Here is an 89,403-nt window from a genome sequence, read left to right as displayed (position 1 = left end):
GGGCTGTCGGAGAAGACCGTGAAGAACTACGTGTCGAGCATTCTGGAGAAGCTGGGCCTGGCCAGCCGCACGCAGGCGGCGGTCTACCTGATGAAACAGGCCGGAGAATAGAAGCCGCCGGGGAATGCCTGCTGGTGTGCGCGCTGTTGGTGGGCGCGCGCGGCGCGGTCCGGCTCAGCTGGTGGGCGGTGGAACGGCTCGAATGTGGGATGTCCGACAGCACCGCGAAGGAGCCGGGCCCCCGGTGCGAACGTCCTGGGAACGGCGGGCTGGACGTCGCGGGGAATCAGGACCGAGAAGTCACCTGACGCGGTGGGACGAAGGGAGGATGCTGAAGTCCAGGCGGGGAAACGGATCAGGGAGGAAGCTCTCCACGATCGCCGGAGTCGATCGCCACCGGGCTCGTCCGGTGAGTTCCGCCCCCCGGCCACGGTCCCAAAGGAACCGGGCTCCGGTGCGGTCGGTGTGACACGGCAGGTGTGAGACCGAGCATGCACCGTCCCGGCAGACGGTCTGGAGACGAAGATGTTTCTGCATGACGACGCTCCTTCGGGGCAGGCCACCGACATCCGTTCCGAATCCTGGGCACCCACCGAGGTCGGAACAGCACCCGAGCCGGCCGTGCGCGAGCTACGTCTTGACAGCCGTGAAACCGTGGAAACCGCGACCGCCGTCGTCTTTCTCACCGAGGATCGGGCCTACAAACTGCGCAAGCCGGTCGACCTCGGATTCATCCACCTCCGTTCCCGGCAGGCGCGGCTGAACGCCTGCGAGGACGAGGTACGACTCAACCGCGAACTGGCCGCCGACACCTACCTCGGCGTCGCCGACATCCGCGACGGATCCGGCCGGCTGTGTGATCACATGGTCGTCATGCAGCGGATGCCGGCCGCCCGGCGGCTTTCGACGCTGGTCGCGGCGTCGGTGACGGCCACGGCGGCACCCGAGGCGCAGGCCGGGCTCCTCGCGGAGCTCCAGGCGCTCGCCCGGCGGACCGCGGCCTTCCACGACCAGTGCGCGACCTCGCCGGAGATCACCCGCGCCGGCGGCCGGTTCGCGTTGCAGGCGCTGTGGCTCGAGGCACTCGAAGGGCTCGCGCCGTTCCGCGGGCGCCTGCTGGACGCCGCCGTGGTCGACGAGATCGGCACGCTCGCGCTGCGCTACCTGACCGGTCGCGGCGCGCTGCTCGCGCGGCGCGCCCGCACCGGGCGGATCCGTGCCGGGCACGGCGACCTGCGTGCCGACGACATCTACTGCCTGCCGGACGGACCGCGGATACTCGGCAGCGTCAGCCCCGACCCCGCGCGCCGCGTCGGGGACGTCCTGGGCGGGGTCGCCTCGCTGGCGGTGGACCTGGAGCTGCTCGGCGCCCCCGCGGCCGCCCGGGCGTTCCTCGACGCCTACCGGGAGGTGTCCGGTGATGCCGGCCCCGCGTCGCTGGAACATCTGTTCATCGCCCAGCGGGCCGTCGTCCGCGCGGGAGCCGCCTGCGTACGCGCCCATCAGGGCGTTCCGGGTGCGGACGAGCAGGCGCGGGCACTCGCCGCGCTCGCGCTGGCGCACCTACGGCGCGGCCGGGTTCGGCTGGTGCTCGTCGGCGGCCTGCCCGGAACCGGCAAGTCGACGTTGTCCCGCAAGCTCGTCGCCGCCGGCGACGACTGGCTGCTGCTGCGTTCGGACATCGTCCGCAAGGAGCTGGTGGGCCTCGCGCCGGAGGTGTCCGCGGTGGCGCCTCCCGGCGAGGGCATCTACACCGCCGACGCGACCGAGCACAGCTACGCCGAGCTGTTGACCCGAGCCCATCACGCCCTCGAGCACGGCCAGACCGTCGTGCTCGACGCGTCCTGGTCGTCGCGGCGCCCCCGCGAGCGGGCGGCGGAGGTGGCGGGGGAGTGCGACGCGGACCTCATGTCGATCCGCTGCGTGACCCCGCCGAAGGTCGCCGTGGCGCGCATCGCGGCGCGAGCGGCGAGCTCCGCCGCGGGCCGCGCCGGCGGCCCGGGCAGCGAGGCACCGGGGGTGTCGGCCGGCGGCCGCGGTCCCGTCGGTGCTGTCGTCGACCCGTCGGATGCGACGGAGCTGGTCTACTTCGACATGGCCACCCGCACCGACCCCTGGCCGCAGGCGACGGACGTGGACACGTCCACCTCGGCCGAGGAGTCGGCGGCCGCGGCCCGACGGCTGGTCGACTGAGACACCCGAGAACACCCGAGAACACCTGCGGACCCGCGGCGGCCGCTGGCGGGAGACCGCGAGCGGCCGCCAGGCCTGCTGTGTCAACCAGTACCGCGTGCGTCCCACCGTCAAGATAGTCAACAGTGTTGACGGTCGTGCGCGCACCGATTTGATCTTGAGCCTCCAGATCGTTGACGACCGTCCACGGCATCCCGAGCACGGGCCGCCGGTGTCGGCACCGGCACCTGCGCGTGCGCCGGTGCCGACCAAGACCTGGAGGATTTCGGTCGTTCTCGCAACCGAAATCCTCAGGTCTTGCGAATCAACAAAGGAATCGGCTGCCCTTTCTGCCCCTCCTGTGGGAAATGCCGGTGCCGCTCCGTCGCCGCTTTCCCATGTCGGGAGGAGCGGACGTCAGCGGCGCATCAGGAGCGGGCCGCCGAACAGGTGCGCGCCGACCATCTCGAAGTTCGTCGTGGCGAGCGTGATGTGGCGGGTCGCGGTGTGCACGTCGCGGAAGCAGCGGTCGAGGGCGTCGCCGGAGCGCAGCGCGGCCGCGCCCGCGGCGGTGTGCACCATGGTCACGGCCTGCACACAGTTCTCCGCGACGGCGGCGGCCGCGAGGCGAACGACGGCGGACAGCTCCTCCCCGCCGTGCTCACCGCAGGTGGTGACCTGGTCGGCGGCGTCCGCGAGGACGAGCTCGGCCGCCCGGACCAGGGCGGTGGCGCGGGCGAAGGTCGCGTGCACGGTCGCCCGCTCGGCCAGCGCCTCCGTCGAGCGCGCCGGGACCGTGCGGGCGGCCAGCTCGCGGAACACGGCCAGGGCCTGCTGGGCGATGCCGATTGTGGTCGCCGCCGTGGTGAACGGCGCGAAGTCGTAGTAGGCGATCGCGTAGCCACGGGAGCGGCGCGGGCTCGGCGGGCGACGCAGCAGCGAACCGTCCACCGCGTGGCTTTCGGGGACGACGACATTGTCCACGATGAAACTCGCGCTTCCCGTTCCGCGCAGGCCCAGGGAATGCCAGTCGTCGACGAAGGTGACCGCGCTGCTCGGCACGCACAGCATCCGTATCGGCGCCGGACCGACGCCCTGCCCGTCGGCGAGGGTGGCGGTGCAGACGAGCCAGCTGGCGTGGGTGGCACCGCTGGCGAACGCCCAGCGGCCGCTGACCCGGTAGCCACCCGGTACCCGCACCGCCGCACCGGTGGGGTTGACCCCGCCGACGACCAGCCCGCGGCTGCCGCAGAACAGCCGGCAGGAGACCTTGTCGGGCAGATAGTCCGACAGTCGCCCGATCGCGCCCTGGACGCCCATCTGCCAGGCCGCGGACGGGTCCACGCGCGCGATCGCCTGCAGCACGGCGGAGCCGGTACGCAGGCTCACCCCGCCGCCGCCCAGCGCGCGTGACACCCACATCCGGTGGAAGTCCTGCGTGCGCAGCGCGTCGATGACAGCTGGCGAGGTGGTGCGATCAGCCTCGGCCTGCGCGCGGTTCTCGGCGAGCGTGGCGCTGATCTTCTCGACCCGCTCCAGCCAGGTCCGCGTCTCGTCCGAGACCTCCGCGCAGGTGTGCGCCATTCACCGACCACCGTTTCGTCGCGAGCGCGGGAAGCCGGTTGGTGCCGCGCAGGGGGACAGATCCGCATCCACTCTGCGATGGTAGGTTGCCTGCCGCAGTTTCTGGCTGTGGCAGGAAAATGTTCCGCATTCGCGGATGCCATCTGACCCGTGATGGGTCGTCGGGAAGCCGGGAAGCCGTCGACATTCGCCCCTTGTGCCGTCCGTGCGGACCGGCGGGCCGGCGGTGCTGTCGGGCCTTGCGGGCCCGCCGTGGGTCCGGGTTGGCGCGCGGCGCGACGCACCCGCGTGTCGAGACCGGAGCGGGGTGGTATGAGTCGTGGGCGTGTCGCCCCGGTTTCGGGGCCCTGAGGCGGGTTGTAGGGGAGAATTCCGAGGTGCCGGAGAAGGCGGAACCCAAGACGTCGAACGACCCCTCGGCGGACCGGCGTCGCCTGCTCGCCGGCAGGTACCGGCTCGGGGCGATCCTGGGCAGCGGCGGGGCGGGAATCGTCCGCGCGGGTGAGGACACGCTGCTGCGCCGCCCGGTCGCGATCAAGCAGGTCCGGCTGCCGCCGCCGGCGGTGGAGGGCGACGGTGACGCCACCCGCGAGCGGGCCGTCAGCCGGGAGCGGGTGCTGCGCGAGGCGCGGGTCGCGGCGCGGCTGCGCCATCCGGGCCTGGTCGCCGTCTACGACGTCATCGAGGCCGACGGCTCGCCCTGGATCGTCATGGAGCTGGTCGAGGGCCGGTCCCTGGCTGAGATCATCCGCGAGTCGGGCCGGCTCACCCCGGCGACGGTCGCGCGGATGGGCGTGAGCCTGGCCTACGCGCTGGAGGCGGCGCACCGCTCCGGGGTCGTGCATCGCGACGTCAAGCCGGGCAACGTCCTGGTCACCCCGGACGGGCAGCCGCGGCTCACCGACTTCGGCATCGCGGTGAGCGAGGGCGACCCGGCGCTGACCAGCACCGGCATCGTGGTGGGTTCGCCGGCCTACATTCCGCCCGAGCGGGCCCGCGGCGCGCGGGTGGCCGCGCCCGGCGACGTGTGGGGCCTGGGCGCCACCCTGTTCTCCGCCGTCGAGGGCGAGCCGCCGTACGCCGGCGAGGGCGCGCTGGCGACCCTCGCGGCCATCGTCGAGGACCGGCGCCGTCCCTGCCCGCATGCGGGTCCGCTGGGCCCGGTCCTGGCGCAGCTGCTCGACCCGGACCCGGACCGGCGGCCGTCGCTGGCGCAGGCCCGGGCGATGCTGCGCCAGATCGCGGCCAGCGAGCCCTATCCGACCAGGGAGTTCGACGCGTCGGCGCACGCCGACGTCGATCCGGGGCCGGACCCGGCGTCGGCCCGCCAGCCCGCGCAGGATCGTGAGCGGGACGTCCCGGCCGAGCATCGCGAGGTGGCCGCGCCCAGCGGGCCCTCGGCCGCCCATCGGGCCGCCGAGCCTGCCGGGGACCGTGGGCCCTCGGCGCCAGGCGGGCCGGTGGAACGCCGCGGGCCCGCGACGCCGAGCGGGCCCTCCGAAGCCGGCGCGGGCCGGTCGCCTGGCGGCCCTGGCGGTCTTGGCGGCCCTGGCGGCCCTGGCGGGTCTGGTGGGCCCGCGGTGGCCGGTGCACGGCCGGCGGCGGGTCGACGGACCCGTCGGTCCGTGGTGCTGGTGGTCGTCCTCGTGGTGCTTCTGGCCGGCGGCCTGGCCGGCCTCGGCGTGGTGCTCACGAGCGGGCCGGATGGAACGGCCGGGCCCACCGCCGCCACGCCCGGCACCGCCGCCACCCCGGGCGGACGCGCCGGCACCGACTCCGCCACCGACGCGGGCTCCGGCACGACGACGCCGGGCCGGTCGTCGGCGTCCGCGTCGGCGACGACCGGGGCGACGGTGACGCCAACGGCTCCGGCCGGGCCGGGTGGTGCCGTCGCGCTGGACCAGGTCGGAACCGTGATCCCGAGCTCGACCGACCCGGCGCAGGCACCGGCCGGCCTGACGTCGCGCAGCGGCGTGGCCGGCTGGTCGGTCGCGGTGCCGGCGGGCTGGCGCTCCGGCGGCCGCGCGCCGACGAAGGAGACGTTCACCGCCGCCGAGGGCTTCCCGGAGCTGCTGGTGGAGGTTCGGCCCACCGCCGGCCCGTCCGCGATCGGTGCCTGGCAGGAGCTGGAGGCCTCGGTGGCGCGGACCAGCCCCGGCTACCAGCGGGTGTCGATCCGCCCGGCGGACGGTGCCGACGGCACCTCCGCCGCGATCTGGGAGTTCACCTCGACGTCGGGTGGCCGGACGGTGCGCACCGTGGACGTCGCCGTCGTGCGCAACGGCCACGGCTACGCGCTGCGCTGGCGGGTCCCCGAGGACCAGTGGCCACAGCACGAGCAGCTGGTCCGGCAGGTGACCGCCACCTTCCGTCCCGGCCCCTGAACCGAACCCGCGCCGCTCCATCGGCCGCGGCGCGGGGCGGCCGGCCGCCCGGCCGCGCGGGGCCGTCAGCCGCGCGGGGCCGTCGGGGGAGCGGTGCGTCCGGTCGCCACCCGGCGGACCAGCGCGCGCAGGTCGTCGCCGCTGAGCGGCTGCTTGTGGGTGGTGGCGTGTGCCCGGACGAGTCCGACGATGGGCTCGAGGTCCTCGTCGGGTGCGTCGATGCCGTGGCGGTCCATCAGGTGGCGCACGGCCGCCCGTCCGCTGTGCTTGCCCAGCACCAGCCGGCGTGACGCCCCGACCTCCGCAGGATCGAACGGTTCGTAGGTCGCCGGCGCGCGCAGCACACCGTGCACGTGGATGCCGGACTCGTGGTCGAACACCTCGTCCCCGACGACGGCCTTCCCCGCGGGCAGCGGGCGGCGCGCGGCGCCGGCGACCAGGCGGGCCAGCGGGCGGAACGCCGCGGTGTCCAACTCGACGGGGAGCTCGAGCAGGTGCCGCAGCGCCATCGCGACCTCCTCGATCGGCGCGTTGCCGGCGCGCTCACCGAGGCCCGTGACGGTGGTGCTCACCCAGGTGAAGCCGGCCTGCACGGCGGCGATGGTGTTCGCGGTGGCCAGCCCGAAGTCGTCATGGGCGTGGATCTCCCAGGGCCCCGGGACCGCCTCGACCAGGGCCCGCAGCCGGGTGTGCAGGGCGATCGGGTTGGCGACGCCGACGGTGTCGGCCCAGCGGAACCGGGTCACGCCCAGGCCGCGCAGCTCCCCGGCCAGATCGGTGACGAAGGCGTCGTCGGCGCGGGAGGCGTCCTCGAAGCCGACGCTGACCAGCAGCCCCCGGTCGGTGGCGTCACGCACGCAGGCGGTGATCCGCTCCCTGGCCCACGCTCGGGTCTTGCCCAGCTTGACCCGAAGATGCAGGTCGGAGGCGGGGATGGTCACATGGACGGCACTGACGCCGCTGGCGACGGCCGCGTCGAGGTCGCGCTGGTCGGCCCGGCACCAGGCGACCACCCCGGCACGCTCGACGGCGCCCACGACGCGGCGCAGCACCTCGATCTCACCCGGGCCCATGGCGGGGATCCCCGCCTCGATCTGGTGTACGCCGGCGGCGTCGAGCGCGACGGCGATCGCGACCTTCTCCTCGGCGGTGAAGGCGACTCCCGGGGTCTGCTCCCCGTCACGCAGAGTGGTGTCGCAGAACCTGACTTCCATAACGGTCACCGGCACTTTCGGCGGCTGTGAAATACCCGACGGGGGCTGGTGTTCGCGGCAACCAGGAGGCCGAAATCGTCGGAGACCTTATGTCGCCCCGATTTCGCGCGTGGGTCACACGGTAGCGGCGAGGTTAACAGGACGGTCGCCGCGGTGAGGCTTACCTTTTCCGGCAGGAAATTTCTGGATGGTGCGAAGGAAAAATCCGTCCCGGGGCGCGCCGCGGCACACCCGCCGCCGCCGGCGCGCGCGGGCGTGGCCGGCGGCGCGGTGCGGTGCGGGCGCCAGGTGGTATGAGCACCGCCGGGCGACCGGTCCCCACCAGTGGTCCGGGTCGGGTGGTGCCGCTTACCCGGACGACCAGCCCCGGTGCGCCTCGTGGTGAGGGCCACGTCACGGGATCGTTCGTTCTCCCAGGAGGATCGCGCGAGGCTGGGGGCCACGGGAGAGGCGGCACCGGCAGGGTTGGCCGGTTCGTCACCGGTGAGCCGTCGGTCGGTCGTCGGGTGGGCGGGCACGGTCCCCGGGTGACGAGAGCGCCGGGCCGAAAGAATCACACCGAATTCGGCCGGCTACCGGCTGCCGATCACCAGGAAAGTCACGGACGCCGCGGCGCTGGCACCGGCCGGAGCGAATTTCCGGGAGTTTCCCGAAAGATAATCTGCCGGCAGGGTGGCGGTCGCCGGTCAAGCCGGATGCGGATTCCCGCGGTTTCCTGACGTTCATCGGCCAGCCGTCGGGGTGAGGCGTCGGCGTCACCTGTGTTCGCCAGCATGATCGCCCGGTGAAACCACCAGAACCAGACATCGCTGCCGGACATCGTCCGGACAGGGAGGATTGGCGTGGTATCTTCTTTCTCCGCTTCTCGGCGCGGTTTTGTCGCGTTGGGGGGTGCGGGTGCAGCCGCGGTGCTGCTGGGTACCGGGGTCGCCTCGGCGTCCTCGTCCTACCCCTACCCACTGCCGGGTAGGAACCCGTTCGGTCTCGGTGTGGGCTCGGGCGAGCCCACACCGGATGGTGTCGTGCTGTGGACGCGGCTTGCTCCAGAACCACTCGCCGCCGACGGTGCGGGCGGCATGCCCGCAGTGCCGGTGCGGGTGGAGTACGAGGTGGCCCGCGACGAGAAGTTCCATTCCATCGTGAAGCGCGGAAGCGTGGTCGCGACCCCGCAGCTGGGGCATTCGGCGCACCCGGAGATCCGGGGGCTCGAGCCGGGCCGCACCTACTACTTCCGTTTCCGGGCGGGTGACGAGATCTCGCCGGTCGGCCGGACGAAGACCGCGCCGGCGCCGGGTGCCAACCCGCGGGAGCTGAACTTCGCCTTCGCCTCCTGCCAGCAGTGGCAGGTCGGTTTCTACACCGCGTACGAGCACATGGCGGCCGAGGACCTCGACTTCGTCGTCCACCTCGGGGACTACATCTACGAAACCGGTTTCACAAGCAACGTCCGTGGCCTCACCCTCGGCGCGCCGTTCGACACCGAGACGTTCGATCTGCCGCGCTACCGCGCTCAGTACGCGCTGTACAAGTCGGACGCGTCACTGATGAAGGCGCACGCAAACTTCCCGTGGATCCAGACAATCGACGACCACGAAGTCGAGAACAACTGGGCCGACGAGATCTCGCAGGCCGACACCGAGCCCGACCAGGACCCGGCGGTCTTCCGGCAGCGCCGGGCGGCGGCGTTCCAGGCCATGTACGAGAACATGCCGCTGCGCAGCGCCCAGCTGCCCCACGGCGCGGACGTCCAGCTGTTCCGCAGGCTGAGCTTCGGCCGCCTCGCGGACATCGCGATGCTCGACACCCGGCAGTACCGCGACGACCAGCCCTGCGGTGACGGCAGCGGCTCCACCTGCGCCGACCGGTTCGCCGCCGACCGCAGCCTGCTCGGCGACCGGCAGCGTAGGTGGCTCTACGACGGCTTCGGCCGTTCGAAGGCCCGCTGGCAGATCATCGGCAACCAGGTTCCCATGGTGCAGACGGACCTCGACCCCAGCGAGGTCGTCAACGTCTACCACGACCCTTGGGACGGCTACGTCGCCGAACGTGACAACCTGCTCGCCGAGGCGCGCCGGCGCAAGGTCCGCAACCTTGTCGTCATCACCGGCGACCGGCATCAGAACTATGCGGCGGACCTGCGCCTGGACTACGCCGACGTCGACTCGCCGACCGTGGGCAGCGAGTTCGTCGGCACCTCCATCACCACCGGCGGCAACGGCGCCGACCTGCCCGCCTCGGCGCAGACCCTGCTGGACGCGAACCCGCACATCAGGTTCGTGAACACCCAGCGTGGCTACGTCCGGGTGAACGTCACCGAGCAGCGGTGGCGCAGCGACTTCCGGGTGGTGCCCTACGTGGCCACCGCGGGCGCTCCGATCTCGACCCGCGCCAGCTATGTGGTCGAGGACCGCCATTCCGGAGTCACCCCGGCCTGACCGGCCCCGCCTCCGCCCTGACCCTGCGCCGAGCCTGCCCCGGCCCGGCCCGGCCCGATCAGTCGGGCCGGGGGCGGGTGCCGTCGCGGGCCGGCGCGGCGGGGGCTACCGTCGGAGGCCGTGAGCGTCGATCTGCGCAGTGACACCGTGACCCGTCCCACTCCCGGCATGCGCCTGGCGATGGCCGAGGCCGAGGTCGGTGACGACGTCTACCGCGAGGACCCGACCGTGCGAGCGCTGGAGGAGCACGCCGCCGGGCTGCTCGGGCACCAGGCGGCTCTGTTCGTCCCGAGCGGCACGATGGGCAACTTCTGCGCGCTGCGCGCCGGCGCCCCGGTCGGCACGGAGATCATCGCGGACACCGAGGCCCACATCGTGACCTACGAGCTGGGTGGGCTCGCCGCCCTCGGCGGCGTGCAGACCCGCACCCTCACCGGGCTCGCCGACACCCTGGAGCTGGCCGCCGTCGAGGCGCAGCTGCGGGCCTTCCCGGGCGGGGGCACCTACAACATGGTGCGCACCAGCGTGCTGGCGGTGGAGAACACCCGGGCCCGCGACGGTGGGCTGGTGTGGCCGCTGGAACGCCTGGACGCGCTGCGCGCCATCACGTCCGCCGCCGGGGTGGCGCTGCACTGCGACGGCGCCCGGCTGTGGAACGCCGCGGTCGCCCAGGACATCCCGCCGCGCCGCCTCGGGGAGATGTTCTCGACGCTGTCGGTGTGCCTGTCCAAGGGCCTGGGGGCGCCGGTGGGATCGCTCGTCGTCGGCGACACCGACCACGTCGAACGGGCCCGGGAGTGGCGCAAGCGCCTCGGCGGGGGCATGCGCCAGGCCGGGGTGCTCGCCGCCGCGGGCCTCTACGCGCTGAGCCACCACGTGGCGCGCCTCGCCGACGACCACCGCCGCGCCGGCGAGCTGGCTCGGACGCTGGCGGCCGCGGCCCCCGGGCGGGTCGACCCGGAGCGCACCGAGACGAACATGGTGCTCCTCGACGTCCCGGACGCCGGTGCGTTCGCGGCCCGGGCGGCGGCCGACGGGGTGCTCGTCGGCGCCGCGGGCCCGGCGAAGGTCCGCATCGTCACCCATCTCGACGTCGACGACGACGCGATCGCGCACGCCGGGAAGGTGCTGGCTCCGCTGCTGGCCGACCTCCCCGCGGTCGCCGCCTGATCGACCCTGATCGACCCTGGCCGGCCCGCGGCACCGCCGCCCCGGCCGCGCCCCGCCCTGCGACACAGCCCGCCCGCCAGGCCAGCAGGCCAGCCGGCCTGGCGGGCCTGCTGGACGCGGTCGCCTACCGGGTCCCCGCCTGGGAGGCGCTGTCCGCCGGCTCGGCGCGCCGGCCGGCCGTCTGGGAGGCGGCCGCCTCGGGGCGCAGGTCGGCGAGGGTGAGCGGGTGCGCCGGCGGGTCGGGCAGCGCGATCCGGGTCGTCGTGATCCGGCCGGGCAGCACCCGGAGCAGCTCACCGGGGCGCAGCGCCCGCCAGTCGGGATGTTCGTCCATCGGCTCGCTGGCCACCACCGCGGAGGCGACGGTCGCCAGGTCGCTGGAGCGGACCCGGGTGGTGCCGGCGGCGTCGACGTGGTCGAGGGGCCGACCACCGTGATGCCCACCGGCTCCGCGGCGCAGCAGGAACAGGGTGTTGGTGTCGGGATAGCGCAGCGCCCACAGCTCCCGCGGTGTGGTGAGCACCAGGTTGATGCTGTAGACGGGGAGGTTCTCGGCCACCCAGCGGGCCGCCGCGGTGATGCCGCGCCCGATGTCACCGTCGGCGTTCGTGATCTCGGTGGTGATCAGGGCGAAGAACCGCTCGGAGTCGGTGTCCCCGGCGACGGTGCGCATCGCCGCCGACCCGAGCCGGGCTTCCAGCCGGTCCAGCCCCTCGATGACCCCGTTGTGGGCGAACAGGCGTCCCTGCTGGCAGAACGGATGGGTGTTCGCCGTGGTCCGCCGGCCGGTCGAGGCATGCCGGACGTGCGCCACGAACGTCGTGGATGTCCGGTGCCGCGCCTGCGCGGCGAAGTCGTGATCCTCCCAGGCGGCGAGCGGCTGACGGAAGACGTCGGGCGTCCCGTCGGCGGCGAAGACCCCCAGGCCGGTGCCGTCGGGGTTGCGGTGGCTCTGCACGTCCAGGCTGTCGGGTGCGTCGAGCAGCCAGAAGGTCGCGCGGGCCCGGTCGGGGGCGCTGGTGAGCCCCAGAAGTCGGCACATGTCCTGCAGGCCCCCGTCCGTCGGTGGTCGCCGGCCACTCAGGGGGCCGCTGGCGTCACCTGTGGTGTTCCCGGCACAGCCGCCCGCCGAACGGCGGCTGCCTGCTCGGCGGGCGCCGTAAGCAATTCGCATCAAGGGCGATAAAAGGGCGCAGAGCGCAGAGTCCGGTTTGGTGAGTCGCAATACTGAAGGATTTTGGTCGTTCCGACGACCGAAATCCTTCTTTCTTGCGGGTCGCCGGGCGTGCCCCTGCCCCATTTGCCTATCTCCAGGCGAATTGCGGTGGCGCGGGGTGGCGCGGGATCCTCGGGTGGGTGGCTGTGCGGGTGGGGTTCGCATGCCGTCGGCACGGAGCTCCTCGGGCCCGCCTTTTCGGGATCACTCGTCCTGACGGAATCGCTGCGGTTGCATCAGGCGCGGGGGCGGCGGGCGGTGATCTGCTCGGTCAGGGGACGCAACGCCGCCGGCAGCCGGGACTCGCCCACGACGACCGTCTGGTCGCGCCCGGCGCCGTCGCGGAACCGGAACGTGTACTGGAAGGCGTCGGGGCGCTGCGACCCCGGCGCCTGACGTGGCGCCTGCCGGTCGCCGGCGAGGGCGGTGAGGGCCGCCTCGGCCTGGCGGGCCACACCCGCGTCGAGGTCGGAGGTGTCGACGTCGGCGCGCCGGATCAGCCCGGCGACACCGCCACTGCGTTCGATGTCCACCCGCACCCGTCCGATCATGCCCGCCAGCGGACCGTTGTGCGACCCGCTGCGCTAGCATCCGGCACCACACCGGAGGGTAGATATCGGGCAGCGAGGGGCGATCACGACCAGCTCGGTCGGATCGTGCCGCGAGACGGCAACCGGGAGGTCGGTCAGTGCCGATCATGGATCGGGCCCGGGTGGCCGCGGCGCTGCCGGGCTACGACCTCGGTCGGGAGCTGGGCGCGGGTGCCTTCGGCCTGGTGCTCGCCGCGCGGCGGACGTCCGCCACACAACCGGGGTCCGCCACGTCGGGGGACGTTCCCGCGGGGCTCCCGACGCCGGCGGGGGAAGAGGACATCCGGGATGTGGCGGTCCGGATCCTTGACCTGGAACTGCCCGCGGGCACCGGCCCCGCCGCGGGACCCGACCCGACCACCGCACATCTGGCCACCGCACATCTGGGCACGGCGCACCTGACCGCCGGGCAGCCGCCGGCGCCGCCGGCCGAGGCCGATCCGGCCTCCGACGCGCGGATCCTGACCCGGCTCGCCCATCCGCACCTGTGCCGGCTGCTGGACATCGTGCTGGCCGACGGGCTGCGCCTGCTGGTCAGCGAGCTGCTGCCCGGCGGCACCCTGGCCCGCCAGAGCCTGACCCCGCCGGCGGCCTGCGCGGTCGCGGTGGCGATCGCGGACGGGCTGATGCACGCGCACGCCGCCGGGGTCCTGCACCGCGACGTGAAGCCGGCGAACATCCTCTTCACCGCCGACGGCCGGCCGGTGCTCACCGACGTGGGGGTGGTCGGCCTCGTCGACGGAACTCCGCTGGCCACCGGACGGATCGTCGGTACGGCCCAGTACATGGCCCCCGAGCAGATCACCGGCGGGCGGCTGGTGCCGGCCACCGACGTCTACGCGCTCGCCGCCACCCTCTACGAGCTGCTGACCGGTGCCCCGCCCTTCGGGGCCGGGCTGACCGTGCCGGAGCTGTTCCTGCACCACTGCGAGGTGCCGGCGCCACCGGCGGCGGGGGTGGCGCCACCGGTGGCGGCGGTGCTGGCGCGGGCGCTGGCCAAGGACCCGGGGCAGCGCCACCGGGGTGCCGGGCAGTTCGCGGTGGACCTGGGCCTGGCCGCCCAGGCGGCGTACGGCCCGGACTGGATGGACCACGCGGACGTCCGGCTGCTGGTCAGCACGGGCCTGCGCGGCTCGCGGCCCGCCGATGGCCTCGACCGGGCGAGCCCGGCTCCGGCGGGCTTGGATCCGGCGAGCCAGGTCCCGGCTGAGCCGGATCCGGCTCAGCGCACCACCCGGCTGGGGACCGGGCCGCACCCGCTCGGTGCCGCGCCGCCCGCGGTGGCGATGGTCGCACCGGGCGGTGATCCGGCGGGGCCGCCGCCGGGGGAATCCCCCGCGCGTGGGCCTCGCCGATCAGGACCTGACGCGGCGGCCGACACGGCGGCGATGGCCGGCCGCGGTGATTCGGGCGCCGCCGGTTCCGGTGCCGACATCGACGGCGACCTGCGGGGGCAGTCCTGGACCCGGCGGGTCGCGATCCTCACCGCGGCCGCGGTGACCGTCGCCGGTGTCGCGGCCGCGCTGACGATCCCGCTGTCCGAGCGTGGGGGGCAGACCGTGGTCGAGGCGACCGCGACCAGGCCGCCCAGCGGTCCGGGAACGGCCGCGCCCGCCGCGCCGGATCCGCCGCTGCCCTCGCCGCCGCCGTTCGCGGCGACGACGGTGGCGGGTACGGGCACAGCCGGCTACGGCGGTGACGGCGGGCCCGCCGCGGCGGCGTCGGTCAATGCGCCGTTCGGCCTGGTCGCCGACCGGGCGGGCAACGTGTACGTCGCCGACTCCGGGAACAACCGGGTCCGGCGCATCTCACCGGACGGCGTGATCGTGACCGTCGCCGGGACCGGCGTGAAGGGCTTCGCCGGTGACGGCGGGCCGGCCGTCGACGCGCAGCTGTACCAGCCGTCCGCGGTGACGCTGGACCGTGACGGCGGCCTGCTCATCGCCGACACCTTCAACCAGCGGATCCGCCGGGTGGACGCGGCCGGGATCATCACGACCGTGGCCGGCAACGGGGAGCACTCCTTCTCGGGCGACGGTGGTCCGGCGACCGCGGCGGCGCTGTGGTACCCCGGCGGTGTCGCCGTTGACGGCAACGGAACGGTCTTCATCGCCGACACCGCCAACAACCGGATCCGCCGGGTCGGCTCCGACGGGATCATCACCACCCTGGCCGGCCGGGACGGGGAGGGCTCGTTCGGCGACGGTGGTCCGGCGTCCAGGGCGCTGCTGGCCTTCCCGCTCGCCGTGGCCCTGGACCGGTTCGGCCGGCTCTACATCGCCGACACCAGCAACAACCGGATCCGCCGCATCGGCCTGGACGGAAGGATCGAGACGGTGGCCGGCAACGGGCGCCCGGGCCTGTCCGGCGACGGCGGGCCGGCGACGAAGGCGACGTTGCGGTCCCCGCGCGGGGTCACGGTCGACGCGGCCGGCACCATCTACATCACCGACCGCACCAACCGGCGGGTCCGCCGGGTCGACGCCGCCGGGGTGATCACGACGGTCGCGGGCACGGCCCGCCCGGGCCGGGTCGAGGGTGTGGACCCGGCCGCGCTGAGCCCGGACGGGCAGGTCGCGCTGGATCCGTCCGGGGACCTGTTGGTCTCCGATCGGCGCCGCAACCTGGTGCTGCGCGTGGACCTGACCGGCGCGGGCTGACCGGAACCGAACGCGGACCAGCGTGCGGCGCTGGCCAGCGCCGCGCCACACACCGAGCACAGGCATTGAAGGACGAGGACGGGAGGCTGGGGTGCCAGTCGTCGACCGTGGCCGGGTGGCCGCGGCGCTGCCGGGTTACGCGATCGGCGCGGAGCTGGGATCGGGCGCGTTCGGCCTCGTCCTCGCCGGCTACCACTCCGAGCTCGATCGCCGCGTCGCGATCAAGGTGCTGACCAGCCCGGACGCCGGCGCGGCCGCGGAGTTCCGGACCGAGGCGCGGCTGCTGAGCCGGCTGGATCATCCCCACATCGTGCGGACCTACGACTACGTCATGCGCGGGGACCTGTGCCTGCTGGTGATGGAGATGCTCTCCGGGGGCACCCTCGCGCACCGCGCGCTGGCGCCCGAGGCGGCCTGCGCGGTGGCGCTGGCCGTCGCCGACGCGCTGGCCCATGCCCACGAGCACGGGGTGGTGCACCGCGACATCAAGCCGGCGAACATCCTGTTCACCGACGACGGCCAGCCGAAGATCACCGACTTCGGCATCTCGAAGGTGCTGGAAGGCTCGGCCTCCACCGCCAGCCGGGTGGTGGGCACGCCGCGCTACATGGCACCGGAGCAGATCACCGGCGACCGGCTCGGGCCGGCCACCGACCTGTACGCGCTCGGTGTCGTGCTCTACGAGCTGTTCACCGGCACCCGGCTGGCACCACCCGCGCTGGCGCTGCCGGTGCTGCTGCGCCATCACACCGACGTGACCCCGCCGCCGCCCCCGGGTGTGCCGGGCGAACTGGGCGCGGTGCTCATGCGCTGCCTGGCCAAGCGGCCGGAGCTGCGCTATCCCAGCGCGCACGCGTTCGCCTCCGATCTCGCCCAGGCCGCGACCGCGGTGTTCGGGCGGCACTGGCTGGACCGGGCCGGGCTGCCGATCCACCTCGCGGCGGACGTCCGCGAGCTGACGACGCGGCGGCCGGCCAGCGCCCGGCGGGCCGCCGGGCGCGCGAGGGCCAACGGCGTCAACCGTGCCCGCGGCGGCGGTGCGGGTGCGGACGTGGGGGCGGCGTCGACGGGCGGCGGGTCCCGGACCACCACCAGAACCCGGCCCCACGCCCGCGCCGGGGTGCCGGCGGCGGTGACGGTGCTCGTCCTGGTGCTGGGCCTGGCCGCCGGCGGCGGTGTCGGCTGGGCCGTGTGGGGCCGGCCGGAACCGGCGACACCGCCGCCGGCCACCCCGCCACCGGCCTGGCAGCCGACGCTGGCCGCCGGTGCGATCGCGGCGGTGTTCGGGGCCGGATCGGACGGGTTCTCCGGCGACGGCGGCCCGGCCACCCAGGCCGAGTTCGACTCCGCCCGGGACCTGACCATCGACACCGCGCGCGGTGTCATCTACGTCGCGGACACCGAGAACAACAGGATCCGCCGGATCGACCGCACCGGCCGGATCACCACCGTCGCCGGCAACGGCACGGCCGGCTTCGACGGCGACGGCGGCCCGGCGACGAGCGCGTCGCTCCAGGAGCCGTCCGGTGTCGTGGTGGCCCCGGACGGCACCCTGTTCATCGCGGACAACGGCAACCACCGCATCCGCCGGGTGGGGACGAACGGGATCATCACCACCATCGCCGGCCAGAGTGACAGCGGCTTCGCCGGTGAGGTGAGCGAGGACGGACTGATCTTCGCCGGGGACGGGCTGCCGGCGGTGAACGCCAAGCTGAACAACCCGAACAGCCTGCTGCTGGACGACGACGGCAGCCTGCTGGTCGCCGACGGTACGAACCAGCGGATCCGCCGCATCGGCCTGGACGGGATCATCACCACCGTCGCGGGCACCGGCGCGGACGGCGACACCCTGGTCGGCCCCGGCGACGGCGGTGACGGCGACGGTGACGGCGGTCCGGCGACCGCGGCGACGCTCAGCTATCCGTGCTCGCTCGCCCGCGGCCCCGACGGCAGCATCTACCTGGTCGACCAGGACAACTTCCGGCTGCGCCGCATCGACCCCGCGGGGCGGATCAGCACCGTCGCCGGCACCGGTGACGCCGGCTTCTCCGGTGACGGCGGTCCGGCGACCCGCGCGAAGATCAGCACGGTCGGCGCCGACGTCGCGGTGGACTCGACCGGCACGATCTACCTGTCCGACCCGGCCAACAGCCGGGTGCGGCGCATCACCCCCGACGGGATCATCACCACGATCGCCGGCACGGGCGTGGCCCAGTACTCCGGCAACGGCGGCCCGGCGGTCGAGGCCGAGCTGGTCTACCCGGGCGGGCTGGACCTGGACGGGACCGGGATCCTCTACGTCACCGACGCCGTCGACGGCCGGGCCCGCGCCCTGCGGGTCCGGTAGGGCGGACCGGTCATGCCTGCCGTCGACCGGGCCCGCATCGCCCGGGCGCTGCCCCGCTACACCATCGGTGAGCAGCTCGGTGCCGGATCGTTCGGCCTGGTCCTCGCCGGGCACCACCTCGACCTCGACCGCGCGGTCGCGATCAAGGTGGTGCCGGCGGCGTCGGCGGCCGAGTTCCGCGACGAGGCCCGGATCCTGAGCCGCCTGGACCATCCACACATCGTGCGGATCCACGACTATGTCGTGCTCGACGACCTGTGCCTGCTGATCATGGAGATGCTGGGGGGCGGCACCCTGGCCCAGCACCGGCACCGGTTGTCCGCCGAGGCGACGCTGGCCGTGGGCGCGGCGGTCGCCGACGGGCTGGCCCACGCCCACGCCCACGGCGTCCTGCACCGCGACATCAAGCCGGACAACATCCTGTTCACCGCGGCCGGGCAGCCCAGGATCACCGACTTCGGGATCGGACGGATCCTCGACGGCGCGCCGGGAACCGTCAGCCAGGCAGCCGGCACCCCGCGGTACATGGCACCGGAGCAGATCACCGGCGGGCGCGTCGGGCCGGCGGCGGACCTCTACGCGCTCGGCGTCGTGCTCTACGAGCTGGTGTCGGGCCGGCCGGTGTTCGACGCGGGGCTGTCGGTGCCCGAGCTGCTGCGTCATCAGTGTGAGGTGGATCCGCCGGTGCCCCCCGGGGTGCCACCGGCGGTCTGTGACGTCATCCTGCCGGCGTTGGCGAAGGATCCGGCGCGGCGTCCGCCGGACGCGGCCGCGTTCGCCCGGGCGATCAGCGCCGCCGCGACCGAGGTCTTCGGGCCGGACTGGCAGGCCCGATCGGGCCTGGTGCTCGCCCTCACCGAATCGGCACGGTCCACGGCGCAAGCCCGGCTCGGCCCCGTCGCGCGGTTCGCCCCGCCGCGTGCCCCGGTCGAGCCCGCCGGGGCCGGCGTCTCCGCGTCCCCGCCGCCCGGACCATCCCCGACCGCGGAACCGCCCGGGCCCGCGCCCGCGGCGCCGCGGCCAGGGTCGGCACACCCGGCACACCCGGCACACCCGGCACACCCGGCACAGCCCGGGCCTGCCCGGCCGGAGCGACCTGAGCCGCGCAACCTGTTCGAGGGGACGCGCTACGCCCCGCGGGGTGGCCGCGCCACCCGCCGCGGCCGTGGCCGGGTGATGGCGGTGACCGCGATGGTTGCGGCCGTCGTGCTTGCGATGGCGGGCGTGGTCGGGCTGGTCGTCACCCGCGGCACGGGCTCCGAGTCGCCGCCCGTCGCCACCGGCACCGACCCGGGCCCGGCTCCGTCCGCACCAGCCCTTCCCCTGCGGCTGGACGAGGTCCGGGCCTGGGCAACCGGGCCCGCGGCGAAGGGCGGGGGGTTCTACGTCGTGGACCGGGCCGGTCTGCGGGTGCTGCGGCTGGACCTCGACGGAACACTGTCCGCCGTCGCGGGCACGGGTGTGGCCGGTTCCATCGGGGACGGCGGGCCGGCGACCGCGGCCCGGCTGCGGGGCGTGAGTGACGTGGCTGTCGCTGCCGACGGCTCGGTGTTCCTCGCCGACAGCGGCAACGGGCGAATCCGCCGGATCGGTCCGGACGGTGTGATCACCACCGTGGCCGGTGGGGGTGAGCGGGTGGCCGCCGACGGCACGCGGGCCACCGAGGTCTCGCTGTCGCTCGCGTCCGGCCCGATCGCCGTCGACACCGACGGCACGCTGTATCTAGCCGGGGCTGGCCGGCTCTTCCGGCTCGACCAGGCCGGTGTGCTGCATCTGGTCGGGCGCACCGAGCAGGCGGGCGGGTACGTCACACCGTCGCCGGGTCAGCCGCCGGTGCGGGTCGTGGGGCAGAGCATCGGCGATGTCGAGGCCCGCGACGGGCGGCTGTACGTCGTCGACTACTCGACCGGCCGGGTTCAGGTGCTCGATCCGGACGAACCGGTGCGCACGCTGGCCGGCGGTGGGCCCGCGGGGTTCACCGGTGACGGCGGGCCGGCGACGGCCGCCGGGCTCACGCTGACCAGCGGCCCGTCGTCGCTGGCGCTGGACCCGGTGGGGAACCTGTTCTTCCCCGAGTCGTCCGCGCAGCGGGTGCGCCGCGTCGACACCCGCGGTGTGATCACCACGGTGGCGGGCACCGGCGAGTACGGCTCGGACGGGAACGGTGGCCCCGCCACCGCGGCCCGGCTGGCCAGCCCGGCGCGGGTCGCCGTCGACACGACGGGCGTGCTCTATATCGGTGGGGCTGGCACCGCCATCCGCCGCGTCGGCCTGGACACCGTGATCAGCACCGTTCACGACTGACATCCACGGCGGTCACGACCCTGCGGGATGCCCGACGCCGAGTCGCGCTGCACCCCGCGGCGTGCTCTACTCGGTGGGCCGCGCCGGCCGTCGGCCGCGTTGACAGGTGGGGGAACACGGCCGCGGCCGAGGTGACGTCCCGGGTCACCTCGGCCGCGCCGGCTGATGTGGTGCGACTGTGCGGTTGTGTTCCGGTCGTGCCTGTTCGTGTCCTAGAACCCGCTGCTGACGATGGCGTAGCCGTCGAAGAGGCCACCGGTGATGGCCCGGACGTCGCCCAGGCCGGGGATCGGGAGCGGTACGGAGCTCTGGGGCACCGAGGGGTTGCCGTTGCCGAGCTGGCCGACGTTGTTGACGCCCCAGGCGAAGGCGGTGCCGTCCCAGCGCAGGGCGTAGACGGTGCTGGCGCCGGCGGCGATGGCGACGGCGCCGACGAGACCGGTCTCCCCGGTGACGGGGACGGGGAGCAGGCTGGGGGTGAGGGTGCCGTTGCCGAGCTGGCCGACGGCGTTGGCGCCCCAGGCCCAGACGGTTCCTGTCTCGTCCAGGGCGTAGGCGACGCCGGCGCCGGCGGCGATGCGGCGGATCTTGGTCAGGTTGAGGACGGGCCCGGGTGTCAGGCTGGGGGTGAGGGTGCCGTTGCCGAGCTCGCCCGATGGGTTGTCACCCCAGGCCCAGACTGTGCCGTCGCGGCGCAGCGCGTAGGCGCTGGCGTTGCGGGCGGTGATCGCGCGGATGTCGCTGAGGGCGACGATCTGGATCGGCAGCGGGCTGCTGGCGATGGGCTGGCCGGTGCCGAGCTGGCCGGCGCCGTTGGAACCCCAGGCCCACACGCTCCCGTCGCGGCGCAGCGCGTAGGCGGTGCTGCCGTCGGCGGCGATGGCGCGGATGCCGGTCAGGCCGACGACCTGGACGGGGATCGTGCTGCTGGCGATCGGCTGGCCGTTGCCGAGCTGACCGAGGGTGTTGACGCCCCAGGCCCAGACGGTGCCGTCACGGCGCAGCGCGTAGCCGTTGCCGTCGGTTCCGGCGGCGATGGCGCGGATGTCGTCCAGGCCGGCGACCTGGACGGGCACGTTGCTGTTGATGACGGTGCCGTTGCCGAGCTGGCCGAGGGTGTTGAGGCCCCAGGCCCAGACGGTGCCGTCGCTGTTGAGCGCGTACCCGGAGCCGTAGCCGCCCGCGATGGCGCGGACGTCGTCGAGGCCGGTGAGGTCGGTGACCGGCACGGGGCTGAAGCTGGGAGTGGGGCTGGTGGTGCCGTTGCCGAGCTGGCCGGCGTCGTTGAGGCCCCAGGCGCGGGCCGTGTAGGTCGGTGGCGCGAACGCGTACTCCGCCTCGGCGGAGGGGCCGTCCGGCTTGGGTGCTGCGCTGGCGGCGGTGGGCAGTGCCACCGCGCCGGCCGCGGCCAGCACCACCGCCCATGTTCCGATTCGCCGCTGTTGACTGGGCATCTCCGCTCCTCCGTACCCGGCGGGCGTCACTATGAGCACCCGGCGGACACGGACAGTAGTCGCGTGACCTGTTCAGTCATCCAGCTTGTTTAAATGTTCGCTATGCCGCGTGTCGACGGCCGGAACCGGGGCCGAGGTGACGTCCCGGGCCACCTCGGCCCCGCCGGCTGTACGCGCGGGCGAGCTGTGCGGCTGTGGTTGACGGTGGGCTAGAACCCGGCGCCGACGATGGCGTAGCCGTCGAAGAGGCCGCCCGCGATGGCCCGGACGTCCTGCAGGCCCGGGATCGGCAGCGGGGTGGTGCTGCTGGGCACGGCGGCGTTGCCGTTGCCGAGCTGGCCGAGGCCGTTGTTGCCCCAGGCGAAGGCGGTGCCGTCCCAGCGCAGGGCGTAGGCGCTGTTGGCGCCGGCGGCGATGGCGACGGCGCCAACGAGGCCGGTCTGCCCGGTGACGGGGATGGGCAGCGAGCTGGGGGCGTTGGAGCCGTTGCCGAGCTGGCCGAGGGTGTTGCCGCCCCAGGCCCAGACGGTGCCTGTCTCGTCCAGGGCGTAGGCGCTGTCGACGCCGGCGGCGATGCGGCGGATCTTGGCCAGGTTGAGGACGGGCGTGGGCACCAGGCTGGTGGCGTTGGTGCCGTTGCCGAGCTGGCCGACGCCGTTCTCGCCCCAGGCCCAGACGGTGCCGTCGCTGCGCAGCGCGTAGGCGCTGTTGTCGCGGGCGGCGATGGCCCGGATGCCGCTGAGGCCGAGGAGCTGGATCGGCAGTGGGCTGGGTGTGGTGGTGCCGACGCCGAGCTGGCCGAAGGTGTTGAGGCCCCAGGCCCACACGCTGCCGTCGCGGCGCAGCGCGTAGGCCGCGCCGCCGTCCGAGGCGATGGCACGGATGCCGGTCAGGCCCAGCACCTGGACGGGGACAGTGCTGCTGGCGATGGCCTGGTTGATGCCGAGCTGGCCGGCGGAGTTGTCGCCCCAGGCCCAGACGGTGCCGTCGCTGCGCAGCGCGTAGCCGTTGCCGTTGCTCCCGGCGGCGATGGCGCGGATGTCGTCCAGGCCAGCGACCTGGACGGGCACGTTGCTGTTGATGACGGTGCCGTTGCCGAGCTGGCCGACGTTGTTGAGGCCCCAGGCCCAGACGGTGCCGTCGCCGTTGAGCGCGAACCCGGAGCCGGACCCGCCCGCGATGGCGCGGACGTCGTCCAGGCCGGTGAGGTCGGTGACCGGCACGGGGCTGAAGCTGGCCGCGCCGGTGGTGCCGTTGCCCAGCTGCCCGAAGGTGTTGTGCCCCCAGGCCCGGGCCGCGTACGACGGGGGCGCGAACGCGTACTCCGCCCCGGGCAGCTCGCTCGTGGTGGGTGCTGCGCTCGCCGCCGCGGGCAGTGCCACCGTGCCGGCTGCGGCCAGCATCACCGCCCAGGTTCCGATCCGCCGCTGTCGACTTGGCATCTGCGCGCCTCCGCACTGGTGGGTGTCATCCTCGAGCCCCCGACGAACACGGAGAGTAGTTGCGCAATCTGTTCGACTATTCAGCTTGTTTAAATGTTCGGTATGCCGCGTGTTGGCGGCGCAGGTCTCAGGCGCGTGCCTCCGGTGCGGGATCCGGCGTGGCGGTGGCGGTCGTGCCGCCGGCGGCGAGGGCGAGCAGCCGGCGGAGGTGGCCCTCCGCACCCGGCTTGGTGACTCCCAGTGACGTCAGTGGGCCGGTGCCGTCCTCCAGCTCCAGCAGCGCGAGCAGGATGTGCTCGGTGCCGACGTAGTTGTGACCCAGCCGCAGAGCCTCGCGGAAGGTCAGCTCGAGCGCCTTCTTCGCGCGCCCGTCGAAGGGGATGAGGTCGGGTACCGGCGCGACGGGTGGCGCCAGGTTCGCGGTCGCGGCCTCGCGCACGGCGGCGAGGGGGGCGCCCTGGGCGACGATCGCGGCGGCGCCGAGCCCGGCGGGGTCGGCGAGCAGGCCGAGCAGCAGATGCTCCGCGGCGATCTCGGCGTTGCCGGCGGCCCGCGCCTCGTTCTGCGCGGCGACCACGGCGTTGCGGGCCCGTTGCGTGTAGCGGCCGAAGCCCTGTGCCGGGTCGAGGCTTTCCGGCTCGCCGGGCTCCTTGGGGACGAACCGCTTCTGCGCGGCCTGCTTGGTGACGCCCATGCTGCGGCCGATCTCCGTCCAGGAGGCGCCGGAACGGCGGGCCTGGTCGACGAAGTGGCCGATGAGGTGGTCGGCCACGTCGCCGAGGTGGTCGGCGACCAGCACGGCACCGGACAGCTGCTCGAGGGCGTCGGCGTGTGTCTTCTTGATCGCGGCGATCAGGTCGTCGAGGCGGACGCTGTTACTGAGGGTGGTCGGGTCGATGTCTGTCATGGCGTCAACTCTAGGTTGACGATCGATTGGCGTCAACTCAAAGTTGACGCCAATTCGATCTCTGTCGTCCCGGTCCGCTCCGGAGGGTTGTCCGTCGGCGGTGCGAGTGTCAGTCGGTGGTGCGACGCCGGTAGAGGGCGACCGCCAGCGGCGCGCACACCGCCACGATGGCCACCGACCAGAGCACCGCGGCCAGGACCGGATGCTGCATGGGCCAGGCGTGGGAGGCCGCGGACGGGTTCGGGTTGCCGAACAGGTCCCGGGCCGCCGCGGTCACCGCGCTGACCGGGTTCCATTCGGCGATCGCCCGCACCACGCCCGGCATGCCCGCGGTCGGCACCATCGCGTTCGACACGATCGCCAGCGGGAACAGCAGCACCAGCGCGATCGACTGGGCGCTCTCCGGCCCCTCGCTGACCATGCCCAGACAGGCCGTGCCCCAGGCCAGCGCGTAGCTGAACAGCAACGGGATCGCGAGCGCGCCGACGAACCCGGCAACCGAGGTCTCCGGCCGCCAGCCGATCGCGAGGCCCGTCAGCAGCACGATCGACATGCAGACCGCGGCCGCGAGCACGTCCGACAGCGAACGGCTGACCAGGACTGCGGCCCGCCACATCGGCAGGGTCCGGAACCGGTTGACCGCGCCGGTGCGCAGGTCGTTGCTCAGCCCGACCGCGGTACCCATCGCCGAGGTGGTGAGGTTGAGCGCGACCAGCCCGGGGATCGCGAAGTCCTTGTAGTCGCCGCCGGTGACGCTCACCCCGCCGCCGAGGACGTAGACGAACAGCAGGGTGAACAGCACCGGCTGCACGGTGATGTCGGACAGCTGCAGCGGCTCGCGGGCGATGTGCACCAGGTTGCGCCGGGTGAGCACGACGACGTTGCGCACCGCCCGGCTGACGGCGCCGGTCCGCGCCGGCGCGGCGAGGGCCCCCACCGGGCCGCCCGTGGTGATCGTGAGCTCGGACATCAGGCCACTCCTACCGGGCTCGTGGCGCGGACGTCGTCGGGACGGCTGTCGGGATGGTTGCCGGGACGGCCGTTCGAACCGCGCTCGGCGGCGGCGTCCGGGGCGCCGGTGAGCGCGAAGAACACGTCGTCGAGGGACGGTGCGTGCACGACGACGTCATCGACCAGCGCCCCGACGCCGTCCAGGGCCCTGATGACCGCGGTCGCCACGCCCTCCCCGCCGCGCACCGCCGCGCGCAGCCGCCGCCCGCCCTCGTCGATGTCGACGCGGCCCTCGACGAGGGGGTGCAGCGCCGCCGCCGCGCCGGCATGGGCGGCGGAGAGGGTGATCTCCAGACGGTGGCCGCCGATCGTGGTCTTGAGCTCGTCGGCGGTGCCGCGGGCGACGACCCGCCCGTGGTCGATCACGACGATGTGGTCGGCGAGCGCGTCGGCCTCCTCCAGGTACTGCGTCGTCAGCAGGATCGTCGTACCCGCGGCCACCAGGTCGCGCACGACCTCCCACATCCGCGCCCGGCTGGCCGGGTCCAGGCCGGTGGTCGGCTCGTCGAGGAACAGCACCGCCGGGCGCGCCACCAGGCTCGCGGCCAGGTCGAGGCGGCGGCGCATGCCGCCCGAGTAGCCCCTGAGCACGCGGTCGGCGGCGTCGGTCAGCTCGAACCGTGCCAGCAGCTCGCCGGCGCGGTCGGCGGCGGCCCGCGAGCGCAGGCCGCTGAGCTCGGCGATCATCCGCAGGTTCTGCCGGCCGGTCAGCGCCTCGTCGAGGGTGGCGTCCTGGGCGGTCACCCCGATGCGGCGCCGCACCTCGCCCGCCTGGGCCACCACATCGAACCCGGCCACGCTGGCCCGGCCGGTGTCTGGACGGGCCAGCGTGGTCAGGATGCGCACCGCGGTGCTCTTGCCCGCCCCGTTCGGGCCGAGCACGCCGAGGATCGTCCCCGCGGGGACGTGCAGGTCGACCCCGGCCAGGGCCTGGGTGTCGCCGTAGCGTTTCGTGAGGCCGGTGGCCTCGATCATCGTCTGGTCCACGTGGGTCGCCCCCGACTCGTCAATAACTTGCCGACAGGTAAGATTAAACTTACTTGCCGCAAGGTAAGCAACATCGGGTCGCCACGTCAAGTAGGTTGGGATCATGCCCAGACCCCCCGCGCCGGCAGCAGGGGAGAAGAGCACCCGGGAACGGATCCTCGACGTCGCTCTCGAGCTGTTCACGCACTCCGGCTACGAGGCGGTTTCGCTGCGTGAGATCGCGCAGCGGCTGAACATCACCAAGGCCGCGCTGTACTACCACTTCGCCAGCAAGGACGACATCCTGCTGGCACTGCACCTGCGGCTGCACGAGCTGGGGCGGGCCGGCTTCGAGGACCTGGAGGCCGACCTCGCCAGCCCCGACCGGTGGCCCGCGGCGCTGGACCTGATCGTCGGCGCCATGCTCGCCAACCGGACGCTGTTCCTGTTCCACATGCGCAACCACCATGCGCTCGACCGGCTACCCGACCACCACGGCCAGGGCGGGAGCCACTCCGATCTGCAGGAGCGGCTCCTGCGGCTGCTTTCCAACGACGAGGTGCCGATCGAGCGGCGGGTGCGGCTGGCCTGCGCCCTGGGCGCGATCGTCGGAGGCTTCCTGCTCGGCAGCGAGGTGTTCGCCGGGGTCGGCGACGAGGACCTCGGCGTCATGGTCCGCGCCGCGGTCGGTGACCTCATGCGCCCGGCCGCGCCCCACCCGCCCTCCTGAGCACTTTCGGTGCGATCCTGAGGGCGCTGCGTGGCCGCCCGTGTCACGATCAGATCCGTGACGGCAGGCGACGAACCGCCGGCGACGAGCCGCCGGCGCTTTCTGGACACGACCCTGCGACTGACGGCGTCCGGCGCGTTCACCGCCGTCGCGGGGACCCTGGCCGCCGGCTGTGACGGGTCCGGCACCGCGGGCGATGCCGCCGGAGCCGGCGGCGGCGGGCGCGCCGTGACAGGCGCGGGCGCGGTGCGGCGGCCGTTCGCCACCGGCACGCCCGGGCCGGTCACCGCGCAGGACCTCGTCGACGCCGACACGCTGTGGAGCTGGGTCGACCGGATGACCGCGGTGGGGCCCCGGCACACCGGGTCGGCGGCGCACCGCGGCCACATCGACGACCTCGAGCGCCAGCTGCGCGGCTACGGCCTCACCGTGACCCGTCATCCGACCCGGCTCGCGCAGTGGCTGGCCGGGCGATGGTCACTGCAGGTGAGGGATGCAGGCGGCACCGCCTGGACTCTTCCGGTCGCCTCCTACCGGCCGCGCTCCGGTGAGACCGGGCCGGCCGGAGTGACCGGCCCCGTGGTCGACCTGGGCCCCGGTGACGAGGCGGCCTACCAGGCCGCCGCCGGTGCCTCCGCGGGTGCCGGTGCCGCTGCGGGAGCTGGTGGCGGCGCGGCGGGGCCGCTCACCGGGGCGGTGGTCGTCGTCGACGCACCGATCGCGCGGCTGCACGCCTCGGTGCTCACCGATCTCGCCTACACGGTGCATCCCCCCACCGCCCGCGCCGAGTTCGCACAGGAGGACTACTCCCGCGTCTGGCTGGGGGTGCCACCCGCCCCCGACCTGGCCACCGCCCGTGCCCACGGCGCCGTCGCCATGATCGAGGTCTCTGATCAGAGCCCGGCGCTGGCCGCCGGCCAGTACACCCCGCACCAGCAGGAGCACGCCGGGCTGCCGGCCCTGCGGCTGGACCGGGAGTCCGGCGCCCGGCTGCGCGCGCTGCTGGCCCGCGGCCCCGCCCGGGCCACGCTCGTGCTGACGGCGGACCGGCGCGAGACCACGGTGGACTACCTGCTCGCCCGGCTGCCGGGCACCGGACCGCCCGGCGTCCGGGCGGGCACCGTCCTCGTCGCGACCCACACCGACGGGCAGAACGCCGTCGAGGAGAACGGCGGACCCGCGCTGTGCGCGCTGGCCGAGTACTTCAGCCGCTTCCCGGCCAGCACGCGGTCCCGTGACCTGCTGTTCATGTTCTCGCCGAACCACATGACCGCCGACGGCGCCACCGTCAAGCCCGATGCCTGGCTGCGGGCCCACCCCGAGATCACCGGCGGGGTGGAGATGGCGCTCGTCGCCGAGCACCTGGGCACCCTCGGCTGGGACGACCAGGGCGGCACCGGCCCCTACCGGGCGACCGGGCGCACCGAACCGGTCGCGGTCGCCGTCGGCAACAGCGACACGCTGCGCACCCTGGCGCAGGACGAGGTCCGCACCAGCGGCCTGACCCGCGCCGGTATCCAGAAGCCCTTCCAGAACGGCCTGTACGGGGAGGGCACCTTCGCCTACCGGCTGGGCATCCCCACCATCGCGATGATCACCGGCCCGGCGTACCTGCTGCAGGTCACCCCGGGCGGCAACCTCGACAAGCTTGACCGCGCGCTGCTGCACCAGCACACGGTCTTCCTGGCCCGCCTGCTCCAGCGGATGATGGAACTGCCCGGCAACATCCCGCGCTAGGCCCGCACCCCGCGCTGGACTCCCACCCGTGATGGACCGCGACGCCGCGGCTCCCGGAGCGCGCGCCTTCAGCGTGCCGGCGCCGGCGCCGGGTCCGGGCGGAACAGGCCTGGGGTGGGGGAGCAGGCGGCGCGCAGGGTGCGGGCCGGGCGGCCGAGCAGATAGCCCTGGCCGAAGCCGATACCGATCTCGGTGGCCGTCCGCAGCTCGGCGGTGGACTCGATGCCCTCCGCGATGACCTGGCCGCCGATCTCCCGGGCGACGCTCACGATGGCGGCCGCGACCGCGCGCCGCGCGGGGTCGACGTCCATCAGGTGGGTGATCAGATAGTCCAGTTTGACGATCTCGGGGCGCAGCTGGATGAGCTGTTCGAGCCCGGCGTAGCCGGTGCCGGTGTCGTCCACCGCGATGCGGGTGCCCAGCGAGCGCAGCGCCTGGATGTCGCGCATGACCACCGGGTCGGTGCTGAAGTACTCGTGTTCGGTGATCTCCACGATGACCCGGTCGCAGGCCCCGAACGACCGGAGCAGCCCCAGCAGGCCGGAGGCGATCGTCGCCGGTGCGGCGTTCAGTGACAGCGCCACCGAGGGCGGCAGGCCGGGCAGCGCGGTGAGCGCGTGGCGGATCGCCGCCAGCTCCAGCTCGGTGCCCAGGCCCACCTGGGCGGCGACCTTGAACCAGCCTTCCGGGTCACGGTGCGAGTCGGGGAACCGGGACAGTGCCTCGACCCCGGCGATGCTGCCGTCGGCGAGACTGACCACCGGCTGGAACACGATCTGGGGCCCGCCGTCGTCGATCAGGTCGCTGATGATCCGGGAGAGGTGGCTGCGGGACTCCCACACCCGGCGCAGATCGATCACCGCGTCGCGCAGGAACGCCGCCAGCAGGTCGACGAACTGCCCGTCCCGGGGCCGCAGGTGCGGCCGCGGCTGCCGCCCGAGGCAGCCGACGAGCCCGTAGACCTCGTCGTCGTTGTCGTAGACCAGCGCCGCCGCGTACGAGCCGATTCCGAGCCCCTGCACGATCGGTGCCTGGGCGGTGCGCCGGTCGGCCTGGGTGTCCGGGATGACGATCGGGGCGTCGTGCGCGAGCGCGGTGGGATAGAGCGCGGCGTGGCGGCGGACGGTGCTGCCCGGCGCGAGCCCGAAGGCGGCCGGGTCACCGTCGAAGACCTGCAGGAGCAGACACTGCTCGTCGAGCCGGCCGAGGAACGCGACGTCCATTGCCAGGTGCCGGCGCAGGACGCCCAGCAGATCGGCCACCGCGGGATCGGCCTGGATCTGCTCCGTGCCGGGGTCCAGTGGTTTCGCCGGGCCCACCGGTGATGCCGTGCGCGCCATGGCACCACTCCCTCGCGCCACTGGTTGGCGCCTGCTGCTGCGCCTGCCTGGTTGCTCCCCGCTAGGCATGCCCGCCACATCCGGGGACACACCAGCGTTCGGACACCCCGGCGTTCAGAGCCAGCCGTTGCGGCGGAACGCCCGGTGGAGGGACAGGCAGATGACGGCCATCAGTGTGAGGACCGCCGGGTAGCCCCAGACCTCGCGCAGCTCCGGCATGTGCTCGAAGTTCATCCCGTAGATGCCGGCGATGGCGGTCGGGACGGCGCCGATGGCGACCCAGGCGCTGATCTTGCGCATGTCCTCGTTCTGGGCGATCGTCACCTGCGTCAGCGTCGCCTGCAGGATCGAGGACAGCAGCTCGTCGAGGTGGGCGACCCGCTGGGTCACCTGGACGAGGTGGTCGAACACGTCCCGGAAATGGTCGCGCACGTGCGGGTCGATCATCGGCAGGGCGGTGTCCGACAGCATGCGCAGCGGCCCGTTGAGCGGGGTGACGGCGTGCTTGAACTCCAGCAGCTCGCGCTTGAGCTGGTAGAGCTTCTCCACCGGGGCCCGGGCGGAGCGTTCGAACACCAGCGCCTCGACGGCGTCGACGTCGGCGTCGAGGCGTTCCACCAGCGCCAGGTAGTTGTCGACGATCCCGTCGCACACCCCGTGCAGCACCGCGGACGGCCCGTGGCGCAGCATCGCGGGCTGCCCCTCCAGGTTGGCGCGCAGCTGCTCCAGGGCACCGTGGTTGCCGTGCCGCACGGTCACGACGAAGTCCGGGCCGATGAAGACCATCACCTCGCCGGTGACGACGACCTCGGTGTCCTCGGCGATCTCGTCGTGCTCCACGTAGCTGGCGGTCTTGAGAACCATGAACAGCGTGCTGCCGTACAGTTCGATCTTGGGGCGCTGGTGGGCGACGATGGCGTCCTCCACCGCGAGCTCCGGCAGGCCGTAGAGCTCCGCGATCGAACTGAGCTCGGTGTCGCTGGGCTCGAACAGCCCCACCCAGGCGAACGCGCCGTGGTGGCGGCGGGCGATGCGGGCCGCGGTGAGCAGGTTCGAGCCGTCGGGCACCCGGCGGCCGTCGGCGTAGACGTGGCAGGCCACGACCCGTCCGGACGGGGCCTCGCCCGTGCCGGGGGCGGGAAGCCGGCGCTTGGGCCGGGCCCGCACCAGGGAGACGGGGCGGGCCAGCGCGCCGGCGAGCAGGTCCCGCAGCGCGCCCACCCCGTGGTCGTGGTCGTGGTCCGCTCCGTGTTCGTGAGCCGCGCCGTGTTCGTCAGGTGCGCTGTGCGCGCGGTCCGCGGTGTGACCAGCGGATGGGCCGGACAGGCGGTCGGGGTCCTGCTCATGGTTCACGCCGTCCGCCTCCGCACGATCACTCCCGCTCCCCGCCGCCCGCCCGACATTCGCCCGTGTCCCGCCGGGACGGAATCCCGGGGTCGTTATGTCCATCCTGGCGGACGGGGGAGAAGGGAGAACGCGCGGCCGGCACCAAACGCCTGCCGGGCCCGGTGCCGCGGCGGGCCGGCGGTCAGGCCTTCGGGCCGCCGGCGACGTAGAGGATCTGCCCGGAGACGAAGCTCGCGGCCGCACCGACGAAGAACGACACCGCATTGGCGATGTCGGTGACCTGCCCGGGGCGGCCAACCGGGATCGCCGCCGTCGCCGCGGCCACGTACTCCTCCCAGTCCACCCCCATGCGCTGGGCGGTCGCGCGGGTCATGTCACTGACGATGAAACCGGGCGCGACACAGTTCACGGTGATGCCGAACTTGCCCAGCTCGATCGCCAGCGTCTTGGTGAAGCCCTGCAGGCCGGCCTTGGCGGCCGCGTAGTTCGCCTGCCCGCGGTTGCCCAGCGCCGAGATGCTGGACAGGTTCACGATCCGGCCCCACCTCGCGTCCACCATGTACTTCTGGGCGGCGCGTGACATGAGGAACGATCCGCGCAGGTGCACGCCCATGACCGAGTCCCAGTCGACCTCGGTCATCTTGAACAGCATGTTGTCGCGGGTGATGCCGGCGTTGTTGACCAGCACGGTCGGTGCGCCCAGCTCGGCCGCGACCCGGGCGACCGCCGCGTCGACCGCGACCGCGTCGGCGACGTCGGCGCCGAGGCCGATCGCCCTCCCGCCCGCGGCGATGATCGCCTCGACGGTGCTCTTCGTCGCGGACTCCTCCAGGTCGAGCACGGCCACCGCCAGGCCGTCGCCGGCCAGGCGCTGCGCGATGGCGGCGCCGATGCCACGGGCGGCTCCGGTGACGATCGCGACGCGGGTTGGGGACTCGGGCACGGGAACGTCTCCTTCGGCGGCGACGACGGCGGGCGCGGGCCGCGCACGGCGGCCCGTCGCAGCCAAGTCAACCGGCCCACCGCGCCCGCCGCCACCGCGCTGACCTGGTCCTTTGTCCGGCTTTCCTGGGCGGTTGTCAGGCTGTGCGGTCAGCTGGCCGGACCGGTGGCCAGGTGCTGGCGCCGGGTGGCGCCAGCCCGCCGCCCACCCGCGGCCGCGGATAGGATTCCGTCATACGAAGTGGATGTTCCAGCTGGTGGAACTCCAGGCTCGTCATCCGATCCGCGTGGACGTCCCCGATCCGTGAAGGAGAACCGCGATGGCCGGTCCGAACACCCCGCCCGGAGTCGAGATCGTCCGGCCGCAGGTGCCGGGCGCGGAGCAGATCCTCACACCGGAGGCGCTCGCCCTCGTCGCCGACCTGCACCGCCGGTTCGGCGTGACCCGCGGTGACCTGCTCGCCCGCCGAGCGGCGCGGCAACGGGAGCTTTCCACCGGCGCGGACCCGGACTTCCTGCCCGAGACCAGCGACATCCGCCGGGGGCAGTGGCAGGTCGCGCCACCGGCACCAGGCCTGGTCGACCGCCGGGTCGAGATCACCGGGCCGACGGACCGCAAGATGACGATCAACGCGCTGAACTCCGGCGCGAAGGTCTGGCTGGCCGACTTCGAGGACGCCAACACCCCGCTGTGGGAGAACATGATCAGCGGGCAGCTCAACCTGCGGGACGCCCTCGCCGGCACCATCGGCTTCACCAGCCCGGAGGGCAAGGCCTACACCCTCGCCGCCACCGCCACCACCAGCCCGGCCGGGGCCACCGGGGCGAGCACGACCACCACCACGATCGTCGTGCGGCCCCGCGGCTGGCACCTCGACGAGAAGCACCTGCTGGTGGACGGCGAACCGGTCGCCGGTGCGATCGTCGACTTCGCCCTCTACGCGGTGCACTGCGGCCGCCGCCAGCTCGACGCCGGCTCCGGGCCCTACTACTACCTGCCGAAGACCGAAAGCCACCTCGAGGCACGGCTGTGGAACGACATCTTCACCCACACCGAGGACGCGCTCGGCTTCCCCCGGGGCGCGATCCGCGGCACGGTGCTGATCGAGACGATCCTCGCCGCGTTCGAGATGGAGGAGATCCTCTACGAGCTGCGGGAGCACTGCGCCGGGCTGAACGCCGGCCGCTGGGACTACCTGTTCAGCATCATCAAGAAGTTCCGTGACCGGGGAGAGGCGTTCACGCTGCCCGACCGCAACGCCGTCACGATGGCCGCGCCGTTCATGACCGCCTACGCCGAGCTGCTCGTGCGCACCTGCCACCGCCGCGGCGCGCACGCCATCGGCGGGATGGCCGCGTTCATCCCCAGCCGGCGCGACCCGGCTGTCAACGCCACCGCGCTGGCCAAGGTCCGCGAGGACAAGACCCGCGAGGCCGGTATCGGCTTCGACGGCTCCTGGGTCGCCCACCCCGACCTGGTACCGGTGTGCCGGGAGGTGTTCGACGGTGTGCTCGGTGACCGGCCCAACCAGATCAGCCGCACCCGCGAGGACGTCACCGTCGACGCCGCCGCCCTGATCGACCTGACCACGACCCCGGGTTCCCCGACGCTCGCCGGGCTGCGCAACAACGTCAGCGTCGCCCTGCAGTACCTGCGCGCCTGGCTCGCCGGCTCCGGAGCGGTCGCGATCTTCAACCTGATGGAGGACGCGGCCACCGCGGAGATCTCCCGCTCGCAGATCTGGCAGTGGCTGCACAACGGTGTCGTGCTGGTGGGCGACAGCGGCACCGCCGATGTGCCGGTGACCCGTGAGCTGGTCGAACGGGTCGTCGCCGAGGAGCTCGAGGTGCTGCGGGCGGCACTGGGGGAGAGCTACGACGCCGCCGGCTTCGCCCGGGCGCGGGACCTGTTCGTCGAGGTCGCCCTCGCCGACGACTTCGCCGACTTCCTGACCGTGCCCGCCTACCAGCGCATGCCATGACCTCGCCGGCGGCCGATCCGCCGGTGGACCCATCAGCGGACGGCGCACCGAGCCCGCCGCCTGCGCCGGAACGGGCGGCGGGCTCGGTGCAGTCCGTCGACCGTGCGCTGGCGCTGGTCGAGCTGCTGGCCGCGGCCGGCGACGGCGCCGGGCTCACCGACCTCGCGCGCGCCACCGGCCTGCCGCAGCCGACCGTCCACCGGCTGCTGCGGGCGCTGCACGAACGCGGCTGGGTGCGGCAGGACGCCGATCGCCGCTACGCGCCCGGTGCCCGGCTGATCGGGTTGGGCAACGCGGCGCAACGGCTGCTCGCGGCCGGTGCCGAGCCGTTCCTCGGCGAGGCCGTGGCGGTGTCGGGGGAGACGGCCAACCTCGCGGTCCTGGAAGCCGACCAGGTGGTCTATGTGGCGCAGGCCGCCTCGCCGCGCCGGCTGCGCATGTTCACCGAGATCGGCAACCGGGCGCCGGCGCACAGCACCGGGGTGGGAAAGGCGATGCTGGCCTTCCTGCCGGAGCCGGCACTGCGGGCGCTGCTCGAGCGCAGCGGCCTGCCGCGGCGCACCGCGACCACGATCACCGACCCGTCGGCACTGCGCGCCGAGCTCGCCGACATCCGACAACGGGGCTACGCCACAGACGACGGCGAGGAGGAGGCGGGTGTGCGCTGTGTGGCCTTCCCGCTGACGGATCTGTCCGGCCGGGCGCCCGCCGCGCTGTCCGTGTCGGGGCCGGCCAGCCGGATCACGGCCGCCGACGTCGAGCCGCTCGCGGCCCGGCTGCTGCCCGTCGCCTCGGCCTGTGCCGACCACCTCCTGCGCCGCTGACCTGTGGAACGGGAGATCAGAACAAGATAGTCAACAGTGTTGACGCCCCGGTGTGAGCCAAAATGATCTTGAAGCCCCGACCCATGTCGGGCTGATCGTAGAAACGCCTGGTTTCCCGGGATCACGGCGGCGGAACCGTCCGCCGTGATCCTGACTGGCGATGAGACTCCACACTTCCGACATCCGGTCGGCCACCAGACGACAACCTGGCAGACAACCCCTCGGCAGGCATCGTGGCGGCGCGCGGCGCGGCCGCGGGCAGCTACCCGCGCGCGGTACCGCGCTGGGCGCGGCGATGCTCGTCGGCGCCGCGTCACTCGTCGTGCCACGCGCCGGCGCGTCGGCCGCGGCCCTTCCCGTGGCGAGTGGGAACCCCCTGCTCGCCCCCTTCGAGAGCCAGACCGTGCGCTGGCAAGAGTGCCAGGTCGGCCCGAACGACGCGGTCGGCGGTTACCTGGACAACGTCGGCGCGCAGTGCGCCGACGTCAGCGTTCCGCTGGACTACGCACGCCCGACCGGGCGGACGATCACCCTGGGGCTGGCCCGGATCCGCGCGGTGGACCAGGCGCACCGGCGCGGTCCGCTCATGGTCAACCTGGGCGGGCCCGGCGGCGGCGCGGTGGACGCCGTCGCCGACATCCGCGCGATGCTCGGCCCGACGGCGGACCGCTTCGACCTCGTCGCGATGGATCCCCGTTTCGTCGGGCGCAGCTCGGCGCTGGACTGTGGGCCGGCCCTGGGCGCCGACTGGCTGCGTGCCGCCGGGCCTGACCAGGACAGCTTCGAGCGGGTGGCCGCCGAGCAGGCCGCGACGGCCGCGGGCTGCTCGGCGCACGCCGATGTGCTGCCGTTCGCCTCGACCCGCAACACCGCGCGGGACATGGACGTCGTCCGCGCGGCGCTCGGGGCGGCCACGACGTCCTACCTGGGCTACTCCTACGGCACCTACCTGGGGGCCGTGTACATGCAGATGTTCCCGGACCGGGTGGACCGGTTCGTCCTGGACAGTGCGGTGGATCCGGCGACGTACAGCCCGCGGGTGCTGCGCGGCAGCGGGGATCTGCTCGAGGCGGCGCTGGGGGAGTGGGCGGCCTGGGCCGCCGGGCAGGACGCGCAGTTCGCGCTGGGGCGCACCGCCGCGCAGGTGCTGCATACCGTGGACCGGATCTACCAGGCCGCCGCACGCCGGCCGTTGACCGTGGACGGTGTGCGCTACGACGCGTCGGACATCCCGCGGCTGCTCATCGCTTCGCTGATCGATGACAGCGAGGACGCCGCGGCGGTTCTCGCGATGGGCGTGCGTGCCTTCGCGGACGCCGCGGACGGCCGTGCCCCGGCGGCGAACCCGTACCTCACCGAGTTCCTCCAGGGGCTCGCGACGGATGGTCCGGCCCTGCCCGGTGCCCACGCGCACGCGGGAACCGACGCCGGCGCCGGCGGCTCGGTGGTCAGTGCGTTCCAGAGCGCGCAGCTGGCAGTGCTGTGCGGTGACGTGCCGGCGTCCCGGATCGCCGGTGACTATCTGGCCGACGTACGCCGGCACACCGGCGCACAGCGGCATGTGGCCGGTGCGATCTGGAACATCACACCATGTGCCTTCTGGCCGGTGCGGCCGGTGGAGCCACCGACGCGGGTCGCGAACGCGGTTCCGGCGCTGGTCGTCGCCGCGGAGAAGGACAACCGCACGCCCTACGCGGGTGCCCGGGCCCTGCACCGGGTGTTGAGCGCCTCCCGCCTGGTGACGCTTCGGGATGCCCGGGTACATGGGGTGTACCCGGGCCGCAGCGGATGCGTGGACGGCGCGGTCAACGCCTATCTGCAGAACGGGACGTCGCCGAGGGGCGACGTGACCTGTACGAGCCCGCCGGCCGCGGTGGGCTCACCGCCGGAGTGAGACCGTCTGCCGGTGTCCGCCGACCTCTGCTGGTCGGGCCGGACACCGGCATCCCACTCCTTCCCCCCCCTCCCCTCAAGATAATCAACAGTGTTGACGACCCAGCCCTGCCATTTTCGATCTTGATCGACCTCGGAACCCGCCGAAACGCCCGTTTCGATCACCTCCTTACAAACTCCGCGCCCAGCGGCGCGGAGCGCCTTGATCGTTTTGTTTGCATGCCGGATCGGCGGCGGCGGCACAAAGCGGAACCCGCCTGCCACATCGCCGCGTCCTGCCTGGTAGACGTCTTGTGATGTGGGTGGGCCGCGTCGAGGTCACCTACCGGTGCTCGCCCACCGGGCCCGGAGTGTCAGGTGACATGACTGGAAGGCGAAGGTGCGGACAATGGCGTTTACCCGGCGTGACGTAGTGACAGCGGACGGCGTGCTCGACACCTATCTGTTCGCACCAGGCGGCGGAACCCCGGCGCCGGTCGTGATCATGCTGCCGGATGCCTTCGGTGTGCGGGACACGGTGCTGGGCATGGCGCAGCGGCTGTCCGGCTCGGGCTATCTGGTCGCGGTGCCGAACATCTTCTACCGGACGGACGAGGCGACCACCGGCTCGGTCTCGACGGACTTCTCGGATCCGTCGCTGCGGGCGAAGATGGGTGATCGTTTCACCAAGGCGACTCCGCCCGCGGTGATGGCCGATCTCGGTTCGCTGCTCGATGCGCTCACGGGCGAGCCGGGTGTGGTGGCCGGTCCGGCCGGGATCATCGGGTACTGCATTGGCGGCCGGCTGGCGTTCACCGCGGCGACGGCGCTTGGCGAGCGGATCGCGGCGGCGGCGTCGATCCACGGTGGCGGGCTGGCGACGGACGATCCGTCGAGTCCGTATCACCAGGCCGGGCAGATCCAGGGCGCGTTGTACATCGCGGCGGCGCGCGACGACAGCCATCACACCGAGGCGGACCATGCGCGGCTGCTGGCCGCGTTGGATGAAGCGAAGGTCGACTACGAGGCCGAGGTGCTCCCGGCGTTGCACGGCTTCGCGATGCCGGATTTCGCCGTGTACGACGAGGCGGCGGCGCAGCGTCACTGGGAGCGGTCGCTGGCACTGTTCGATCGGACGCTTCGGGCACCGGCGGCCGGCTGAGCCTCGCCTGGGTCGACGCCTGGCTGCCTGGCCGGCTGAGCTGGGTTGGGCCCGGCTAGGTGGTCTCCGTTGTCGTCTCGGTTCGCTCGGCCGGACCCGGCTCCCCCGCCCGTGGCGGTGGGGCGAGGTGTGCGAGGTGGGTGCGGGCGGCGCGGAGCTCGGCGGTGAGGTCGTCGACCTGGCGTTCGGCGCGTTCCGCGCGGGTGCGGGCTTCCGCGCGGGCGTCGGCGAGGGCTGCGAGGCGTTCGGCGGCGGCCTGCTGTTCGGCGTGCAGGCGCGCCGCCGCTTCGGCGCGGAGGTGTTCGAGCTGCTCGGTGGCGGCGGCGCGGGCGCGTTCGAGTTCTTCGGCCGCGGCGGTGCGGGCACGTTCGGCGTCGTTCTTGGCCGCGGTGTGCAGGCGGGCGAGTTCGTCGCGTTCGCGGCGGGCGTCGTCGCGGATGCGGTCGCGGTCGGTCCGTAGATGGTCGCGGTCTGCGCGGAGCTCGGCGAGGTTCGCGGCGTCGCGGTCGGCGGTCTGCGCCGCGGTGTGCAGGGCGGCGGTGAGTCGGTCGCGTTCGGCGGTGAGTTCGGTGCGGGTGCGTGCGGCGTCGGCGTGGATGCGGGTGATCTCGGCGGTCGCGTCGGCGCGGGCGCGGTCGATGTCGGCGGCGGCGTGGTCGCGGGCTTCCTGGATGCGTGCCTCGGCTGTGGCGTGTGCTTCGGCGACGGCGGTGGCGGCGTGTGTGCGGGCGGCCGCGGCTTCGGTGTGGGCGGTGGCTGCGGCGGTTTCGCTGGCGGTGAGGCGGGTTTCGGCGTCTTCGAGGGCGGCGACGGCTTCGCCCGCGACGGCTTCGGCTTCGGCGCGGGCGCTGTGTTCGGCCCGGGCGGCCTGTTCGGCGCGGACGGCGCGGGCGACGGCTTCGGCGACCCGTTCGGCGGCTTCGGCTTCGGCGGCTTCGACCTGGGCTTCGGCGCGGGCGACGTCGCCGAGGCTGGCCATTTCGCGGGCGAAGGCGTCGAGGTTGCGGGTGAGGTCGGTGGTGAGGGTGCGGATCTGGGCGGCGAGTTCGTCGGCGCGCAGCCGGCCGCTGGCCAGGGGGCGGTGGGTGGTGGGGCGTTCGCCGCTCTGGTCGGGGCTGGTGGCGGTGTCGCGGCGGGCGAGGTCGCGGCGTCGGCGGTAGGCGGCGAGCCGGTTGTGGTTGGGGTCGTCGCAGTAGGCCGGGGGGCGTCCGGGTCGTTCGGTGGGGGTGATCGGCCGGTCGCAGCCGGGGAACGCGCAGGTCGGTGTGGCGGTGTTGGTTGTGGTGGCGGCGGGGGGTGTGCTGTCGGGGGTGGGCTGGCCGGTGGCCGCGGCGGCTGTGGGCTCGTCGTGGGTGGTGGCGGGAGTCGTCGCGGTGTCCTCGGCCGGGCTCATGCTCCGGTTCTACCGGATGGGCCAGGTGACTGAGTGTGTGCGGCACGTGTGCCGCCTTGTTCCTCGTGGTTCGGCGGGGTGGTGGGGGTGGTTGGTGGGGGTTGTGGGGCGCCCGGGATGCTGGGGGCATGTTGGATGAGCAGGGCTGGGAGCAGCGGTACGCGTCGCGCGAGACGGTGTGGAGTGGTCGTCCCAACGGCCAGTTGGTGGAGCGGGCGGGTGGGTTGGTGCCGGGGCGGGCGTTGGACGCCGGCTGCGGTGAGGGCGCGGACGCGTTGTGGCTGGCGGAGCGTGGCTGGCAGGTGCTGGCGGTGGATTTCTCGGCGACGGCGTTGCGGCGGGGGAAGGCCGCGGCGGTGGATCTGGGGCGGGCTGTGGCGGCGCGGGTGATGTGGATGCGGGCGGATGTGATGACCTGGTCGGGGTTGGATGCTCCGGTTGGGCGTTCCGGTGGTGAGGGTGGGCGGCCGGCGCGGGTGCCGCGGTTTGAGACCCGGTTTGATCTGGTGTCGGCGCAGTTCGTGCATGTGCCGGCGGATCGGCGGGCTGGGTTGGTGGCGCGGCTGGGTGGTGTGGTGGCGCCGGGAGGTTCGTTGCTGATGGTGGGGCATGATCCGGCTGATCTGGCGTTGGGGATTGCTCGTCCGGAGGCGGCGGATCTGTGTGCGGCGGCGGAGCTGGCGGGGTTGTTGGATCCGGTGGAGTGGGAGGTGTTGGTGGCGCAGGCGTGTCCTCGGTCGGTGGTGGTGGATGGCGGGGAGGTTGTTGTCCACGATGCGGTGCTGCATGCTCGGCGCCGGTTGGTTGGGTCTGTGGGCTAGTTCGGGTTTCTGGCTGGAGCTGCCGGCGGTTCGGGGTAGTGTGCGGCGCCGTGGCGGTATCGCGGCGGGTTTTCGTGTCGTTGGACTGTGCCGAGGGCTCGGAGGGGCTGTTGGCGCGGTTCTGGGCGGCGATGCTGGGTGGGGAGGTGGGGTTCACCGGTTCGACGGGTGCGGTGGGGGTGCGTGCGGAGGGTTTGTGGATTGTGGCGTTTCCGGTGCCGGGGTATGTGGCGCCGACGTGGCCGCACGCTGGGGTGCCGAAGCAGATTCATCTCGATCTCGCGGTGGTGGATCTTGAGGTGGCGGTTGCGGAGGCGGTGCGGTTGGGTGCGGTGCCGGCCGCGGTGCAGCCGGATCCTGCTGGTCGGTGGCGGGTGTTGTTCGATCCGGCTGGTCATCCGTTCTGTCTGACGACGCTGGCTCCGCCGGAGTGAGTTCCGGCGGTGGGGATCGGCGGCCGACGTCCGGTCGGCGGGAGGGCCGGGGGCCGGTGGTGCTGCGGTGTCTGGGGGCGTCGGCGCAGGTGCCGTTCGCGGCGGTGACGAGTGTCAGTGTGGTGGTGGTTGCTGGGGATGGTGCTTTGGTTTTGGCGGATCTGGCGCGTGGGTGGGATCTTCCCGGTGGTCATGTGCAGCGGGGTGAGACGGGTGCGGAGCAGACGGCGCGGCGTGAGGTGTGGGAGGAGGTTCGGGTTCGGGTCGGGGTGTTGGAGCCGGTCGAGGTGATCGAGTCGGATCTGTTCGGTGCCGATGATCTGACCTACATGCTGGTTTTCGCGGCGCGGGTGGCTGAGTTCGCCGAGTGGTCGGGTGGGTTGGAGTCGGCGGGGCGGGTGGTGGTGTCGGCGGAGGAGTTTCTTGCTCGTTATCGGGGTGGGGATCCGGTGCTGATGCGGCATCTGGTGGGGCGGGCGTTGGCGGTTCTGGGTATGGGGATCCGGCCGGCTGATTCGTCGTAGCTGGTCGCCGGTGGTCCGCCGGTGTGTGGTCGGGCTGTATTGTTGGTGGTTTTGTGCGGGCGACGGTGCGGGTTTACTGGCTGCTTCTGGTGGCCGGGTTCCGTCGTCAGTCGACGTATCGGCTGGCCGCGTTGAGCGGGCTGGTCACGAATGTGACGTTTGGGTTGTTGAAGGTGGCGGTGCTGCTCGGCGCGGTCCGGGCGGCGGGTGGTGAGGTCGGTGGGTATGACGTCGCACAGATGAGTACGTATATCTGGCTGTCGCAGGCGATGCTCGGTTCGGTGAACTTCTGGGGTGCCAGTGAGTTCGCGGAGCGGATCAAGGATGGTCAGGTCGCGGTGGATTTTCTGCGGCCGTTGGATGTGCAGGCCGCGACGGTGACGGTGGAGGTCGGGCAGGGGTTGTTCGCGTTTCTTCCGCGGGGGGTGCCGCAGCTTGCGATCGGTGGGCTGGTGGTCGGGATGACGTGGCCGCGGTCGGTGGTGCTGGTGGTGTTGGGTGTGGTGAGTCTGCTGATGGCGGTGGTGATCTCGGCGGCGACGGTCTATCTGGTGGCGACGGCGGGGTTCTGGCTGGTGGAGACCCGTGGGGTGCAGCTGGTGTACATGGTGGCGTCGGGGTTTCTTGCCGGGTTGTTCGTGCCGATCAGCCTGTTTCCGCGGTGGTTGGAGCTGCTGGCGCAGGTGACGCCGTGTCCGTCGATGCTGATGTATCCGGTGACGATCCTGGCTGATCGGGTTGATGTGGCCGGTGCGTGTGTGCTGCTGGCGGTGCAGGGTTTCTGGCTGGTGGTTGTCGGTGGGGCCGGTCAGGTGCTGACGCGGGCGGGGCGGCGGCGTCTGGAGATTCAGGGTGGTTGAGCCGCCCGCTGCCGAGCCGCTGGCCGCGGTGTCTGCCGTGACCTCGACCGCTGTGCCCGCGTCGGGGCTGGTGGATGCGGAGCCGGTTGCGGGGTGGCGGGATCGGCTGCGTCCGTATGGGGCGGTGTTGGCGTCGCGGGCCCGGTCTCAGCTGTCGTATCGGACGAACTTCGTCCTGGATCTGGTGAGTTCGTTGTTGTCGGCGGTGGTGGAGCTGGCCGAGGTGTGGGTGGTGTTCCATGCGGCGACGCGGCTGGGTGGGTTGGAGTTCCGGCAGATGCTGCTGGTGTTCGGTCTGGCGGATCTGGCGTTCTCGCTGGCTGATCTGGTGTTCGGGCATTGTGACCGGCTGCCGACGTATCTGCGGGCGGGCACGTTGGATGTGTTCTACCTGCGGCCGCAGCCGCTGCTGGCGCAGCTGATCACCAGTGAGGTGAGTCTGCGGCGGTTGGCGCGGGCGTCGGTGGGGCTGGTCGCGTTGGTGGTCGGGCTGGTGCTGTGTGACATCGACTGGCGGCCGGCGGCGGTGGTGTTGCTGGTGAGTTCGCTGGTCAGTGGGGTGGCGGTGTTCGCGGCGCTGTTCGTCGCGGCGGGTGGGCTGCAGTTCTTCCTGGTGGATGGTCGGGAGATGACGAACGCGTTCGTGTACGGGGGTCGGTATGCGGCGACGCAGCCGGCGTCGGTGTGGGGCCGGCCGTTGCGGCTGGTGTTCGGGTTTTTCGTCCCGATGGCGTTCACGGGGTATCTGCCGGCGCTGGTGTTGTTGGGATTGCCGGGGCCGGCGTGGTTGCCGGGGTGGCTCGGCTGGTGTGCTCCGATGGCGGCGGTCTGGGCGTGGTCGGTGGCGTTGGGGTGCTGGCGGTTGGGTGTCCGGCACTATCAGGGAGGTGGCGGTTGAGCGCGGAGGGTCTGCTGCCGCGGGCGCGGGGCTCGGCGGAGGTGCCGGCCGCCACCGGAGAGACCGTGGTGGAGACGGTCGGGTTGACGAGGCGGTTCACCGTTCGTGACGGGGTGCGGCGCCGGCAGGTGAGCGCGGTCGAGGACCTCACGGTGCGGATCGGTGCGGGTGAGGCGGTCGGGTACATCGGTGCGAACGGTGCCGGGAAGTCGACGACGATCAAGATGTTGGCGGGGATCCTGGTGCCGACGGCGGGCACCGTGTGTACATGTGGGTTGCGTCCGGTGAAGGATCGGCGGCGGCTGGCCCGTCAGATCGGGGTGGTGTTCGGTCAGCGGTCGCAGCTGTGGTGGGACCTTCCGGTGTGGGAGTCGTTGCGGATTCTGGCGGCGATTCATGCGCTGCCGGCGACGCGGCGGCGGGCGCGGACGGATGAGCTCGTGGAGCGGTTGGAGATGGCGGAGTTCTGGTCCGTCCCGGTGCGTCAGTTGTCGTTGGGGCAGCGGATGCGGGCGGAGATCGCCGCGGCGTTGCTGCACTCCCCCCGGCTGGTGATTCTGGATGAGCCGACGATCGGGCTGGATGTGCTGTCGAAGCAGCGGCTGCGGGAGTTCCTGGTCGAGGAGCGGGCGGCGTATGGGACGACGTTGCTGTTGACGACGCATGACATGGGTGATGTGGCGCGGCTGTGTGAGCGGGTGCTGGTGATCGACCATGGCCGGTTGGCGTTCGATGGTGCGTTGGCGGGTCTGGCGGGTGCGGCGGGTGCGGATCGGGTGCTGGTGGTTGATCTCGCGGAGCCGGCGGCGGATCTGGAGGTGGCGGGTGTGGTGGCGGCGCGGCATCTGGGCAGTGAGGGGCGTGGTCTGCGTCAGCGGTTGGCGTTCGACCCGGAGGTGACGACCGCGGCGCGGGTGCTGGCGGCGGTGTCGGCGCTGGTGGAGGTGGTGGATTTCCGGGTGGAGGAGCCGGATATCGAGGATGTGGTTCGTCGTCTTTATGCGGCGACGCGTCACCCGCCTGACGCCTCGGCTGTCGAACATTCGTAGCCGAAGGATCGTCTGCGCCTGGCTGTTGTTCGAGGTTTGGTGAACCGATACGTGTGACCGTGCGTCTGTATCGCCATGGGAACCTGTCTGGTCGGTGTATCACGTCGGTTTGCCATGACCTGGCGGGCCGCTGTTTCCTGCTGCAGTGGCCCGCATGGCCGGCGGGGTGGCCTGCGCGCGATGGTGTCGATGATGTGGGTGCCCGCCGCGGTGCTGCTGGTCGGTGGTCTGGCCGTGGCGTGTGCGTCAGCGGGCGGCGACGTGACGGGCCGGCGTGGTCCGGAAGCCGCGGCACCAGGCGGCCATGGGGCATCCGAGGTGTCGGAGGCGTCCGAGGCGGGGTGGCGATCGGAGTCCTTTCGGGACATGGTGGTGGAGGTCCCGGCCTCGTGGGAGCCCGCGCCGGCGCCGGGCAGTGACTGGTGCGCCGCGGTGGAGGGCCGGCGGCAGGCCTTTCCCGTCACGCCGTATGTCGACAGTGGAGGTCCCTACCGGGCCGCGATGATGATTGGCTGCCCGGGCGGTGGGGAGGGGCCGGACCTGCATGGCGGCGGTGTGCCTCGTGAGTACTGGTCGCCGCATGTCTGGTTCGCTCCCACGCCCGCCGCGGGTGGGGCCGAGGAGGTGCCGGACGGGCGGGTGAGTGCGTACGGCTGGACTCGGCTCGTGCGCTCGGTGGGTTCGGCGAAGGTGTTCGTCCTGACGGATGAGGCGCACCTCGATGACGCCGAGCGGATCATGGCCTCCGCGCGCCGGGTCACGGTTGACGATCATGGCTGTGCTGCGAGTTCGCCGATCCAGGCCGGCGGGTTCGTCCGTCCAGGCGTGCCGTTCGATGTGGCCCGGCTCGACGTGGTGGACACGATCGCGGTCTGTCATTACGACCTGAGCAGCCCGGTGGGCAGCCCTGGGCTGCTGGCGTCGCGTGAGCTCGGCGGGGCCGAGGCCGCCGCGCTGCTGGCGGCGATCAGGGCGGCTCCGGCGGGTGGTGGCCCGGACACTCCGGGGACCTGTGCGACGAACATGTGGGGGGGCACCGCGATCGTGCTTCGTCTGACGGTGGGCGGGTCAACCCGTGAGGCCTACGTCTACTTCGACTGGTGTTTCGGTAACGGCATCGATGACGGAACCACACTGCGGGCGCTGACCACCGGCAACTGCGCCCCGCTGTGGTCGGGACGGATCACGCGGTCAGCGGGAAGCGCCGCGCCGTTCCAGGTCTGCCATCCCGACAGCCGCCGTCGGTGAGCGATGAGCCTGACGCAGGCGCCACACGTCCGACAACAACCCCCTCCTTGACAAATTTTTTTGTCGGCAGGATGCTCGGTGCGTGCTGGACGTGGCGGTGATCGAGGAGACGGGTGCGGCGGAGGCGTCGCTGGACCCGGTGCGGGCGCGGCTGCTGGCCGCGCTGGCGGTACCGGGGTCGGCGACGACGTTGGCCGCGCAGACGGGGCTGACCAGGCAGAAGGTCAACTACCATCTGCGTGCGCTGGAGGCTCACGGGCTGGTCGAGCTGGTCGAGGAGCGCCGTAAGGGCAACTGCACCGAGCGGGTCCTGCAGGCGACGGCCCGCTCGTATGTCATCTCACCCAGCGCCCTGGCCGATGTCGCTCCCGACCCGGACCGGGCCCGCGACCAGACATCGGCGCGGTGGCTGATCGCGCTGGCGGCCCGGCTCATCCGGGAGGTCGGCGAGATGCTCGCCGGTGCCACGGCGGCACGCAAGCAGCTCGCGACGTTCGCGGTGGACAGCGAGATCCGGTTCGGCTCGGCCGCGGACCGGGCCGCGTTCGCGGCGGAGCTGTCCGACGCCGTCACCGCGCTGGTCAGCCGATACCACGATGCCGCGGCGCCGGGCGGGCGGCCGCACCGGCTGGTGATCGCTCTGCATCCCAGCCTGAAACCCCCGGGCGTACCGCCGGCGCACACGCCGGGCGAGTCCGCCACCCCCTGACCGACACCACCGACACCTGCGGCGAACCGGCGCACCGGCGTCGCATACACGCCCTCACAAGGAGAACTCTGATGCGCACCCTGATCGTGACCGCTTTCGTCTCCGTCGACGGCGTCATGGAGGCTCCCGGCGGGGAGTCCGGCTACCGCAACACCGGCTGGACCTTCAAGGACATCGACTTCGACCCCGCCGCCTACGAGATCAAGGGCCGTGAGCAGGAGGAGACCGCCGCCCTGCTGCTGGGCCGCACCAGCTACGAGGCGTTCGCCCCGGTCTGGCCGACCATGGACGACTTCGCCGGTTACAACGCGATGCCCCGCTACGTCGTGTCGACCACCCTCACCACCGACGACGAACGGTGGCCGGCGACGATCCTGCGTTCGGTCGACGACGTCGCCGCGCTCAAGGAGACCGACGGCGGGCCGATCGCCGTGCATGGCAGTGCGACCCTGGGCGCGAGCCTCGCCGACGCCGGTCTGGTGGACCGCTACCACCTGCTGGTGTTCCCGGTGCTGCTCGGTGCCGGCCGGCGCCTGTTCTCCGCCGCGGACAAGGACAAGACCATGCTGAAGCTCGTCGAGTTCGCCGCCTACGGCAACGGTGTCCAGAAGCAGGTCTTCGACGTCGTACGCTGACCCCGCCTGATCACCTGGAGGAGAACTGTCATGTCCGAGTCCTCCGAGTCGCCCGAGTCCGACGCCGTGGACGATTCGGGGCGGTCGTTCACGGCGGGTGCCGGGCGCGAGTTCGCGATCGAACGCGAGCTGGAGGTCGAGGCGAGCCCGCAGGACTACTGGGATGCGGTCACCGGCGGGAACGCGGGCTGGCTGTGGCCCACACCCCCGCCGGAGCCCAGGGTCGGTGGCGCCGTGGCCGGCGGCGGGACGGTGTGCGCCTGGGAGCCGCCGCACCATCTGGTCCTGCGCCACGACGGGCCGGACGGCTGGTTCAACCAGCTCGAGCACGTCATCGAGGCCCGCGACGGTGGCACGACGTGGGTGCGGTACGTGCACAGCGGCGTGTTCGTCGACGACTGGGACAACCAGTACGACGGTGCCGCCGCGCACACCGACTTCTACCTGCACACCCTGGCCCAGTACGTGCGGGACTACACCGGTCGCCCGGCCGCGTGGGTGAACGTGGAGGCGCCCGCGGCGTCGCTGGCGGGTGGTTTCGCGGTGCTGCTCCGCGCGGCGGGTCTCACCGAGGTGCGCCCCGGCGACCGGGCGACCCTCACCGTGACCGGTCTGGCCCCGCTGGAGGTGACCGTCGACTATGTGGCGCCGCATTTCCTGGGCCTGCACACCGCCGATGCGATGTTCCGGGTGTTCGGTCGGGACGCGTTCGGCGCCCCGGTGGCCGTCGTCGCCCACCTGTTCGCCGCGGATGCCGACCCGGGTGCGGTCGAGGGTGCGTTGCGCACCTGGCTCGGTGAGATCTTCGCCTGATCCGGCCGGACCTGGTCAGGACCCGGCCCGCTCGGGCGGGTCGGGCAGGTTGGGCGGGTCGGTGCATCGGCCGGTGATGACCGCGGCGACGGTCGACCTGGGTGCGATCCGCCCGTCGCCGGCCATCGCGAAGACGCCGTGCAGCATCTTCGCGACGTAGACCCAGTCCAACACCACGCCGTGGCGGTCGGCGAAGTCGGTGATGAACCGGTCGAGGGCGGCGTTGCGGCGGGCGTAGCCACCGCAGTGGAAGTCCTCGACGACGGTCCAGTTCGCCGACACCGCGCCGAAGGTGGCCTGCTGCAGGGCGGCGATGTGGCCGGGCAGGAACCCGCCGCGCAGCACCGCCACCCCCACCGCCCGCCGCCGCGGGCCCGCGAGACCGGCGGCGAGACCGGCGAGGGTCCCACCGGTGCCGGCCGGGACGAACACCACGTCCACGTCGGGGATCTGGGTGAGCAGTTCGGCGGCCAGCTCGGCGCAGCCGCGCACCGCCAGCGTGTTGCTGCCGCCTTCGGGGAGCAGGTAGAACCGGCCGAACCGGTCGTGCAGCTCGGCGTGCAACGCCGGGTCGTCGCGGGAGCGGTACCGGCTCCGGTCCAGGTAGGCCAGGCGCATCCCCCGCGCCGCGGCGGTGGCCAGGACCGGGTTGAGCGGGTGGTGTTCCTCCCCGCGGATCATCCCGATCGTCGCGAATCCCAGGTGCCAGCCGGCGGCCGCGGTCGCGGCGATGTGGTTCGAGTACGCCCCGCCGAACGTCAGCAAGGTGTCATGGCCGGCGTCGGTGGCCGCCGCCAGGTTGTGTGTGAGCTTGCGCCACTTGTTCCCCGGGACGTCGGGGTGGATCAGGTCGTCCCGTTTCAGCAGCAGGCGCACACCGCGGGCGGCGAGGCGTTCGTCGGCCACCTCGACCACGGGTGAGGGCAGCCGCGGCACCAGCCCCGGCCCGGCCGGGCGGTGTCGTCCCGTCTGCTCGCCCACCGGACCAGCCTGCCACCGCCCACCGGCCGCACCGGCGCCGCATCCGTGATCTGCTGGAGATCGGCGGTCGGGGTGGATCAGGCGAGGAGATCGGTGTGAACGTCGAGACACGCACCCTGCACGAGGCCCGTATCCGCGGTTGGAGTACCGCGGCCGGGCCACATCTGGTGCTGGCGCTGCTGTCCGAGCCGTCCGTGGCGACCGAGGTCCTCGCCGAGCATGGCGTCACCTACGACCGGGTCGCCGGTGACGGCCAGTGGGGCGCGTTGGTGACGCCGCGAGCCGACGGCACCGTGGCTCCCTCTGACGCTGCAGCGCCGGGGATGACTCCCGACGCCTACAAGGTCTGCGGGCGGGCCGCGGGCCTCGCCCTCGCGGCCGGATTCCCCCGGCCGCGGCCCGAGGACTGGCTGAGCGCCCTGGTGTATTCCGGTGATGGCATGGGTTTCGCCGCGGTCCTGCAGAGCCTGGGGGTGTCGGTGCTTGATGTCGTCGCGTCGATGCGCAGGCGTGGGCTGGTCCTGCCGCCGGTCGAGGTCGCCCCGTTCACCCGGCCGCAGGTGACCCGCCGCCCCCGCCCCTGACGCAGACGCCTCGAACGGGGGTGGTGGAGGAGGCGGCCACGGCCGGCGTTGTGGCCGGGCCGCCTCCGATGGCTACCGGGTCACCGGATCACCGGTGGTGAGATGGCGGGTGAAGAACAGCTCGGCGCTGGCCACTTCGAAGCGGGGCAGGTCCATGTGCCGGCCGGTGTTGGCGTGCAGGGTCTTCTCCGTGGACGCGAAGGCGTCGAACAGGGCGAGGCCGGCCTCGCGGGGCACGAGCTCGTCGTCCCACTGCAGCAGGAACTGCACCGGAACGGTGATCCGGGCCGCGTCGTCGGTGAGATGCCGCGCGCCGACGAGACCGAACACGGCGGCGGTGATCCGCTGTTCGGCGGCGACCAGCGGGATGCCGATCATGGTGCCCAGCGACACCCCCCAGTACCCGACGGGCCCGCCTGGTGCGACGCAGCCGAGGGTCTCGAGTGCGTCCAGGGTGGCCTGCCATTCGGGGACGGCCTGGTGGGCGCGGGTCGCGTTGTCCTCGGCGAGCAGGTCGCCGACAGGTTCACCCGCCGCCATCCGCCGCTGCAGGTCGGCGAAGAACTGCTCGTCCGCGGCGGTTCGCGGCCGGTCACCGTGGCCGGGTGCGTCGATCGCCGCCGCGACGAACCCGCAGTGGGTCACGTAGCGCTGCGCGCGGGCGAGGACGCCGGGGGCGTGGCTGTGCTGACCGCCGCCGTGGCCGAGCAGGACCAGCGGCCGGGGGGTGGCGGTGTCGGCGTCGGTTCCGGCGGGGGTCCACAGTGCGCCGGTGATGCCGTCGAGGGTGAAGCGACGTTCCCCGACTCCGGAGATGGTCGTCTGGGAGGTGACGTGCAGGTGCATGGGTTCGTTGCCTTTCGGGATGCCTTTTCTGGGCGCTCCCGACGGCCACCTGCGTCAGGCGGCCCGCCCCGCGGGACGGAAGAGGGAGAGCACCCAGCCGGATACAGCGGTAATGGGTCTCACCTCCTCAGGTCGCAGCGAAGCGAACGGACACGGTGACGGTACCAGCTCAGCTTTCCAAGCCGTCGGCACCGTGTGCGTCCGGACGCACCCCGCGCGCAACGGAGCGGACGGATATCCCTATTGTCGGCGATGGTGAAGATCAGGGGGCGTGGTCGCATGATGCGGGTGGTGCCGGTTCTCGGTGCTCTTGTCGGTGTGCTGCTGGCCGCCGGCTGCGGGGCGCTCCCCGACATGTCGGCGCTGGATGACGAGTGCACCCGCGGCGACAAGCGTTTCGCCGAGAAGCTGGACGCGCTCACGGTGCTGGAGATCCGTCCCGGCGGCGCGACCCTCCTCGCGGACGGTGCCGGCCATGGATGTGGCGACAGCACGGGTTACCCGTATGCGTCGCGCTGGTACCACACCGGGATCTCGGCCGAGGAGATCGCGGACTTCTATCGTGACGCACTACCCGCAGCCGGCTGGAAACTACGCCACGCCGATCCCATCCACGCACAGCAGCGGGTGTTCCGCGGGGCGCGGCTGTGCTTCACCCGGCCGGTCGACGGGGTCGAGACGTATCTGTCAGTGGGCTTTCCCGGTGCTCTCGACGCCGGCCCCGAGGATGTACTCGGGGCCGGCCCCGCCGATGTCGACCTGCATGTGATGGCCGACCCCGAGGACGGCCATGTGAACAACTGCTGACGTTTCCCATCTGGCTGGGTGGAGGCGCGCAGATCGTCGCTGCTGGCCTTGTACGGTCCGTCGTGGGTAGGGCCCAGGATTTCTGCGCCGTTTCGCGGGGCGGGTCGGGGCGGAGTCGGCGGAGGGTGAGTCCGGGGTATGGCGTCGAAGGCGGCAGCTGAGCCGGTGCCGGACGAACTGCGCCGGCGGCTCGGTGTGGCCGACGCGGTGCTCGTCGGCCTGGGAGCGATGATCGGCGCGGGGATTTTCGCCGCGCTCGCGCCGGCCGCCCGGGCCGCCGGATCCGGACTGCTGATCGGCCTGGGGGCCGCGGCGGTCGTGGCGTACTGCAACGCCACCTCGTCGGCGCGGCTGGCGGCCCGCTACCCGGCGTCGGGGGGTACCTACGTCTACGGCCGGATGCGCCTCGGTGACTTCTGGGGGTATCTGGCGGGCTGGGCTTTCGTGGTCGGCAAGACCGCGTCCTGCGCGGCGATGGCGTTGACCGTCGGGGCGTATGTGTGGCCGGGTGGGGCCCATGCCGTCGCGGTCGCCGCGGTGGTGGCGCTGACCGCGCTGAACTACGCCGGGGTGCACCGCTCGGCGTTGGCGACCAGGGTGATCGTGGCGGTGGTGCTGGCGGTCCTCGCCGCGGTGGCGGTCGCCGCGCTGAGCGCCGACGCGGCGGAGGTGGACCGGCTGCGGGTCGGCGCGGACATGACTGTGCGCGGGGTGCTGCAGGCGGCGGGCCTGCTGTTCTTCGCCTTCGCCGGGTACGCGCGGATCGCCACCCTCGGGGAGGAGGTCCGTGACCCGGCCCGCACGATCCCCCGCGCGATCGGGGTGGCGCTGGGGATCACGCTGGTGGTGTACGCGGTCGTCGCGGTCGCCGTCGTGATGGTGCTGGGCCCGGAGGGACTGGCCGGGGCCACGGCGCCGCTGACGGACGCCGTCCGGGTCGCCGGGGCCGGCTGGCTGGTACCGGTGGTACGGGTCGGGGCGGCACTCGCCGCGCTCGGGTCGTTGCTCGCGCTGATCCTCGGGGTGTCGCGCACGACGTTCGCGATGGCCCGTGACCGGCATCTGCCGCACCTGCTCGCGGCGGTCCATCCCCGGTTCGCGGTGCCGCACCACGCCGAGGTGGCCGTCGGTGTGGTCGTCGCGGTCCTGGCGGCGACGGTGGATCTGCGTGGGGCGATCGGGTTCTCCTCGTTCGGGGTGCTGGTGTACTACGCGATCGCGAACGCCAGCGCCTGGACGCTCAGCTCGGCGGAGGGCCGCCCGCCCCGGCTGGTTCCCGTCGTCGGGTTCGCCGGCTGCCTGCTGCTCGCGTTCGCGCTGCCGTACTCCGCGGTGGGCGGCGGTGCCGCCGTGCTGGCGGCCGGTGCGGGTGTCTACGCGGTCCGCCGCAGGTGGCGTGCCCGGCACCCGTAGGTGGCCGCGGTCAGCCGGGGGCCTGCGGCCGGTGGTGGCGAGATCAGGTCGGTTTGCGGGCTTCGATGAGGAACCGTGTGGTATGCGCCTCGAAGGGCCCGTGGGTGCGGATGCGGTCGTGCAGCGCCGCGAGCCGCGGACGGTAGCGGTCGACGGTGAATCCCGGGACCATCCAGATCACCTTTCGGAGGAAGTAGATGACCGCGCCGACGTCGCGGAACTCGGTGTGCAGGGTCTCCATCCGCAGGTCGAGGACCTGCAGCCCGGCGGCTTCGGCGCCGGCGCGGGCCCGGTCGGGATGGCGGCGCCGGCGCACCTCGGCGGGCTGCGGGCCGAGGAAGAACTCGACGAGCTCGAAGACACTCGCCGGGCCGACCTGCTGGGAGAAGTAGACCCCTCCCGGGGTGAGGACGCGGCTGATCTCGTCCCAGCGGGTGGTCACCGGGTGGCGGCTGACCACCAGGTCGAAGGTTTCGCCGGTGAAGGGCAGCGGTGTGGTGTCGTCCGCGGCGACGACGAGAACGCCGCGGGGCCGCAGCAGCGCGCCGGCCCGCGCGAGGTTCGGTGGCCAGGACTCGGTGGCCGCTGTCCGGGTCGCCAGGCGGGGCACGCCGCCGAGGACCTCCCCACCGCCGGTCTCAAGGTCCAGCGCGGCGGTGGCGCGTGCCATGCGCCGGCCCATCGCGTGCGCGTACCGCCACGACGGGCGCTGCTCGCTGGCCCGCCCGTCCAGCCAGGAGAAGTCCCATCCGTCGACGGGCTCCGCCTCGGCCTCGGCGACCAGATCCTCGAATCGGTCCATCGTCGGTCAGTGTCGCTCAAGGATGTCGGGCTCGCCCGGCGGCGGCATGGGCGGGCTGGTCTGCTGCGACCGTGGTGACGGTTCGCGCGCCTTCGTGGAACCTTCCCTGGCGGCGAGGTCCTCGCGGAGAAAACGGGCGACAGCGGTGGCGTAGGCGGTGAGAGCGAAGACGACGATTCCCACCACGGCGGCGACGGCCCCGGACCTGATGACCGTGCTGTCGAGCCAGCCGGCGCCCTTGTCGGTCGCGTTGGCGGCGATGACGACTCCGAGGGTGCCTCCGAGGCAACATCCGGATCCGATGCCGGTACGGCTACGGACCTGTCTGCCGCCGAACCCGGAGGCCACGCCGCAGGGGACACCCAGGAGAACGGCTGTGGCCAGAGCGCCGGCACCGATGTGGTGAGCGCCGAGGCCGAGAAGAAAACCGGTGACCATTCCGACGAAGCCCGTGACGAAGCGCTCCCCGGGCGGAGCGGGAGCGAGGGCGGCGCGGGCAGCGGTGGTGCCGTGGCCGGTGAGTCGGTACATCCGCCGCGGCTGGCGTGGTTGCTGGTCGAGGCCGGGCTTGACGTCGCCTGACGTGGGTTCGGTGTCGTAGCTGCTGATCAGCCAGCCGGCGGCTTCGAGCCAGGCGAGGGTCGTGGTGGTCGGACGCCCGTGACGACGGGCGAGTTCATGATCACTGAAGCTGCGGTGTGGGTCGCGCAGCAGGTACCGCAGCAGCATCTCGGTGGTCACGGCGAACGGCGGCTGCGCTTGCGATCGCGGCTGCTGACGATTACGCACCCGGCAACCGTACTGATCGCCTTGCCCGCCGCCCCCGGATCGGCTTTCAGCCCTCCTGCGGATAGCCGATGGCGGAGATGTCCTCGGCGAGGTCGGCCAGGGTGATCTCGCTGTTCAACGACGCGACGATGCCGGGGTCCAGTGGCCGCAGGGCATAGAGCGCACGCACCGCTTCCAGGTCCACGGTGACCTCGTGATAGTCCTCGGCGAAACGCTGGAACGCTTTGGGTGAGCGGTCGACCAGGAGCTTGAACAGCATTGTCGCCCCGTCGGGGTCAGGGTGGTCCGAGGGAAAGTCGATCGTGCCGTGATGCCACCGGTCATCGCTCGCCTCCCGCCACAGGCAGGCCGTCACGACCGGCGTGCCGTCCTCGTCGGTGAACGCCGGCTCGTCGACGAACCGCCTGAAGACGGCGGGCACGGAGTCGAGCACTCCCGGCCAGGGCTCGCCATCGCGATCGCGGTCGTAGGGGGTTATCGGTGATTCGTGGTCGAACCCGCGGACGTAGGCCCCGGCCGCGCAGAACACGATGGAGTACTCATCGCCAGACCCGTTGCGCATCGAGGCCATCTCCTCGCCGTCAGCCCAGGAGACGTCGAAGGAGTAGTAGCGGTACTCCCATTCCGGGCTCAGGATCGCGTCGAGCATCGCCAGTGAGCGGCACAGGTTCGCCAGATCGGCGATGGGGGGAAGCTGGCGGGCCAGGTCATGGACGGTCACCGGCCCATCCAACCGGGCACCTGCGACAAAACCGTCGCTCACGGCCGGGCTTCGTCCTTCATCGCCGCGGCGCCATCGACCTGCGGTGGGCGTAGGTCAGTAACACCAGCACCGCCACGGTCAGCGTGGCGTTCGCGGCGTATTTCGCCGGGTAGGACACGTCGCCCAACGGGTCGACGACGAACGACAGGCCGGCGTTGACGAGCAGCGCACCACCGCCGACGGCGAGGGCGTGCGGGCGTCCCCATCCTCGCCGGCGGGTGAGGATCGTCAGCAGCGCGGCGCCGCCGAGGAGGATCAGCAGGTCGGCGGCGACACCGGGCCAGGTCGGTGGGAGCAGCTGGTGGGCGGTGAGCGCGATCACGACGGCGCCGGCGAGCAGCCACGGCGGGCGGCGGCGCCCCGCCGCGGGGATGACCGGCGGTGACGTGTGGCGGGGCGCCGGGCGTGGTGCGGCGAAGGCGGCCGCGGCGAGCAGGACCACGGCGAGCGCGGTGGCGGCGAGCTGGGCCGGGGAGGCGCGGAAGGTACGGCTGGCGTCGTCGTGGATCAGCGCCGCGGCCGCCAGGTACAACGCGGTCAGGGTGAGGATGCCGGGCCGGTGTAGCCAGGGCCGGTCGGCGAGACGGGGCACGCAGGACTCGACGACGACGATCGGGGCGGTGAAGCTCCAGATGATGTGGCCGGTGAGGAAGTTCAGCAGGTAGTAGACGCTCAGGCCGGTGTCGCCGAGGAGGGTGGGGGCGCGGTCGTCGTCCCAGGTCGGGTCGCCGGTGAGGTGGGGGTTGAACAGGCTCTGGTCGACGAGTCCGGCCTGGGTGAGGCCGAACGCGGCGGCGAGCAGGATCAGGGTGGGCCAGCCGCCGCCGATGCGGCGGGTGATCTCGCGGATCAGGACGGCGACGGTTCCGTAGAGCGGGACGAAGATGATCAGCCCGGCGAGCATGGTCAGGGGCCGGCTGATGCTGTCGGCGTAGCCGATGAGGTATTCGGCGCAGATCGGGGCGAGGACCGCCAGCCCGGCGGCGGCGAGCAGCCCTGTCCGTCGCGCCTGCCGCCGTGAGATGGCCGGTGCCGGGCTGGCGGGCTCCTGGGCCTGGCGGGGTCGTTCAGCCGTGGTCATGTCGGGTGCTCGTGCTGCTGGCCGCCGCGACGAGGACCAACCCGACGGCGATCATGATGATGAAGCTGTAGATCTCATAGCCGGCGGGTGCGAGATGGCGCAGGAAGCCCATCAGAGGTGGCCACCAGCCGAACGCCTCGCGGAGCAGGCCGCACAGGCCACCGACGGTGAGGACGCCGCCGAGGGCGTGGCCGGCGGCGGCCACGGGCCGCAGCGCCGGATCGGCCTGCGGCCGCGGGGACGGGGACGAGAACGGCTGGTCGGGCGGTGACTGGTCCGGGACGCTCATGTGATCGACGGTAGGGAGGGCGGGCCGGCCGTCGCATCGGGCGGAGGATGGCGGGCCGCTGACCAAAGTGGGTGGTGGACCGCAGGAGTGTCATCCTTTGGTATCGCCTCCGGTGCGGGGCCTTTCGGGGCGGTTCGGGCCCGCGTAGATTGCCGGGGCATGCCCCGTGTGCAGCGCACCGGGCGGGACTGGGCCGCCGACCTCGGGTTTGTCCTGTTCGCCGCCTGTTTCGCCGCGCTCACCTCGCAGACCGTCACGGTGATGGACGATCCGGGGCCGGTGTGGCGGGTGGTGGACCAGGTCGCCGGCGGGCTGGGATGCGCGGCGCTGCTGGCGCGGCGGCGATGGCCGGTGCCGTTGGCGGTGGTGCTGGTGGCCGCGGGGACGGCGACGCCGTACCTGACGGGCCCGGTGCTGGTGGCGGTGTTCACCGTCGCCGCGACCCAGCAGCGGCGGGTCACCGCGGGGGTGGCGGCGTTGGTGTTCGCCCCGCTGCCGCTGTTCCTGTGGAGGCTGGCGGACCTGCCCGAAGCCCGGGCGGATCGTGCGGTGACCTATTTCGCGCTGGTCGCGGGGGCTGTGGGCTGGGGGTTGTTCCGGCGCTCGCGGGGGCAGCTGATCGCGTCGCTGCGAGCGCGGGCGGAGCTGGCGGAGGCGGACGCGGAGTTACGCACGGACCGTGCCCGCCAGGAGGTCCGCGCCCAGATCGCCCGGGAGATGCACGATGTGCTGGGGCATCGGCTGTCGCTGTTGAGCGTGCATGCGGGGGCGTTGGAGTTCAACACGTCCGCGTCGGCGGCGCAGGTCGCGGAGGCGGCGGGGGTGATCCGGGAGAACGCGCATCTGGCGTTGCGGGATCTGCGCGAGGTGATCGGTGTCCTCAACGACGGTGGTTCCGGCGACGAGCTGTGGCCGTCGGTGGGCCTGGCGGATCTGGGGCGGCTGGTGGCGGAGACGCGGGCGGCGGGGGCCGCGGTGGAGCTGACCGGGTGGGCCGGTGGGCTGGTGGAGGGGGCGGCTCCGCCGGCGGCGGTGGGGCGGGCGGCGCTGCGGATCGTGCAGGAGGCACTGACGAACGCCCGGATGCACGCACCGGGTGCGGCGGTCGCGGTGCGGCTGTCCGGCGGGCCGTGCCGGGGGTTGACCGTGGACGTCCACAGCGGGCCGGTGCCCTCGTCCGCCGGGTCGTCCGCGGAGGCGGACCCGTCGACGGCGGTGTCACCGGTACCGCGGCTGGCGTCGGGGTGGGCGGGTGGTGGTGCGACCGGTGGCGGTGGCGGGCGCGGTCTGGTCGGGCTGGCGGAGCGGGCCCGGGTGGCCGGTGGTGTGCTGCGGGCGGGGCCGACCGTGGACGGGTTCGAGGTCCGGGCGTGGCTTCCCTGGGCCGGCGAACCCGCCGAGGACCAGCAGCCAGACCAGGACCGGGAGCGGGAGCGGGGAGGCGGCGTGGATGATCGGTGTCCTGCTGGTGGATGACGACGCTCTGGTGCGGGCCGGGTTACGGCTGATGCTCGGCGGCGCCGGGGACATCGAGGTGGTCGCCGAGGCCGGCGACGGCGGGCAGGTCGCCGCGCTGGTCGCCGCGCACCGGCCCGCCGTGGTGTTGATGGACATCCGGATGCCGGGTGTCGACGGGGTGCGGGCGACCCGGATGGTGCGGGCGGTGCCCGGTGCACCGGAGGTGCTGGTGCTGACCACCTTCCACACCGATGCCCATGTGCTGGGGCGTTGCGGGCCGGGGCGGCCGGGTTCCTGCTCAAGGACACCGCCCCGGGTGACATCGTGGCGGCGATCCGCACGGTGGCCGCGGGTGATCCGGTGCTGTCCCCGGCGGTCACCCGCCGGCTCATCGACCAGGCCACCGCCGGTGGTGACGGCGGTGACGGTGGGCGTGATGATGTCGCCGCGCGGGCCCGGGCCCGGCTGGGGATGTTGGGGGATCGGGAGCGGGAGGTGGCGTTGGCGGTGGGTCGGGGCCTGCCGAACGCGCAGATCGCCCGGGAGCTGCACCTGGCGTTGCCGACGGTGAAGACACATGTGTCGCGGATCCTGACCCGCCTCGACCTGAACAACCGGGTGCAGATCGCGCTGCTCGTCCACGACGCCGGCGTGCGGTGACGCCGGGCGTCTGACGGCTGCCGGTGCGGGCTACTGGCGGTTGATCTTGGCGGCGAGCTGCCTGACCAGCCCGGCTTCCAGGTCGGCGTCGGGTGTCCGCCCGTCGGCGGCGACGACGAGGGTGGCGAAGACCCGGCCGCCGCCGAGGTGGATGACGTCCATGGTGGAGTCGGCTGTGAAGGTGACGCGGTAGGCGGAGAGGGCCCCGTCGGGGGTGGGCAGCTCACGCATCGGGTCGTCGCCGTCGTCGGACATCGTCTTGTTCTGGCAGCTCAGGTAGTCGGGATGCCGCAGCGCGGTGGTCAGGGCCTGGACCTGGTCGGCGGTGTAGATCCCGGCCAGGGAGCCGATCTCCAGGCTCTGCTTCTCGCCGCGTTCGGAGGTGGCTTCGGAGGTGAACGTGTCGCTGTGCGCCTCGTCGGCGGATTTGGGGCTGAGGGTGTCGAGGGCGACGCCGAGGCAGGTGGCGAGGTCCTTGTCGAACATGTTGAGGGGGCTGTCGTCGCCGGGGTCGTCCATGTCCTCGGTCGGCGCGGCGGTGAGTCCGGTGGTTTCCGGGCCTTCGGTGAGGACGTAGTCCTTGGCCGCGATCGGGCCGGTCCGGCGGGGAAGGTCGGTGATGCCCCCGCTGTCGCCGTCGTCGCCGCAGGCCGCCGTGGTGAGCAGGAACAGCACGCCGGCCGCGGCGGTGCGCAGGCGCAGGCGGGTCTCGGAGGCGGCGGAGCCGACCAGGGGCAACGGACTCTCCCAACAGTCATGGGGGGCATACGGATGATTCACCCATTGTCGCCCCATGTATTCGGTTATGTGCGGCGCGGATCGGGTGAATGCGCCTGATCTCCCTGTCGCGTTCCCGACCCCGGCCCGTGTCAACCAGAACGGGATCCCACCGACACCGCCCGAGTCCTCGAGGTCGGCCTGCGGACCCTGCTCGACGGGCTGGCCACCCTGGCCGCCGCCCGCGACCGGCGGCCGGACGGTCAGACGACGCCGTGCTCGTAGGCGAAGACGACGATCTGGACACGGTCACGCAGCGCCAGCTTGCGCAGGATCGCACCGACGTGGGTCTTGACGGTCGACTCGCTGGCGAACACCAGCCTGGCGATCTCCGTGTTCGACAGGCCGCGGACCACCGCGAAGAACACCTCACGTTCCTTGCCGGTGAGCGACCCGAAGGCCGCCGGTGGCTGGGCGGGCGCACGGAACTCGTGGTCGAGCAGGCTGGTGAGATCCCGCGGGGCGAGCACGGCGTTGCCGGTGTGCACCGTGCGGATCGCGTCGCGCAGCTGGGCGGGGGTGGTGTCCTTGAGCAGGAACCCGCTCGCCCCACAGCGGATCGCGGTGGCCGCGCGGTCGTCGAGGTTGAACGTCGTCAGCATGATCAGCCGGACGGGTTTCGTGCGCCGGGCCACCCGCGCGGGCGCGAAGATCTGCCGGGTGGCCTCGACGCCGTCCATCTCGGGCATGCGGATGTCCATGAGCACGACGTCGGGGCGCAGGTCGTCGACCAGGCCGACCGCCTCGCGGCCGTCGGCCGCCGTGCCCAGGACCCGCATGCCGGGCTGCGCGTCGATGATCACCCGCACGCCCTCCCGGAAGAGCTCCTGGTCGTCGACGAGGAGAACACCGATCGGCGCGGCGTCCGCCACCGTCGCCTCGTCGGGCCCCACCGGCCCGGTCACGCCGGTCGCCCGGACACCGAGGACGAGGACAGCGGCGGTGCCGGTGCCGGTGAGCGCACGGGCAGGTTCGCCGCCGCGGTGAAGGTCGGCCCATCGGGGCCCACGCTCCGCCGGATGTCGAGGCTGCCACCGACGGACTCCAGCCGCCGGCGCATACCCGCGATTCCCTGACCGCCGCCGAGACCCCCGAGGCCGTCGCGGGTACTGGCGGCGTCCACGCTGTTCGTCACCTCGATGGTGAGCGTGGCCTCCGCACTGTCCGGTGCGGGCCACCGCCGCTCGACCCGCGTCGGCCGGTCACGCCGGCCGTGCTTCAACGCGTTGGTCAGCATCTCCTGCAACGTCCGGTAGGCGACCGCGTCGAACTCGGGTGGCAGCGGACGGGCCTCGCCGACCTCGGCCGTCTCGACCGGCTGGCCGCTGGAACGGACGGTGTCGATGAGCGAGTCGAGCCCGCCGCGGCGCCCCCGGTCGGGTTCCCGCGCCGGTTCGAGCACCTCCCGCACGTCGTGCAGCGAGGAACGGGCGGAGGTCGCGATGGTCCGCATGGTCGTCTTGAGCCTGGCGGGGTCGTCCAGGAACTGCGCCGACTCCGCCTGGGCGAGGATGACGGTCAGCGAATGCCCGACCACGTCGTGGACGTCGCGGGCGAGCCGGTTCTGGGCGTCGCGCAGGCGGGCGATCTCCTGGGCCTGGCGGGCGTCGTGCTCGGCGACCTGGCGGGCGGCCTGCGCCGTGCGCGCCCGGGACAGGAACCGCATCATCAGGCCGGTCAGGAACGGGACGGCGAGGAACGTGACGCCGAACAGGAGCAGGCCCCAGACGGTGATCTGCCGGCTGTAGCCGGTCAGCAGGTCGTACAGCACATGCCCCCCGCGGCCCCCCGCCCGCACCCCGAGCGAGCGGACCCAGGCGACGCCCAGGACCGGGGCGACACCGACCGTGGCGGCGGCGGCCAGCACCGTGGCGACCCGCCCCCAGCGCGCGGCGGCGAACAGCACCACCACCAGCGCGGCCTCGGCCAGCAGGACCGGTGTGCCGGCGACGAGCTGGACGAGACCGGCGACCCAGGCCGTGCCCAGCGCGGCCGCGGGCTCCCACCGGGCGGCGACGACGGCGCCGGCGACCAGTAGCAGGAAGACGACGTCCATGACCGGCGAGCCGGCGGGCCGCCACGTCCGGTCGAGCTCCGCCACGCCGACGATGAGGATCGCCGTCCCGGCCGCGGCGGCGGCGAACCCCTCCTCGGCTCTCATCCGACCCGCAGGCGACCACGGCCGACGCGGTCGCCACGGCCGTCGTCGCGCTGCCCCCCGGCCCCGGCCCCGGCCACAGCTGTGGCTGTGGCGACCGCGTCGGCGATCAGCAGCTCCAGCAGCTCGGGGTAGGCCACACCGGCCGCCGCGAACATCCGCGGTACCTGCGAATGGCTGGTGAATCCTGGCATCGTGTTGACCTCGTTGAGCACCGGGCCGGCGTCGGTGAGAAAGAAGTCGACCCGGGCGACACCGGCGCACCCGAGCGCGTCGTACACGGTGACCGCCGCCTCCCGCAGCACGCCCAGCTGCGCGTCGCTCAGCGGGGCGGGCACGAGGAACCGGGCGGAGCCGTCGTACTTGGCGGCGAGGTCGAAGAACCCGGCGTGCCCGGTGACGATCTCCAGCGGGGGAGCCACCGTCCGGGTGCCGTCGGGCCGGCCGAGAACGGCCAGGTCGATCTCACGGCCACAGACCACCTCCTCGACCAGCACCCGGTCATCGAGCGTCAACGCGGCCTCGACGGCGGCGGTGAGCTGCGCGGCGTCATGGACCAGGGACACCCCGTAGCTCGAGCCGGCCGAGACCGGTTTGACCACCGCCGGCAGTGGGGCCGTCACCGCGCCGGCGGCTGTCCGCGCCCGGTTCACCAGAATGCCAGGTGCGGTCGGGACACCGACGGCCTCGGCGATGAGCTTCGTCGCCCATTTGTCCATGGCCAGGGCGCCGGCCCGCACCGGGGATCCGACGTAGGGCACCCCGGCCAGTTCGCACAGTGCGGCCAGTGTGCCGTCCTCACCGCCCGGGCCGTGCAGCATCGGCACCACGGCCACGCAGGACCGCAGCACCTCCACGGCACCGGCCAGCCCGACGAGGCGGCCCGCGTGGTCACGCCACTGGCCGTCGCGGTCGATGGTGAGGGCCGCCACGGCGTGCCCGGCGGCGGTCAGGGCCTCGGTGACCGCCGCCGCGGAGGCGAGCGACACCTCATGCTCACAGCTGGTCCCCCCGCCGATGACAACCACCCGGCGGGCGACCCGGCCGCCGGCCGTGGTGCCGTCCGCCAGCGCCGTGTCCTTCTTCTCCCGCATGGCGCTCTCCGTCATCGCGTCGCCCGTTCGTCGGGGCCGGGGCCGGTGTGGGTGGTGACGACCCGGCGCAGCCGCGGCCCGAGTCCGGTGACGATCTCGTGCTCCAGCGTTCCGGCCCAGCGGGCCCAGTCCGCCGCCGTCGGCTCGCCACCGTCCCCAGGGCCGAACAGCGTCACCACGTCGCCGGCCCGCGCCGAGCAGGCGGCGGGATCGGGGCCGAGATCGATGACGGTCATGTCCATCGACAGGCGCCCGACCACCCGGCGGCGCACCCCGGCGACCTGCACCTGCGCGCACGCGGCGACGCAGCGGGGCAGCCCGTCGGCATACCCGACGGGCACCAGGCCGAGCCGGGTCGCCCGCGGGGACGTCCAGGTGTGCCCGTAGCCGACCGCGGTTCCCGCCGGCACTGTACGGACGGTGACCAGCGGGGCGGTCAGACGCAGCGCCGGGCGCAGCCGCACACGGCCCGACTCGTCGATGCCGACCAGGCCCGCGCCGATCCGGCTCAGACTGTGATGGGTCCGCGGGTCGCTCAGCGTCGCGGCCGTCGCCGCGAGGTGACGGTCCCGGGGACGCAGCCCGGCGCCGAGGGCGACCCGAACACCCCAGTCGAAACATTCCCGTCCCCGCCGGTTGGCCGGATGGCCGGGTTCGGCGGCGCAGGCGAGATGCCCCATCACCCCGACGACACGGACGAAACCGGCCCGCTCGGCGCACCGCGCCGTGTGACACAGGGACTCCCACTGCTCGGGCGGGGTACCGTCGCGGGCCATCCCGGTGTCGAGCTGGAGATGGACACCGGCGCCGGGTGTCTGACGGGCGACCGCCCGCAGATGGGCGTGGCTGGGAACGGCGAGCTCCACCCCGGCGCGGGTCGCCTGGGTGAAGTCGGCGTTGACCGGGTTGAGCCAGCTCAGCACGGGCTCGGTGAACCCCAGATCGCGCAGGGTGTACGCCTCGGCGACGCTGGTCACCCCGAACCGTGTCGCGCCACCGGCCAGCGCCGCCCGCGCGACATCGGCCAGCCCGTGCCCGTAGCCGTCGGCTTTCACCACGGCCATCACCTCACCGGCCCCGCGGGCACCGGCCTGGCGGCGGATGGCGCTGATGGCGCGGACGTTGGCGGTGACCGCCGCGACGTCGAGTATCAACGTGGGACCGGTCGTGGCGGTCCGCCGCAGGGTGGCGGGTGTCATCCGGCCCGCCGAGGGCCCGCACCCACCCGGGCCCGTGCCGTACCGAACGACCATCCAGGCGGGACGGGCGACTCGTGGTTCCCGCTCGGGGGGCACGCCGCGACGCGCGGGGCGGCCGGCGATTTCGTCCTGTTCGTCATGCCGGTCACTGTCGTCCCGACGGGGGCCGCCGGCCTCCTCCGGAGGAACCGGATCCCTGTCCTCAGGTACCACCTTCTCCGGACCAGGGGCCAGGTACCGCCAGGAAATCTCGTCAGGACGTCAATCTCTTCCAGTAACGGGGCGCAGCGTCGACCTGCCGGGACGTCACATCTCCGGCGCCGCGGTGGGACGGGTGAACTCGGGCTGGTCGAGCAGCCGCAGCCAGCTGCCGTCGGGCTGGCGGCGGGCGACCTGCGCCCGAGCACCGGTCCCGTCGGCGGGTGGGGTCGAGGTGAGAGCGATGTCGCCGCTGACCAGCGTCGGCAGGGACGGTTCCGGCTCGAACCGGGGACCTGCGGCCAGAACCTTCTCCCACAGTGCGTGGATGGCGCGGCGGCCCACCGTCTGGCCGCCGGGTGGGTAGGCGAGCACCGCGTCCGGTTCGTAGAGCGCGGCGACCCCGGCCGCGTCCCCGGCGTTGGAACGTTCGACGAACAGGCGGGTGAGGTCCTCGGGGCGCATGGCCTTCTCGTACTGCTCGTAGTCCGACATGGACATCCTTTCGTCGGGTGGCGCCCGGGGCGCCCGGTGGAGGTGGCGCGGCGCGCCCTGTCCCTTCCCAGGCTGGCCGGCCCGGCTACAGAAGTCCAACAGATAGATCTTCTACGATCTAGAATCTGTAGTTATGAAGCGACGACCCCGCCGTGCTCGCCCCGACCTGGCGGAACACCCGCGGCCCGGCCACGTTCAGCGGGCAGGGTGCGGACCGGTGAACGCGGCCCGAACGCGGCTGGGAGGTGCCTGCCTGCTGGTCGTGGGGGTGCTGGGATGGGGCGAGCTGGAACACTGGCGGGCGTCACGGCGCCAGCTCGGCACGACCACCCCGGACCACCCCGGCCTCGGCTGTGTTACGGGGGCAGGTGAGGTGGTGGTCGTGCTCGGTTTCCGTAACCGGTCGGAGCGCATCAACGCGGTCAATCGATGGCGGGTCCGGGCCGGGCTGCGTTCCCTCGAAGGGGCGAAGTCCCGGCTGGTCCTGGCCGGAGGCCCGGTGGGTGGCCCGCGGGCGGAAGCGGACCTGATGGCGGACTACGCCCGCGACACGCGCGGCTACCACGGCCCGCTGTCCGTCGAGACCACCAGCCGCTCCACCTGGGAGAACATCAGCAACATCATCCCCCTGCTCGAGGACGCGGACCGAATAAAGATCGTCTCGGACTCGTTGCACGCCGAGCGGGCCCGTGGCTACCTGTGGCGCCAGCGCCCCGACCTCGCCGCCCGCCTCGTCCGCGGTGGCGATCACCGCTTCGGTGAGTATTCGCTCCTCAAACCAGCCCTCGCGCTCCTCGGACGCCGGCGCCTGCGGCGCCGGAAGTTCCGCGCTGTCAGCCCAGGAAGTCCATCAGCCGCTCGTTCAACTGCTTCGGCGCGGTGAGTGGCAGAGAGTGGTGGGTGGCTCCGGGGAGCAGTGCCACCTCGCCCTGCGAGAGCGTCCGGCGGGCTCTGTCGGCGACCTTGCCGGCGTGGTGGGCGCGGCTGTGCTCCGCGAGCAGGACCAGCACCGGCATGCGGAGGTCGGCGGCCCGCGGGCGGCCGCCGGTGACGAACCTGCGGTCGGGAACAGTCGTGGCCAGCGCGTAGAGACGCTGCCAGGTCTCGTCCGGGTGGACGTCTGCGGTCTCCCAGGACAGGAAGGCGCGGGCACGGGCCTCGCTCGGGCGGATCAGGGTGGGCAGTGCGCGCAGCAGGTAGCCAGGGCGGAATCCGGCGAAGACCTGGGTCGGGTCGACGAGGGCGAGGCGGGCGACCCGCTGCGGGGTATGAAGTGCGTACCTGACGGCCAGCCAGGCGCCGTACGAGTGGCCGCACAGGTGCGTGCGGGCAAGCCCGAGCCCGTCCATCAGCGCATCCAGCCAGGACTCCAGATCGTCGGCGCTCTTCAACGGTGCGCCCCGGCGTTCGGTGCGGCCGGCGTCACCCAGCAGATCAACCGCATGGACCCGGTACTGCCTGCCGAGAGCTGGTGCGTTGGCGAACCAGACCAGGCCGGTGGCTGAGCCGCCGGGTAGCAGCAGGAGCGGGCTGCCGTCCGCTCGGCCGTACACATGAACCCGGGTGGACCCGTAGGGGGTAGCGACGTCGCGCTCCTCGGTGGACTCGGGCCAGCGGGCACGGAGCTCGTCGTAGACAAGATCGAAAGCGGACGGCGACACGGAGATTCCTCTCGCTCAGCGATAATCTCGGTCAGCGAGATATTAGCCAGTGGTCCGAGGGAGTGGGCATGGACGAGCAGAGCCCGGCGATGGGACTGGTGCACCTGCTGCGCGCGGTGACCGTGGAGTTCGACCTGCTGGGAGCCAGGTTCGCCGCGCGCCACGGGCTGCATCCCACCGATGTGCGCGCGCTGATCCACCTGCTGGATGCGGCACGGGTCGGTACCCGTGCCACGCCCGGGTGGCTTGGCGAGCAACTACTCCTGAACTCGGCCGGGACCACCGCCCTGGTGGATCGGCTGGAACGGCTCGGACTGGTCCGGCGCAGCAGGGACACCGCCGATCGGCGACGTGTGCTGCTGGAGGTGGAGGAGAAGGCCACGGAACTCGGGTGGACCTTCTTCGGGCCGGTGATCGGCGAGGTGGTGGCAGCCGCGGACGGTTTCGAGGCGGGCGAGCTGGAGACGGTGCGTCGCTTTCTGACCTCGGTGCTGGAGTCCGCCGGGCGGGCGCGTTCAACCTGAGCCGGGTCGGGGGCCAGTCCGGATCGTTCGGACTTCCCTGTCAGCGATCCTGGTCGCGGTTCCGTCCGGGGTGAACGGGTGGTGGAAGGTGAAGGCGTGCGGTGCGCAGCCGTGGTCGTGGAGCTGTTCCAGTCGGGAAACCCCGTCCCGCCAGGTGGGTGTCACGCTGTCGGAGACCCACCAGAAGACGTGACTCGGATGCACTGTCCTCTCGAACCAGTCATAGCGCCTGTTGAGCGCCGCACGGTGCAGCCCGGTGTAGATGGCGTCGAAAGCAGGGCGCAGACCGGTCCAGAGTGAGAGGGTCGCGGCCAGGGCGATGGTTTCCGCGGTACGCCCCTTTTCATACCAGGTCGGTACCGCGAACTCGCCCCATGCGCCCCAGTCCGCATCAAAGAATGTGCCCCGGCCGCCGACCTCCGCTTCCGCACGAGCGAGATATCCGGGATGCCGGCTGATCTTCCGGTAGACGGCCGCACCGCTTTCCTGGAACTCCCGCGTGAGAGCCGACGGATCGGCGAGAGGTGACTTCAGGATCCCGAACGTGTACAGCGCAAGACGGGGCATGCGTATCTCCATGGCCGAGAATTACTCACAGGGCAGGTCCTTGACGGTGTGGCTGCCCGGCTGGTGAAGATAGCCGCCCCCCGGCGGCGTTGTCCAAGTTGCTTTTTCCCTGTCCATGTGGCCATCTGCGGGTCCTCGCGGCAGCGCGATCAGGCACTGCCGTCGGCTGCCGCCACCAGCGGCGACGTGTACCTCCCGGCGATGCTGTACTCGGTGCAGGGTGCGGTTCCTCTCGACTGGCAATGACGCAGGTGGTTCTCCCGCTCCTGGAGAATCAGGACGGCGACGATCAGACCGACGACGAACGCGACCGCCCACCGCCTGACGGCACCCTGGTCACGGACCAGCCAGGCCAGCAGAAGCGCGCCCAGGGGTGCGCCGGCCGCAATGACAGCGGCCTGGACCAGGATCTGGGCGCTGGTGACGATCTGGTCTCGGGTCAGTGGGTCGCCGGTCATGTTGGTCACCATGAGCTCCGCGCCGAACAGGCATACCGCCGTCCCGAGGACCGCCACGAAGCCCAGCAGCACCCGCAGGGGAAGGGTCGCGTCGAACCCGCCCTGCGCCGAGGTCCGATCGGTCACGCTGTCGATCCCCGCCCGGCGATCGCGGCCCGCCGGGCGGTTCGGTGGCCGTCACCCCGCCCGACCAGCACGGCGATCGCGAAGATCGACCGGATCCACGACCCGAAGATCACCCGATGCTCTCTTTCGGGAAGCAAATATTGCGCGTTCCTGGGCTGTCCCCACCCCGTCCGTACTGGTGCCATGTAGGTTTCCTTCACGGCAGAACTCCTTTCTGAGGCAACTTCACCGTAACGCGAGACCAGCCAGCCAGACGGTGATCGTCCGTAGCTGGCGCGACCCGACGGGGGGCCGGATCATGCGAACCCGAGGCCCAGCACGGTCCGACCGGACCGCACCCCTCGCGGACAATCCCAGCGGACACCCGGCGCCGACAGCATGACGATGCCGGAGGAAGACGGCCGGGTAGAAGGGGAACCGACCACACCCGGCCAGTCAGCTCCAGCAGGACGAAGGTTCGAAAATCCAGACCCTGCCCCCCGGCGCCCCAGGTTCATCACATCCGTCAATATCCCCACGGAATACAGGGTCGCCGTGGGGACCTCGCTGGCGGTACTTGTCTTCCTCGTTTTCTTCGCGGTGTGGGCGCGAACAGCCGCGCCCAACTCCTGGCGGATTCCCGTCTACACCCTGCTGGCGGTGGTCGGGTTTCCCGTTGCGTTCGGCCTCCTGACCCTGGCCCTGGACTGGTGGACGGACTGGTGGAATGGATTCCTGGGAGTCCCTCTACTGGTGGTGATTCTGGCGGCCGCAGGATTTTTCGCGCTGGTGCACGCCGTCGGATTTCTCGGCGTGATGCATATGCTGGGAGTTCTCGCGCTGGGACCCTTCAGGTAGGACTGCGAAGCGGAACAACAGCGGATGGCGGTCACCGTCAGCAGCGCCCATGCGCATTCACCGGGCTCAGGGCTTCGCGTCACGGTCGGTATCTCGCTGGCCGGCGAACAGAGCGGCCAGCTCCGTGCGGCCACGGATGCCGGGCTTGCGGTAGATCCGGGTCAGGTGCATCTCGACGGTCTTCTCGCTGAGGTAGACGACGGCGGCAACCTGCCGGTTCGTCGCTCCGCGCTCCGCCCGCGACGGTCAGAGCAATCTGTGTTTCCCCGGGGCGCCTGCCATTGCGGGACCGACTGCTCGGCGGCGTCGGACCGAGGCCGGTCACTGCTGGCCCACCCCGACCCGCAGCCCGTTCCGTTTCGTAACGTTCCGTTCTGTCGCGCGACTGTAACGAAATGTAGCGCCTGATGCGACTCCCACATCAGGACTCCCCCAGGCGACCCTCGGAGGCTAACGCCCGATAAGCCTCCCTTCTCGGGCGTTAGACGTTGGGGGAGTCGGTGGCGACCCAGCCCGTCCGAGCGGCTTCCGTTTCGTCGTTTCGTCGCCAGACATACGTAACAACGAAACGGAATGTTCGACGGGTGTGGATCCGGAGCGCGCACCCAGGCGGGCGGCCGCGTCGACGACACGGAGGATCATGATCGTCATCGCGTTGTCATCCTGCACTCGGCAGGGAGAGAACTGGCCAGACCGCCGGGTGGATTCGATCGCCGGACTTCTCCTGGTGTGTCAGTCCGTGATCAGCGTTGGCGTGACGCTGGCCACCGCTCATCTGGCTACCGTTCATCGAGGTGGGCCGGGACCTGTCCTCGACGAACGGTGGCCTGGCCGACGGTTCCTACCGTCTGCTGCGGGCCTGACGGCCCGGCCTCATCTCAGGTGCCGGGTGAAGAATCCGGCCACGGCGTCCCCCGCGAACGGCGGGACGCCGGTGTGCCCGCCCATGTTGGCGTGCAGCGTCTTCTCCTGGGAGCCGAAGGCATCGAACAGGTCCAGGGCCGCCTGCCGGTCGTTTCCTTCGTCATCCCACTGCAGCAGAACGTGCAGCGGGATGGTGATCCGCCGTGCCTCCTCGAACATGGTGCGAGGCACGAAGCTCCCGGCGAACAGGCCGGCGGCCGAGATGCGCGGCTCGACCACCGCCAGCCGGATGCCGATGGCGATCACCCCTCCCGAGTACCCGACCGGGCCGCCGATCCCGGGCAGTGAAAGGAGGGCGTCCAGGGCCGTCCGCCATTCCGGGACCGCCTTGTCGACCAGCGGGAGGACGAGCCGGTCGACGATCTCCTCGTCGACCGGCTCGCCGGCCGCAAGGGCCCGGTGCAGGTCGGCGCGGGCCTGCTCAGCGGCGTCGGATCGAGGCCGGTCACCGCTGCCGGGCAGCTCGATCGTCGCGGTGGCGAAGCCGTCCGCCGCGCAGCGCCGGGCCCGGGCCACCAGCCGGGGGTACATCCTGTGCAGTCCGCCGGGGTGGCCGAGCAGGATCAGCGGGACCGGTGCGGCCGCGGATGCGGCGGATGTGGGCGTCCACAGGATGCCGGGGATCTCGCCGAGGGTGAACGCACGTTCGAGGACGCCGTTGTCGGCGTGCTGTTCGGAGGTGAATCGCATGGTCGTGCCTTTCGGGAGAGCTCGCAACGGCGCTCCCGGACGACCTACCGCCCGACCGTGACCCCGGAGGAGAGCACCCGTGTCGATACTGCGTTCACGGGTACCACCTCCTCGTTCTCTCGCACGGCCTCCGCGAGGCTAGCAGCGGGTCGCCACGGACTGCCAACAGGTTTTCCCGCAGGCGCCGTGGTCGGTGTACGCCGGTCAGCCGCGCACATGCGGTGCGAACCCCGTGCGGCCCGGTGGTGTGGTTTCACGGCGGGAGTTTCCAGGGGCTGACGGCCAGTGTGCCGGTGGTGCCGAGGTCGAGGCGCAGCGTCAGGGTCACCGGGGCGGCATCCGGCTGGGCCCGCACCCTGAGGTACGGGACGATGGGCGTGTCCGTGCGCCACGCGAGTTCGGATACGGCGCTCTCGCCCGGTTTCAGGACCAGCGGGTGGGCTGGTTCGTCGAATCCGGATCCTGGTAGCGAGATGCCGCTGACACCCCCGCTGCCGTGCGTGATCCGGGCACCGTCGACGGGTGACCGGTCGGTGTCCAGCAGTTCCAGCAACGGGTAGCCGTCGAGTGCGTAGTCGTCCGTCCCGCAGTTCTGCAGGTGCAGACCCACGACGCGCAGCCCCATCGCCGCGGTGTGATCGGAGGTGAGGCGCAGCCCCGAGGGTGGGCATCGTTCGGGCGGGGGCGGAAGCTCGGAGTCAGGCACCTTCGTCACCTCGGCGACCTTCACCCGGGTCACCGGGCAGGTGTAGGGGTCCTGCGTTTCGGGCTGGACCGTGCCGCGCACGGTCGCGCCGGGGCGCACCGAACGCACGACCTCGTCGGTGAAGGCCCCCACCTGGATGGTGCCCGCGAGGAACATGAACCGGATCGTGTAGGTGAACACCTCGGTGTCCTCGTTGTGGAGCTCGTAGGTGGCTGAGATCCCGGGGCCGCCGGTGGGGAGGGGGCGGATGACGGGATCGTCGTGGTGCCCGTAGTCGTCGAAGGCGGGTTCGGGGCATGGGGGAAGGCGGCCGGAGTACACGGTCATCGAGGTGATCCGGACACCGTCGACCGGCGGGACGGTGACGGCCTTCCGCTTCGCGGTCGGACCCCCGAACTCGTATACGACCAGTCGGACCGTGACTATCCCCAGCACGGTGAGAGCCAGCAGAAGTGCCAGAAGAATGATGGGGACAGGTCTGCGCATCGGAAGTCAGAAGGCGGTGCGGTCAAGCCAGGTGTCGAGAACCTTCGGATCGCCGGAGACTGTCAGCCTGGCGTCGCCGGCGGAGATCCGGCGCAGGGCGAGCAGATACAGGGCGACCGCGGCACCGGAGACGGTGGCCGTGGCGGTGGCGGTGGCGGGTTCCGCGGTCCAGGTGACGGTGTCTCCGCTGCGAACGATCGACCAGGCCGCGGCGCTGTCGGTCGCGGTCAGGGTGAGGCTGTTCCCGTCGTCGAGCGGTGTCGCGAACCAGGGCGCTCCGATCGCGAGCAGTTCGGACAGGCCGTCGGCGGCGATCGCGGGTGCCATGACCACGTCACGGCCGAGTGCCAGCAGCGCGTCGGCGCGGTGCCCGGTGGCCTCGTGCAGCCGGCGCCGGATCCACCACCGCGCTGGGCGCACCCCTGCGAACGGGGTCCACACCGGTACCTCGGCACCGGTCGCGTCGACCGCGGTGATGACCTGCCGGGCGCTGTCGCGCAGCCATTCGACCGCCGCCTGCTGATCGCGTGGCCGCCGCACGTCGGGGACGGTGGCGTAGTCGATGTTCTCGGTGCTGCGGTGCGTCACCATCGTCGCGGTCCAGCGATGCGCGCCGCCGACGTGGCCGACCAGTTGGGCCAGGGTCCAGCCTGGGCAGGTCGGGATGGGCGTGGTGGGATCGCAGTCGCGATAGAGATCCGCCAGCAGATCGGTCTCGGTCAGCAGCGCCTCCCGCACCGCCTCCGCATCCAGAGCAGTCACGATCTCGACCGTAGCCCATCGCACTGTTATCGGTACTCATGACGACAATCCCGGCGAGAACCCGACGGTTGTCGACGCTCTGGTGGCGGGGACCGTCCTGATGGCAGGCTGCCGGTCGTGGATTCTCCGGTGGTCGTCGCGGGTGTGGTCAACGTCCAGCAGACGATTCCGGTCGAGGGCTTTCCGGTCGCCTACACACCCGTCCGCTACCTGCCCCACGGTCTGCGGCTGGAGACCTCGGGTGTGGGTCTCAAGCGGCCCCCGACCGCGCCGTCGTCGCGCATCACCCGATACGGATCACTTCCGGAAGCCGGTACACGGCGAACGGGGCGCCGATGACCGGCGCGGCCACGTTTCGGACCTCCGTGCCGGCAGGCGTCGCGCCGGCTTCGGTCCCGTAGTGCGCGTGACCGTGCAGGGCCAGCTTCACCTGTCGCCGTTCGCTGGGGGCCATACCGGTCAACGGGAGTCCTTCTGTCCTGTTCTCTTGCTCTGGCCACGACACGGGTTCGCCGTCGATCGCCGCGCCGAGCAGGTGGCTGCCCAGGAACGGGTAGAGCTCCAACGGCTCACCCACCAGGGTGGTGCGGGTCGGCGCGTAGTGCGTGAGCGCTACGTGCAGGTCAACGTCAAGATCGTCCAGTGCGTGCCCTAACGCCTGCGCGGTTGCCGCGCCATGGCGGCCGAATACCTTCATCTCCGGCTCGCAGTGCTTCGCGATCGTGCGGCCGGCGAAACCTCCGCCGAATCCCTTGACGCCGGCGATCCCGACCCGGCCCTGCGCGGTGTCGACGACCGTCGCCGTTCCCTCCAGCACGGTCACGCCGGCATCGGTCAACATCTCGGTGAACGTCGTTTCCTCGCCACGCGCGTAGTCGTGATTGCCGAGAACGGCGATCACTGGCAGATCAAGCCCGCCAAACAGATCACACACCTCCGCGGCGGAATCGGTTCCGCCGTCCTGGGTGAGGTCGCCGGCGAGCAGGAGGAGGTCGGCTACCTCGGCTACGCGTTGGTACTCCGGCCGCAGTCGGGCCGCGGTGCCCGGCCTGGCGTGCAGATCTCCGACGGCTGCGATGCGAACCATGACCTGATCATCCTTGCAGGCCGCCCGACGAAGCGGCGACTACGAAATACTCCGGCGCCGCGATCTGGTGGTGATCCGCGCCAGCAGCATCCCCCCGGCTCCGACGGGCGGCGGCTGGAGACGTCCAGCCTGGGACGTCGCCGGGCGCGTCGTGGGTCAGGGTGAGACGCGGGCGATGCGGGCTTCGATGCCGTCGAGAAGGAAGTCGAGGCCGGCGCGGAAGGCCTGGTCGGCGTCCAGGTGGGGGCCGTCGTGGACGGCCGTGGCCAGGGCGGGAAACCGGCCGGTGGCGAAGGTCCGCTGCAGGTAGGGACCGTACGTCAGCTGCCACTGCCTCTTGTTCATCCCGGTGGCCCGCTCAGCCCGCCGCTCGGTGATCTCCCGGCGCACCACGCCGACGACATACGCGTCGACCGCGGCGATCGCCGGCACGGCGGTGCTCAGGTCGACACCGCCGAGCGCGGCTGTGACGGCCTCCAGCCTCGCCAGTGTGTGCGGTCCGAGCTGCGGTCGCCCACCGATCAGGTCGGCGAACCATTCGTGCCGGTGCGCGGCGTCGCGGGTGGCGTCGGCGAGGGAGCTCAACACCTCCCGCCAGCCGTTTCCGCTCGGGCGTATCTCGGCGTTGACCTCGTCGACCATCAGGTCGAACAGTTCGTCCTTGGTGGCGATGTAGCCGTACAGGCGCATCGGGCCGACGTCCAGTGCAGCGGCGACCTTGCGCAGCGACACCGCTTCCAGGGTGTCCGCGTCGGCCAGCCGGATCGCCGCTCGCACGATCCGCTCCCGGTTCAGCGGGGCCGGTACCGGCCGGTCCGGCGGCTCGGGCCTCTCCCACACCAGCATGCCGGCGACGATACGCTGCGCAATATCGATACAGCGTATCGATCAATACGGCGTAGCAGACGCTGGGACGGATCGGAGGCGGCGATGGTCATCGCCATCGTGGGAGCCGGGCTGGGCGGCCTCGCCCTTGCCCGTGTGCTGCAGGTGAACGGCATCGACGCCGTTGTGTACGAACGGGAGGCCTCACGCGACGCACGCGGTCAGGGCGGCATGCTCGACATCCATTCCGGGCAGCGGGCGCTGCGGGTGGCCGGCCTGATCGACCAGTTCCACGCGATCGCCCGCCCCGAAGGTCAGGACATGCGGCTTCTCGAGCCGAACGGCACCCTGCTGCTACAGCAGGACACACCCCCGGACGCCCCGTCCGAGCGGCCCGAGGTCGACCGTGGCGATCTACGCAACCTTCTGCTGGACTCGCTGCCCGGGCACACGGTGCGCTGGGGGCACGCGTTCGCGTCCGCCGACAACGGCGTGGCACGTTTCACCGACGGCCGCACCGCACCGTTTGACCTGCTGGTCGGCGCCGACGGCGCGGACTCCCGGGTCCGCGGGCTGCTCACCGACGCCCGTCCCGCGCACACCGGCCAGAACGCGGTCGAGCTCGGTATTCCCGACGTCGACCGGACCCATCCCGATCTCGCGGCGATGGTCGGGCGCGGCAACTACTGGGTGCTCGGCAACGGGCGGTCCCTGTCCGCGCAGCGGGGCGGCGACGGCCGTGTCCGCGTCTATCTCAGCTTCTACTCCACTGCCGAGGACTGGTTCGCCACCAGCGCGATCCCGTTCGAGGACCCGGCCGCGGCCCGGACGCGGCTGATCGACCTGTTCACCGGCTGGGACCCCCGGTTCACCGCGCTGATCGCGGCCTGCGACGACATGATCGTGCCGAGGTCGATCATGACTCTCCCCGCCGGCCTGACCTGGCCGGCGAGACCGGACGTCACACTGCTCGGCGACGCCGCGCATCTGATGCCGCCGGTGGGGCAGGGCGCCAACATGGCGCTGCTCGACGGTGCGCTGCTCGGCCTCGCGCTCGCCGCACATCCGGGCGACTTTCCTGCCGCTGTCAAGGAGTACGAACGCGAGATGTTCGAACGCACCAGTGCGGCCGCCCGGCGGTCCGCGGCGGTCCAGGAAATGCTGACGGCGCCGGACGCCAGCCGGAGAATGCTCGCGTTCTTCCAGCCGGACTGAGGCTGAGGGGACCGTTGCGAGCTCAGCGGTCGGGGCGGAGCTGGCGGCGTAGACGGGTCTCATCGAAGTAGATGCGGTTCTCTGTGACCAGACCACTGTCGACCCGGTACACCTCGACGATCCGCAGGGCCACGAGGTTGCCGCTCGCCGGGATCGGCGGCTCCCCACCGGTGGCCGTGTACGGGCCGGTGTGCCGGGCGGTCAGCGTGGACTCCTCGACGACCAGCGGGCCTTGCTCCACGAGCAGATGCGTGTCGACGTCGACGTCCTCGAAGGCGGACAGGAAGGCATCGCTGTGGTCGACCGCCGCCTCACGCCCGACGAGGCGCAACGCGCCGGGCGCCTCCATCACCACGTTCTCGGCGAGCAGGCCGAGCAGTGTCTCCCGGTCACCGGTCTCGAAGGCGGCGATCACCTTTTTCACCGTGTCCAGCGCGTCACCCATGCCGCCATACAAACCCACAACGCCTTCGGCGTGTGCACCGGATGGCAAAGGAACCGTGCCGCTGGGAAGCACACCCGCGTCCGTGTTCATGTCTCGGTCGGAGGTCCCGTCCTGGTGGCGGTGTGCCAGGGGCGGACGAGTCCACCTGCCGGGCAGGCCCACCAGGGTGCCCCGTCGTGAACCTCGGGGCGTAGGGGATGTGGGTGGCCGGGGCAGGCCGGGGCCGGGTCGGAGATCCAGGCGTCGGCCAGGGCGTCCTGCAGCCAGTTGGCGAGGTCGACGGCAAGCTCGGCCGGGTCGGTCGTGGGCTGGACACGGCGCTCGGTGGTGCCGCCGGACGGGTCGGTGCTGGTGACCAGCCAGAACCCCAGCCAGCCGACGAGTTCGGCCTGGTCAGGCTGCCCTGGCCGGTCAACCGGTCCGGGCTCGGAGTCCGAGTCCGGTGCCACGGGTCGGGCTGGCGGGGACTGCGCGGGGCCGAGGTGGGCGCGCAGCGAGGCGACGGCGGCAGGGTTGCGTTCCAGCCAGGCCGCGGCGGCGACGAGGTCGGCGTTGTCCGGTGCGGTGACGGTGACGGTGAGCTGGCGGGAGAAAGGGTGCAGTTCGGTGAGTGCCGCCGTCACCAGGTCGGTGACCCGGCGGCGGGCGGAGGCCAGGTGTTCGTCGGCGAGCAGTGGCGGTTGTGGGGCGGGGCCGGCTGCTGGCTCCTGCTCGTCGAAGGTGATGTCCAGGACGCTGACGTAGGCCCGCGACGGACGGTCCTGGGGATCGGACTGCATCTACTCACCGTAGCCGGATGCCGATCAGCCGGTCAGCCCTGTGGGGCTGTGGGGCTGCGGCCGGGGCGACCAGGTCCGGTGCAGCCGTCGCCGCCGCTGTCTGTCCGTCGGCACGGCGCGGGCGCCGCGGGTCTGACCGTCGCTTCCGAACACTGTAGTGGTCAGACCCGCGGCGTGACCGGTCAGCGGGGGGCGGTGGCGGTGACGGCGGCGTTGTAGCGGTCGGTGGTGAGCTTGGCGGCGTCGACCTTGGTGGGGATCAGTTTGGCGCCGTGGAAGGCATCGGCGATCTTCTGCACGTCGGCGATCACGGTGGCGTCGACGGCGACGGGCCGACGGTCCTGGCGGGCGACGGCGGTGCGGGCGACGTCCACGCTGATGTTGGTCTCCTTGGCCCAACGGTCAGCCCAGGTGTCCTTGTTGTCGATGGCCCACAGGCGGGCTTTGGCGAGGCGGACCAGGAAGTCGCTGATCGCCGCGGAGGTGGCCGGGTCGTCGAGGGCCTTGGCGCGGGCGACCTGGAAGCTGAGGCCGGCGACCAGGCCGTCGCCGTCGACGAGGACGCGGGCGTTCGCGGTCTGCTGGGCGATCGCGGTGTAGGGGTCCCAGATCGCCCAGGCGTCGATGTCACCCTTGCCGAACGCGGCCAGCGCGTCGGAGGGCTGCAGGATCGCGGGGGTGATGTCGTCGAACGTCAGGCCGGCCTTGGTCAGCGCGGCGAGCAGGTGGTAATGCGCCGACGAGCCCTGCGCGTAGGCGATCTTACGGCCGCGCAGGTCGGCGGGAGTGCGGATCGGGGAGTCCTTCGGTACGAGGATCGCCGCGCCGGAGGGGTCCTCGCGGTAGGCGCCGGCGATGCGGATGTCGGCGCCGGACGCGGCGGCGAACACGGCCGGGGTGTCACCGACCGAGCCGATGTCGATCGCGTTGGCGGCCAGCGCCTCCATCTGCGGCGGGCCGGAGGTGAAGGTGCTCCACTCGATCCTGTAGGGGACGCCGTCCAGTGCGCCGGCGCTGTCCAGCAGCGCCTGGACGGCGGTGGCCTTCTGGTCACCGATCCGCAGCGTGACCGAGGACAGGTCGACGCTGCCGCCGGTCGCGGTGGCCGCCGTGGTGTCGGGGTCGTCGTCGGAGCCTGAGGAGCAGCCGGCGGCGAACACGGCGAGCAGGAGCGGCAGGAGCGGCCAGACGGCCCATCTGCGACGACGGGCGGATGTGGACACGGTCGTTGTTCCCCTTCAGGGTCAGGTACGAATTCGGTGGCTGCGGATGCCGCGGTCAGCGGACGTCCGGCTCGGCGGACGCCTGCATCAGCTGGATCGGTGGCTCAGTGCTGGTTGGCTCAGTGCTGGCGGACGCCGAGCAGGTCGAGCAGGTGGACGCGCAGCGCCGACATCTGCGGGTCGGCGGGGTCGCGGGGGCGGGGTACCCGCACGGGGAGGTCGGCGTGGATGCGGCCGTCGCGCATCACCAGGGCCCGGTCGGCGAGGGCGAGGGCCTCGTCGACGTCGTGGGTGACCAGCACGACGGCGGGGGCGTGACGTTCCCACAGGCTGGCGATCAGGCCCTGCATGCGCAGCCGGGTGAGCGCGTCGAGGGAGGCGGTGGGCTCGTCGAGCAGCAGCAGGTCCGGGTCGCGGACGAGGGCGCGGGCCAGGGCGGCGCGTTGTGCCTCACCGCCGGAGAGAGTCAGCGGCCAGGCAGTGGTGCGGTGGCCGAGCTCGACCTCGTCGAGGGCGGCGAGGGCACGTTCGCGGGGCTGGGGGCCGGTCAGGCCCAGTGAGACGTTGCGCCAGACCCGCTTCCAGGGCAGCAGGCGGGGTTCCTGGAAGGCGACCGCGCGCCGGCGGGGCACGACGACCTGCCCGTCGGCGTCGCGGTCCAGACCGGCCAGGACCCTCAGCAGGGTGCTTTTGCCGCAGCCGCTGCGGCCGAGCAGGGCGACGAAGGTACCGGCGTCGATGTCGAGGTCCAGGCCGTCGATCACGCTGCGCGCACCGAACGCCCGGCTCAGGCCGCGGACCTGGACCGCAGGTGCGTCCGCCCGCTTCGGTGCCGGTGGTGTGTGACCGCCGGGGTGGGCGGTGGCGGCCGGGGTCGGCGGGTCGTCCACGGTGACCGTGGCGGTGATCGTGGTCACCGGCCGGAGAATCCGCGTCGCCATGACAGCGCTCCCTTTTCCAGCAGGCGGACAGCGACGTCGCTGGCCAGGCCCAGCAGGCTGTAGACGATCAGGCAGACGATGACGATCTCGGTCTGCAGGAACTCGCGGGCCTGCATCATCAGGAAGCCGATGCCCGCATCGGCGTTGACCTGTTCACCGATGACCAGGGCGAGCCAGCCCACGCCGAGGGAGTAGCGCAGCCCGACGAGGACGCCGGGCAGCGCGCCGGGCAGGATCACATGGACCACGAGCTGCCAGCGGCGCAGGCCGAGGGTCTCGGCGGCCTCGACGAGACGTCCGTCGACGTTGCGGATCGCGGCATAGGTGTTGAGGTAGATGGGGAACGCCGTCCCGAGCGCGACGAGGGTGATCTTCGGGGTCTCCCCGATCCCGAACCAGATGATCAACAGTGGGATGAGGCCGAGGAACGGCAGGGTGCGCAGCATCTGCATCGGTGCGTCGATGAGGTCCTCGCCGATGCGGAACAGGCCGGACAGCAGGCCCAGGACGAGGCCCGCGAGTCCACCGAGGAGCAGGCCGTAGGTGACCCGGCGCAGGGATACCACCAGAGCTTCGGGCAGGGAGCCGTCGCGGAGCAGGTCCCAGGCGGTGGTCACGATCGTGTCGGGGGCGGGCATGGTGTCGGGGGCGATCGCACCGGTGGTGGAGCCGAGCTGCCACAGGGCGAGCAGCAGCAGCGGGCCGATGCCGCGGCGGAGCAGCCGTGGGGGTCGCCACCCGAGCCGCCGGGTGGGGCGTTTCCCCAGCAGCGTCTCCGGTTCCGACGGTGGCCGGTCCCCTGCCGTGCCCGGGGTGGCGACCGCCGGGTGGGCGGTGCCGGCGTCGGCGGTGTCGACGAGGGTGGGTTCCTCGCCGATCGCTGGTGCCGCGGGGTGGACGGTCGACATTTCGCGGGGGATCCGTTCCTGAGCGCGGACTGAGCGCGGACTGGGCGGGTGGGTGTGCGCACCGCCGCCGGAACGTGCCGGTGGGTGGCGGGTGGTTCCGCGATGCTAGATCAAGTAGCGGATTATGTCCATCTAATCGGTAGAAATAGTGGAATGCTGGATGTGGGTCCGCCGGCCGGCCCCGCCCGGGGCCGGCGTTCAGGAACCGTTGGTGTTCAGGAAGCTGCACCAGGGGCCGCGGACGAGGTCGGCGAGCAGCTGGTAGCCGACGGCTCCGGGGTGGACGCCGTCACCGGCGGCGAGGCTGGCCGCCCACGCCGGCCGGGCCGCGAGCGCGTCGAAGACGCTGACGTAGGGGACGTCGAGGGTGCCGCAGACGGCCGCGTACCGCACGTCGAGTGCGCGGATGCGACTGTTCCTGGCCTCGTCGAGCCCGGGTGGCGGGCCGACCATCAGCACGGGCAGCAGCCCACCGGCCTCGGTGAGCAGGGTGCGCGCGGTGGCGACCGACTCCTCCAGCGGCACCCGCGGCCGCTGCCCGCCGACGGTGGTGTCATCGTCGTCGACGGTCGTGTCGTTGACACCGAAGGACAGCACCAGCCGGTTGTCGGTGCCCGCGGGCAGCCGCGGCAGGCATTCGCTCTTCCACCGGGCGTGGATCTGGGTGGAGGTCTCGCGGCGGATCCCGAGGTTGTAGGTCGTCAGGTACGTGCCGTCGGGGTCGGTGGCGGCGGCGAGACGTCCCACCCAGCCCAGGCGGGTGGGGTCACCGACACCGGCGGTGAACGAGTCCCCGAGGAAGCACACCCGGACGTCACGTCCGGTGTGCGGGCCGACCGGCGCGGATGCCGGCCTGGATGTCGTGGATGTGGTCGTGGGTGGCTCGCCGTTCAGGGGGCGGGTGAACACGATGCGGTGCAGCCCCGGCCCGTCATGGTCCCGGTGGGCGGTGACCCTGCCGTGCGGGATGTCGGGCTCGGACGTTCGGCCGTCGACGGCGTCGGAGATGTCGACGGTGATGTCACCGGGTTCGACGCGGAAACCGAGCGCGGTGTGGAACGCCAGCGAGGTGGTGTTGCCCGGGCTGGTGATACAGCGGACCTGCCGACGGCCGTACCGCGCCGCGTCGGCGAAGAACTGGCGGTAGAGGGCGGCGGCGACGCCGTGGCGGCGCAGCGCCGGGTCGACCCCGACGAAGTGGATGTAGGCGACGTCGGGCTGCGACGGTGACAGCAGGCCGATGAGGAACGCGGCGACCGTGCCGTCGGCGTGTTCGACCAGGTAGCTGCTGGCGGTGAAGTGCTCGAAGAACAGCCGCGGCAGCAGCCGGCTGCGTTGCAGGGAGCCGGCGTCACCGCCGAAGCCGGCCCACCAGTCGTCCAGGACGGCCAGCACCCGTGGCTGGTCGTCAGCGCGGGGGCGACGTGCCACCAGACCACCCGGAAGATCCTCTTTGATCATCGGATCACCCTGGCAGACAGGCTGCGGCGAGGCCAGGTGTTTTTCCCTCCCCCGGTCGGACCGGAGGAGGGATGGGTGCCGTTGCCAGGTGGATGCGCACGACGGGGTGTTCGGTCTCGAACTCGACGGAACGGAACTCCAGGAACCGGTCGATGATCTCCTGGGGCAGGCCGGCCAGGTCGGATTCGCGCAGGCCGTAGTCGTGCTGGTTGGTCAGACGTCGTGTCGTTGCCGGCGCACTCCCCCGCCCTCCCGCCGGCGTCGTCTCGCCGCACCCCGCGGCGCAGCCGCCGGCCGCAGCACGACTACAGCGCGGACCAGCCGCCGTCGACCGTCAGGGTGGCGCCGTGGATGTTGGCCGCGGCCGGGCCGGCGAGGAAGACCGCGGCGGCGGCGACCTCGTCGAGGGTGCTGGCCCGCCGCGACGGGACCCGCGCCAGCATCGGCGCTAGATGATCACTGATCGCCTCGGTCCGCCGGGTGAGGGTGGGGCCCGGCGCGATGGTGTTGACCCGCACCCCCCGCGGGCCGTACTCGGCGGCCCAGGAGCGGGTCAGGGAATGCAGCGCGGCCTTGGAAGCACCGTAGAGCGCGGACCCGGCCATGCCGATCAGCCCGTTGACCGATCCGATGTTGATGATCGCCCCACTGCCGGCGGCGGCCATCGCGGGCGCGAACGCCGCGGTGAGCAGGAACGCTGCCGTGACGTTGACGGCGAGCACGCCGGTGATCACGTCCTCGTCGACCTGGTCGGTGGGTGCCGGGTCGACGAGGCGGGCGGCGTTGTGGACCAGGATGTCCAGCGGCCGCCCCGTGGTGTCGTGGACGGCGGCGGCGAGCCCGGTGACGGCGGCGGAGCCGCCGGCGAGGTCGGCGCGCAGGAACGTGGCCGTGCCACCGGCGGCGGCGACGGCGGCGACGACGTCCCGCCCGCGGCCGCTGTCGCGGCCGGTGACGAGGACATGGGCGCCAGCGGCGGCGAGCTGCGTCGCTATCGCGGCTCCGATGCCGTCGGTGGAGCCGGTGACCAGCGCGGTCTGGTCCTGCAGAGGGGTGACGGTCATGGCGGGCGACCTGCCTTGTGATGGTGGGGGCGGTGTTCGGCTGGTGCGGTCTGGCTGGTGCCGGGTCGGACTCTGCCCCACAGAAATTGGACCCGCAAGTCCAGAAATGGGAGGGTGGGGCCATGGCACGGGCGTTGACGTCGAAGGGCGAGGCCACCCGGGCGCGCATCATCACCGGCGCGGCGGCGCGGATCCGCACGCACGGCGTCGCCGCCACGACGCTGGACGACATCCGCGAGCAGACCGCGACCAGCAAGAGCCAGCTGTTCCACTACTTCCCCGGCGGCCGTGAGGACCTGCTGCTCGCGGTGGCCCGCCATGAGGCCGACCAGGTGCTCGCCGACCAGCAGCCCCAGCTGGGGGCGTTGACATCGTGGGCCGCGTGGGAGGGCTGGCGGGACCGGGTGCTGGCCCGCTATCAGGCACAGGGCCGGGACTGTCCGCTCGGGGGGCTGCTCACCCAGGTGGGGCGGGCGACTCCCGGGGCGCAGGCGGTGGTGGCGGAGCTGATGGGCCGTTGGGAGGCGGAACTGGCCGCTGGCGTGGCGGCGATGCGGGCCACCGGTCAGGTCGGCGCCGAGGTGGACCCGGCCCGCCATGCCGCCGCGCTGCTGGCCGGCGTGCAGGGCGGGGTGTTGATGCTCATGTCCACCGGTCGGCTGACCTATCTGCAGGCCGCGTTGGACGTCGGGATCGGCGCCCTGCGCCACGCCGGCCGGTAGGGGCCGGTCGCCGCCGGCCCCGCGCCGCGGCGGAGCCTACGATCATCGAGCAGGGGCATGGCGGCGGGGTGGGAGGGAGCCGGTGGTGGTCGGGCAGAGTGTCGACGACGATCGCGATGGTGACGGTCGTGACGGCGCGTTGGCGACTCCCTCCCCTGCTGTCACCGTGGCCGGCCCTCCAGCACCGGCCGACCCGGCTGACCCGTCCGGCACGCCCGGCGCGACCGAGACACTCGCGGGTGAGGTGCTGGAAGGCGAGGTGGTGGGCGCCGGCGGTGCGATGGTGCCCGGCGGGCAGCTCGGGGGGGAGCTCGCGGAGCCGTTGGCCGAGCGGGTCGGGGATTATGCCCGGGCATCGCGGTCGGCGGCGACGTGGCGGGCCTACGACGCGGACCTGCGTCATTTCCGGGCCTGGTGCGCCGGCCAGCCGGTGGCGCTGGTCGCCGTCCCCGCCACCGCCGTCACCGTCGCCGGGTACATCGCCGCGCTCGCCGACGACGGGTACGCCCCGTCGACGATCCGCCGCCGGCTCGCGGCGATCTCGGTCGCCCACCAGCTGGCCCGGGTGACGAACCCGACCGCGGCGGCGGAGGTGTCGGCGGTGTGGAACGGTATCCGCCGTTCTCGCGGGGTGCGGCCGAGCCGGAAGGCGGCGTTGGACACGTCGCTGCTGTCGCGGGTGGTCGCCGGGCTGGACGACACCCACCTCGCCGATGTGCGGGACCGGGCGCTGCTGCTGGTGGGGTTCGCCGGCTGCCTGCGCCGCAGCGAGCTGGTCGGCCTGGACACCACCGACCTGGTGGAGACCGACGACGGGCTGGTCGTGACGGTGCGCCGCTCCAAGACCGACCAGGAGGCCGCCGGGGCACAGGTCGGCCTGGCGTACGGGTCGTACCGGCCGACGTGCCCGGTGCGGGCGTGGCGGGGCTGGGTCGCGGCGGCCGCGGCGGCGGGCACACCGCTGGCCGACGGGCCGGCGTTCCGCGGAATCAACCGGCACGGGCAGGTCGGCACGGTGCGGCTGTACCCGGGATCGGTGGCGCGGATCGTGCAGCGGCGGGTGGCCGCCGCCGGGCTGGACCCGGCCGACTTCGCCGGTCATTCGCTGCGGTCGGGGTTCGCGACAGCCGCGGCCCGCGCCGGGGTGAACGACCGGTCGATCATGCGGCAGGGCCGCTGGCGGTCGGCGGCGTCGCTGGAGTCGTATGTGCGGGCCGGGCGGCTGTTCGACGCGGACAACCCGTCCGGGCGGGTCGGCCTGTGACCGTGCGCCGCGCCTGCTGAGCCTTCCGAGGTCCGCCTATGCCGTCGCGGCGGGCGCGGGCGCGGCCATGGCGTCGGTGGGCACGGTGTGGGCGGGTCGGGAGCGCGCCGGGTGCGGGGCGACAGCCATGGTCGACACGATCTCGTACGCCGTGTGCGCCGCGGCGATCCCGGTGATCTGGGCGTGGTCGTAGGCGGGCGCCACCTCGACGATGTCACCGGACACGACGTCCACCGAGGCGAGCTCACGGAGCAGGACCAGCAGTTCCCGGCTGGTCAGCCCGCCCGCCTCGGGGGTGCCGGTGCCGGGTGCGTGGGCCGGGTCGAGGACGTCGATGTCCACGGACACATACACCGGCCGGCCATCGATCCGGGCCCGCAGGCGCTCCGCGGCGGCACGGACGCCGTCCAGCTCGATCTCGGTGGCGGTGATGACGGTGAAGCCGAGCCGGGCGTCGTCGGTGAGATCGGTGTCGGCGGGAAGGGGACCGCGCACCCCCACGTGGATACTCGCCTCCATGTCGATCAGCCCTTCCTCGACGGCGCGGCGGAACGGTGTGGCGTGGTTGAAGGCGCTGCCGTAGGAGCCTTCCCAGGTGTCGAGGTGGGCGTCGAAGTGGGCGACGGCGACCGGCCCGCGCACGGCGGCGACCGCGCGCAGCAGCGGAAGCGAGATGGTGTGGTCGCCGCCGATGGTCAGCAGCCGGGCACCGCCGTCGAGCAGGTCCCGCGCGTGGCGTTCGATCGCGGTGAGCGCGGCGGGCAGGTCGTACGGCCCGGCCGCGACGTCACCCGCGTCGGCGACCTGCAGTGTCTGGAACGGCGCGACACCCAGCTGCGGGTTGTACGGCCGCAGCAGCCGTGAACTCTCCCGGATGTGATTCGGGCCGAACCGGGCACCAGGGCGATAGCTCACCCCCGAGTCGAAGGGAACTCCCAGGACAGCGACGTCGGCCCGGCTCACCTCGTCGAGCCGGGGCAGTCTGGCGAACGTTCCCAGGCCCGCATAGCGCGCAAGCCCCACCGGCTCCCGCGGGCTGTTCTGGATCGGGGACACGGGCGACTCCTCGTCGGATCGGGACGCAGGCAGCTCCCAGCATGAACGCCGCGGGACAATCCACCCATGGTGATCTGGGGTGATGAGCCGGCTGGTTTGTTGCCGGGGCGGGCGGGCCGACCGGGTCGCATTCCTTCTCAGCGGCGCCAGGTCACGGCGAGCACGAGGACGGGTAGCGCGGCGCAGCCGAACAGCACCGCCGGCCCGGCCCAGGCCGACCCGAGAGCCCACAACCCGAACGATGCCAGCGAGGTGACCTCCGCGGCCGAGCCGGCCAGTGAGCTGACCGTGGCCCGGGAGGAGTCGGCGGTCTCGCGTTGCAGGCGGGTGTCGGCCTGCACGGCGGCCCACCGCAGCACACCGAAGGCCACCGCCACCCCGACCAGCCCGGCCGGTGTGGCGCTGAACGCGCCGACGGCGAGCGCGCAGCCACCGCCGGCCAGGACCCGGCCGGGATGCTCGGTGCCGCGGTCGGCGAGCCAGCCTCCGGCGGCGTCGCCGGCCAGGATCAGCCCGTAGCCGAAGGGGACCGCGGTGAGCGCGAGACCCGTGTCGGCGATGAGCAGCGGCAGGTACTCGTCGAGGGAGAGCACCGCGGCGAGACCGGCGACCGCCACGACGGCGGCCCGCACCGGTGCCGCCCCGCGCAGCGCGGCGACCCCTTCACGCAGGACCTGGCGTGCTCCCGGCTCGTTCACATCCTCCTTCGTGTCGCCGGATGCCGCGACATCGCGCTCCGGCAGTGGGCGCACGCGCGTGTCGGGGAGGGTGAGGGCGACGACGGCGGCCATCAGTGGCGCGGCGACGCTGGCGACGCCGACGGCGGTGAATCCACCCGCGGCCAGCACGGGGCCGGCGGCGAGGGCGCACAGCAGCGCCGAGACGGTGCCGACCGCCTCGGCCCGTCCGATCAGCCGCGGGTAGGCGCCGGCGCGGCCGAGGACGGCCAGTTCGGTGTGGATGTGGGCCTGCCAGGTACCCGACCGCAGTGAGCCGCCGACACCCCAGAGCACGAAGCCGGCGGCGAAGGTGCCGTAGCCCGGTGCCAGCGTCCACAGGGCGAACGCCGCCGCGGACAGCAGCGGCGACACGACCAGCAGAAGCCGCCGCGACACCAGGTCGGCGAGCACACCGGAAGGGACCTCGGTGAGAAACGCCGTCAGCGACCACAACGCGAACAGCGACGACACCGCGGCCGGCGACAGCCCGTGCTCGGTGAACAGCAGCGCGTACAACGGGTAGAGCAGCACCGCGTCCTCGCACGCCGCGTACGCGTACAGCCGGCGGGCGAGGCCCGCCTCAGTCCGGGAGCGACCGGAGCATCAACATCGTCGCAGTCTCATGCCGGTGACCCTACGCCGCCGGGCATCGGGTGCCTACCGGGCGGTGCGCGCCGACGTCCCGACGTGGACGGGGATGGTCTCCCAGCCGCGCAGGACGCGGGTCGGGCGGCGGCGCGGCGTGCCGGCGAGCGCCAGGTCGGGGAACCGTTCGAACAGCAGCCGCAGACCGATCTCCCCTTCCAGCCGGGCCAGGGCCGCGCCGAGGCAGAAGTGGATGCCGCCGGAGAACGCCAGATGGTCCCGGGCGTTGGCGCGCTGGACGTCGAGGACATGCGGGTTGGGGAACACCGCCGGGTCGCGGTTGGCGCCCGCGAGCATGACGACGACGAGTTGCCTGGCCGCCATGGCGACGCCGAGGAGCTCGGTGTCGGCGCCGGCGACGCGGGTGGTGAGCGCCACCGGGGATTCGACCCGCAGGATCTCCTCGATCGCGTTCGGCCAGCGGGACGGGTCGGCGCGCAGCGACTCCAGCTGTTCGCGATGTTCGAGCAGCGCCAGGGTGCCGCTGCCGAGCAGGTTGACGGTCGTCTCGAAGCCGGCTGCGAGCAGCAGCTGGGCGGTGGCGGTCAGCTCGGTCTCGGTGAGCTGCTCACCGTCGCCGGTGAGGCCGACGAGCCGGCTGAGGATGTCGTCGCCGGGAACGCGCCGCAGCTGTGCGAAGTGGCCGGCGAACCAGCTGTTGACGGCTCGCTGCGCGGCTTCGACCCGCTGGAAGTCCGCGTAGGGCAGGCCGACGTCCAGGGTGGCGGCGGCGTCGGCGCCCCAGCGCAGGAACTGGGCGCGCATGTCGGCGGGGACACCGAGGATGGTCGTGATGACGGTCACCGGCAGCTGGGCGGCGTATCGCTCGACCAGGTCGACGGTGCCCTCGGCGGCCATGACGTCGAGCAGGTGATGGGCGGTGCGTTCGACCTCGCCGCGTAGCGCGTCGATCGCGCGGGCGGTGAACACCCGGGAGACGAGGCGGCGCAGGCGGGTGTGGTCAGGGGGGTTCACGGCGAGCAGCGACGGCGGGTCGATCGGCCCGCTCGCCGCCGGGTCGTAGCTGATCCGGGCCAGTGCCCGCAGCGGAAGCGGCAGTTTGGACAGGTCGCCGGCGGCCCGGAACGCGTCGTCGCGCAGCAGCGCCGCCGCGGCCGGGTGGCTCGCGGTCACCGTCGCCAGCCGGCCCTGGACGAACGGGCCGGCGGCGCGCAGGTCGTCGTAGACCTTCAGCGGGTCGGGGGCGGAGGCGGGGTCGATCGTCGCGAGCGTCGCCAGGTCGCCGCGGCGGTGCGCCTGTCTCAGCGCGAGCCGCACCGCACCGTGTTTGGACACCCAGCGCATCCTGGACCGCACCGACATCCAGTCCACCTCCGACGTGCCGCTCCCACGACGTGCTCTCCCAGACGCTCCCGCCCGTGCCCTCGGCGGTTACAGGCGGGCGTCGACGAAGGCCTGCGGGTAGTGACACCGCCATTCGACGATCTTGCCGGCGTCGTCGAGACGCAGGTAGTCGACGCCGCCCGCGGACGTGCCGTCGGCGAAGGTGAAGCCGTAGACGAACACGACCGTCTGGGTGCTCACCAGGGACGATTCGATGCTGTACCGGATGCCGGGCAGGCGGCGCATCGAGTCGTCGATGTAGTCGCGGAAGGCGTCGTAGCCCTCGACGGTCACCTTCCGCGGGTCACCGGTTCGCCGCGCGACGAACGGCGAGCTGAACACGATGTCGGTGCCGATCGGCTCCATCACGAGGTCGACGTCGTACTGGTTGAACCCGTCCTCCCAGTGCCGGGCTAACGCCGCCGTGAGCTTCTGGGTGATCATCGCTGCCTCCTGGGATCGCGAGGCGCCCGTTGCGAGGCCCGACGCCGACCGGCCACCTCCGCGGTTCGAGGCAGGCCAACACTAGGCGATCGTTCACCCCACCGCCAAGACTTAGTGAACACTTGCTCATCGACGGATCTCGCGTTCCGCGGGCGCACGACACGAAGGTTCCGCGGCGCGCGACGCGAAGGTTCCGCGGCGCGCGACGCGAAGAGGGACGCCCCTCGTAACGCCGTAACACACCACATTCCCGCTGAAACCTGTACTCCACACCAGGACGTGGACAACAATCGACGTACAGCAGGAGCCAAGCCTGGCAGCAGGAGCGCGATGGTGCCAGGCCACCACGACATCACATATCCACTGCGCGCTGCGACCCCGGACGCGGTAGCGTGCGATGGTCACCGACCGTCGCCGCAATGGTGACACAGCGCCGCAATGGTGATGCAACGCACCGAAGCGGTCGAGGCACCAGCGGTCCGGATCAACCGGTCCGCGCCACGCCCCGGACCGTCGCGGGGCGTGGCACCGGCACTGCCCGGCCCCGCCGGGAACGTAACGGCCCCAGCAGCCCCGCAACGGGCCGGGGGCGGGAAGGACGTGGGATGAGTCGGGTCGAGCTGCCCGAGTCCGTCCACAGCGACCGGCACGGGCTGGCCGCGGCGTCCCGTGCCGCCGCGATGCTCTCCCGGGAGATCGCCTACGCCGACCCGGACCCGCTGACCATGGCGGAGTTCGACGACCGGCTGCACCGCTACGCCACCACCCTGCTGACCACCCCACCCACCCTGCTGCTGCGCCCGGTCATCTCCGACTGGCGCCGCGCGCAGGCCGCGCTGGGCCGGCGGCTGTCCCCGGCCACCCACCGTGAGCTCACCGGCATCGCCGGTTTCCTGTCCTTCTACCTGGGGGTGCTCGCCGTCGAGTCGGGTGACGACCCCTCGGCACGGCGGTTCGCGACCCTCACCGACCAGTTCGCCGCCCAGCTCGACGATCCGCTGCTGACCGGGACGGCGGCCACCCTCGACGCGCTCGTCGCGTTCGTCACCGGCCGTTACGACGCCGCTGCCGGTGCCGCCCGGCGCGCCGCCGCGGCCGGGCACCCCTACCTGTGCGGGTGGGCGGCCGCGATCGAGGCGGCGGCCGCGGCGACCCTCGGCGACAGCGACACCGCGCTGATCGCGCTGGACCGCCTCGCCACCCGGCCCTGCGTGCAGGGCCTGCGCCATCCGGGCTGGCCGGCGTTCGACGAGGTCCGGGAGGCCTGCGCCGTCGCCGACGTGGTCGCCCGCATGGGCGGTGACAGCGCCGCCGACCTGGCCCGGATCGCGGTCGACCTGACCAGCTCCGGCACGATCGAACGCGGCTGGGCGCTGGCCTGCCTGGCCAGCGCCCTGGCACCGGACGACCCGCCGCAGGCCTCCCGGCTGCTCGGTGACATCGTCGCGATCCTCGACGTGCATCCCTCCCGGATGCTCAGCCGCCGGGTCAACGAGATCGTCTCCGTCGCCGGGCCCGGGCTGCTGCCGCTCATCCCCTACACCGGCCCGGCCGAAGCCTCCGCCTGAGGCTTCGGCCGGGTCCACCGTTTCCGGGCCGTCGGGGCCGGGAGAACGCCGGCGACAGCCACCCGTATCTTCTACGCTTTGTAGAAACCTGCGGATGGGGGCAGCGATGACGACGGCGGATGTGCTGGTTGCCGGATGCGGGCCGGTGGGCGCGGTCCTCGCCGCGATGCTCGGCGAGCGGGCGGTGTCCGTGCTGGTGGTGGATCCGGCCATCGGCACATATCCCCGTCCGCGCGCCGCCGGCCTGGACGAGGAGGTGCTACGCCTGCTCGTCCGCCTTCGGGGGATGGCCGGGCTGCTCGACGAGGTCCACCCGTCGGCCCGGGCGACGTTCGTCGGACCGGACCGACGTCTGCTGCTCGCCGCGGGCCAGGGCCCCGCC

Annotated in this window: 81 protein-coding genes and 2 pseudogenes (1 of these 83 only partly in view); 37 read left to right on the top strand and 46 right to left on the bottom strand. The window is 72.6% G+C overall.

Features of this window, described 5'->3' with window-relative positions; all coding sequences use genetic code 11:
• A partial coding sequence (locus AWX74_RS14830) for a response regulator transcription factor (protein WP_131799462.1) occupies positions 1-111 on the top strand: 111 nt, incomplete at its 5' end.
• A 414-nt stretch (positions 112-525) separates the two neighbouring features.
• Positions 526-2,193: a P-loop nucleotide/nucleoside kinase family protein gene (locus AWX74_RS14825; RefSeq protein WP_091276725.1), complete on the top strand. Its 1,668-nt coding sequence runs from the start codon at positions 526-528 to the stop codon at positions 2,191-2,193.
• Positions 2,194-2,589: 396 nt separating this feature from the next.
• On the opposite strand, the gene AWX74_RS14820 is transcribed toward AWX74_RS14825, so the two are convergent.
• Positions 2,590-3,756: an acyl-CoA dehydrogenase family protein gene (locus tag AWX74_RS14820; protein ID WP_091276721.1), complete on the bottom strand. Its 1,167-nt coding sequence runs from the start codon at positions 3,754-3,756 to the stop codon at positions 2,590-2,592.
• 377 nt (positions 3,757-4,133) lie between these two features.
• On the opposite strand from AWX74_RS14820, the gene AWX74_RS14815 reads away from it, so the two are divergent.
• Positions 4,134-6,140 carry a serine/threonine-protein kinase gene (locus AWX74_RS14815; protein ID WP_091276720.1) on the top strand — a complete coding sequence of 669 codons (2,007 nt, stop codon included), beginning with the start codon at positions 4,134-4,136 and terminating at the stop codon, positions 6,138-6,140.
• Between the two features lie 65 nt (positions 6,141-6,205).
• On the opposite strand, the gene nifV is transcribed toward AWX74_RS14815, so the two are convergent.
• On the bottom strand, positions 6,206-7,354 hold the full coding sequence (gene nifV, locus AWX74_RS14810) for a homocitrate synthase (RefSeq protein ID WP_091276708.1): 1,149 nt from the start codon (positions 7,352-7,354) through the stop codon (positions 6,206-6,208).
• An 842-nt stretch (positions 7,355-8,196) separates the two neighbouring features.
• On the opposite strand from nifV, the gene AWX74_RS14805 reads away from it, so the two are divergent.
• Both AWX74_RS14805 and AWX74_RS14800 read left to right on the top strand, forming a co-directional pair.
• Positions 8,197-9,789, top strand: coding sequence for an alkaline phosphatase D family protein (locus AWX74_RS14805; RefSeq protein ID WP_091276704.1), 1,593 nt, complete (start codon positions 8,197-8,199; stop codon positions 9,787-9,789).
• Positions 9,790-9,909: 120 nt separating this feature from the next.
• Positions 9,910-10,959, top strand: coding sequence for a threonine aldolase family protein (locus tag AWX74_RS14800; protein WP_091276701.1), 1,050 nt, complete (start codon positions 9,910-9,912; stop codon positions 10,957-10,959).
• A gap of 124 nt (positions 10,960-11,083) precedes the next feature.
• Here the strand turns inward: AWX74_RS14800 and AWX74_RS14795 are convergent, their stop codons facing one another.
• On the bottom strand, positions 11,084-12,001 hold the full coding sequence (locus AWX74_RS14795) for a class II glutamine amidotransferase (RefSeq protein WP_091276698.1): 918 nt from the start codon (positions 11,999-12,001) through the stop codon (positions 11,084-11,086).
• Positions 12,002-12,411: 410 nt separating this feature from the next.
• Entirely contained in the window at positions 12,412-12,726 is a 315-nt protein-coding gene (locus AWX74_RS14790; RefSeq protein WP_226930881.1) for a protealysin inhibitor emfourin, read from the bottom strand.
• 146 nt (positions 12,727-12,872) lie between these two features.
• On the opposite strand from AWX74_RS14790, the gene AWX74_RS14785 reads away from it, so the two are divergent.
• From AWX74_RS14785 to AWX74_RS14775, 3 genes are all read left to right on the top strand, one after another.
• A complete protein-coding gene (locus tag AWX74_RS14785; RefSeq protein WP_226931782.1) occupies positions 12,873-15,425 on the top strand; it encodes an NHL domain-containing protein in 2,553 nt (850 codons plus the stop codon).
• A gap of 91 nt (positions 15,426-15,516) precedes the next feature.
• Positions 15,517-17,772, top strand: coding sequence for a serine/threonine-protein kinase (locus tag AWX74_RS14780; protein ID WP_091276689.1), 2,256 nt, complete (start codon positions 15,517-15,519; stop codon positions 17,770-17,772).
• A 12-nt stretch (positions 17,773-17,784) separates the two neighbouring features.
• Positions 17,785-20,076 carry a serine/threonine-protein kinase gene (locus AWX74_RS14775; RefSeq protein WP_091276686.1) on the top strand — a complete coding sequence of 764 codons (2,292 nt, stop codon included), beginning with the start codon at positions 17,785-17,787 and terminating at the stop codon, positions 20,074-20,076.
• Positions 20,077-20,288: 212 nt separating this feature from the next.
• Here AWX74_RS14775 and AWX74_RS14770 read toward each other — a convergent pair whose 3' ends face one another.
• The 5 genes from AWX74_RS14770 to AWX74_RS14750 all read right to left on the bottom strand — a co-directional run bounded on the left by AWX74_RS14770 (position 20,289) and on the right by AWX74_RS14750 (position 25,865).
• Positions 20,289-21,530, bottom strand: coding sequence for an RCC1 domain-containing protein (locus AWX74_RS14770; RefSeq protein WP_091276682.1), 1,242 nt, complete (start codon positions 21,528-21,530; stop codon positions 20,289-20,291).
• A gap of 209 nt (positions 21,531-21,739) precedes the next feature.
• Complete coding sequence (locus tag AWX74_RS14765) at positions 21,740-22,972, bottom strand: RCC1 domain-containing protein (RefSeq protein WP_091276679.1); 1,233 nt, start codon at positions 22,970-22,972, stop codon at positions 21,740-21,742.
• Positions 22,973-23,099: 127 nt separating this feature from the next.
• A complete protein-coding gene (locus AWX74_RS14760) occupies positions 23,100-23,879 on the bottom strand; it encodes a Clp protease N-terminal domain-containing protein (protein ID WP_091276676.1) in 780 nt (259 codons plus the stop codon).
• Positions 23,880-23,988: 109 nt separating this feature from the next.
• Positions 23,989-24,849 (bottom strand): ABC transporter permease, encoded by an 861-nt coding sequence (locus AWX74_RS14755; RefSeq protein ID WP_054570074.1) that lies wholly within the window; start codon positions 24,847-24,849, stop codon positions 23,989-23,991.
• Positions 24,849-25,865: an ATP-binding cassette domain-containing protein gene (locus AWX74_RS14750; protein ID WP_226930882.1), complete on the bottom strand. Its 1,017-nt coding sequence runs from the start codon at positions 25,863-25,865 to the stop codon at positions 24,849-24,851. The genes AWX74_RS14755 and AWX74_RS14750 overlap by 1 nt, the downstream gene beginning before the upstream one ends.
• 115 nt (positions 25,866-25,980) lie before the next feature.
• Here AWX74_RS14750 and AWX74_RS14745 point away from each other — a divergent pair, with 115 nt between their 5' ends.
• Entirely contained in the window at positions 25,981-26,586 is a 606-nt protein-coding gene (locus tag AWX74_RS14745) for a TetR/AcrR family transcriptional regulator (RefSeq protein WP_091276669.1), read from the top strand.
• Between the two features lie 57 nt (positions 26,587-26,643).
• On the top strand, positions 26,644-28,323 hold the full coding sequence (locus tag AWX74_RS40000; protein WP_091276935.1) for a PA domain-containing protein: 1,680 nt from the start codon (positions 26,644-26,646) through the stop codon (positions 28,321-28,323).
• Between the two features lie 68 nt (positions 28,324-28,391).
• Here the strand turns inward: AWX74_RS40000 and AWX74_RS14735 are convergent, their stop codons facing one another.
• From AWX74_RS14735 to fabG, 3 genes are all read right to left on the bottom strand, one after another.
• The gene (locus tag AWX74_RS14735; RefSeq protein WP_091276666.1) at positions 28,392-29,663 is read right to left on the bottom strand and encodes a sensor domain-containing phosphodiesterase; all 1,272 of its coding nucleotides are present in this window, start codon (positions 29,661-29,663) and stop codon (positions 28,392-28,394) included.
• 114 nt (positions 29,664-29,777) lie between these two features.
• Positions 29,778-31,016 carry a magnesium and cobalt transport protein CorA gene (locus tag AWX74_RS14730; RefSeq protein WP_242666238.1) on the bottom strand — a complete coding sequence of 413 codons (1,239 nt, stop codon included), beginning with the start codon at positions 31,014-31,016 and terminating at the stop codon, positions 29,778-29,780.
• Between the two features lie 175 nt (positions 31,017-31,191).
• A complete protein-coding gene (gene fabG, locus AWX74_RS14725; RefSeq protein WP_091276660.1) occupies positions 31,192-31,953 on the bottom strand; it encodes a 3-oxoacyl-ACP reductase FabG in 762 nt (253 codons plus the stop codon).
• A gap of 319 nt (positions 31,954-32,272) precedes the next feature.
• Here fabG and aceB point away from each other — a divergent pair, with 319 nt between their 5' ends.
• From aceB to AWX74_RS14705, 4 genes are all read left to right on the top strand, one after another.
• Positions 32,273-33,934 (top strand): malate synthase A, encoded by a 1,662-nt coding sequence (aceB, locus tag AWX74_RS14720; RefSeq protein ID WP_091276657.1) that lies wholly within the window; start codon positions 32,273-32,275, stop codon positions 33,932-33,934.
• A gap of 23 nt (positions 33,935-33,957) precedes the next feature.
• Positions 33,958-34,758 carry an IclR family transcriptional regulator gene (locus tag AWX74_RS14715; RefSeq protein ID WP_242666237.1) on the top strand — a complete coding sequence of 267 codons (801 nt, stop codon included), beginning with the start codon at positions 33,958-33,960 and terminating at the stop codon, positions 34,756-34,758.
• Positions 34,759-35,053: 295 nt separating this feature from the next.
• A complete protein-coding gene (locus AWX74_RS14710; protein ID WP_091276654.1) occupies positions 35,054-36,652 on the top strand; it encodes an alpha/beta hydrolase in 1,599 nt (532 codons plus the stop codon).
• A gap of 387 nt (positions 36,653-37,039) precedes the next feature.
• Positions 37,040-37,792: a dienelactone hydrolase family protein gene (locus AWX74_RS14705; RefSeq protein WP_091276651.1), complete on the top strand. Its 753-nt coding sequence runs from the start codon at positions 37,040-37,042 to the stop codon at positions 37,790-37,792.
• Positions 37,793-37,847: 55 nt separating this feature from the next.
• On the opposite strand, the gene AWX74_RS42035 is transcribed toward AWX74_RS14705, so the two are convergent.
• A complete protein-coding gene (locus AWX74_RS42035) occupies positions 37,848-39,185 on the bottom strand; it encodes a hypothetical protein (protein ID WP_091276648.1) in 1,338 nt (445 codons plus the stop codon).
• A 128-nt stretch (positions 39,186-39,313) separates the two neighbouring features.
• Between AWX74_RS42035 and AWX74_RS14695 the strand changes: the two genes are divergently transcribed.
• The 10 genes from AWX74_RS14695 to AWX74_RS14650 all read left to right on the top strand — a co-directional run bounded on the left by AWX74_RS14695 (position 39,314) and on the right by AWX74_RS14650 (position 47,176).
• Entirely contained in the window at positions 39,314-40,006 is a 693-nt protein-coding gene (locus tag AWX74_RS14695; protein WP_091276644.1) for a class I SAM-dependent methyltransferase, read from the top strand.
• Between the two features lie 38 nt (positions 40,007-40,044).
• Positions 40,045-40,440, top strand: coding sequence for a VOC family protein (locus AWX74_RS14690; RefSeq protein WP_091276643.1), 396 nt, complete (start codon positions 40,045-40,047; stop codon positions 40,438-40,440).
• Between the two features lie 59 nt (positions 40,441-40,499).
• Entirely contained in the window at positions 40,500-40,964 is a 465-nt protein-coding gene (locus tag AWX74_RS42030; RefSeq protein ID WP_341271974.1) for an NUDIX hydrolase, read from the top strand.
• Positions 40,965-41,017: 53 nt separating this feature from the next.
• On the top strand, positions 41,018-41,824 hold the full coding sequence (locus tag AWX74_RS14680) for an ABC transporter permease (RefSeq protein WP_091276638.1): 807 nt from the start codon (positions 41,018-41,020) through the stop codon (positions 41,822-41,824).
• Positions 41,817-42,722 carry an ABC transporter permease gene (locus AWX74_RS14675; protein WP_091276635.1) on the top strand — a complete coding sequence of 302 codons (906 nt, stop codon included), beginning with the start codon at positions 41,817-41,819 and terminating at the stop codon, positions 42,720-42,722. Before AWX74_RS14680 ends, AWX74_RS14675 begins: the two co-directional genes overlap by 8 nt.
• Before the next feature lie 41 nt (positions 42,723-42,763).
• Positions 42,764-43,771 (top strand): ABC transporter ATP-binding protein, encoded by a 1,008-nt coding sequence (locus AWX74_RS14670; protein WP_193209903.1) that lies wholly within the window; start codon positions 42,764-42,766, stop codon positions 43,769-43,771.
• 180 nt (positions 43,772-43,951) lie between these two features.
• Positions 43,952-45,019, top strand: coding sequence for a hypothetical protein (locus AWX74_RS14665; RefSeq protein ID WP_226930884.1), 1,068 nt, complete (start codon positions 43,952-43,954; stop codon positions 45,017-45,019).
• A gap of 82 nt (positions 45,020-45,101) precedes the next feature.
• Complete coding sequence (locus AWX74_RS14660) at positions 45,102-45,728, top strand: ArsR/SmtB family transcription factor (RefSeq protein ID WP_091276632.1); 627 nt, start codon at positions 45,102-45,104, stop codon at positions 45,726-45,728.
• 71 nt (positions 45,729-45,799) lie between these two features.
• A complete protein-coding gene (locus AWX74_RS14655) occupies positions 45,800-46,363 on the top strand; it encodes a dihydrofolate reductase family protein (RefSeq protein WP_091276629.1) in 564 nt (187 codons plus the stop codon).
• Positions 46,364-46,393: 30 nt separating this feature from the next.
• Positions 46,394-47,176 carry an ATPase gene (locus tag AWX74_RS14650; RefSeq protein WP_091276624.1) on the top strand — a complete coding sequence of 261 codons (783 nt, stop codon included), beginning with the start codon at positions 46,394-46,396 and terminating at the stop codon, positions 47,174-47,176.
• Between the two features lie 15 nt (positions 47,177-47,191).
• Here AWX74_RS14650 and AWX74_RS14645 read toward each other — a convergent pair whose 3' ends face one another.
• The gene (locus tag AWX74_RS14645) at positions 47,192-48,157 is read right to left on the bottom strand and encodes a 1-aminocyclopropane-1-carboxylate deaminase/D-cysteine desulfhydrase (protein WP_165615622.1); all 966 of its coding nucleotides are present in this window, start codon (positions 48,155-48,157) and stop codon (positions 47,192-47,194) included.
• 95 nt (positions 48,158-48,252) lie between these two features.
• On the opposite strand from AWX74_RS14645, the gene AWX74_RS14640 reads away from it, so the two are divergent.
• On the top strand, positions 48,253-48,741 hold the full coding sequence (locus AWX74_RS14640; RefSeq protein ID WP_165615621.1) for a Clp protease N-terminal domain-containing protein: 489 nt from the start codon (positions 48,253-48,255) through the stop codon (positions 48,739-48,741).
• 72 nt (positions 48,742-48,813) lie between these two features.
• Here the strand turns inward: AWX74_RS14640 and AWX74_RS14635 are convergent, their stop codons facing one another.
• On the bottom strand, positions 48,814-49,587 hold the full coding sequence (locus tag AWX74_RS14635) for an alpha/beta hydrolase (protein ID WP_226930885.1): 774 nt from the start codon (positions 49,585-49,587) through the stop codon (positions 48,814-48,816).
• A gap of 243 nt (positions 49,588-49,830) precedes the next feature.
• Here AWX74_RS14635 and AWX74_RS14630 point away from each other — a divergent pair, with 243 nt between their 5' ends.
• Together AWX74_RS14630 and AWX74_RS14625 are read left to right on the top strand one after the other, a co-directional pair.
• Positions 49,831-50,394, top strand: coding sequence for a hypothetical protein (locus AWX74_RS14630; RefSeq protein WP_242666235.1), 564 nt, complete (start codon positions 49,831-49,833; stop codon positions 50,392-50,394).
• A 138-nt stretch (positions 50,395-50,532) separates the two neighbouring features.
• On the top strand, positions 50,533-51,807 hold the full coding sequence (locus tag AWX74_RS14625) for an APC family permease (protein WP_091276613.1): 1,275 nt from the start codon (positions 50,533-50,535) through the stop codon (positions 51,805-51,807).
• 43 nt (positions 51,808-51,850) lie between these two features.
• Here the strand turns inward: AWX74_RS14625 and AWX74_RS14620 are convergent, their stop codons facing one another.
• The 5 genes from AWX74_RS14620 to AWX74_RS14600 all read right to left on the bottom strand — a co-directional run bounded on the left by AWX74_RS14620 (position 51,851) and on the right by AWX74_RS14600 (position 55,531).
• On the bottom strand, positions 51,851-52,609 hold the full coding sequence (locus AWX74_RS14620) for a methyltransferase domain-containing protein (protein WP_091276611.1): 759 nt from the start codon (positions 52,607-52,609) through the stop codon (positions 51,851-51,853).
• Positions 52,610-52,615: 6 nt separating this feature from the next.
• Positions 52,616-53,350: a hypothetical protein gene (locus AWX74_RS40735; RefSeq protein WP_207550319.1), complete on the bottom strand. Its 735-nt coding sequence runs from the start codon at positions 53,348-53,350 to the stop codon at positions 52,616-52,618.
• A gap of 94 nt (positions 53,351-53,444) precedes the next feature.
• Positions 53,445-54,161, bottom strand: a complete 717-nt coding sequence (locus AWX74_RS14610; protein ID WP_207550318.1) for a hypothetical protein — start codon at positions 54,159-54,161, stop codon at positions 53,445-53,447.
• Positions 54,162-54,177: 16 nt separating this feature from the next.
• Entirely contained in the window at positions 54,178-55,242 is a 1,065-nt protein-coding gene (locus AWX74_RS14605; RefSeq protein ID WP_091276605.1) for a hypothetical protein, read from the bottom strand.
• Positions 55,229-55,531, bottom strand: coding sequence for a hypothetical protein (locus AWX74_RS14600; protein ID WP_091276603.1), 303 nt, complete (start codon positions 55,529-55,531; stop codon positions 55,229-55,231). The genes AWX74_RS14605 and AWX74_RS14600 overlap by 14 nt, the downstream gene beginning before the upstream one ends.
• Positions 55,532-55,690: 159 nt before the next feature.
• Here AWX74_RS14600 and AWX74_RS42025 point away from each other — a divergent pair, with 159 nt between their 5' ends.
• Both AWX74_RS42025 and AWX74_RS14590 read left to right on the top strand, forming a co-directional pair.
• Positions 55,691-57,007, top strand: coding sequence for a sensor histidine kinase (locus tag AWX74_RS42025; protein WP_091276600.1), 1,317 nt, complete (start codon positions 55,691-55,693; stop codon positions 57,005-57,007).
• A pseudogene (locus AWX74_RS14590) lies at positions 56,982-57,649 on the top strand (response regulator). The gene AWX74_RS42025 and the pseudogene AWX74_RS14590 overlap by 26 nt, the downstream one beginning before the upstream one ends.
• A gap of 30 nt (positions 57,650-57,679) precedes the next feature.
• On the opposite strand, the gene AWX74_RS14585 reads toward AWX74_RS14590, so the two are convergent.
• The 6 genes from AWX74_RS14585 to AWX74_RS14560 form a co-directional block, all read right to left on the bottom strand.
• Positions 57,680-58,387, bottom strand: coding sequence for a hypothetical protein (locus AWX74_RS14585; protein WP_091276597.1), 708 nt, complete (start codon positions 58,385-58,387; stop codon positions 57,680-57,682).
• A gap of 242 nt (positions 58,388-58,629) precedes the next feature.
• The gene (locus AWX74_RS14580; RefSeq protein WP_091276593.1) at positions 58,630-59,331 is read right to left on the bottom strand and encodes a response regulator; all 702 of its coding nucleotides are present in this window, start codon (positions 59,329-59,331) and stop codon (positions 58,630-58,632) included.
• Entirely contained in the window at positions 59,328-60,587 is a 1,260-nt protein-coding gene (locus AWX74_RS14575; protein WP_091276590.1) for a sensor histidine kinase, read from the bottom strand. The genes AWX74_RS14580 and AWX74_RS14575 overlap by 4 nt, the downstream gene beginning before the upstream one ends.
• Positions 60,584-61,678: a D-alanine--D-alanine ligase family protein gene (locus AWX74_RS14570; RefSeq protein WP_091276917.1), complete on the bottom strand. Its 1,095-nt coding sequence runs from the start codon at positions 61,676-61,678 to the stop codon at positions 60,584-60,586. Before AWX74_RS14570 ends, AWX74_RS14575 begins: the two co-directional genes overlap by 4 nt.
• Before the next feature lie 11 nt (positions 61,679-61,689).
• Positions 61,690-62,877, bottom strand: coding sequence for an alanine racemase (gene alr / locus AWX74_RS14565; RefSeq protein WP_091276913.1), 1,188 nt, complete (start codon positions 62,875-62,877; stop codon positions 61,690-61,692).
• A 306-nt stretch (positions 62,878-63,183) separates the two neighbouring features.
• The gene (locus AWX74_RS14560; protein ID WP_091276586.1) at positions 63,184-63,570 is read right to left on the bottom strand and encodes a YybH family protein; all 387 of its coding nucleotides are present in this window, start codon (positions 63,568-63,570) and stop codon (positions 63,184-63,186) included.
• Positions 63,571-63,787: 217 nt separating this feature from the next.
• Here AWX74_RS14560 and AWX74_RS14555 point away from each other — a divergent pair, with 217 nt between their 5' ends.
• Positions 63,788-64,453 carry a YdcF family protein gene (locus tag AWX74_RS14555; protein WP_207550316.1) on the top strand — a complete coding sequence of 222 codons (666 nt, stop codon included), beginning with the start codon at positions 63,788-63,790 and terminating at the stop codon, positions 64,451-64,453.
• Here AWX74_RS14555 and AWX74_RS14550 read toward each other — a convergent pair.
• A complete protein-coding gene (locus tag AWX74_RS14550) occupies positions 64,404-65,231 on the bottom strand; it encodes an alpha/beta fold hydrolase (protein WP_091276583.1) in 828 nt (275 codons plus the stop codon). The two genes, AWX74_RS14555 and AWX74_RS14550, sit on opposite strands and share 50 nt — an antisense overlap.
• A 68-nt stretch (positions 65,232-65,299) precedes the next feature.
• Between AWX74_RS14550 and AWX74_RS14545 the strand changes: the two genes are divergently transcribed.
• Positions 65,300-65,755, top strand: a complete 456-nt coding sequence (locus tag AWX74_RS14545; protein WP_091276579.1) for a MarR family winged helix-turn-helix transcriptional regulator — start codon at positions 65,300-65,302, stop codon at positions 65,753-65,755.
• Here the strand turns inward: AWX74_RS14545 and AWX74_RS14540 are convergent.
• Together AWX74_RS14540 and AWX74_RS14535 are read right to left on the bottom strand one after the other, a co-directional pair.
• Positions 65,747-66,322 carry a DUF3291 domain-containing protein gene (locus AWX74_RS14540; protein ID WP_091276907.1) on the bottom strand — a complete coding sequence of 192 codons (576 nt, stop codon included), beginning with the start codon at positions 66,320-66,322 and terminating at the stop codon, positions 65,747-65,749. The genes AWX74_RS14545 and AWX74_RS14540 overlap by 9 nt on opposite strands.
• Before the next feature lie 149 nt (positions 66,323-66,471).
• Entirely contained in the window at positions 66,472-66,906 is a 435-nt protein-coding gene (locus tag AWX74_RS14535) for a hypothetical protein (protein WP_091276576.1), read from the bottom strand.
• Between the two features lie 534 nt (positions 66,907-67,440).
• Here AWX74_RS14535 and AWX74_RS14530 point away from each other — a divergent pair.
• A complete protein-coding gene (locus AWX74_RS14530; RefSeq protein ID WP_091276572.1) occupies positions 67,441-67,743 on the top strand; it encodes a hypothetical protein in 303 nt (100 codons plus the stop codon).
• Between the two features lie 66 nt (positions 67,744-67,809).
• Here AWX74_RS14530 and AWX74_RS14525 read toward each other — a convergent pair.
• The 6 genes and pseudogenes from AWX74_RS14525 to AWX74_RS14490 form a co-directional block, all read right to left on the bottom strand.
• Positions 67,810-67,962, bottom strand: a pseudogene (locus AWX74_RS14525) (LuxR C-terminal-related transcriptional regulator); the annotation flags it as partial.
• Between the two features lie 654 nt (positions 67,963-68,616).
• Positions 68,617-69,357: a dienelactone hydrolase family protein gene (locus AWX74_RS14520; protein ID WP_091276568.1), complete on the bottom strand. Its 741-nt coding sequence runs from the start codon at positions 69,355-69,357 to the stop codon at positions 68,617-68,619.
• Between the two features lie 253 nt (positions 69,358-69,610).
• Positions 69,611-70,549 carry a DUF4232 domain-containing protein gene (locus tag AWX74_RS14510; protein ID WP_091276563.1) on the bottom strand — a complete coding sequence of 313 codons (939 nt, stop codon included), beginning with the start codon at positions 70,547-70,549 and terminating at the stop codon, positions 69,611-69,613.
• A gap of 6 nt (positions 70,550-70,555) precedes the next feature.
• Complete coding sequence (locus AWX74_RS14505; protein WP_242666234.1) at positions 70,556-71,311, bottom strand: maleylpyruvate isomerase family mycothiol-dependent enzyme; 756 nt, start codon at positions 71,309-71,311, stop codon at positions 70,556-70,558.
• A gap of 283 nt (positions 71,312-71,594) precedes the next feature.
• On the bottom strand, positions 71,595-72,398 hold the full coding sequence (locus AWX74_RS14495; RefSeq protein WP_091276556.1) for a metallophosphoesterase family protein: 804 nt from the start codon (positions 72,396-72,398) through the stop codon (positions 71,595-71,597).
• A gap of 156 nt (positions 72,399-72,554) precedes the next feature.
• A complete protein-coding gene (locus AWX74_RS14490; RefSeq protein WP_242666233.1) occupies positions 72,555-73,175 on the bottom strand; it encodes a TetR/AcrR family transcriptional regulator in 621 nt (206 codons plus the stop codon).
• A 153-nt stretch (positions 73,176-73,328) separates the two neighbouring features.
• Here AWX74_RS14490 and AWX74_RS14485 point away from each other — a divergent pair, with 153 nt between their 5' ends.
• The gene (locus AWX74_RS14485; protein WP_091276551.1) at positions 73,329-74,438 is read left to right on the top strand and encodes an FAD-dependent oxidoreductase; all 1,110 of its coding nucleotides are present in this window, start codon (positions 73,329-73,331) and stop codon (positions 74,436-74,438) included.
• Positions 74,439-74,460: 22 nt separating this feature from the next.
• Here the strand turns inward: AWX74_RS14485 and AWX74_RS14480 are convergent, their stop codons facing one another.
• The 7 genes from AWX74_RS14480 to AWX74_RS14450 form a co-directional block, all read right to left on the bottom strand.
• Entirely contained in the window at positions 74,461-74,883 is a 423-nt protein-coding gene (locus tag AWX74_RS14480) for an ester cyclase (RefSeq protein ID WP_091276548.1), read from the bottom strand.
• An 86-nt stretch (positions 74,884-74,969) separates the two neighbouring features.
• Positions 74,970-75,662 (bottom strand): hypothetical protein, encoded by a 693-nt coding sequence (locus tag AWX74_RS14475; protein ID WP_091276545.1) that lies wholly within the window; start codon positions 75,660-75,662, stop codon positions 74,970-74,972.
• Between the two features lie 182 nt (positions 75,663-75,844).
• Positions 75,845-76,885, bottom strand: a complete 1,041-nt coding sequence (locus tag AWX74_RS14470; protein ID WP_091276542.1) for an ABC transporter substrate-binding protein — start codon at positions 76,883-76,885, stop codon at positions 75,845-75,847.
• A 119-nt stretch (positions 76,886-77,004) separates the two neighbouring features.
• The gene (locus AWX74_RS14465) at positions 77,005-77,826 is read right to left on the bottom strand and encodes an ABC transporter ATP-binding protein (protein WP_091276538.1); all 822 of its coding nucleotides are present in this window, start codon (positions 77,824-77,826) and stop codon (positions 77,005-77,007) included.
• Positions 77,799-78,734 carry an ABC transporter permease subunit gene (locus tag AWX74_RS14460; RefSeq protein ID WP_091276534.1) on the bottom strand — a complete coding sequence of 312 codons (936 nt, stop codon included), beginning with the start codon at positions 78,732-78,734 and terminating at the stop codon, positions 77,799-77,801. Before AWX74_RS14460 ends, AWX74_RS14465 begins: the two co-directional genes overlap by 28 nt.
• 198 nt (positions 78,735-78,932) lie before the next feature.
• Entirely contained in the window at positions 78,933-80,195 is a 1,263-nt protein-coding gene (locus tag AWX74_RS14455) for a GNAT family N-acetyltransferase (RefSeq protein ID WP_091276531.1), read from the bottom strand.
• 305 nt (positions 80,196-80,500) lie between these two features.
• Positions 80,501-81,259, bottom strand: a complete 759-nt coding sequence (locus tag AWX74_RS14450) for an SDR family NAD(P)-dependent oxidoreductase (RefSeq protein WP_091276528.1) — start codon at positions 81,257-81,259, stop codon at positions 80,501-80,503.
• Positions 81,260-81,381: 122 nt separating this feature from the next.
• On the opposite strand from AWX74_RS14450, the gene AWX74_RS42020 reads away from it, so the two are divergent.
• Positions 81,382-81,981: a TetR/AcrR family transcriptional regulator gene (locus AWX74_RS42020; protein WP_091276525.1), complete on the top strand. Its 600-nt coding sequence runs from the start codon at positions 81,382-81,384 to the stop codon at positions 81,979-81,981.
• A gap of 280 nt (positions 81,982-82,261) precedes the next feature.
• Positions 82,262-83,245: a tyrosine-type recombinase/integrase gene (locus AWX74_RS14440; RefSeq protein ID WP_226931797.1), complete on the top strand. Its 984-nt coding sequence runs from the start codon at positions 82,262-82,264 to the stop codon at positions 83,243-83,245.
• 36 nt (positions 83,246-83,281) lie between these two features.
• Here AWX74_RS14440 and speB read toward each other — a convergent pair whose 3' ends face one another.
• From speB to AWX74_RS14420, 4 genes are all read right to left on the bottom strand, one after another.
• Positions 83,282-84,301: an agmatinase gene (speB, locus tag AWX74_RS14435; protein ID WP_091276520.1), complete on the bottom strand. Its 1,020-nt coding sequence runs from the start codon at positions 84,299-84,301 to the stop codon at positions 83,282-83,284.
• Between the two features lie 137 nt (positions 84,302-84,438).
• Positions 84,439-85,551, bottom strand: a complete 1,113-nt coding sequence (locus tag AWX74_RS14430; RefSeq protein ID WP_242666232.1) for an MFS transporter — start codon at positions 85,549-85,551, stop codon at positions 84,439-84,441.
• 126 nt (positions 85,552-85,677) lie between these two features.
• A complete protein-coding gene (locus AWX74_RS14425; protein WP_242666231.1) occupies positions 85,678-86,961 on the bottom strand; it encodes a cytochrome P450 in 1,284 nt (427 codons plus the stop codon).
• A gap of 96 nt (positions 86,962-87,057) precedes the next feature.
• Positions 87,058-87,453 (bottom strand): nuclear transport factor 2 family protein, encoded by a 396-nt coding sequence (locus AWX74_RS14420; protein ID WP_091276513.1) that lies wholly within the window; start codon positions 87,451-87,453, stop codon positions 87,058-87,060.
• A 605-nt stretch (positions 87,454-88,058) separates the two neighbouring features.
• Here AWX74_RS14420 and AWX74_RS14415 point away from each other — a divergent pair.
• Both AWX74_RS14415 and AWX74_RS14410 read left to right on the top strand, forming a co-directional pair.
• On the top strand, positions 88,059-89,021 hold the full coding sequence (locus tag AWX74_RS14415) for a hypothetical protein (RefSeq protein ID WP_054570126.1): 963 nt from the start codon (positions 88,059-88,061) through the stop codon (positions 89,019-89,021).
• A 106-nt stretch (positions 89,022-89,127) separates the two neighbouring features.
• A protein-coding gene (locus AWX74_RS14410) for a bifunctional 3-(3-hydroxy-phenyl)propionate/3-hydroxycinnamic acid hydroxylase (protein WP_091276510.1) crosses the window boundary here: on the top strand, positions 89,128-89,403 show its start. It continues 1,296 nt past the right edge of the window; the window shows 276 of its 1,572 coding nt (coding positions 1-276); the start codon lies at positions 89,128-89,130; its stop codon lies beyond the right edge, outside the window.

The organism is Parafrankia irregularis (genome assembly GCF_001536285.1).
Classification (GTDB): Bacteria; Actinomycetota; Actinomycetes; order Frankiales; family Frankiaceae; genus Parafrankia; species Parafrankia irregularis.
This window is presented reverse-complemented; position numbering and strand designations above follow the sequence as displayed.

Bases quoted from the DNA above. Each gene is read 5' to 3' on its own strand.
- AWX74_RS14825 (WP_091276725.1), top strand. From the start codon at position 526: ATGTTTCTGCATGACGACGCTCCTTCGGGGCAGGCCACCGACATCCGT.
- AWX74_RS14820 (WP_091276721.1), bottom strand. From the start codon at position 3,756: ATGGCGCACACCTGCGCGGAGGTCTCGGACGAGACGCGGACCTGGCTG.
- nifV (WP_091276708.1), bottom strand. From the start codon at position 7,354: ATGGAAGTCAGGTTCTGCGACACCACTCTGCGTGACGGGGAGCAGACC.
- AWX74_RS14795 (WP_091276698.1), bottom strand. From the start codon at position 12,001: ATGTGCCGACTTCTGGGGCTCACCAGCGCCCCCGACCGGGCCCGCGCG.
- AWX74_RS14790 (WP_226930881.1), bottom strand. From the start codon at position 12,726: ATGATCGGACGGGTGCGGGTGGACATCGAACGCAGTGGCGGTGTCGCC.
- AWX74_RS14785 (WP_226931782.1), top strand. From the start codon at position 12,873: ATGGATCGGGCCCGGGTGGCCGCGGCGCTGCCGGGCTACGACCTCGGT.
- AWX74_RS14775 (WP_091276686.1), top strand. From the start codon at position 17,785: ATGCCTGCCGTCGACCGGGCCCGCATCGCCCGGGCGCTGCCCCGCTAC.
- AWX74_RS14770 (WP_091276682.1), bottom strand. From the start codon at position 21,530: ATGCCCAGTCAACAGCGGCGAATCGGAACATGGGCGGTGGTGCTGGCC.
- AWX74_RS14765 (WP_091276679.1), bottom strand. From the start codon at position 22,972: ATGCCAAGTCGACAGCGGCGGATCGGAACCTGGGCGGTGATGCTGGCC.
- AWX74_RS14760 (WP_091276676.1), bottom strand. From the start codon at position 23,879: ATGACAGACATCGACCCGACCACCCTCAGTAACAGCGTCCGCCTCGAC.
- AWX74_RS14755 (WP_054570074.1), bottom strand. From the start codon at position 24,849: ATGTCCGAGCTCACGATCACCACGGGCGGCCCGGTGGGGGCCCTCGCC.
- AWX74_RS14750 (WP_226930882.1), bottom strand. From the start codon at position 25,865: ATGATCGAGGCCACCGGCCTCACGAAACGCTACGGCGACACCCAGGCC.
- AWX74_RS14745 (WP_091276669.1), top strand. From the start codon at position 25,981: ATGCCCAGACCCCCCGCGCCGGCAGCAGGGGAGAAGAGCACCCGGGAA.
- AWX74_RS14735 (WP_091276666.1), bottom strand. From the start codon at position 29,663: ATGGCGCGCACGGCATCACCGGTGGGCCCGGCGAAACCACTGGACCCC.
- aceB (WP_091276657.1), top strand. From the start codon at position 32,273: ATGGCCGGTCCGAACACCCCGCCCGGAGTCGAGATCGTCCGGCCGCAG.
- AWX74_RS14710 (WP_091276654.1), top strand. From the start codon at position 35,054: ATGCTCGTCGGCGCCGCGTCACTCGTCGTGCCACGCGCCGGCGCGTCG.
- AWX74_RS14705 (WP_091276651.1), top strand. From the start codon at position 37,040: ATGGCGTTTACCCGGCGTGACGTAGTGACAGCGGACGGCGTGCTCGAC.
- AWX74_RS42035 (WP_091276648.1), bottom strand. From the start codon at position 39,185: ATGAGCCCGGCCGAGGACACCGCGACGACTCCCGCCACCACCCACGAC.
- AWX74_RS14695 (WP_091276644.1), top strand. From the start codon at position 39,314: ATGTTGGATGAGCAGGGCTGGGAGCAGCGGTACGCGTCGCGCGAGACG.
- AWX74_RS14665 (WP_226930884.1), top strand. From the start codon at position 43,952: ATGGTGTCGATGATGTGGGTGCCCGCCGCGGTGCTGCTGGTCGGTGGT.
- AWX74_RS14655 (WP_091276629.1), top strand. From the start codon at position 45,800: ATGCGCACCCTGATCGTGACCGCTTTCGTCTCCGTCGACGGCGTCATG.
- AWX74_RS14650 (WP_091276624.1), top strand. From the start codon at position 46,394: ATGTCCGAGTCCTCCGAGTCGCCCGAGTCCGACGCCGTGGACGATTCG.
- AWX74_RS14635 (WP_226930885.1), bottom strand. From the start codon at position 49,587: ATGCACCTGCACGTCACCTCCCAGACGACCATCTCCGGAGTCGGGGAA.
- AWX74_RS14625 (WP_091276613.1), top strand. From the start codon at position 50,533: ATGGCGTCGAAGGCGGCAGCTGAGCCGGTGCCGGACGAACTGCGCCGG.
- AWX74_RS14620 (WP_091276611.1), bottom strand. From the start codon at position 52,609: ATGGACCGATTCGAGGATCTGGTCGCCGAGGCCGAGGCGGAGCCCGTC.
- AWX74_RS14605 (WP_091276605.1), bottom strand. From the start codon at position 55,242: ATGACCACGGCTGAACGACCCCGCCAGGCCCAGGAGCCCGCCAGCCCG.
- AWX74_RS14600 (WP_091276603.1), bottom strand. From the start codon at position 55,531: ATGAGCGTCCCGGACCAGTCACCGCCCGACCAGCCGTTCTCGTCCCCG.
- AWX74_RS42025 (WP_091276600.1), top strand. From the start codon at position 55,691: ATGCCCCGTGTGCAGCGCACCGGGCGGGACTGGGCCGCCGACCTCGGG.
- AWX74_RS14575 (WP_091276590.1), bottom strand. From the start codon at position 60,587: ATGAGAGCCGAGGAGGGGTTCGCCGCCGCCGCGGCCGGGACGGCGATC.
- AWX74_RS14570 (WP_091276917.1), bottom strand. From the start codon at position 61,678: ATGCGGGAGAAGAAGGACACGGCGCTGGCGGACGGCACCACGGCCGGC.
- alr (WP_091276913.1), bottom strand. From the start codon at position 62,877: ATGACACCCGCCACCCTGCGGCGGACCGCCACGACCGGTCCCACGTTG.
- AWX74_RS14560 (WP_091276586.1), bottom strand. From the start codon at position 63,570: ATGTCGGACTACGAGCAGTACGAGAAGGCCATGCGCCCCGAGGACCTC.
- AWX74_RS14545 (WP_091276579.1), top strand. From the start codon at position 65,300: ATGGACGAGCAGAGCCCGGCGATGGGACTGGTGCACCTGCTGCGCGCG.
- AWX74_RS14540 (WP_091276907.1), bottom strand. From the start codon at position 66,322: ATGCCCCGTCTTGCGCTGTACACGTTCGGGATCCTGAAGTCACCTCTC.
- AWX74_RS14520 (WP_091276568.1), bottom strand. From the start codon at position 69,357: ATGCGATTCACCTCCGAACAGCACGCCGACAACGGCGTCCTCGAACGT.
- AWX74_RS14510 (WP_091276563.1), bottom strand. From the start codon at position 70,549: ATGCGCAGACCTGTCCCCATCATTCTTCTGGCACTTCTGCTGGCTCTC.
- AWX74_RS14495 (WP_091276556.1), bottom strand. From the start codon at position 72,398: ATGGTTCGCATCGCAGCCGTCGGAGATCTGCACGCCAGGCCGGGCACC.
- AWX74_RS14485 (WP_091276551.1), top strand. From the start codon at position 73,329: ATGGTCATCGCCATCGTGGGAGCCGGGCTGGGCGGCCTCGCCCTTGCC.
- AWX74_RS14480 (WP_091276548.1), bottom strand. From the start codon at position 74,883: ATGGGTGACGCGCTGGACACGGTGAAAAAGGTGATCGCCGCCTTCGAG.
- AWX74_RS14475 (WP_091276545.1), bottom strand. From the start codon at position 75,662: ATGCAGTCCGATCCCCAGGACCGTCCGTCGCGGGCCTACGTCAGCGTC.
- AWX74_RS14465 (WP_091276538.1), bottom strand. From the start codon at position 77,826: ATGGCGACGCGGATTCTCCGGCCGGTGACCACGATCACCGCCACGGTC.
- AWX74_RS14460 (WP_091276534.1), bottom strand. From the start codon at position 78,734: ATGTCGACCGTCCACCCCGCGGCACCAGCGATCGGCGAGGAACCCACC.
- AWX74_RS14455 (WP_091276531.1), bottom strand. From the start codon at position 80,195: ATGATCAAAGAGGATCTTCCGGGTGGTCTGGTGGCACGTCGCCCCCGC.
- AWX74_RS14450 (WP_091276528.1), bottom strand. From the start codon at position 81,259: ATGACCGTCACCCCTCTGCAGGACCAGACCGCGCTGGTCACCGGCTCC.
- AWX74_RS42020 (WP_091276525.1), top strand. From the start codon at position 81,382: ATGGCACGGGCGTTGACGTCGAAGGGCGAGGCCACCCGGGCGCGCATC.
- AWX74_RS14440 (WP_226931797.1), top strand. From the start codon at position 82,262: ATGGTGCCCGGCGGGCAGCTCGGGGGGGAGCTCGCGGAGCCGTTGGCC.
- AWX74_RS14420 (WP_091276513.1), bottom strand. From the start codon at position 87,453: ATGATCACCCAGAAGCTCACGGCGGCGTTAGCCCGGCACTGGGAGGAC.
- AWX74_RS14415 (WP_054570126.1), top strand. From the start codon at position 88,059: ATGAGTCGGGTCGAGCTGCCCGAGTCCGTCCACAGCGACCGGCACGGG.